Below are 110,978 nucleotides of genomic sequence, written 5' to 3'. Positions count from 1 at the left end.
CTGTCCCGCCAAGTCGACGTTTCCGCTGAACGCGGTGGCTATCGTGATGACCAGCATCACCGGCAAGGAGATGACAGTGAGAATAACGCTGGATCGGACTGAAAGGTCAATCCCCCGATATGCAATGGTCATAGCTACCAATGTTGCTACCACGTAGATCAACAGTTGAATTCCTGGTCCCGCCGCGTTTGCGACCCCTACCGACACTAGGAAACTTCCAAAAAAGACCCCCACTCCCACGATGAGCGACATGATCGCGACAATGTAGCCCGGGATCATCGCGGCGGCGATGACGAGCGTGCTCCATGAACCGAACGCGTGGCGAATGTAGGAGTAAAGCGACCCGGTTCCAATGAAGCGTCGGGCGAACACGGTAATGAACAGGCCAATGAGGGTGAATGCCACCACCGAGGCGGCCATCGCCAGCCACGAGGACCGCCCGGAGTAAGCGGCAAGGTATGCCGGCACTTGTGCCAGACCTACAGCTGGAACGAAAGAGGCTATAGAAAGGCCCATCACCTGACGTCCGGTTAAATGCCCTAACTGCAGGCCAGGGTTGGCAATATCACCCCCCGTCCTGCCTGTTTGGGGACCAACGGCCTCTCGCTGGCTCTCAGAAGAAGAAACTTGCAATGCAATACGCCTTTCAAATAGCTCGAGGAGCCGTTTGGCCACCTTACTTGAGGTTTCGACAGCAGATGGTGATCGACTGCGAGATTTGGGAAAGTGCCTTTTCGTCCACCTTCAACACATCCTCCCGGGGAGTCCTCCATGACTCATTAGCACCCCGAAGGAAGACCGGCCTAGGCGCCGCGGCCTTGAATGCCCAGCGAGCAGATCGCCCGCCCTTCGCAGCCCTGCCTGTTTCTGTTCAACTGGATGCCTGCCCTCTATAACCGCAGCATTCGCTACACGGCGAAAAAGCGCTGACGTAAAGTTGTCGTGCTCCCCCACCAAAGACCAGGGGAAGCCGCTGACTCATGATCTTCTTTTTTTTGGGCAAGGAATCGCCATAGACGGCAGGATAAAATTTTTCCATCATTTTGACTGGACATGGCCTTGACAAGGACAAGTGTCCATGTCAGGGACAAAGTGCGATGTGTTCCGCCCCCCTAGTCGCGCAAAAAATAAACCCCATTGACATGGACAGCTGTCCATGTATCAATAGGGTGATCACTCTCTCGAAGACGAGAATGCTGATTGTCAGCAGACAAAGGAGTTGGAATTGGTGTCATCAAAACTAGCCACCCCCCTTAGTATTCAAGGTGAAGTTATTTACCCTGATGACAGCGGATTTGATGCCATCGCGAGTATTTGGGACGGCCGTCATTTGCAGCGGCCGTCGCTAATTGCCCGGTGTCTGAGTGCGGGCGACGTTGCAAAGTCCGTCCGCTACGCATGTGACAACGGCCTGGAGATCTCGGTTCGATCCGGTGGCCACAATCCGAATGGCTATGCGACCAACGACGGTGGCATCGTCTTGGACCTCAGACTCATGAACAGCATCCACATCGACACCGCCGGGAGTCGCGCGCGGATCGGGGGTGGCGTAGTCGCTGGCGATCTCGTGAAGGAGGCGGCCAAATTCGGTCTAGCGGCAGTCACCGGCATGCATCCTAAGGTCGGGTTCTGTGGACTAGCGCTCAATGGGGGCGTCGGCTTCCTCACCCCCAAATTTGGTCTCGCCAGTGACAATATCTTGGGAGCGACTCTGGTGACCGCAACTGGTGACGTTATCTACTGCTCTGATGATGAACGCCCGGAATTGTTCTGGGCGGTCAGAGGTGCGGGCCCCAACTTCGGTGTCGTCACAGAGGTCGAGGTCCAGCTCTACGAGCTACCGAGGAAGATGCTCGCCGGATTCATTACCTGGGCCCCCTCGGTCAGCGAACTCGCAGGGCTCCTGACATCCCTCCTTGATGCGCTCAATGAAATGGTGGATCACATCTACCCCAGCGTTTTCGTGGGCGTGGACGAAAACAGGGCACCTTCCGTTACGGTATGCGTGGGGCACCTCGGAGGGCTCGATATCGCTGAACGGGACATAGCACGGCTTCGGAGTCTGGGTCGGACGGTGTCCGATTCGATCGCCGTCCGATCATATGACGAGGTAGTGGCTCTTAACGCTGAGGTGGGCAGTTTCGAGGACGGAATGTCCAATCTCTGGATCGACCGGGAGATCGCGATGCCGAACGCTCGTTTCGCCGAAGCGATTGCAGGCAATCTTGACAAGTTTGTTAGTGAACCCGCAAGCGGAGGCTCCGTCAAACTGGAGATCGAGGGAATGCCGTTCGGAAACCCCAAGGGGACGCCCGCTCGACATCGCGATGCGATGGGCGTGCTGGCCCTGGCGGAATGGAGCGGGGCGGCTCCTGGAAGTGAAAAGTACCCCGAGTTGGCACGTGAACTGGACGCCGCGCTCCTTCGCGCAGGCGTGACGACTTCTGGGTTTGGACTGCTAAACAACAACTCAGAGGTCACAGCAGAGATGGTCGCCGAAGTTTATAAGCCGGAAGTTTATTGTCGTCTTGCGGCAGTCAAACGTGAATACGACCCTGAGAACCGTTTTCGTCACAACTACAATATAGATCCCGAGGGATCTTGAAACAGCCCCACCGCCACTGCACTGACTGCGGGTGCTTTGACGGATTAAGAAGAAGTGGGAGCTACGGGAAAACTATGCCGTCTCCTGCGATGCTGAACGCAGTTATACCGCTGGCCATGCACACCATTGAAACGCCCTAGCTAGTGTGATCATTTAAGCGCGAGGAGCGACCTTCACTGAAGGTAAGCCACAGTGCCGGTTAACTTTGCCGTTCAGGCTTCATTACCCCTGGCACGGCCTGCACGGAACGGGCTACCAAAAGCTGTAGCGTTCTGGTATCTGAGCAGCGTCTGACCTTAGAAGCATGGAGAGCCCGGCTGCAGATGTCGCCGTTTCAGATCTGGTGGCTCGTCTTGTGAAAGGGACCGTGCATCAGATCCTGTCTTCTACGACTGACGGCAGGCCTCCATGCGGGTGAGCGGCGGGTAAGCCCTGCCGCCGAATGGCGCGTCGCACTTGAGCTGACTAAACAAAAGCTTTCCCCTCTACATACAGAAGGTGATACCTATGTCTGAGTCCTCGTTAACTCTTCCTGGGCGGAAGGGCCTGCGGGCCCGCGACACCGTTGCTATGTGTACACCCCTCTTGAACGTCGTCTTTGTGGTCGCTGGGTCAACGGCCGGGGCACTCGGCATTTGGGGTGCCGCAGTGGTGTGCATTGTGCTTGCCGTGGTATCACTGTTGCAGAACTATCTTTTTGCAGAAATGGCTGCAATGTTCCCCGGCAAACCAGGTGGGGTCGCTCTGTTCGCAGCGGAAGCCTGGAAACAATTCTCTCCATTGCTTGCATCGGTTGCCGCGTTTGGCTATTGGTGCGGCTGGGGGCTGTCTCTGTCTCTGGCTTCTTTGCAGATCGGCCAAATTGTCACAGCGCAATGGTTCCCCGCAGCCACGAACCTCGACGTTAATCTGGGCATTGCCTCCATAGGCCTACCCCAGATACTGGCGGCAGCAGTGATGATCACGGCCGTGGGTGCCAACCTCTTGGGACTGAACGCCACCGTAAACCTGAATAAAGTGGTCGCCGCGGCCATGGTCTTCGTCCTGGCCGGATTGCTCGTACTGCCGGTGTTCTTCACTGAATGGTCGACTGCGAGCTTCAGCTTTAATCTTCTCGGCGAAGGAAGCAGCGTAGTGTCCGTGCTGGTTTGGATGTACGTGGGTGCTTGGTCGATTTACGGCAGCGAGCTATGCGCCACTTTTGCCCCGACTACCGCCGGCCCGTGCGTGATGTCAAGCGTGCGCTCAAGACCATGGCGATGATTTATATTTTGGTCTACGCACTTGTACCGGTAATCACCGCCGGCGCGATTGGGGAGCAGGGAGTCGTCACCGATCCGGTGAACTTCGGTGTCAATTTCTACTCGCAGATGCTCGGTGAGCCCGCCGGCGGAGTAGTAGCGGTCATTCTGGTTGTTGCCACCTTTGCCGCACTCTTGTCTTCTTCGGCGGATGCCTCCCACGCTCTCAAGGGCCTTGCCCAAGAGAAGCTGACCATCAGTCAGCTCGCACACACGAACCGGCGGGGTGCTCCGTCTGGCGCATTGGTCTTCACGCTGGTCGTAAACCTCGTTGTGCTCTTCTTTGTGGGCAACATAGTGGCAATTATTATCGCCGCCAACCTTGGCTACATGATTTCCGTTACCCTTGCCACGGCCGGCTTCCTGATCATGCGCAAAACTCACGCTCACATTCCGCGCCCCATCAAACTGGGACGTTACTGGGTCCCTGTCGCAGTCGCGGTTACAGCTTTCAACGCAACCATCCTCATAGCCGGCGCATTCAATCCGGGTCTTGCCGCCGGTGGCCAGGGATCGGAAATCCTCATCGCCCTCCTCCTACTTCTTCTCGGCGGCCTGTTTTACTGGGTCCGGTGGCGCTTCCAGGCAACTAAAGTTGCTGATTACAAGAGGCACTCGGCCCAATAGTCTGAGCGAAGAAAGACGTCGGCAGAAAGCGGCGCATCCCCATAAGGAGCAAGGGTTATAGTCCTACCCGATCGAGGTATGCATCTACGAGGTTGTCGCAGAGGTCCTTGTGGCGAGGGTCGGATGGGTCGGCAAAGTACTGAAGACTGCATCCATCCATGATCACAATCAGCGCCCTAGCAACGTTTCGAGCAGCTATGGTCTGCTTCTGTCGCTTTGCGGCGGCGACCAGCAGTTTTGAGATTTCCTTTTCGTAGTCGCTGTAAACGGTGCGGGACAGATCACCGTGATGCGGGTTACGCTTCGCCCAGATCCCTATTTCAAATTGGGCCAGGATATTCAACTCGTCTGAAACCATCTGGGCCCAAAACAAGTCCATGACCCGATGCGCGATAGCTCGAACGTCCTCCGAGCCGTCGACCACGCGCGGAATGGACCGGACCAGTTGCTGAAGCAGCTCTGCGGCAGCTGCCTGCATGAGCTCATCTTTGTTCGTGAAGCAAACGTGCACGGCTGCTAGAGAAGCCTTCGCTTCGCTGGCTATCGTTCTTAGGCTGGCACTTTCGACTCCATCCCGCCTAATTACACGAATAGCTGCGTCGATGAGCTGTTGGCGACGATCCACCGTGGAAATACGCAACTTGTCTCCTTGCCCCTGGACTCAGGTCTACTCTAAATGCCGTAGCGGTCCCATGAGGGTAGTCGCCCGGTTGGACCGTTCTGGTTTGGCCTCACAGCAACGCGGATCAGTTGAGGGAAGTAAGCGTTCGGCGTGTAGCGGAGGCGGTGCGGCATCCCAGGTGGCAAGTCCACAAAGACCATTCGGGCTGAACTTCCGGGGTGACCTCACAAGTGAGTGCTAAAAGCCCTGGAAAGCCAGTATCGGGACTCCGCGATTCTGCCCCTGCCTATTGGTGCGCCTGCACCGAAGACGATGGTCAATCCGTATTTGCAAGATGAGGAGCTTTCCGGCCGAATCGTGCGCAGAAAACCGTACACCCCAACCTGACGTCAGGGCCGTCCGACGAGGGGAAATGCGGGACCTTGTCCATTGTCGGCGGAGTACCGGCACGTTCCCGTAGGGCCTTCGGGGCACAAGGAGTGAGCTTGGAACCCTCATGCGCCGTTCGAGCTTCATTTAGTTACATATCGAGTTGGCCATTCTGATGATTCTCGGGCTACCAACCCGCTTCCTCTTCCCTCCGACTGTCAGGGTGGAATCTGAGGAAGCGATGAGCCCGTGTCAACAAAACTGGAATCCCGCTCTATCTGTGCAGCAACGCCGCACCTGCCAAACGAAAATTAATCATGCCCGGAGCGCGCCTGTTGTCCGCGCACCAATCCTTCACGGATGACGATGCACACGCTAGAGTGGTATGTAATAGCCGTCATTGCTCAGGAGGCGAAATGGTTAGCTCGCGGCGGGACGTGATCCTGAAGAAGAAGGCGAAAGTAGCCTATCGGCGTGCTGCGGGCAGCGCGTTCTCAACCAAGTCTTTTCCGTCCTCGACGATAAAAGAACCGTCAAAGATTGCCGGTGTCGATGGATGGATACTGAAGCGGGCTCTTAGTGAAGCGAACAGCATCGCGGCTCTGGGGGCTGCGATCGCGTCCAATCCTGAAATGCCATCTCCTGAACTCGCCCGCAGCCTGCAGGCGGAGGAGAACTGGTGGCGACGAATCGAACACGAACTGCCGTCGATGAGCAGTACCGAAACGGCAGCTTTCCTTGGCGCCAAAGCCACCAACCGGAACTTCGCGTCCTCACAGCGGGCCGCCGGCAGACTGCTTGGCTATGCCCGCCGCCAGGCAGTCCGGTACCCGAAATTTCAGTTCGACGCGCAGCGCGGTTCCGTCCTGCCTGTCGTTCCGGAGCTACTGGCGCTAACCCGCGGCCTCGGCGTCCCGGACGAAGACGTAGTCCTGTGGATGGCAGCGCCGTCGGCGGCGTTCGCTGACCAGCGCAGGCCGGTAGACCACCTCAACGATCCGAAGAAGTTGCTCGCGGCTGCTGAAGCCCACTTCGGGGCCATATGGTGACGGTGTCCTGGCCGGCCACCCCGGAACCACCGATCCCCTTCGAGCCCCGCTCCGGGATCCTGGATGCTGGCACTGTCCTCCAGCGCGTCCATTCCAACCGGTTTCGGCCCAACCAGTTCAACCCCGGGCCGAAGGGCGCGGGCCGGTTCCACTTCTTCGGCGATCCGGCCGTCCCGGCCCTATACCTCGCCGAGACCCGGGAAGCCGCCTTGGCCGAGACCCTGCTTCACGATGTTCCGGTTGGTGCTCCGGCGCCGCTTCCCCGCAGCATCTATGCCAACAGTGTTCTGGCCGGGCTGGAGCTAAAGCGGCCCATCCGGGTCGCGGAATTCTTTGGCTTGGGCCTCCGCGTCCTCGGGGTCGAGGCCAGTCAGCTCACGGACACCCCGATGGACAACTATCCGCAGACGCGCAAGTGGGCTCACGCTGCCCATGATGCAGGGTTTGACGGCATCGGCTGGATGTCTAAACGCGACAACAGCGCAAGGGCCTACATGCTATTTGGTGACAGGGTTCAGGAGGATCACCTTGATGTCGTCCCCGGTAGCGGGCTTGCCTTCGCCGCAGCCGACGGCTTTAGCTGGCTGGTCAATATCTGCGCGCCACTCAAAATCGACGTCCTCGCCAGGTAGCCCGGTTTCTCCTTAACGATCTGCTTTGGCTTGACGGAATATCCACTATCGGCTCTTTAAAACGGCCGGGGGAGTGCCGGCAAAAGGGCGGGAATCACCGCCATTGCAACGGTCTTTTCCTTTGCTCGAGACTGGAAATTCTCGTCCAGTGCCCGGTTTACGGCAGAGTTGTCCAGGAAGGCCAGGATCTCCTCGTATCCGATAAATCCTCCGGAGTCCTCCAGTGGCCCGCGCCGGGCGTCGCACGCGACGCGAAGGCCTGAGTTGGCGGTGACATCCAACTGCGTATGGGTACTTTACAAGTCACCGGCAGGGCTGCTCAGGCGGAAAGCTGGCAGTCCGTTAGGATCTGCCGGTGCGGGGGTGGACCGTCCTGTATGCGAACTCCACTAGATAGTCATTCAGGGCGTGGCTTGCTTTCTCGGCGCCCTCCGAGTCCCGGTCCAGGATTGCGTGGAGGATGCGGGCGTGAAGGCCTGATCCCTGGCTTATTTCGGCTTGCTCGTCCCGGACGTGAGTGATCCAGAACCGGCGTGAGAGCCCTTGGAGGGGGGCCATAGCGTCGGCGAGATACTCGTTGTGGCTTGCGTCGACGATCATCTGGTGGGTTTCCTTGACCGTTTCGAGGTATTGCCGAAGTGTGAACTGGTCCGCTTCGAGCAGCTGGACCATCTCCTGCATGGCTTTGCGGTCGTCGTCAGTTGCTGTCTGGCAGGCGAGCCGCACGGACAGGGCTTCCAGCACCCGGCGGAGTTCGAGCATGCGCAACTGGGCTTCAACAGATGCCGGCGGCACGAGGACACCCTTGTTCGGATGGATCTCAACCAGCCGGTTCCGGGCGAGCTGTTGGAGAGCCTCCCGGACCGGGGTGCGCCCAAGGCCCGTCCTCTCCATCAAGACAGCCTCTGAAACAAGAGAGCCAGGAGCCAGCTCCTGGAAGACGATGAGGCGTTCAATCTCCTCGTAGGCCTGCGCGGCCTTTCCCTGCTGCATCATGACACAACTCTAACCGAACCACTTGCACAACCAATATATTGGTCGCATACTGGTGTGACCTAGGCAACGACCCACCTCCCCAACTTTCTACAGATTCGAGGTCTGCAATGGCGAAGACCGTTACCGTTGAGCGGCGTTCCATTGACTTCATTCCCCCCGAAGAACGGCACGGCAAGCCCCGCAGCCTGCTGTTCGTCTGGTTCGCCGCCAACACATCCATCACCGCAGTGGTGACCGGCGCCCTGTTCGTGATCCTGGGCAACAGTGCCCTGTGGTCCATCCCGGCCATCATCATCGGAAACGCTGTGGGCGGGTTTTTCACTGCCCTGCACTCGGCGCAGGGTCCCAAACTGGGGGTTCCGCAAATGATTCAGAGCCGGGCGCAGTTCGGCTACTTCGGCGCGATCCTGCCTCTCGTCCTGGCACTGATGATCTATGTCGGCTTCTACGCCACAGGCCTGGTCCTCGGCGGCCAAGCGATTGCTACCCTGTTCGGCGTCTCCCCGCAGGTGGGTGCAACGATCTTCGCGCTCATGTCGACCACCTTGGCGATCGTCGGTTACCGTTACATCCACAAGTTCTCCCACATCGCCGCTGTTCTTAGCGCCGTGGTGTTCGTGATCCTCCTGGTGCGCATTATCAACGACGGGAACATTGGCGCAGTAGTCGAGACGAATGCCTTTGATGGGGCGGCGTTCGTCCTGGGCGTGTCCCTTTCGGCTTCGTGGCAGCTGACGTTCGGCCCCTACATCGCGGACTACTCGCGCTACCTGCCCGAGGGCACCCCTAAGCGCGCCACGATCGGCTGGACCTTCCTGGGCAGTGTTCTGGGCGGTTCCCTCGCCATGATTCTCGGTGCCCTAGCAGCGGCACTGGGCGGCAAAGCCTTCGGCCATGACCAGGTCGGATATCTCGCTGGCCTTGGCGGGGCGATCTGGCCGCTGGTCCTGCTCGCCGTGAGCTTGGGCAAGCTGACCGGCAACACCCTGAGCTCCTACGGCGGGTACATGTCCCTCGCCACCATCATCACAAGCCTCACCGGTCAGAACCGGGTAGGCCCGCGGCAACGGTCGCTCTACGTCGTAGTGATCTCCGCAGTCTCATTGGCAATCGCGCTGGCGGCCACCGCCAACTTCCTGACCAACTTCACAAACTTCCTGCTGTTCCTGCTCTATTTCATGACACCCTGGTCGGCCATCAACCTCGTGGACTACTACTGGGTCCGCAAAGAGCGGTATAACATCGCCCAACTGTTCCTCCGCGACGGCGAATACGGCCGGTTCAACAAGGGCGCCTTCCTGGCATACGCGATCGGCGTACTCATCCAGATCCCGTTCATGAACAGCTCGCTCTATGTCGGCCCCATCGCCGACCTGCTCGGAGGCGCCGAGATTGCCTGGCTGATCGGCCTCGTCGTCGCCGGTGGCCTCTACTACGCCACATCCCACAACGTCCGGAACCAAACAGCGTCAGCCCCGGCTACTCCTGAGCCGGCAAACGCAGCCACCGTTCCGGCAACCGTCACCACCAGTACTGAGGAAACCCTGTGAAATACGATCCTGCGCTCGAGCGCAGCCCGCTGCCCTACTCGCCCTTCAAGAGCTGCACCGTCCCGCGGCCCATCGGATGGCTCTCCAGCATCAGCCCCGATGGTGTGGAGAACCTTGCCCCCTACAGCCAGTGGCAGAACCTGACCTTCGACCCTCCCATGGTGATGTTCTCTGCGAACCAGTACCCGGACGGGAGGAGGAAGGACACAGTCCTCAACGCGGAGCAGACTGGATGGTTTGTATGGAACATGGCCACCTACGACCTCCGCGAAGCCGTTAACATTAGCGCCATGGCATTGCCCTTCGAGGAAAACGAATTCGACCGGGCCGGCATTACCAAGCGCTACGCGGAACTCTCCCCCACACCAATGGTCGCCGAGAGCCCTGTCCACTTCGAGTGCAGATACCTCTCAACTCACCGAATGACGGGAAACTCGAACGTAGGCACCATCGACATCGTCTTCGCGCAGGTGGAACGGATCCACATCAATGACGAGGTCCTGACTGTCGATGGACGGCTCGACATCCAGAAAATTCGGCCCCTGGCCCGGATGGGGTACCACGACTACACCTCCATCACGGAGACCTTCGAGATGAAGATCCCCCAGGCGTCCGACGATGAAGCCTACGGCCTCGCCGGCCAACCCGCCTAAGCACCCTCTATACCCCGAAGCCCCTGCTCGATCCCCCTTGAGCAGGGGCTTCGGCCACGCACTACCGCCCAACAGTCAACCGGGCTGAATGATTTCCGGATAACTGTGGCTGCGCCCACAACCGCGGTTCTTGTCCGGTACACCGGACAAGAACCCGGCCCTGCGCCTGCATCCGGCCGGGAAAATCTGTCCTACTTTAATCACCACTTCAACTGGGGCGCAGAGCGAATTCCACACCGCCCTTGCGCATCTGCAAAACAAAGACCTCACCGGTCCGCACCACGAAAAGGAGTCCACCATGGCACCCGCCGATTTCACCACCGGTGCCCGCCCGGTCAAAGCAGCCCGCGGCACCGTGCTCACCGCAAAGTCCTGGCAGACCGAAGCCCCGCTGCGCATGCTGATGAACAACCTGGACCCCGAGGTCGCCGAACGCCCGGACGACCTTGTGGTCTACGGCGGAACCGGCCGCGCCGTCCGCTCCTGGGCCGCATTTGACGCGATCACCCGCACTCTGGAATCCATGGAAAAGGACGAGACCCTCCTGGTCCAGTCCGGCAAACCGGTCGGGGTGTTCCGCACCAACGAATGGGCGCCTCGTGTGCTGCTGGCCAACTCCAACCTGGTGGGCGACTGGGCCACCTGGCCCGAATTCCGCCGGCTCGAGGCCGAAGGCCTGATGATGTACGGCCAGATGACGGCCGGATCCTGGATCTACATCGGCACCCAGGGCATCCTGCAGGGCACCTTCGAAACCTTCGCCGCAATCGCCCGCAAGCTGACCGGAGACGAGAACGGCACCCTCGCGGGCACCCTGACCCTCACCGGCGGATGCGGCGGCATGGGCGGCGCCCAGCCGCTCGCCGTCACCCTCAACGACGGCGCCTGCCTGATCGTCGACGTCGACGAGACCCGCCTGCGCCGCCGCGCCGGCAAGCGCTACCTGGACGAAGTGGAAACAGACCTCGACGCCGCCATCGCCAAGGTGCTCAAGGCCAAGGAAGAGCGCCGCGGCTGGTCCGTCGGGCTGGTGGGCAACGCCGCCGAAGTCTTCCCGGAGATCCTGCGCCGCCACAAGGCAGGCGAACTCACCGTGGACATCGTCACCGACCAGACGTCCGCGCACGATCCGTTGAGCTACCTGCCTGAAGGCATCTCGGTGGCGGAGTGGCACCGCGAAGCCGAGGCTGACCCGGAAGGTTTCACCAAGAAGGCCCAGGCATCGATGGCCAGGCACGTCCAGGCCATGGTGGAATTCCAGGACGCCGGCGCCGAGGTCTTTGACTACGGCAACTCCATCCGCGACGAAGCCCGCAAGGGCGGTTACGCCCGTGCGTTCGAGTTCCCCGGCTTCGTTCCCGCCTACATCCGCCCGCTGTTCTGCGAGGGGCTCGGCCCGTTCCGCTGGGTTGCCCTGTCTGGCGACCCGGAGGACATCCGCGTCACGGACGAAGCCATCAAGGAGCTCTTCCCGGACAACACCCACCTGCACCGCTGGATCGACGCCGCCCAGGAGCGGGTGGATTTCGAGGGCCTGCCGGCCCGCATCTGCTGGCTCGGCTACGGCGAACGCCACCAGGCCGGCCTGCTGTTCAACCAGCTCGTGAAGGAAGGGAAGGTCAAGGCTCCCATCGTGATCGGCCGCGACCACCTGGACTCCGGCTCCGTCGCCTCCCCCTACCGCGAAACCGAGGCCATGGCCGACGGCTCGGACGCCATCGCCGACTGGCCGCTGCTGAACGCCCTGCTCAACACCGCCTCCGGCGCCACCTGGGTTTCGCTGCACCACGGCGGCGGCGTGGGCATCGGCCGCTCCATCCACGCCGGCCAGGTTTCCGTCGCCGACGGCACCGACCTCGCCGCGCAAAAACTCGAACGCCTCCTCACCAACGACCCCGGCATGGGCGTCATCCGCCACGCCGACGCCGGCTACGACCGCGCCCTCGACGTCGCCCAAGAGCGCGGCGTCCGCATCCCCATGAATGAAAGCAGGTAAGGGATGAAGGACCGGGATTTTCGGGAACAGATGAGCAAGCAACCCCGAGCAACCCGGGAAGGCAAACAGGATGGTACCGAGCGCCCGCCAAGGAGCACCAATTGAACGGTCGGAGTCAGACCACGATGCGGTATCGAGGCCAGGGTGAAGAAACGCACTCTTTACGAGCAGAACCCCAAATTGAACTTTACTGAAGCCCGCGGAGCGAGAACCGGGGAGCACTGCCCGATGGAGGGATGGCGGGAGCATGTAGGCCGGACAGCTGCCTGGCAAGGCATCGCGAAGGGCAGCGTCCTGCAGACGGACAACAGCCCATCTGTGGGGTGGATGCTGGTCGCAAGCGAATCCAGGCACCCTCGGCCCAAGGACGGCCATTCTTTCCCGGGAGATACCAGTGGCAGTTTCTAGCCCACCACTCATTCAGCGCGCTGGACGAAACCCGCAGCTTCCCTCGGGGAATAAACCCTGGCAAGCCCCCCCGCATCGACAATCCCGAGACCGGATTCCCGGTTGCCGTCCTTCCGGCCGCCCCGCCTTATTGTGACGACGGCTGCCATTACTGCGAGGGACCGGAGACCGACTAGCCCCCGTAGAAGCGCCCGAGAATGCTTAGCCTCTTTAACAGAAAGAACCACCATGAACTCCTACCGATGCGATGACTGGGGCCGCTTTGTGGGCGCTGAAGTCGAGATCCGCAGGCGCGGCCGGTTAGTGCGGGCCGGAGTCGTTGACGCCGTCGCCGCCGACGTCGCAATGCTGTGGCTGGCGGCGGACGGCGCAGAAAGCCGAAGGATCTTCGAAGCAGCAGAAGGATTCGAAGTGTGGGCTGATTCCCACGACCTGCCGGAGAAGCGCCGTCCCGCGGCGATCAGCCAACAGGCGACAATGCCGGCGCCTGAGGCTGCGAGGACCAAATGCCCGAGATGATGACGAGCAACAGCACAAGCCACTGCCGCCAGGTTGCCACGAGATGACTTACACCTACAGGAGCAAAGCAGGTTCCGAACAGCGGGCGGTGCGCGACAGGCAGAAACTCCACCAAGGACTCATCATCCAGGGCCAAGGCCTGGCCCGCATCTCCAGCAGACTTAGCAGTCTGCGAGGCGAGCTGGACTCAGGAATTGCACAAGCTATCTGGGACGATGTGCCCGTGCACGTAGTCGCTTGTGCAGCAGGTGTAACCCCCGCCAAAGCAAGATCCCTCGCGTTGGCCTGGGAAGAACTCCCCCACTCCGGCGTCACCGCCAAATCCCACGTTCAAAGCCTCAGCGCCGTTAGCCAGCAGGCCAACAAACTCGAGGCCGTACGAGGGGAATTACAAAAGCAACAGGAACAGCTCATCGTCAGAGCGCTTGAAACGGGACTACTCGACCCAGCACAGCTGGCGACGGCTTCCGGCCTCACCCTCGAACAGATCAGCATTCTGGCCCGCGCAACACGCCACAACAAGCCTCTGACACGACCCGCCCCGGGTCCTGAAAATTTGGCGCCTGCGGGCCTGACACCGAACCTCATGGAAAACCTAGGAGACGAGAAGAACCAGTGACAACGACCTCAGCTTCGCCCGAGGCACCGCAACAAGGCCCTTACGTGTTGGATTCGACCGCGTCGGCAGATCCCCGTGCCGGAGCGGTGAGGGCCGGTGCAGGTGAGCTTCCCGCTTGGCAGCTGACCAAATCCGCAGGACACGTCATCGTCGACTCGCTCGTTGCCCATGGCGTCACGCGCGCTTACGTCGTTCCCGGCGAGAGCTTCCTCGACGTCCTCGACGGGCTCCACGATTCGCCCATAGACACCGTCGTGTGCAGGCATGAGGGCGGTGCCACTTACATGGCTGAAGCTGACGGCAAAATGAAACAGCTGCCGGGCGTCGCCATGGTGACCCGCGGCCCGGGTGCAGCGAATGCACACGTTGGCCTGCACACCGCTTGGCAGGACTCCACTCCCCTGGTGCTCTTCGTGGGCCTCATCCCGTTCGTGCACAGGGACCGGGAAGCCTTTCAGGAGTTCGATATCAAGGCATGGTTTAACAGCGGCGCCAAGCGGGTGATGGTGCTTGATCACGCCGAACGAGCCTCCGAAATCGTTGCTGAAGCCATGTTCGCAGCCATGAGCGGGCGCCCCGGCCCTGTTGTGGTCGGTCTTCCCGAAGACGTCATCCGCGAGCACGTTGACCCGGCAGTGCATCCGGTCATACCCGTCGCCACGGGCGGAATGACGACGGCGGACGCAGCTGCAATAACCGCAGCACTGTTAGATTCCACGAAGCCCTTGTTCGTCACCGGTGGCAATGACTGGTCCCAGGCGGCCGCCGATAAGCTCACGGCCTGGCTGGAGAAGCACCATCTCCCCGCAGCCGCAGAATGGCGGACGCAAGGGACCGTCCCCTTCGACTCCCCATCATACGTCGGGCCAATCGGTTACGGCCGGCCACGCCCCACCTATGATCTCCTGGAAGAAACCGACCTGCTGATATTCGTCGGCACAGTGCCCGGCGATGTCATCACCGACGGTTTTGTCTGCCGGCAGGACTGGAACAAGAAGAATTTTCTCGTCACGATCGACTCCTCCCTGCGCGGACGATCCGGCCCGGTCTCCTGGCAGATCGTGGCGAAACCTGACGTCTTCATCCGCGACCTTGTCGAGATCGAGCTCCCGGTGAAAGAAGAATGGAAGGCCTGGACATCCCGCATGCGCAAGGAACAGGAAGCCTTCGCTGCTCTGCCACCTGCCGCTCCAGGCAACGGTCCGGCACGAATGGACACCCTCATGGCCAACCTCGTCCCCACGCTTCCCCATGACGCCATGGTCACTTTCGGCGCCGGGGAACATACCAACTGGGCCCACCGGTACTTTCCTACCCGCCGTTACGCCTCCATGCTCAGCGCACGCAACGGATCCATGGGGTACTCGGTGCCCTCAGCGATCGCCGCCTCCCTCGAAACACCCGGACGACGGGTCATTACCATCGCCGGCGACGGCGAATTCCTCATGAACGGGCAGGAACTGGCCACCGCAGCACAATACGGAGCCACTCCCCTGGTTGTCGTGATGGACAACCAGGAATACGGAACCATCCGCACCCACCAGGAACGCCACTACCCGGACCGCGTCTCCGGAACCCAGCTGAAGAACCCGGATTTCGCCCTGATGGCCCAAGCCTTCGGCGGCCTCGGCATAAGAGTCGAACAAGATCACGATATCCCGCAGGCCCTCACCGCAGCCCTCAAAGCCATAGACGATGACAACGTATTCGCACTCATCCATCTCATCGTCGAACAACGCGTCAAAGCGTACTAACACCCCCCTTGCCGATCCTGGACCGTTCCGGAATCGACCACATCACTGGAACATCCAGCACATTAGCCTCCGCCGACCCTGACGCCGGACAGCACTCCCCTTCCTCCTCACAGGGACCCATGAAAACCGCTAGGGTTTCCCAACCTCGCAACTGAGAGGCTCCTGATTCAATCTTCAAAGGGCCACTGCAGAGGGACCTTGAAGGCTCATACCGCGTGCCCAAAAAGAACGAAAGTCTCAATGGAAAGCACGCGCGCTCTGCCGGACCTGGAGAAGTCACCAATGTTCCCGACCATGCCCGCCGCCCTCTCGGTACGAGTCGAGAGGGCAGGCGGATGAGATTACTTGATCCTGCTTACCGGTAAAAAGCGAATACATCGCGATTCACTGTCAATAAAACGGAACTTCGCGCTATCTTGACGCACCGCCGTTCCCCGTCCGCCGGATAGGTTTCGCTCCGGACTCCCGCGGGATACGTGACTTTCAGCCCCCGAGCGCCGATGTGCTTGCTTGCTTGTCACCGTTCAACGTTCCGTCCGCCGTGAGGGTTGCCGCGGCGAGTTTCGGTGGATTCGTCAGGCGCCCCGTCACCTCTGCAAGACTGGCCGGCGTTTCGGTATTCGTCGCCCAAAGCGAGTCTGACCACTTGATCCCCCGGGAACTTCTTGCGCGCACCTGGTCCTACCTTCTCAACGATTCAGGGAAACAGACCTACGCCCGACGCGACCCCGGCGCCCACAACTTCACCCCTGACGCCGTCAACAAACTGAGCAGCTGGAGCACCGGACGGTTCCAGCCCATTTCCCGTGCCGCCCAGACGCGGCCGGGGAAATGAACGTCTTCCTCGGCGGGGCTTGCCGACCACCGCCAGAAGCTGGTCCCGGGGTATCGGCGGAGCAACACCCGAGGCGGGGTCGGACAACGTTCTGGCACGGCATGGCCTAGTTGTCGGTCGCTTCCTGTGCCTTCTTGTGGAACCATTCGATGTGCTCTTGCAGGAGTCGGGCCGCGAGTTCTCCGTCGCGTGCCTTGACGGCGTCGAAGATGCCGTGGTGTTGGGTGCGGAGTATGGAAATGACGTCCGGCCAGGCGTCCATGGCCTCCATGGCACCTTTCACGTACCCGACAATGGCACCGCTTAGGGATTCCATCATGGTCGCCACTACTGCATTGCCGGCAAGGGAGCTCAGCGTCACATGAAACCTGGCGTCCAGTTCATGGAAGGCTTCACGATTGATGTCTGGGTGGTCCATGGCGTGCAGTAGCTGAGCGGCCTGCTCCAGGTCTTCCTCACCGCCAACTCTTTTCGCGCCGGCCCGGGCTGTCCAGGTTTCGAGCAGGATGCGGGTCTCCACGATGTCTGCGACCGGAAGTGTGCTGCTGGCAACGTGCAGCCGGAGTGCGGACGATAGTCCGGCGGACGGGTCGGAGACGACGATTGCACCAGAGGTGGGTCCGGATCCGACGGAGCTTCGCAGTATTCCCATGGCGTCGAGGACGCGGATGGCTTCGCGCACTGAGGCCCGGGAGATGCCGTAGTTTTCGGCGAGTGTTCGTTCGCCGGGGAGGCGGTCGCCGACTTTGATTTTGCCCGAGCGCAGGTCCGCTTCGATGTCTTTAAGGAGCGCGTCATGGGTGCGACGGCGTGGGGTCGCTCCTGCGTCAACGGTTGCCACGGGCGGGTCGGTCCTTAATGCGCGGGGAGTGTGCGGGCATGCCTGCCCGCACACTCCGTACTGTTTGGGTTGGAACGCTAGGGCAGCATCCAGCCAAGGATGGGGGTGGACTGGAGGTAGGACAGCGTGCAGAGCACGAGCAGCAGCGCAACACTCCATCCCACTACTTTACGCAGGATCACGGATTCCTTGCCTTCAAGGTTGACCGAGGATGCGGCGATAGCGAGGTTTTGTGGGCTGATCAGCTTGCCGACGACGCCGCCGGAGGTATTGCCAGCCACGAGAAGGTTTGGATCGATTCCGGCCTTCAGGCCTGCGGTCTGCTGGAGCTTGCCGAACAGGGCGTTGGCTGAAGTGTCAGAGCCGGTGACTGCCGTGCCGATCCACCCCAGGACCGGTGAGAGGAATGCGAAGAAGGTGCCGGTGCCGGCCAGCCAAGTGCCGATGGAAATCGTCTGCCCGGAGAAGTTCATGACATAAGCCAAGGCGAGGACCGTGATGATCGTCAAACCTGCCCAGCGCATCCGGTAAATGGTGTTCCAAATCTCCTTTACCGCATCTCCAATCGTGATGCGGTAGCGGCCACCGTCGTTGTACTTGGAATACACGGCGGCGACGATTAGGCCTGTGAGCAACAGCAGGGTGCCCGGGGTGGAGAGCCACTGGAATGAGTAGACGGTGGATGAGATGGGCTTGCCCTCGGCATTGACGAGGGCGTCGTGCAGGATCGGCCACGGGATCTTGATATCGGTCGAGGCGAGGAATGCGGGGACGTTCACGCCAAGTTTCCACAGCTTTGCGATGCCGAAGACGACGATCACGAGGAAGTACGGGAACAGGGCCAGCCAGGTGCGCCTGGGGGTCAGGCGGTCTTCGGCGGTATCTGCGGTGGCGACAGCTGAGCCCCGGCGTGAGCCGCCGCCTGCCGTGGCGGAGGCTGCCTTCTCGGCTGCCTCAGCGAGCACGCCCAGGCGTTCGCGTGCGGCGTTGCTGCCCTTGGGCGTCCAGACGCGGAAGAACAGTACGGCCGCGCCGAGCCCGGCGAGGGAGGCGACGATGTCGGTGAGTTCGTAGGAGAAGTAGTTCGAGCAGAGGAACTGGGCAACGGCGAAGGAGAAGCCGACAACGAGCGCGGCGGGCCAGCAGTCCTTGAGGCCCTTGCGGCCGTCGAGGATGAAGAGCAGGATCAGCGGCACGATGGTGGCCAGCAGCGGTGCCTGGCGTCCGACGATGGAGGCAATGTCCGTGGCCTGAAGCCCGGTGAGCCCGGCGGCGGTGGTGATCGGGATGGCCATGGCGCCGAAGGCGACCGGGGCGGTGTTGGCGACCAGCACGGCGGCAGCGGCACGCAGCGGAGGCAGTCCGAGAGCGAGCAGCATGGTCGCGGTGATCGCGACCGGGGCGCCGAATCCTGCGAGGGCCTCGAGCAGGCCGCCGAAGCAGAAGGCGATCAGGACCGCCTGCAGGCGCACGTCGCCTTTACCGATCACGTCAAAGACGCGGCGGAGGTCCTCGAAGCGTCCGCTGAGGACGGTGACCTGGTAGAGCCAGACGGCCATGATGACGATCCACAGCACGGGGAAGGCGCCGAAGACCCCGCCCTGGGTGGCGGACAGCAGCGCCAGGCCGGCCGGCATCTGGAACGCCACGATGCCGACGAGCAGGGCCGCCAGCAGGGCGAAGGCCCCGGCGATATGGGCCCTGGTTTTGACGACGGCGAGCAGGATGAAGAAGGTCAGCAGCGGCAGCAGGGCGACGATGGCCGACCAGGCGATGCTGTTGAGCACCGGGTCGGTGCTGGGGGTGAACTGGTCCACGGAGTTCCTCCACATTGAGGGGGCGACAGGGGGAGTATGGTCTGACCTCTGTGGTCGAACCAGTAGAGTGTAGCGCACATCTCCCCCGATTGTGAGCCCCTTCACTTGAGCATCGGTTGTTGCCAGTGGCGCCGGTCACGTGGTCTACTATGGTCAGACCACAACCCCTTAGCCCGAAAGGCTGTCATGCGAATCGCTTTGTTCGCTACGTGCATCGTGGATGCGATGTACCCCGCCACGGCGCGGGCCACCGTAAAGATTCTGGAGAGGCTGGGACACGAGGTCGTGTTCCCGTCCGGCCAGGCCTGCTGCGGGCAGATGCACGTTAACAGCGGCTACATCAAGGAAGCCGTCCCCGTCATCGCCAACCACGTGAACTCCTTCGACACCGAGGACTACGACGTTGCCATCGCCCCTTCGGGGTCCTGCGTCGCGTCCGTAAAGCACCAGCACCCCATGGTCGCCCGCGCCTGCGGCGACAAGGACTTGGAAGCCCGGGCCACCGCAGTCGGCGCCAAAACCTACGAACTGTCCGAACTCCTCGTGGACGTCCTGGGCGTCACAGACGCCGGTGCGCAGCTGGGCTCCTACTTCCCGCATCGGGTCACCTACCACCCCAGCTGCCACGGCATGCGCCTGCTGCGGCTGGGTGATCGGCAGTCCCGGCTGCTGGCCACCGTGCAGGGAATCGACATGGCAGAGCTGCCCGAAGCGGACCAGTGCTGCGGGTTCGGTGGCACGTTCTCGATGAAGAACGCCGATGTCTCCTCGGCCATGCTGGAGGACAAGACGGCCAACATCGCCTCAACCGGCGCCAGCCTGTGCGCCGGCGGGGACGCCTCCTGCCTGATGCACATCGGCGGCGGCCTCTCCCGGCAGGGCAGTGACGTCGCCACCCTGCACCTGGCCGAAATCCTTGCAAGCACCGTTGAGGAGCCCGCGGCCGTTAGCGGCGATGTGCTCGTCTCCATCGGAAAGGCAACACGATGAGCACCTTCCTTGGCATGCCCTCCCTGCCCGTCTACGGCACAGGCAACCTGCACGCCTCCCAGTCCTTCCCAAAGGCGGCCCACCGGGAGCTTGGCAACGCCCAGCTCCGGGCCAACCTTGGCCACGCCACCCACACGATCCGGGACAAACGGCTCAACGTGGTCTCGGAACTGCCCGACTGGGAAAATCTACGCGACGCCGGCTCCGCCATCAAGGAATCTGTGATGGCCCGCCTGCCCGAGCTGCTGGAACAGTTCGAGGCGAACTTCACCGCCCGCGGCGGCGTGATCCACTGGGCCAGGGACGCCGATGAGGCCAACGAAATCGTGGCCGGGCTGATCCGGGCGACCGGGGAAACCGAAGCGGTCAAGATCAAGTCCATGGCCACCCAGGAAATCGGCCTCAACGAGTACCTCGAAGAACAGGGCATCGCCGCCTATGAGACCGACCTCGCCGAGCTGATCGTTCAGCTGGACCACGACAAGCCCAGCCATATCCTGGTCCCGGCAATCCACAAAAACCGCACCCAGGTACGGGACATTTTCCTCCGCGAAATGGAAGGCGTGGACCCTGAGCTGACCAACGACCCCGCACGCCTTGCCGGCGCCGCCAGGGCGCACCTGCGCCGGAAATTCCTCACCGCCAAGGTCGCCGTCTCCGGTGCCAACTTCGCCCTCGCAGATTCCGGTACCCTCGCCGTCGTTGAATCCGAAGGCAACGGCCGGATGTGCCTGACCCTGCCCGAGACTCTGATCACCGTGATGGGCGTGGAGAAACTCCTGCCCACCTGGCAGGACCTTGAAGTGTTCATGCAGCTTCTCCCGCGGTCATCAACTGGTGAGCGGATGAACCCCTATACCTCCCTCTGGACCGGCGTCACCGAAGGAGACGGGCCCCAGAACGTCCACCTGGTTCTGCTGGATAACGGCCGCAGCGCTGCCCTGGCCGATGAAATGGGCCGCTCGGCACTGCACTGCATCCGGTGCAGCGCTTGCATGAACGTCTGCCCCGTCTATGAACGCACCGGTGGCCACGCCTACGGGTCAACGTACCCTGGCCCGATCGGGGCGATCCTCTCACCCCTGATGACCGGCATCCAGGCCGAGGAGAACAACTCGCTGCCTTATGCGTCCTCGCTGTGCGGGGCCTGCTACGACGCCTGCCCCGTCAAGATCAACATCCCCGACATCCTGGTGCACCTGCGCAGCGTGGACGTGGACAGCAAACGCGGGAAAAAGAAGATCCCCACCCAGATGGACATCGGCATGAACGCCGCATCCTGGGCGCTGTCCTCCGGCAAACGGCTGGGCATGCTTGAAAAAGGCCTGCCACTGGGACGCCTGGCGGCCGGCCCGGACAAGAAAATCACCAAACTGCCCGGCATCGCCGCCGGCTGGACGCAAAGCCGTGACATCCCGGCCCCGCCCAAGCAATCCTTCCGCGACTGGTGGAAGAAGGAACACCACGCCCCGGACACCGCCCCCGCCGCAACCCACGACCAGGAAGACCAGCCATGAGCGCCCGCGAAGAGATCCTCGACCGGATCCGCACCGCCCTAAAAGACACCCCCGAGGTTCCCGTTATCCCTCGTGGGTACCGGGCCTCGAGCCAGTTGGACGAAGCCGAACTGATCGAGCTGCTGGTGGACCGCCTGATCGACTACAAAGCCCGGGTCTCCATCGTGGACACCGCGGACGTTCCTGCCAAGATTGCAGAACTCCTCGCCGGGGCCGGCAGCTACGTTGTGCCAGCCGGGCTGGACGCCGGCTGGCTCACCGGACCGGAACTCGAACAGGACAGCCGGCGGCGCACGGACTCGGTGACCGCGCCACTGAGCGTCGCCGAGCTCGATGGGATCGACGCCGTCGTGACGGGAAGCGCCGTGGCCGTCGCCGAGACCGGGACCATCATCCTGGACGGCAGCCCCAACCAGGGCCGCCGCGCTATCACCCTCGTCCCGGACCACCACATCTGTGTTGTGAAAGTCGCCGACATCGCCGGGATCCTGCCCGAGGCCCTGGGCCGAATCAACGGCACCAGGCCTTTGACCATGATCAGCGGGCCCAGCGCCACCAGTGACATCGAACTGGAACGGGTTGAGGGAGTTCACGGCCCCCGCACACTCGACGTCATCATCGCCCGCTAAAACCCACGGACTACGGGGGCGCGGCCGGCATCCAAGCCGTGCCCCCACAGTGCCGGCGCCCACCCGTTCACCACCGCCGCCGAACGAAAGGCACGCCCATGCCCGTCTACCGCCACGACACCTGGAACACTCTCCGCGGCACCGTCGTGGAAATCCGAAAAAACGGAACCACTATTCGCACAGGGCTCGTCGAAGATGTCATGCCCGATTCCTCCGCCCTGTGGATCGCCGCCCACGGGCTGACAGGCCGCGTACTCATCGAAGCCGCTGAAGGACATGAAGTGTGGGTGGAACCAAAGCAACTAAAAGGTACCCGCGCCTACCGCATGACCTGGTCCGCGCTACACCCCGACGCGGCCGGAACCGGCGTGAAGGCCCCACCCACGGACGGCTGCGCTACCACATCCGCACAGCAGTAACGGAAAGAGCATGACCAGCGGGTTCCTCTGCCCTGTCTACTTCCTCTCCGACAGCACCGGCATCACCGCGGAAACCCTCGGCAACACCTTGCTGAGCAGATAGGCATCACGCTCAAACCCAGCGGCCGGCCAGTACCGACTGAGGCTGGTGCTGGTCCGTGATGGTGCAATCAGCTTCTGAGATTGAGTGCAGGCGGCTTCTGGAAGGGACATTAGGTCCGGAATCTCGTGTGAATAGGCAACACCCCAATCTGACGTAAAGGCCGTCTGACGAGGGAAGACTTTGGCGCTCGTGCGACCTATCGGGACTGTCTTCGCGGCAGTCTGGTCGCAACTTGGGAGGTCGCAACCGCGGGTCCCCGATCACGCTGTTCAATCCCAGGTTTCATGGGCTATCCCGAGATTTTGTCGTATCCCACTCGCTCCATCTTCCTGAAACCTGTCAGAGTGGGGTCTAAGAACAGCATGAGGCACTGTCAGTAAAACGACATCGTGAACTTACTCTGACTTCGGGCGTGGGCGTCGCCGCGAACGAAGCGCTAACTTCGAGGGAGTTCAGGCTTCACTCGAATGGAGCCGAATTGGGAAATCCGATATAGTTGAAGCACTACGACCGGTTCCGCCTACTTCGGTAGGTCCAGGGCCGGTCTTCACTTTCCCTGAGCAGGAGCCTCAGTTGCCCGCACCCGTGAAGGCCTACAAGACCTACGAGGAGCAAGTCGACCTCCTTGCCTCCCGCGGGATGGCCATCGCGGACAGAGAAGCCGCCATCCAGCAGTTGCAGCACACGAACTACTACCGCTTGAGTGGGTACTGGTATTCCTTTAGGCACCAAGGACCTTCAGGTCGTGAGGACAGCTTTTACACAGGAACGACGTTCACCGACGTCGTCAGGCTCTTTAACTTCGATGCGAGTCTGCGAACAGCGACCTTTGCCTCCCTCGCACCGATCGAACTGGCGTTGCGCGCACTACTCGGCCACGCCCTCGGGACGATCGACGAATGCGCCCACCTCAAACCAGCATTCCTGGGTCCGAGAGCAGGCCAGGGAACCTCTTATGCCATGTGGATGCAGCGGTACAAGAAGAGCCTGGCTGATTCAAAGGAAGACTTCGTCAAGCACCACCAGGCCAAGTACGGCGGAACCCTTCCTGTGTGGGCAGCCGTTGAAGTCCTCGACTGGGGAGCACTCACCTACCTGTACGGCTTTTCGCCGCGGCAGACCCAAGACGATCTCGCGGCCACGTTTGGCCTGACCGCGCCGCAGCTCGAGTCCTGGATGAAATCACTTAACGTCCTGAGAAACATCTGCGCCCACCACGGACGACTTTTTAACAAGGTCCACGCAATAAAGCCCAAACTTCCAAGCGTCGGCCACATACCCGAACTCGATCACGCCCGCCACGAGATGAACCGCACCTTCGGCCAACTCACCCTCATCCAGTACATGCTCCGGACCCTCAACGTCGGGCGGACCAAACTCCTCCCAGCCGTCCTACGCTCATACCCAGATGTACAGCTACTTCCTATCTCACACATTGGCGCCCCGACCAACTGGGCCACTTCCCGCTCTGGAATTAGCTACCCGAACGCATCCGGCGCCTGCGATATGTGTCGCAGGACAGCTTGACGGAATCACGGTTATCGGCGTTGAAACAACGGGAGTAGAAGTAGCTGCGAGAACTCCCGTCATCCCGCTGGCAAGGGCCCTGAGCCGGGCCAACAGCGGCTGGAAGGACTGTCCTCGATCTCTGCGGACGTGCGCGAGGAAGTGCTCCCCCAACTATGCACTCCCGCGCCCGCTCGAGCTCGAAGACGCGGTCAACCGCATTCCCGTTTAGAACGACACAGCACGCCAGAACATCAGGCAGTACTGGTGTTCTGGCGTGCGGTCCAGATTTGGTGCTTGGATGGAAGGGGCCGAGGAGGTCAGTGAAGGTCTTCCGCTTCTGGCGTATGAAGTTGATCAGGGTTGTCGCAAATCCCCGCCGACGGTGAGTGGTCCTCGAATTCTTACTTGACCGCGCCCAGTGATAGTCCTTAGACGAGCTTGTCTTGGGCTGCGAATCCGGCGAAGAGTACGGGCAGGGAGATGACGACGGCTGCTGCGCACACTTTGGCCAGGAACAGTCCTTGGCTGGAGACGAAGCCGGTCAGGAACACGGGTGCGGTGCCGGCGACGACTCCGGTGAGAACGCGGGCCAGGAGCAGCTCGTTCCAGCTGAAGATGAAGCAGATCAGTGCGGTTGCTGCGATTCCGGGCATCGCCACGGGGGCAATGACTTTCCGCAGGGTCAGGATCAGGTTGGCTCCGTCGAGTTGGGCAGCTTCGAGCATTTCCACGGGGACTTCGGCGAGGAAGGACCTCATCATCCAGACGGCGATGGGCAGGTTCATGGACGTGTACATGAGGATGAGGAACCAGATGTTGTCCAGTGCCCCTGCGGTCTTGGCGAAGAGGAACAGGGGCAGCACGGCGGCCACTACCGGCATCATCTTGGTGGAGAGGAAGAAGAACAGGACGTCGGTCCACTTCTTCACTGGGCGGATGGAGAGCGCGTAGGCGGCCGGAATCGCCAGGGCAAGGACCAGGACAGTTGAGAGGATCGAGGCTGTCGCGGAGTTGATCAACGCCGGCCAGGGGCTGACGCCGGAGCTGGCGCCGAAGAACTCCTTGTAGGCGTCGATGGTCAGGTTAGCGGCGACTGAGGGCGGGTTGGTGGCTGCATCGTTCTCGGAGTGGAAGGACGTGAGGACCATCCACAGCACTGGTGAGGCGAACAGCAGGGCCAGAAGCCATGCCGCCAGGCCGGCGGCGGTCTTGTTGCGTGTCGGGTCCGTCTTGGACTTCCGTTTCCGGACGACGGGGAAAGACTGGGTGGAGCGGTTGGTCTGTGTGAGGGCGGTCATCGTGCTGCCTCCTTTTTGAAGAGCGAGAAAACGGTCCGGAGTGCGAAGGTGGCCACGATGATCGTGCCGAAAACGACAACGACACCGGCGGCGGAGGCCAGACCGTATTCGTTGGCGAAGTAGAAGGTCTGGTAAATGGCGTAGGGCAGGTTGGCGGTCCCGAGGCCGCCGGCGGTGAGGGTGAAGACAGCGTCGAAGTTTTGGACGATGTAGATCGCGCCGAGCAGTCCGCCGAGTTCGAGGTATTGGCGCAGGTGCGGCAAGGTGATGTACCGGAAGATCTGGAACGGGGTCGCGCCGTCCATTTGTGCAGCTTCGATCACGTCTGCCGGTTTGGACTGCAGGCCTGCCAGGAGGATGAGCATCATGAACGGGGTCCACTGCCACACCAGGGACACGATGACGGCCATGAGCGGTGTCTGGGAGAGCAGGTCCGGCTGCGGTGGTGTCGTGCTGCCGAAGAGGGACCATATCCATGTCAGCGTGCCGTTGATCAGGCCATAGGTGGGGTTGAGGATTGCGTGTTTCCAGACCAACGCCGCGGCGACTGGGACGACGAGGAAGGGCGCGATCAGCAAGGTCCGGGCGAGGCCGCGGCCGATGAATTTCTTGTCCAGCAGCAAGGCCAGGCCAAGTCCGATGGCCAGGCTGACCAGAACGACGGACGCGGTCAGGACGATGGTGGTGATGATTGCCTGACGGAGGTCGGAGTCGGTGAGGACCTGGATGTAGTTTTCCAGACCGGCGAAGCTCGTCGCGTTGGGCTGGAGACTGTTCCAGTTGAGGAATGAGATAACAAGCGTGGCCACGAAGGGCAGCTGTGTGACCACGATGAGGAAGATCAACGCCGGCAGCAGTGGGGCACGGCGTGCCCAGTCTGCGGCCCGTTCCCGGGCCGTTGTCGAGTTTGCCTTTTGGGGTGCCCGCTGTCCTGTCCTGGAAGCGAGCGTTGTTGAGGAAGTCATGTTTTGCCTTATGTCCTTGGGGTTCCCGGCGGCGAAGCCGATTACCGCCCGCTCGTTTACTTCTGGTTCTTGTACTTGTCGGCCACTCGCTGGGCAGCCTCCTGCCCCTTGGCCAGGGCATCCTCTACGGTTCCTTGCCCGGCGATGGCAGAGCTGATTCCTTGCGAAACCCGGGTGCCCAGATCAGCGAATTGAGGGATGCCGACGAACTGGATGCCGATGGCGGGTCGTTCCTGGACACCGGGGTTCTTCGGGTCAGCGCTTTGGATGGCCTCACGTTCGGCTTCGAAGAACGGTGCAGCTTTCTGGAAGTCGGCGTTCTCGTAGGTGGAGGTGCGCTTTCCGGAGGGGACCTTTGCCCACCCGAGCTTGTCTGCGACGAGGGTTTCGTACTTCTTTGAGCTGGCCCAGGAGATGAACTTCCAGGCAGCGTCCTGCTTTTTGGACGCGGCCTGGACACCCCAGGACCAGGTCCACAGCCAGCCCGAGGACTTGGTTTTGTTCACTGGCGCCTGAACATAGCCGATCTTGCCCTTGACCGGGGAGTTGTCTGCTTCGAGGGAGCCGCCGGCTGATGAGGCGTCGTACCACATGGCTGTGCGGCTCTGGGTCATGTTGTTCAGGCATTCGGTGAAGCCTGCCTGCGCGGCGCCCGCCTCGCCGTGGTTACGGACAAGGTCAACATAGAATTTCGTGGCCTCGGTGAATTCCGGCGAGTTGACCTGGGCGTTCCAGTTCTTGTCGAACCACGTGCCGCCGAAGGTATTAACGACGGTGGTCAGCGGGGCGGCGACCTGTCCCCAGCCGGGCTGGCCGCGCAGGCAGATGCCTTTCATGTTCGGCTCCGCGTCGTCAACCTTTGCGGCCAGATCGGCGACCTGGTCCCAGGTGGGGTTCGCCGGCATGCTCAGGCCATGGGCGTCGAAGATGTCTTTCCGGTACATCAGCAGCGAAGACTCACCGTAGAAGGGTTCACCGTAGAGTTTCCCGTCTTTACCGGTCAGGGACTCGGTGTAGGCCGGGAGGATGTCAGCCTGGTCGAATTCGGTGTCCTTGGCGGCGTAGTCACTCAGTGATGCCAGCCATTTGTTGTCCGAGTAGAACGGAATCTCGTAGTTCGACAGGGACGCGATGTCATATTGGCCTGCCTGGCTTGAGAATTCCTGGCTGATCTTGGCCCTGACATCGTTTTCCGGGAGCACGGTGAAGTTGACCTTGATGCCGGTGTCTTTGGTGAAGTTTTCAGCGGTGAGGCGCTGAAGGTCTTCCATTTGCGGGTTGTTGACCATCAGGACGTTGATGGTGTTGGCATCGCCGGCGACTGCTCCGCCGCCACCGGCGCCTGCACAAGCGGTCAGGGTCATTGCGGCCGCGGCCACGACGGCCGTGGGCAGGACGATTTTGCGGATGGCTCTGTGGACTTTCACAGGATTCTCCTCAGTGATTGTTGTCGAGAATGTAGGGCGCTGCGGGGCAGGCTGGGGTCTTCGTGGCGCTGCCGGCAAGGCAGCAGCAATGGCGGGTCCGCGACGCGGACCCGCCAAGACTGATGGATCGTCTCCACGTCTTTTCTCGACGCAGAGGGGTGACTATGCGGCTTCGTTCTGGTGGGCGAACTCCTCCAGCCAGGTCAAGGACGTCATGTCTCCTTCGATGTGTTCGCCGATTTCGGCGTTGAACCGGTGACCGTATTCTGCTGCCATGTGCTGCCGGAAGGCCTCGTCATCGCTGTACCTCTCCATGACAAAGTACTTCCTGGGCTGTTCGGCCAAGGTGAAGGCAAGGAACATGAGGTTGCCGGGTTCTGCTTGAACGAGCGGAATGAGTTCGCGCATCATCTCGGCCACGCGCTCCTCATGACCGGGCAGGACGGTGTACTCGGCGTAGAGGTCCCTAGGCACCGGCGTTCGCCCCCGCCAAGGCCTCGGTTCGGGTGAGGACGACTTTGACTTCTTCTCCGGCGGCGGAGGCGCGGAAGGCCTCGGCGACGTTGTCGAAGGAGAACTGTGAGGTGATGAAGTCCTCGGCGGTGACGCTGCCGGCCTGGATGATGTTGATGGCTTCTTCGTAGTCTTCGGGCATGTAGGTGGCGCTGCCTTGGAGTCGTACCTGGAGGTCCTGGAGTTCGGGCAGGGCCACGGTGACGGGTTTGGCCGGGACGCCGACGACCATGACGGTGCCGCCCTTGGAGGCCAGCTTCACGGACAGGTCGATCGTGGACTGGATGGAGACGCAGTCAAAGACGACGTCGGCGCTTTCGCCCAGTTCCGTGCGGACGGCCTGGACCAGGTCGGGGCGGTCTGCTTCCAGGACGGCGTCGGCGCCCAGGCGCAGCGCACGTTCGCGTTTGCTCGGGAGCATGTCGGTGACCACGATCTTCCGCGCCCCGGCGTGCCGGGCGGCGGCCAGGACGAGCAGCCCGATGGTGCCCGCGCCGATGATGACGACGGCTTTGCCTTCGACTCCGCCGGAGAGCCGGACGGCGTGGACGGGGGTGGAGAGCGGTTCGATCAGTGCTGCCTGCAGGTCCGTCATCCCTGCCGGGATGACGTGCACCCGGTTCGCGGGGATGGTGAAGAAATCGGCCATCCCGCCCTGGTCGTAGCCGCAGCCGAAGAACCGCAGGTTTTCGCAGATATTGGACCGGCCCGTGGTGCACATCTTGCAGGTCCAGCACGGCAGCGTGGGTTCGACGGTGACGTGGTCCCCGACGCTGATACCGGACACGGACCCGCCCACTTCCCGGACGATCCCGACCACTTCGTGGCCCGGGTTGTAGGGCAACGGAACGAACGGGTGATGCCCCGCAGCGGCGTGCGTGTCCGAGCCGCAGACCCCCGTGACCGTCGTCTCGACAAGAATCTCATGGGCCTCCGGCGCGGGCTTCGGCACGTCAGTAAGGACAATCCCCTCCGGACGGACAACAACTCGTTTCATCATGGCTGTGCTCATTGCTTTAGTGATCTCTCTGATTGCTACGGAACGATGACGACTTTGTGGGCCGTTTTGTCTTTGCGCAGCGTTTCCAAGGCCTTGCCGTACTCGTCGATGCTGAATCGGTGGGTGATCATCCCCGCTGTGCTGGCACGGCCGCTGCGAAGCGCTTCAATGGTCGCCGGGAAGGATGAGATTTCAGCGAAAGACCCCTTGATGGTGATTTCCCGGCGGAAGACGTCGTAGGGGCTGATGCTGACGCGATCGTCAGGGCCGGTGACGCCGTAGAACATGACAGTACCGCCATCACGTGTCAGACCCACAGTGGTCTCGGCCACTGCCGGGGAACCCGTGGCGTCGATGACAATATCGAAGCCGGCGCCTCCGGAGAGTTCGTGGAGTTTCGCCACATCCCCGGCAAGGTCACTGCGGTCCATCAGGTAGGTATCGTCGATGCCCAGTTCCTTGGCGCGTTCGAGCTTGAAGGCCGAGGATGCTGCCACGGTGACCTTCGCGGCACCACCCTTGGCCAGCAGCTGCGACAGCAGCAGGCCGGTGGGTCCAGCGCCGAAGACCAGCGCCGTGCTGCCGGGCTTGACCTGCAACGTTTCGAGTCCGTGCATGGCGCAGGCTGCGGGTTCAGTGGCCACGGCCGTGTCATCGGCGATTCCATCAACGGAATAGGTGTACTGGACGGGGACCGTCAGGTATTCCGCGAATCCGCCCGGCCAGTTGGTACCGATGCCTTTGAGGTTTTTGCAGAGCAGAGGCCGTCCGGAGCGGCAGGAATGGCAGTTTCCACAGCTGATGTTCGGGTTCACGGTCACCCGGTCCCCGACGGAGAACTCCGTGACGTCCTCGCCCAGACCGGCGATCGTACCGACGATTTCGTGGCCGGGAATGAGCGGGAAGGCGGCGTAGAAGTCTCCCTCGTGGATATGCAGATCCGTCCCGCACACGCCCGTTTGAATCACCTTGATCAGAACCTCACCGGTCGCCGGAACCGGCGTGGGAATGTCCTGGATGGTGAATGAGCTCGGGGCGTCGTAAACAACGGCTTTCATGGGATTCTGACCTTCGTGTTGGGCTTGTTGGCGCGCTGCAGGTGGCGCCGTGGTTGGTGTGCCGCGTCCCGGGAAGCTGCCCGGGACGCGGCAGGCCGTCTGCTAGCAGCCGGACTTGTAGACGTACTCGGCACCGTCGGTGTCGACGTTGTCCGCGGTGATGACCTTGAAGTTGGTTTGGATCTTCGCGGTGACTTCCGTGCCCTTGAGCGCTGCCAGGGCCTGCTTGACGCCGTCAACGCCGATCTGCTCGGGCTGCTGTGCGATAAGGGCTTGGACCGTGCCTTCCTTGAGCTGCTTGACCTGTGCCGGTCCTGCGTCGAAGCCAACGATCTTGACTTGGTTCTTCATGCCCGCCTGACGGACGCCAGTGGCACTGCCTTCGGCCGCTGCGGTGTTGCCGGCAAAGATGCCAACGATATCGGGGTCCTTGGCCAGTGCCGCGGAAACAAGCTTTGCTGCCTCAGCTGGATCGTTGTGGCTGTACTGGACTCCCACATACTCAAAGGAGGAGTCCTTCTTCACTGCCCCTTCAAACCCTGCGACACGCTCGTCCAACGTTGAGACGCCAGGATCGGTGGAGACAACGAGAACCTTGCCGCCGGAAGGATTGAGCTTCTTGATCGCTGCGAAGGCTTCAGCGCCGCCGCCCCGGTTATCCGAAGCAATCGCCGAAACCGCCACGGAAGGATCGCCCAGGGTTGTATCAACCAGGACGACCTTGATGCCGGCATCGGCCGCGGCCTTGATGGGCACCTGCAGAGCCGTTGCATCCGTCGGGGAGATCAGCAGCGCGTCGGGCTTGGAAGCGACGACGGAGTCGAGAATTGGCCGCTGCAGGCTCGGGTCAAACTTCTGCGGACCCTGGGTGTCCGTCGTGACGCCATCGGCCTTCGCCTGCTTCTCCACACCGCATTTCATGCTGATGTAGAACTCATCCCCCACCAGGCCGGGGACGAAGGCAATCTTGTAGGGCTTGTCCCCGGCCGCCGTAGCGCCGCCGGCCGAGGGCGATGAGCAGGCGGTCAGGGGAAGAGCAGCAAAGGCTCCTACGGCGAGAATGGCGACGAGGGGCTTCTTCAACATCATTGGTGGATCCTCATTCTTAGGTGGTTTTCTGCCTCGGGGCTCCTGGCAGCGTGCTGGGGACTGCGGTCTGGTGGCGCGTGGGTAGTAGCCGGACAGAGCCCTGTGCGAGATCGTTCAGCCGGGGCCTCGATGAAGGTTTCCTAGCTGGCAAGAAACGAAGCTACCCGCGTATGTCATCGATGTCAATTGATTTTTGTCATCGATGTCAGATTGAATGAAAAACGACTTCCGACGGTCGCGCCGGCGAGGGAGCCCCGATCCGGATCCGGAGATCGTGCAAGCGGCCGCACTCACAGCGCTTCAAACCGGAGGCACCACATGACCACCATGCAGGACGTCGCCAGGCGTGCAGGCGTCAGCGCCAAGACCGTCTCCCGCGTGTTCAACGACGAAGCCTACGTCTCCCCCGAGACCCGGGCCCGGGTGGAACTGGCCATGGAACAACTCGGCTATGTGCCGAACATGCTTGCCCGCACCTTCAGGGAAGGGCGAGCGTCCGTTGTCGGCATTGCCGTGCCTGATATCGCCGACCCGTTCTTCGCCACGATCATCAAAGCAATCGACCGGCAGGCCCAGACGCGCGGATACACCATCGCCGTCACGAGCCTGGGCTTTGACGAAACCAGGGAGCGCCCGGTCATTGAGGCGCTGCTGCGTCGCCAGGTCGACGGCCTCGTGGTCGCACCGATCAGCAGCGACCAAAGCTACCTGTCGCCCTGGCAAACCCAGACTCCCATCGTCTTCATCGACCGCGAGCCGGCCAACATCGAGGCGGACATTTTCCTCGAAGACGACCGCGGCGGCGCCACAACAGCCACCAATCATCTGATCAGCCGCGAACACCGGAACATCGCCTTCATCGGGGACTCTGAATCGGTCATCACCACCCGTCGACGGCTCGAAGGGTACAAGGATGCGCTGCGCGCGGCCGGGGTCCCGGTCCGGGATGACCTGGTCGTGCTCGTGGACAAGGATCATGCCAGCGACCGACTGCTGCACCTGCTCGAAGGCCCTGCCGCGCCGACGGCTGTCTTCTCCTCCAACTCCCGAACCTCACAGGCGCTGTTCCCTACCGTCCAGAAGCTTGAGCCTGGAACTGTGGCTTTCGTCAGCTTTGGAGACTTTCCCATGGCCGCCGTGCTCGAACCTGCCATCTCCGTGATCAACCAGGAGCCCGCGCGCCTCGGCCGGGCATCCGCACTGCGGCTGTTCGACCGGCTCGACGGAGCCGAACATCCATCCGCGGCGCGGACGATATTCGGTGTCGAACTGGTCGAACGTGCATCATCCATGTTCAACGCCCGGAAGCCAGTCACGCCGCGACGGCCCGTCCGCTGACCCTTGCAGATATATGACATCGATGACATGATGAATGGGACCAGTTCTCGTGGAGGATAATCCCGGTCAGTTCCCCTAGCCGAGGGCCCCGATCCGGTGCTTTCTGAAAGGATGATCTCAGCCGGCTCAAGAACCGGCTTGATGATCCGAGCAGTCATCGAAGCCAAGGATGATCCGACCGCGCCGAAGGGTCTTCCTCTCGATGGGAAATGAGACGCACCAGTGACAACAATGCAGGACGTAGCGGACCTGGCCGGGACCAGCGCGAAGACAGTTTCCAGGGTGTTCAACGACGACCCTCATGTCAGCGATGCGCTCCGCGACAAGGTCCGGTCAGCGATGAAGCAACTGAACTACGTACCGAACATGATGGCCCGGACTTTCCGCGAAGGCCGAGCCCCCGTCATTGGAATCGCCGTCCCGGACATCGCCGACCCGTTCTTCGCAGCACTGATCAAGGAGATCGAAACCGCCGCGAGGGAACAGGACATGTCCATCGTGGTGACGAGCCTGGGCGATGACCCGGCACTGGAGCAGGGCATCGTGGAGATGACCGTCCGGCGTCAGATCAGCGCACTGGTCATCGCACCGATCGCCCACGACCAGTCATATCTGGGACGATGGCAAGCCAATCTGCCCATCGTCTTCGTCGACCGCGCCCCCAACAAAGTCACAGCGGATTCCTTCGTTGAGGATGATCTGGGGGGCGCCAGGGAAGCCACCGAGCACCTCATAGGGCACGGGCACCGCAGGATCGCCTTCATTGGCGACTCCCCCACCATCCCGACCACACGGCTTCGTCTGGAGGGCTACAAGGCCGCCCTTGAGGCCGCCGGCATTGCCGTTGACGAGGACCTGATAGCGCTCGGTCCCAGGGAACCGGAGATAGCAGCGAACGCTTGCCTTGATCTTCTGAAACTGGCGGACCCTCCCACAGCGATCTTTTCCTCGAACGCACGCTTTTCAATTGGTGTTTTCCCCGCCCTGCAGGCGGCCAAGAGGACTGATGTCGGGTTGATCAGCTTCGGCGATTTCCCGATGGCCGACGTACTCCGGCCTGCGGTCACGGTCGTCGACCAAAACCCCCACAATCTGGGACGGGTCGCGGCTGAGAGGATCTTTGCCAGGATCAGCAGCCCGGCCCGCAAGCTGCGCCGCCGCAATGTCCTTCCCGTCGCGCTGGTGCGACGCGAATCGTGTGGCTGCACCACCTCAACACCAGCCCAGCAGGGCGTCCAACGCGTTTCTGCCTAGTGAAATAAAGGAATACCCCATGCCCTCGACACATGCCGCTGCCCCCCACGGCGTGGACGCGCTCCGCGAGCTCACCTTCGATGCTGTTCTCTTCGATCTTGACGGTACGCTCGTCGACTCTACACCCGCCGTCGTCCGGTCCTGGCTGACATGGGCCGCCGAAGAGAACCTCGACCCAGAGTTCAGAGAGCGTATGCACGGCATGCCGGCCCCCGAGATTGTGCTGGCGCTGGTTGGAGAGGAACGGTTTTCAGACTCTCTGCAGCGCGTTCTTGACTTGGAACACCGAGACACGCATGACATCGTGCCTCTGCCGGGGGCACAAACTCTGTTGTCCTCCATCCCGGCGGGCAAGGCAGCGATTGCCACTTCCTGCACGGCCTCGCTGGCTGATGTGCGTATCAAGGCGGCTGGCCTTCAGGCGCCCCGGCTGGTTGTCTCCTACGATGATGTCAGCGCCGGGAAGCCGGCACCTGAACCTTTCCTGAAGGCTGCGGAAGGGCTGGGTGTGGACCCTGCCCGCTGTCTGGTTGTCGAGGACGCGCCGGCCGGTATTGCTGCAGCGCGGGCGGCCGGGTGCCGTGTCCTGGCAGTTACCGGCACTCACGCGGCTGACGATCTGAGGGCTGATGCGGTCGTCGACAGCCTTGAAGGTCTGGAATTTCGGAGCGTCGACGGTGCACTGACGCTTGTCACCACACAGTCGCTCGAACCCAGGCCTGCGTCTGCGTGAACGGTGCCGACGCAGCGGCGGATCGCGTCTGCTGATGTGTCTCTGGTATCGGCCAGGTCCAGGGTCATCGAAGGGCCCCTATCGGGCGGGTAAGGCCGGTGAGATGGGTCTTGATCGCTTCAATGCCGGATGATCGGCTGGACCGGGGATCTTCATCGTCGTGCCAGTGGCCCCGTATCGAGGACTTGATGGGGCATCGACCTGCGGCTCCCCCGCCGCAGACGTAACCTGTTGCGCAGGGTTTTAGTGGTTGCTGCCTCACTGCAGCCGGCCCGGGAGGGCTCGGTGGCTGGCACGGTTTCTATTGGAGGAATTTGAAGGCGCTCCAGCCTGCAACGGCTTTGAGCGCACAGTCGGCGGTGTGCTGGGCGGCGAACGATGGTCTCCGTTGTGCACCCGCGCGGTAGACTGCCGGGGCGTTGCATGCCAGGCAGACGAACGATTTTCGTCGTGGTTTCTGCCACTGGAGGTCTTGTCGGCTGAATTCCTCGGCGGCCCATTCCTGTCCGTCGACGAGGCACTTCGCCCGGTTCATCTGCATTCTCCTTGTTCGTTGGGAGTATGGCACTGCCCGGTGCGCTGTACTCAGCGGACCGGGCAGTGAATTTGTGGGGGTGTCCATGCGTTCATGGCACCCACAGGCATTTAGCGGCTGCTGTAGCCACCGTCGATGGGCAGGGAAACGCCGGTGATCATGGCGGCGGCGTCGCTGAGCAGGAACACGATGGGTGCGGCGATGTCGTCAACGGTCGCCCAGCGGCCCAGGGGCATCTGTTCCAGGAAGGGGCCCTGGATGTCGGGGCGTCCCCAGTACCAGGCTGACATCGGGGTCATGACCACGGTCGGGTTGACACTGTTGACACGGATGTTGTGCTTGCCCAGCTCCAGCGCCGATACGCGGGTGATGTTGTCCAGGGCGGCCTTGGAGGATCCGTAGGAAATGTGTCCCGTCAGGGCCACGAGGCTGGCCTGGCTGGAAACGTTGACGATGGCACCGCCGTTGCCCTGCCTGATCATGGAGGGAACGGCGTACTTGATGACCAGGAGCGCGCCGCGGGCGTTGATGCTGATGACCTTGTCGAAGACATCGATGTCGGTCTCCTGCGGGGTTGCGATTTCGCCGCCGTAGCCGCCGCAGTTCACGACCCCCCACAGGTCCAGGCCTTCGATGGCGTCCTTGATGCTTTCCTCGGACGTCAGGTCGAAGGTCAGCGGCTGGGCGCCGGTTTCTTCGCAGAGCTCGGTCAACGTTTCGAGTTTGCGTGCGCTGGCGATGACCTTGGCCCCGGCCGCGGTGAGTTGCCTGACGGTGGCCGCACCAATGCCTCCGCTGGCTCCGGTGACGAGGATGGTGCGGCCGTTGAGATCAGTCATGGTATTACTTTCTGTTCGTTCTTTGTGGTGTGTTGGCTGGGCCGGCGGAGGCGTCAGGCGTTCGCCTGCGCCGTCCGGCTGTGGTCCAGTGCTGTGGTGACGGTTTCGACGAGCTCGTCCCAGGAGGCGTTGAATTTCTGGACGCCTTCTTGTTCGAGTTGTGCTGTCACTTCCTGGTAGCTGATGCCCAGCGCCTCGAGTGCTTCGAGGGTCTTGTGGGCGTCTGTGTAGGCGCCGGTGACGGTGTCTCCGCGGAACTGTCCATGGTCGTGGACTGCGTCCAGGGTTTTGTGGGGCATGGTGTTCACGACGCCGTTGGCGACCAGTTCAACGACATACGCGGTGTCGGGCAGGGCCGGGTCTTTGACTCCGGTGGATGCCCAGAGGGGGCGCTGCGCGTTGGCGCCGGCGTCAAGGAGCCGCTTCGCCCGTTCGGAGGTGAAGGCCTCTTCGTAGATTTCATAGGCCAGCCGGGCGTTGGCGATGCCGGCCTTGCCCTTGAGCACGGTTGCCTCCTCGCTTCCGATAAGGTCAAGCCGCTTATCGATCTCGGCGTCGACGCGGGAAACGAAGAAGGACGCGACCGAATGGATGGTGGACAGGCCGATTCCGGCCAGCTGTGCCCGTTCCAGACCGGCCAGGTACGCGTCGATGACCTTGCGGTAGCGTTCGAGGCTGAAGATCAGGGTGACATTGATGCTGATGCCGGCGGCGATCGCTTCGGTGATCGCGGCCAGCCCTTCGTCCGTGGCAGGGATCTTGACCATGGCGTTGGGGCGGTCAATGGCTGCCCACAGTTTTTCGGCTTCCGCGGTGGTTCCGGCGGTGTCATAGGCCAGGCGGGGTTCGACTTCCAAGGAAACCCTGCCATCAAACCCGCCGCTGGCCTCGTAAACGGGTGCCAGCAGGTCCGCTGCGCGGCGGACATCCTCTGTGGTCAGGTCAAAGATGGCATCCACGGGCGCTGCGCCGGCGTCCGCGAGTTGTCCGAGTTGCTCTTCGTAGGCGTGGGCTTTGGACAATGCCGCTGCGAAGATCGTTGGGTTGGTGGTCACGCCGACGACGTTCCGGTCCTGGATCAGTTTCTCCAGGTCTCCCGAACTGATGAGGAGGCGGGAAAGGTCATCGAGCCAGATGCTCACGCCTTCGCGTGAGAGTGCCGCTGTGGGTGAGTCGGTCATGAAGTTCTCCTGACAGGTGAGGTTTGGGCGATGAGGGACTGCACGGCGCCGCGTGCCCCGGACTGTTGCAGGGTTTCGCGGGCGTGCAGATATGCGCTGACGAATCTGGGGTTGGTGCCAAGGTCGCCAAAGATGCCGGTCTGTCCAAGGAAAGCCGCGGGGTCCTCTGTGGCGGCGGAGACAGCTGTGCGGAGTTCGCCGAGGCGTCGGTCGACAATCTCGATCTCCTGACCTTGTTCGTCGGTTCCGTCCAGGAACCGTGCCCAGGCTGCGACCACGAGTGCGGCCTGCTCAACCGGGCCGCCCAGATCGAGCTGTTCGCGCACTACCGGGAGGACGAACTTGGGGATGCGTTCGGAGGCGTCGACCATTTGACGGGCGAGGGTGTCTTTGATCGCGGGGTTGGAGAAGCGGCGGATGAGTTCGTGCCGGTAGGCGTCCAGGTCGATGCCTGGGACAGGGCGCAGTGTGGGTGTGGCTTCGCTTTCCATGAAGCCCAGAATGAAGTCGGTGAACAGCGGGTCGCTGCAGACCTCGTGGACATACCGGTAGCCCGAGAGGTAGCCGAGGTAGCTCATGACCTGGTGGCTGGCGTTGAGCAGGCGCAGCTTCATGAGTTCGTAGGGTTCGACATCGTCCACGATCTGCACACCGACGTCCTCGAACCGGGGGCGTCCGGTGGTGAAGGAATCTTCCAGAACCCACTGCTCGAAAGGTTCGGCGACGACGGGCCAGGCGTCCTGGACTCCGTAGTTGTCGGTGACGGAAGCGCGGTCGGCGTCGGTGGTGACAGGGGTGATGCGGTCAACCATGGAATTGGGGAAGGCCACGTTGTCATCAATCCACGCGGCAAGATCGGCATCCTTGAGCCGGGCGAATGAGACCAGTGCCTTCCGGGCGATGTTGCCGTTGCCTTGGATGTTGTCGCAGGACATGACGGTGAACGGTGCTGTTCCCTGCTCGCGCCGCTGCGCGAGGGCGGCAGTGATGAGTCCGAAGACGGAGTATGGAACGGTGTTGGGCTTCAGGTCGTGAAGGATGTCCAAGGCCCGCGGTTCGAATTCCCCGGTGGCGTCGTTGATGCTGTAGCCGCCCTCGGTGACCGAGAGCGACACGATCCGGGTCGCGGGGTCGGCGAGTTTTCCGATGACCGTGGAGGGGTTGTCGGGGGCGTAGAGGTATTCCGTGATGGATCCGATGATCCTGGCTTCTTCGCCGCCTTCGGGGCTCTTGAGCACCAGGGTATAGAGGCCGTCCTGGTCTTTGAGGACATCGCGCATGTGCATGTCCGAGGGAAGGACACCGACACCGCAGATTCCCCAGTCCTGGGAGTTGCCCAGGTTCAGGAGCCTGTCGATGAACATGGCCTCGTGTGAGCGGTGGAAGCCTCCGACGCCGAAATGAACGATGCCGGTCCTGACCGCGCTCCGGTCATAGGTGGGAATGGGGAGTTTGTCGGCCAGCGCAGGCAGGGCCGTGTCATTCAGGGACGTCATGATCATTTCTCTTCGGTCTGGGGTGGTAAGACCGGTGCTGTTGGCGTTTGGGGGATCGACAACAGCACCGGCCGGCTTGTTAGCAGGAGGACTTGTAGACGTACTGGGCGCCTTCACCATTGATGTTGTCCGCTGTGATCTGCTTGAAACCTGTTTGGATGTCCTTCTGGGTGGACTCTCCCTTGATGGCCTTGATGGCCTGCTCCACACCCTGGGTTCCGATCGATGCCGGTTCCTGGGCGATCAGGGCCTGCACCACACCTTCCTTGAGCTGCTTGACCTGGGCGGGTCCGGCGTCAAAGCCGACGATCTTGACCTGGTTCTGCTTGCCGGCCTGGCGGATACCGGTTGCGGTTCCTTCGGCCGAGAAGGTGTTGGGCGCGAACACGCCCACGATGTCGGGATCCTTGGCAAGGGCCGCCGAAACGAGTTTGGCCGCTTCAGCGGGGTCGTTGTGGCTGTACTGCACACCGAGGTACTTGAACGAGGAATCGGCCTTGGCGCCTTCTTCGAAGCCGGCGACGCGTGCATCGATGGTCGACACGCCGGGGTCGGTGGAGATCACCAGGACCTTGCCCCCATTGGGGTTCAGCGCCTTGATGGCCTTGAAGGCTTCCTGCCCGCCGCCCTTGTTATCGGAAGAAACCGCCGAGGAGGCAAACGAGGGGTCCTGGGTGGTGGTGTCGACCAGGACGATCTTGATGCCTGCCGCCGCGGCCGCTTTCAGAGGTGCCTGCATCGCTGCGACGTCCGTGGGTGCGACGAGTATCGCGTCCGGGCGGGATGCGACGACCGAGTCAACGATGGGCTTCTGAAGGGTGGGGTCGAACTTCGCCGGACCCTGGGTGTTCACGGTGGCCCCGGCAGCCTTGGCGGCGGACTCGATGCCGCACTGCATGCTGACGTAGAACTCGTCACCGGCTACCCCCTGGATGAAGGCCAGTTTGGGTTGGGAGGTCCCGGATCCGCCGGTGGACCCTCCTGCGCAGCCAGTGAGGGAAGCCACGGCGAGGATTCCGGCCGCCGCCAGGGTCAGCTGTGGGCTGAACAGTTTCATGATCTTGCTCCTAATACGTGATGTCTGATGCGGCGGAGCGGACTATTTGGTTCGCCAACCGAAGAGGGTCTTCTTTTTGCTTTCATCCTTGGCTGCGTGACCTCGTGCTGCGGCCGCCCGCCGCCTCTGGTCGACGTAGACCGCTGCGATCAGGACCGCGCCTACGGCAACCTGCTGCCAGAAGGGCTGGACGCCGACAATCACGAATCCGTTTTGCAGCACTGCAGGGATGAACAAGCCGATCACGGTTCCGAAGATCGTGCCGACGCCACCGAAGAGCGACGTTCCACCGATAACGACGGCGGCGATGACGTTCAAGTTGGTAGCGGACTGGCCAGCGATGGCGGTCGTGCCGTACTGGGACAGTGACAGAATGCCGGCAGTACCGGCCAAGGCGCCTGACAGGGCGTAGGTGGAAATCAGCTGGCGATCGACCTTGACGCCGACCCGTCGGGCAGATTCCTCATTGGACCCAACAGCGAACGTGTACAGGCCGAACCGTGTGCGGTGGAGCACTACGCCGAAGATCACGATGAGGATCATCGCTATGACGGAGATCGTGGGGAGGGTGGTGCCGGGAACGTTGCCGTATCCGATGGTGTCCTGCAGGACTGCGGGTACGTCGCGGATGTCGACGCCCCCTGTGATGACCTGTGCCAGGCCCAGGGCGCCGCCCAAAGTGCCGAGGGTAACGATCAGCGGCGGGACTTTTGCCTTGGCAATCAAGACGCCGTTGAGCAGGCCCCAAGCCAGGCCGCAGGCGATTGAGACCAGGATCCCGATCACTGCGGTACCCCATCCCCCGCCTCCCATGGCCTGCATGACCTTCGCGGCGACCACTCCGGAGAAGACCAGCACGGATCCGACGGAAAGGTCGATGCCTGAGGTGACGATAACGAAGGTCATGCCGATGCCCAGGACACCGAGGATGGAGACGTTCTGGATGATCTGGCGGACGTTGCCCCAGGTCGGAAAGATTTCTGGTGCCAGGGCTGCGAAGACCAGGAAGATGACCAGCAGGACGAGCAGGATCTGGAATGACTGGACCTGCAGGATTTGGCGCAGGGAGTGGGTGCGGGACAAAACGCTGCCTGTTCCGGCCGTGCGTGGTGTGGCTTCGGTGGTGGTCATGAGTGTGCTCCATCAAGTGCGCCGGTCATCGCGCCGACTAGTTCTTCCACGGATGTTTTCTTTGCCTCGTAGGTGGCGACGCGGCGGCCGAGCCGGAGCACCTGGACACGGTCGGCTACTTCGATGACGTGGGGCATCGAGTGGCTGATGAAGACAACGCCTACGCCCTTGTCCCGGACCCGGCGGATTGTTTCGAGGACGTTCTTGGTCTGCACGACGCCCAGGGCGGCGGTCGGTTCGTCCAGGAAGATCACGCCCTTCGCCCAGGCCACGGCGCGGGCGATGGCAATTGCCTGCTTCTGGCCGCCGGACATGCTGCCAACAGGATCCGAAAGGCTGCGAACGGTCGCACCCAGTTCGTCGAAGGCCTCCCGTGACTTGGTGCGCATCGTCTTGTTGTCCATGAATCCGAGCCGGCCTTGGAAGCCCGGTTTGGCGATCTCCCGGCCGAGGAACATGTTCTGGGCGGCGTTCAGGTGCGGCGCCAAAGCCAGGTCCTGATAGACGGTTTCGATGCCGAGGCTGCTGGCGTGGGTGGGTGAAGTGAGCTCAACTTCGCCGCCGGCAAAGAGAATCTTGCCGGAATCCAGGGCCAGGTTTCCGGACAAAGCCTTCACGAGCGTTGACTTGCCGGCGCCGTTGTCGCCGATGAGGGCAACGACTTCGCCGGCGTGGACGTCGAAGTCAGCGCCGTCGAGGGCGCGCACGTTGCCGAAACTGCGGGTCAGGCCGCGGGCTTCAAGAACGGGGATTGTTGTCATGGTGTAACACCTGTCAGCTGGTACGGGACGGTTGTCTCGGTCCCGGCCTGCTGGCCGGAGACACGTCGTTGTGTTGTCACTGGGTACTTCCTCTTTGTCAGGCCTGGGCGTAGGAGGCAGGCTTTGGGTGGCCGGTCAGCGCGACCACGAGGTCCGCTCGTTCGCGGGTGGCGTCGACGACGTCGGCATTTCGCTGATCGCTGCCCAGAGCCCATGCCTCGGCTTCGTCGTGCGGCTTGCCGAAGGCCTCGTGGCGTCGGACGAGTCTGACCTGGCGCTCTGATTCGGCCACTTCCAGATACCAGACCTCGTCGATCAGCTCCCGGCACGCGGACCACCCGTCGGTGTCCAGAAGCAGGTAGTTTCCTTCGGTGATGACCAAGGGAACAGCACGTTCAACCGGGATTGCGCTGCCAATGGATTCCTCCAGGCTGCGGTCGAACACCGGGGCGTAGACCACCGGCTCGTCGTTGTCCTTGAGCCTGCGCAGCAGGTTGGCATAGCCCCAGGAATCAAAGGTGTCAGGGGCTCCCTTGCGGTCCCGGGAGCCGTGCTCTGCCAGCACCGTGTTGGCCAGGTGGAACGCGTCCATGCCAACGCGTGCTGCCTGTGTGCCCAAAGCTTCAGCAACGGCTTCAGCCACCGTGGACTTGCCCGCTCCGGGAGCGCCGGTGATTCCCAGGATTCGCCGCGAACCCTCCGCGAGACTACGGGCACGCTCGATGAGTTCCTCGATCGTGCAGCTGATCGGCTCAGCACCCTCGGCGGGAACGGCATTCCCATCCTTGGCGGTGTTCATCACTTTTTCCTCCGTCGGTCATGCCACGGTGAAGAAGCTCTACTGCTACACCGTTGAAGCGTTGCCAAAATCAACTGCAGGTTTCCGGTCCAGGCCCCTGCTACGAGGTGTCCCTGTGACCTGACTAACAGCAATCTTGCGCCACTATGTCATCGGTGTCAACAAGGAGCGGAACTTTTCTTGTCATCGGTGACATGATTTTCTTGAAAATCCCTAGATCATGCGGGAGTATGGCTTGTAAAGAAGAATGTCACCGATGACAAAAGCGGTGTGGTGACGGCTTGAAAACCCGGGCAGTCAGAGCGTGACGCGTCCGCTGAAGGTAAGGGGTGACAGGTGACCACCATGCATGATGTGGCTAAACGGGCGGGGGTCAGCGCCAAGACGGTTTCGCGCGTCTTCAATGACGATCCACACGTCACGGAAGAGACGCGGCGGCGCGTAAAGTCGGCCATCCAGGATCTGAAGTACGTGCCCAACATGTTGGCCCGCACTTTCCGGCAGGGCCGTCCAACGGTCATCGGCATCGCTGTACCCGACGTCGCCGACCCGTTCTTCGCTGCGGTCGCCAAGGAAATCGAGATGGCTGCCCGTGAGCGGGACATGGCCATTGTGGTGACCAGCCTCGGAGATGATCCCTCGCTGGAGCGAAGCATTATCGAGACAACCCTGCGGCAGCAGGTGGGGGCACTGATCATCGCACCGATTGCCGCCGACCAGTCCTACCTGTCCCATTTGCAGGACAACTTGCCGATCGTTTTCATCGACCGGGCACCCATGAAGCTGAGTGCTGACTATTTCGTTGAGGACGATTTTGGCGGAGGCTTCGACGCGACCCGGCATCTGATTGGACACGGGCACCGTCGTATCGCCTTCGTGGCTGACTCCACGGACATTCCGACCACCAGGCTGCGTCTGGAGGGCTACCGGGCAGCCCATGCCCAGGAGGGCATCGAAACGGACGAGGCCATCATCGCTCTCGGTTCCAGGAATGCTGATGCGGCAGCGCAGGCCTCGTTGGACCTGTTGGGCCTGCAGAATCCACCGACGGCGATCTTCTCTTCGAATTCGCGGTTCTCCGTGGGGGTATTTCCGGCGCTTCGGTCGGTGAACCGGTCCGATATCGCGTTGGTCAGCTTCGGGGACTTCCCCATGGCCGCTGTCTTACAGCCGTCAGTGTCTGTGATTGATCAGAACCCGAAGCATGTCGGCCGCGTGGCTGCTGAACGCGCGTTCGCCAGGATCGCGAATCCCGCCCGACGGTATCGGCGGAAGAATGTTCTTCCGGTCCAATTGATCGAGCGGGAGTCGTGCCGGAGCGGGCAGCTGTTTCCGGTGCCGTTGGATGGCCCCGGTTCCTTGGCCGTCGTCCGGGGCGGTGCGGGCGTGGTGCCTTAAAGAGACGGCGCGAGAACGCATTGCTGCGGGCTTGGCGGAGCCGTGGGCGCCCGATCGGCGTCGGATGCCGAGGCCCGGTCGGCGCTCCTTTGCGCTCCCGTGTCAGCGGATCGTGTATCCGCCGTCGACGGGAAGGGAGACTCCGGTGATCATTGAGGCGCCTTCGCTGAGGAGGAAGACAACGGGGGCGGCGATTTCGGGTTCTGTGGCCCAGCGCCCCAGTGGCATGGCTGCCAGGAAGGGGTCTGCGATCTCCGGGCGGGCCCAGTAGGATGCCGACATTTTGGTCATGACGACGGTCGGATTGACGCTGTTGACCCGGATGTTGTGCCGCCCGAGTTCCAGTGCTGCGACGCGGGTGATGCTGTCGACTGCTGCTTTGGAGGCGCCGTAGGAGATGTGACCGTCCAGAGCAACCAGTGCTGCCTGGCTGGAAACGTTCACGATGGCCCCTCCCCTGCCGGCTTCAATCATTGATTGCGCTGCGTATTTGGTCGTGAGCAGCGTTCCGCGGGCGTTGGCGGCCATGACCCGGTCAAACATATCGGTGCTGGCAGAAGTCAGCGGCGCGACTTGGCCGCCATATCCTGCGCAATTGACCAGGCCCCAGAGGTCCAGCCCGCCGAGGGCCTCACGGACGCCGTCTTCGTCGGCGACGTCGAAGGCAATACCCCGGATGTTGTGGAGGCGGCAGACTTCCTCTATTTCTGCTGGCGATTGTCCGGCAGCGATGACCTCCGCCCCTGCCTGGACCAGCTGGGCCACAATCTGGCCGCCGATTCCTCCCCCTGCTCCTGTTACGAGGATCGAGCGTCCATTCAGTCCGTGGGTCACCAGCGGGGTCCTTTCAGTTCCGGGCTCTGAGCACCGGGAGTCTCAGGCCGCCGTAAAAATGTCGGTTGATGCGGGTCCGGATGCGTGGAGCTTCATAATCACGCCCTGGACGGTGGCGTGGACGAGCCACGCGGGATGAGATTGACGTCAAAGACTGTGAGGTTCTCGAAAGATCCTTCTGGGTCGGCGACGCGGTTTAGTGCCCGTTCGGCGGCAGCTTGCCCCAAACGGAATGGGTCCTGGTCAATAACGGATACGGACGGGTCAAGGGCATCGGCCATCGGGAAGTCGCCGAAGCTGACCATGGCCAGCCCGCGGGCTTTCAAAGCCTGCAGGGCACGGACAACGACGACGGATGTTCGTGCGTTGGACGAAAACAAGGCAGTGGGCGGATCCTGGGCGCTCAACATGCCGGCGATGCCTTCTTGGATGTGCGACGGGCCAGCGAAGAGTACCGGCTGGTCCTCCACAGACAGGCCCGCATCCTGAATCGCGTGCCGGTAGCCGTCGAACCGTCGGGCGGTGGTTGCCACGGCGTCGTCTGCACCCAGGAAAGCGATGCGTTGATGTCCGAGCCGGAGAAGATGGTTGACGGCCATGATGGCGCCACCACGGTCATCTTCAAGGAACACGTCGACATCCGCGCCGGTTGCTTCACGGTCGATGACCACCACGGGAGTGTGCGGCAACCAAGTCGAAAGGTAGGACTGGTCCGAAGCGATGGGCACGAGAACCAGGCTGCTGATCTGACGGCGGAGGAGCGCCTCAACGATTGGACGCTCACGTGAAGGGTCGTCCCCCAAACTGGTTACCGCAATCGCGTGCCCGTGGGTTTTAGCGATCGAGTCAGCACCTTCTATGACCGAAGCGAAGAACGAGTCGGCAATGCTGGGTACCGCAATGGCCAGAAGGGATGCCTTGCCCTCCCTGAACGTCCGGGCCATCATGTTGGGCACGTAGTTCAGTGCGGCCATCGCGTCATTGACCCGTTTTCGCGTGGCCTTGGAGACGCTCTCTTCGTTCCGGAATACACGTGAGACGGTGCTTGCACTAACGCCAGCGTGAGCGGCCACATCGTGCATCGTTACCATTGAATGCCTCCCCTGCCCCGAGCCACTGCCTGTTGCGAGGGGCTCCCGGGGCCGATTATCTGCAGCATCAACTCTATGTGCTTACCCGATGAGTGCTATGACCGTTGCCTTGAGGCCAGCGCCGGCACATGTCCGGCGTGCGGGCCCACGGTTGTCAGGCCGGGGCCCGCGAGCCTTCGCGTTCGGGCTACTTTTGTGCGTCCCCCGCCGTCTGAGCCAGGGACTGGACCTGTTGCAGGGCAGCATCCACGCTCGTTCGGCCGGCATATACATCGGCAAATACCTGGGATGACTGGTTGCCCAGGTCCTGCCACTCAGGGATGGTGATGTACTGGATGCCCACGTATGGCTGCGCCGTAATGCCCGGTTGCTTCGGGTTCACCGCCAGCATCGAATCCTTCGTGATGTCAGCAAAAGCCGCCGCGGCCTGCTTGTATTCGGGAATCTCGTAGGTGGACACCCGGGATCCGGGCGGAACCCTGCTCCATCCGAGCTGGGAACCTACCAGCTTCCCGTAGTCCTTGTTGGTCGCCCACTTCATGAATTCCCACGCAGCATCCTGCTTCTTGGACGTGGAAGGGATGGCAAGGTTCCAGGACCACAGCCAGCCCGACTGGGCCGTCTTTTCGACGGGGGCTTGAACGTAGCCGACCTTTCCGGCGACCGTGCTGGCCTTCGGATCCTCAACCGTTCCTGCAGCGGAGGTTGCGTCGTACCACATCGCAGCCTTGCCCTGGGTGAAAAGGTTCAGGCACTCGGTGAAGCCGTATGAGACGGGATCAGACTGACCGGACTCCTTCAGCGTTGTGGAGAAGAAAGTCAGCGCGTCCTTGAAGCCCTGCTGGTTGACCTGGGCCTTCCAGTCCTTATCGAACCAGGCTCCGCCGAAAGTGTTCACCACGGTGTTGAGCGAGGCAATACCCTCACCCCAGCCTGGCTTGCCACGAAGGCAGATGCCGGCGTGATCGGTGGTTTTCAATTTCTTGGCCAAGTCTGCGACCTGGGTCCACGTCGGTTTCTCCGGCATGGTCAGCCCGGCAGCTTCAAACATCGACTTGTTGTACATCAGCATCGAAGACTCACCGTAGAACGGGGCCGCGTAGAGGTTTCCATCCACCGACACTGACGTGCGAACTGGCTCAAAGAAATCGTTCACATCGTAGGACGAATCCTTGTTGGCAAAATCGGACAGGTTCGTCAGCCACCCGTTCTTCTGCCAAAGCGGCACTTCATACGCGCCCACGGTAACGATGTCGTACTGGCCGCCCTGGGTTGCCACGTCCTTCGTCACCGCATCACGCAGGTCGTTCTCCTGCATCTGGATGAAGTTGACCGAGATGTTCGGGTGGGACTCCTCAAACTTGCTCTTGAGCTGCTCCATGTCCTTCATCTGTGGGTTGCTGACCGTAGCCAGATTCAGGGTGACCTTTTCAGTCCCACCTGAGCCTCCGGCTCCCGAGCAACCACTGAGAGCAACAACCAAACCAAGCAAAGCGGCGCCGGCTGCGGCGGGTTTGGGCCGCAGCCATGTTTTTCCAAGCATGTGATGAAACCTCCCTGTTTCGAATGCGAACGGTCTTCAAGCTAGATGGAAAATGGCATCGATGTCAATGGCTCTATTGCGCGGATGGCATCGATGCCATAATTTGGTCATGTTGAACGCCGCTCTGGCCCAAAAAACTTCGCTGAGCGGACCAAACCAAGATTGAACGGATGACCTAAGTGACTGAATTTGACCCCGATGCCGTCGTGGTCTGTGGAGTTCCCGGCAGTGGCAAGACCACATTTGCCCGAGAGTTGGCCCGCGTCTTGAAGTGGCCCATTCTCGATCTGGACACTCTGACCAATCCCCTGTTCGAGTACGCCGGAGGGGAGTACCTCGTCGACGTGCCCAAGGCCGAGCCTGCTGGCAGGGCGAGCGTTAACGATGTGCGCTACGGGTGCCTCTACGACACGGCCCGCGAAAACCTGCTGCTGGGCAACAACGTCATTCTGGTAGCCCCTTTTACCTCCGAGCGGACCTACCCCGAAGCCTGGAACCGCCTCGTGGAGAAGCTCGGCGTTCCTTCCTCGAGCGTCCATCTCGCCTGGATGGACACGCCGCTGCTGGAGATCGTGGACCGGGTACGGAAACGAGGGGCGGCACGTGACCTGGAAAAGATCCAGGAGCCTGAGACTTTCCTCTCCCCCGACGTGATGCGCCGTCCAGGTGTCGAGCACATCCGTATCGAGGGACTTCTTGACCAGTCGGTGCAAATCGAGCGGTTCATCGCAGACCTCTCGCCCCGAATCAACTCACCGATGGCACGGAAGTACGTAGCGCAGACCAACACGCCCGCACATTAGCCACGTGAGCGCAGCGTCCCAAACCAGTAGCCCCACACAAATTTCCCACCCGAACGCTCTAAACATCAGGAGAAGCCCCATGAACGAACTCACCACCCTCGAACGCCGCGCAATGAGCGGGATTTCGACTCCCAGCGGCAAGATGCTCATCGTGGCCGCGGACCAGCGCAACGGCATGAAGGCCGTCATGAACGACGCACCGGCCGGCCCGGAATCGGTCACGGCCGAGCAACTGTACGACGCCAAGGCGGACCTCGTACGCTATCTGGGCAACGCGGCCCCTGCCATCCTGCTTGACCCGGAAGTTGCCCTGCCGGGAGTCGCTGAAGACGGCACCCTCGCCCGGGAGACCTCCCTGGTCATCGGGATGGACGCATCCGGTTTTGAAACCGTCGACGGCCTCAAATACACCCGCTTCGTTGAAGGGATGTCACCGCGCCGAGTCCGTGACCTCGGCGGGGACGTGGCCAAGATGCTCTGGTACATGCGCCCCGACAAGCAAGGCGCCGACTCGAGGGTCGCAGACGAAATCCGGGATCTGGTGAAGGCCTGCGCCGACGAAGGTCTTCTGCTCATCGTCGAAATCCTGACCTACCGTCTTGAGGGCGAGTCTGAAACCGACTACGCGGCCGCCTTCCCGGGCTTGGTAGCCGGTGCCGCGAAACTGTCCGTCGAGTGCGGGGCCAAGGTCCTCAAGCTGCAGTTCCCCGGTTCAGCCGAGGCCTGCGCAGCCGTGACCACCGCCGCCGCCGGCGTGCCGTGGGCAGTGCTTTCCGCCGGGGTCGACCACGCCACGTTCATCGGTCAGGTCAAGACCGCGGTCGCCAACGGTGCAGGCGGGGCCATGGCTGGCCGTTCCCTCTGGAAAGACAGCCTCGCCGTCTCTGCCACCCGGCGTCAGGAACTGCTGAACGCCAATTCACTGCCCCGCCTGCGCGAACTTGAAGCAGCGTTGGGCGGCACCCAGGCATAGTGATCGATCCGGTCACTATGAGCTAACGGTTGTGGTTCCCCGCCGGAGCCGGGGAACCACAACCGCACCCGTTGCAGTGCAGCAACCCACTATCCTCGCATCGAGAGAGAAACGATCATGTCCATCACCATGGTGAAGCCGGCTACGTCGACGAAGAAAAGCCGGAAAATTGTACTAACCGACCGGGACAGGAGGGGCCTCCGACTGGCGCGCGCCCTGGTCTGGCCAGCACTTATCGTGGCCATACTGATCACGCAGATCCCATTCCTGGTCACCGTCTACTACTCGTTCCGCAAGTGGAACCTCCTCCGCCCCGGAGACCAGCAATTCGTCGGTTTCGACAACTACGTTTCCGTGATCGCGAACGGTGCGTTCTTCTCGTCCCTGTGGGCCACCGTGCTGATCGTCGCTTCAAGCGTGTTCATCTCACTCGTGCTGGGGATGCTGCTCGCCCTCCTTCTGGACCGCAAGTTCATGGGCCAAGGACTGGCACGCACGCTGCTCATCACCCCGTTCCTCATGATGCCCGCGGCCGCTGCATTGATCTGGAAATGGTCCATGCTGGATTCGAACGTGGGCATGGTCAACTGGGGTCTGTCACTGGTCGGCATTCCACCCGTGTCGTGGAATACCGACTACCCCGTCCTAACGATCATCATGGTCCTCATCTGGCAGTACACACCCTTCATGATGCTCATCCTCCTGGCAGGCCTGCAGAGCCAACCCAACGACATCCTCGAAGCCGCCGCCGTGGACGGCGCAGGCCCCATCAGGACCTATTTCTCCCTCACGCTGCCCCACCTGAGGCAGTACGTGGAACTTTCCGTCCTCTTGGGAGCAATTCTTCTTCTGCAGGTCTTCGACCCGATCGCCATCATGACCCGCGGAACCGGCGGCACGAAGACCCTTTCCTACCTGCTCTACGAGCGGGCATTCGTCGGACTGGAGATAGGCGAAGCCGCAGCCTATGGCGTCCTCTCCGTATTGGTGACCATCGTGGTCGCCACCATCGCGCTACGGACACTCTTCAAAATCTTCAAGTCGGAAGGAATACGGTAATGAGCTCTTCCTCAACACGGGTTCGTCCGCCAGCGGCCACCCACGCACACTCCACAGGGCACACACCACGCCGAACGGCTCCGATCAAGCGTCAAATCGGTTCCGTAGTGCTGACTGTCCTGACCTGGGCGGTGACCGTGGGGTTCTTCTTCCCCGTCGCCTGGATGGTTTTCACGGCGTTCAAGACCGAACGGGACGCGGCCACCACTCCCCCGACGCTCTTTGCAGAGCTCACTCTTGAGAATTTCGCAAAGGTGCTTGACCGCGGTTTCGCGGCCTACTTCACGAATTCGCTCAGTGCCAGCCTGATCTCCACCCTCATCGTGATGGTCCTCGCGATCCCGGCCGCGTACGGACTGTCCGTGCGACCAATCCGCAAATGGACCGACGCCCTGTTCTTCCTCATTTCCACGAAGTTCATGCCCGTTGCGGCCGCCGTCATCCCGATTTACCTGCTCCTGAAGAACTTCGGCCTGCTGGACAACATTTCTGCACTGTCCATGCTGTACGTAGGAATGAATCTGCCCCTGGCGGTGTGGATGATGCGCTCGTTCCTCAGCGAGGTTCCTACGGAGATCATCGAAGCTGCACAAATTGATGGGGCGAATTTCCGAACAGAACTAATCCGGGTAGTGCTGCCAATGGTCGCCCCGGGAGTCGCTGCGGCCGGATTGATCTGCTTCATCTTCGCCTGGAACGAGTACTTCCTCGCCAGCCTCCTGACATCGACCGTGGCCAGAACAACGCCACCCTTCCTGGGCAGTTTCATTGACGGCCGCGGACAGTTCCTCGCCGTGCTTTCAGCAGCGGCGACCCTTGCGGTCCTGCCGGTCGTCATCGCAGGATGGGCCGCACAAAAGAAATTGGTCCGAGGCCTGGCCATGGGCGCCATCAAATAACAGCACGACTCCGGTAAGCGCGCACACACAAGAACCTAGAAACGAGCGAAATGAACGCCATAACCATGAAACGAGTTGTTGTCCGTCCGGAGGGGATTGTCCTTACTGACGTGCCGAAGCCCGCGCCGGAGGCCCATGAGATTCTTGTCGAGACGACGGTCACGGGGGTCTGCGGCTCGGACACGCACGCCGCTGCGGGGCATCACCCATTCGTTCCGTTGCCCTACAACCCGGGCCACGAAGTAGTCGGGATCGTCCGGGAAGTGGGCGCGTCCGTGACCGGTATCAGCGTCGGGGACCACGTCACCGTCGAACCCACGCTGCCGTGCTGGACCTGCAAGATGTGCACCACGGGCCGGTCCAATATCTGCGAAAACCTGCGGTTCTTCGGCTGCGGCTACGACCAGGGCGGGATGGCCGATTTCTTCACCATCCCCGCGAACCGGGTGCACGTCATCCCGGCAGGGATGACGGACCTGCAGGCAGCACTGATCGAACCGCTCTCCACCCCCGTCCACGCCGTCCGGCTCTCCGGCGGAGTCGAAGGCAAAGCCGTCGTCATCATCGGCGCGGGCACCATCGGGCTGCTCGTCCTGGCCGCCGCCCGGCACGCCGGGGCGCGGAAGATCGTGGTCACCGACATGCTCCCGAGCAAACGCGAACGTGCGCTGCGCCTGGGCGCCGACGCCGTCCTGGAAGCAGACCGCCCCGACCTGGTCCAGGCCGTCCGCACGGAACTGGGCGAAAGCGCCGACGTCGTCTTTGACTGCGTCTCCATCCAGTCCACGATCGACCTGTCCGTGAAGCTGGCCTCCAAGGGCGGCACCGTCATGGTCGTCGGCGTCCCGGCCAAACCCGTCACCGTGGCCCTGCCCGAACTCCAGGACCTCCAGGTACGACTCCAAGGCAGCGCCACCTACATGCCCGAAGACTACGAAGAAGCCATCAACATCATCCAGGCCGGCAGCGTCACCGCCGAGGACTTCATCACCTCACAGTTCTCCTTCGACAACGTCGCCGAGGCCTTCCGCGCCTCCGCCGCCGGAGAAGAAGTCAAAGTCGTCCTCACCCGAACCGCCTGAGATTAGGGCCAACATTAGAGCCCATCGTGCCTATTCATCAAAAGAGCAACGCGGTCTGACGTCAGGCTTGACCACACCCCAACCTGACGTCAGAATCCGTCGGACATAGCGTCGGATTAGGGCCGGAAAGTTGATTTCGTGACGACCTGCAGTGCAGGTCTGTGACTTCAATCTGACACTACTGCCACTCTCAGGACGGGGACGCGGATGGGCGGCGAGGGGGTGGTTCCGCACGCATTTTCCCTTGTTTTCCCTGGGAGGCGAGTGTAGAACGTCGCTATGGGCCATCGGCGGAAGTCGCCGGGCGGTGTCCTTGGCGTCTGTGTTGTTCTCCTGTTGATGGGTTGCACGGGAGGCGGCCCTGAGCCTGCGCCTGAGGTCTCCACCGCTGCGGAACCAACGGATTCGCTGGAGCAGACCGTGCAGGGATTCATTGCGGACGGTGTCAGCTCTGTTGTCGTGCAGGTCCGGTGGCCTGGCGGCGAGTGGTCCAAAGGGTTTGGGCTGCGGGACCCGTATGGGCGCGAACCGGCACAGCCGCAGGACCGTTTCTCGATTGGCAGCGTGACGAAATCGATGGTCGCCACTGCCACGTTGCAGCTCGTCGACGACGGCCTTATCGCTCTGGATGACCCGGTGAACGCCATGCTCGAAAGCTTCGGTGCGGGGTTGAAACCGCCGACGCCGATCACCGTCCGCCAGCTGTTGAACCTCACCTCGGGCATGCCTGACTATGTCAAGGCCCTTGAGCGGACCAATCCACCCCAGGATGTGGTCTCTACGAGCGTGAGCGTCCAGCATGGCATGGAACTGACAGCCGCCCTGCCGTGGGATTGGCGGAACGTGGGCTTCTTCTCCTACTCAAACAGCAACTACCTGGCCTTGGGACAACTGGTTGAAAAGCTTCGTGGCCGGCCACTGGACGATGTACTCCGGGAACGCGTTTTCGGGCCCCTTGGACTTGATCGGACATCACTGAGCAACAGGGATCGGGCCGCGCCGGACAACCTGAGGGCATACATGTCGGTGGGTGGCGGCCGGCTTGAGATCACCCAACCTGAGGTCGTGACTGGCTCACCGGCAGGTGGAGTGGTGTCCTCAACCGAGGACGTCAACGACTTTTACCGTGGTCTCCTCAGCGGAGCTTTGTTGTCGCCAGGGACGCTGCAAGAGATGAAATCGGTCAAGTCCATGAACTACGGACTCGGCATCACCAGGTTCCCCGACGCTTGCTCGTCATCAGCGTACCGGTACGGACATTTCGGCTCTGTCTACGGCTACCTCACCTCGTCCATCTCCAGCGAAGACGGCAGCCGGCAAATCACCCTGGCCATGGCCTTACCCACTCTGCCAAGTGAAACGCCCGACCCCGTCACTGGCCGCCGCATCGATCAATACATCTCACAGATGGAACTCGCCGCGCAGAAAACCCTCGACCAACTGTGCTGAGGCGCGGACTGTTATCCGGCGGGATGGCCGTGAGTGCAGGAACTCTCGCCGGGTGCCATCTCATGGCCATACAAGCAGGTACGTTCCGGCGCCCGTGGAGCGTCGTGATGGGACCAGAACAAGCTGCTGGTCCCGCCGGTGACACCGGCATCCTCACGTTTGAGCCAGTCACCCAAATGCCGGCTCAACCGGGGGTGAGGTTTGCCCGGATTGGGTTTCTGGCCGGTGTTCTTCTTCATAACCATGGTTTCCTCCTTGCGCTGGTTCAAGCTCTCGCGGGGCTTGACCGGGCAACCGGATCAGCTCCCCTTTCCGCAACGCTTGAGCCACTAACCTCACCCGGCCTGAGCATCACCTTCAGGTTTGAACTCTGGAAGGCGACGGAAGAGCCAGCACTAAATCAGGTCTACGCTCGCAATGCAACGGCGTCAATGAGCCGATAAGACACCGCCGACATGCTGGGGGAAATCGTGCCGGACGTCCCGCGCAGGGAGTGGGATGAGCCGGCCTGCGCCGGGTGGCCGCCGCCGAAGGTCTCTACCGGGACGTGGACGCAGCCGACGAAAAACACTGTTCGTTGCAAGCAGTCACGGAACTGCAAAAGGAAGTCAGCCGCACTGAAGCTTCCCTCGTCAGGAAAGCCCGGCAGGCGGGCCTCTCCTGGGAAGCGATCGCACTGTGCCTCGGCGTGAGCAAGCAGGCCGTTCATCGCAAGTACGGGAAGCAGTAGGGGCAAAGCGGGCGTCTAAATAGCTCGAAGGAAATTGACGGCCGCTCACAGAAGGTAACCTCCCGCCGTCGTCACAGGGATCGGAGCCTATTCTGGGGAAGTAACCGCCTGTAGAGAGCAGAAGGAAGCCCATGCCCAGCCCCGACCGCCCCCTCCGTAAGCTTGGATTCCTCACCATCGGCCTGTTCGACCCCGCGGACCCCGCAGCGGGCCACCTGTCCACGCTGGAGATCATCGAGCTCGGCGAACGGCTGGGGTTCGACTCCGCATGGCTGCGTCACAGGCATCTGCAGTTCGGCATCTCCTCACCGGTGGCGGTCATGGCGGCAGCGAGCCAGCGCACGTCGAGGATCGAGCTCGGCACCGCCGTGACTCCGCTGGGCTGGGAAAACCCCTTGCGCCTCGCGGAGGATCTGGCCACTGTTGATCTGCTCAGCGGGGGTCGCATCAACCCGGGCGTCAGCGTCGGGGAGCCCATGACGTACAGCACCGTGAAACATGAGCTCTACCCTGGCTCTGCGGACACGGAGGACTTCAGCTATTCGCGGGTGGAACGGTTCGCGCGCCTGGTAGCGGGGGACAAAGTGCGTGAGTTTTCCGGCAAGCAGGGCGTTGTGGAGGAGTTCTCCGACCGGGTTGAGCCCCACTCTCCCGGCCTGCGTGACCGGCTTTGGTACGGTGCCGGAAGCTTGAAGTCCGCCATCTGGGCCGGCGAACACGGCTTCAACCTGCTCTCCAGCAGCGTCATCTTCCCGGAAAAGGACCAGGTCCCGGACTTCGCAGCGGTACAGCAGGCGCAGATCCGGGCCTTCCGTGATGCGGCAGCGCGCGCCGGACACGCAAACGCCCGGGTCTCGCAGGGCCTGGTAGTCGTTCCCACCGACTCGGCCTCGACGACCCAGCGGGAAAAGTACCGGCGCTACGTCGATGAGCGCACACCCCGCACGCTCACGCCGCAGGGACCGAAGGGCATGATGTTCGCCGCGGACCTTATAGGCTCCAGCGACCAAATCGCGGAGCAACTGCACGCACACGGAGGCTTCCAGGAAGTGGACGAGGTGGCGTTCGCACTGCCCTTCAGCTTCGACCACGAGGACTACGTGCAGATCCTCACGGACATCGCGCAGAAGTTGGGGCCGGCTCTGGGCTGGGCTCCGGCTTACTGATAGCTAACGGCCCTTAACCACGACGGCGGACTGGTCACCCGCCGCTCAACCGGCCACGCGCCGCGTCACCCGGCTGCGTTAACCGCCCGATCGCATGTCGAACTGGGCCGCAGATTCCCTGAGCAGGCGGGCAACCGTATCCACGGGCAGGCTCGTTGGCTTCTTCCTGTCGAAGCGCCGGAGCGCAATGTGCCGGGTACCAAGGCCCGGAACATCGAGGATGTCCACCTGGTCATGGACGACGCCGGTCAACGCCAAGGTGGGCACGATCGCCACTCCCTCGCCGGCCGCGACCAGGGCAAGGGCGGTGAGCGTATCGACATACTGGTGCACGGTCTCGATCCGCACTCCGGTGGAATGACGGAGGCGCCCCAGCACGGCACTGTTGGCGGCGGACTGTTCGACTCCCAACCATGGCAACGGGAGCCGGCTGAGGTCGATGGCTTCGGTAGCGAGCAAGGAACCTGCGGGAACTACCAAATTCCACGGTTCGTCCAGCAGCGGCTCCTGCACCATGCCAGCAGGGAGCGGCCGCTGTTCAGCCGCCGTCGAATCCTGCTCGATGACCAAGGCGTCAAGCTGCCGTTGGCGCAGCAGCCGCATCAAGGGCGGGAAGGCGTCCTCAACGATCTCAATCCGCAATTGCGGGTATTGGCTGCGCCACTCGGGGATCCGCGGAATGACAACCGTCCGCATGAAACTGGTGAATCCGCCGATTCGAACGACGCCAGAAACCTTGGCTTCGCCCTCCATCCGGGCCCGCGCAACATTGAGCGCCCGTTCGATCTCTTCGCCCGCTTCCGCCATCGCCAAGCCAGCGGGCGTCAGCACCGAACCTTTGGGGGTCCGCTGAAGCAGGGCCTGGCCCACTTGGTGCTCGAGTTTGGTGAGTTGCTGGGACACCGCGGACGGTGTGAGCCGCAGTTCATCGGCGGCTGCAAGCACCCCGCCAGTGCGCGCCACAGCCAGCAAAACCAGGAGTCGACGGGGGTCCATGTCCATGTTAAGCAACTCTAAATACCGGCTTCAGAAGATTGCAATTGATCTAAACCAGGACGTGCCCCAATATTTATCTCATAGCCGCAAGTTCCACGTCTTCGCGGCCCTCCTCTTACGCGCAAGGCCGCTATTGTCGTGCGCCCGATTTACGAAAGGATTCCACATGGAACTGCTCTGGGAAGTGACCGGATGGGCTGGCGCGGCGGCGATGCTCGGCGCCTACTTGGCGGTGTCCATGGGGTGGCTGCAGCCTGGACGTAAATTCCAGACCGTCAACCTCTTTGGGTCCTGCGCATTCATCATCAATGGCACCCTCCACGGCGCCTGGCCGTCAGTGGCCACCAACGTTGCCTGGTTCGTCATCTCGGCCGTAGCGCTCTACCGCATGCGCGACAAGAAGCCGGTTGCCGCCGTCGTCGTCGAGGTTCCAAGCCGCGCACCGGAAACCGGTGCGCAGTTGATCATCCCGGGAGCCCCGGCCGCCTCCGTAACAGCCGCCGCGTAGCGGGGCATCTCCCTCAGTCCACGAACTCCGACTGGGTCTCGATGAAGTCCCAGTCGGCCGCCGTCAATCCACCGCTGAGATTGTCCGGATGCGGTCCGCCGGCTTCGGCAATGTGTTGCAGCACCTGCAGCGGAAGTTCTTCGGCCCGGAGGTTTTCCCGCAGCCATTCCTTGCTGTCCAGGTGAAGATCGAGCCACCACATGAAGATTTCCATCGCACGCCGCCTTCCGTCGACTCATCGCCAAGTGAGACCACGGATTAACGGTAGGCCCGGCCCGGTATGCCTACAAGGACCCGCTGATAAAACCCCTTGTAAGGAACCTCCGTCAGGGCCAATCTGTACGTAGGAACCACGAGGGATCCGCGATGGATTGTGACATCGAGCTGGAGATCGGCACCGGCTCAACACGCGGTGAGTACACGGTGCATGTGGTCCGTGCACCGGCGGGAGGCCACGCGTCCGGCCGCTTCACCTTGGACATCGACGGCATCCACGGCAGGCTCCCCCAACTGGAAGCCACCGTCCTTGCCTCGGCCGTCGCAGCCCGGCGGACGCTTCCGGTTGCCGAAGTTGCCGTTCGTGAAGTGGGCCAACAACTGTTCCAAGCCCTTTTCACCCGGGAGGTTTACGGCACCTACCGCGCCAGCCTCGGCGCAGCGCAACATGCCGGCCAGCAACTCCGCGTGGTCCTGCGGCTGGCCGCCCCCGAACTGGCCACCATGCCCTGGGAAACCCTGTTCGACCCCGAAACGGAAACCTACCTCTGCCAGACGGAGCCCCTGCTGCGGCACATCCCCGCCCCGGATTACCACCAGAACCCGCTGGACGTCGCCCCGCCGCTGCGGATCCTGGGTATCGTCGCCTCGCCCCGCGACCTCCCCGCCCTTGATGTCCAAGCTGAGAAGGACCACCTCACCCAGGCCTTGGCCGGTCCCGCGGAGGAGGGCCGGGTGGAACTCGTTTGGACCAGGAGCGGCACTTGGGACGACATCCAGTCCATGCTCCTCGCCGGCCCTTGGCATGTGGTCCATTTCGTTGGACACGGCGACTATGACTCCCGCACCGACGAGGGCCGCATCGCGCTGGTCGGCAACGATGGCCGCGCCGCCATGGTCCGCGCCGTCAGGTTGATGGCCCTCCTGAGCGTTGCCGCACCCCGGCCACGGCTGGTGGTGTTAAACTCGTGCTCCTCGGGCGAGATGGGCCAGACGGATCTCTTCTCCGGCACCGCATCCGCCTTGGTCAGGAGCGGTATCGGAGCGGTGGCTGCCATGCAGTTCGCCATCAGCGACTCCGCCGCCATCGCCTTTGCACACGGCTTCTACGCGGCCATCGCCAACGGCCGCACAGTGGATGAGGCCGCCCGCATCGGGCGCATCTCCGTCATGGCCAGCCCGGATGGCACCCTCGAATGGGTGACGCCTGCCCTGTACGTCCGCGGCGGTTCAACGCAGCTGTTTTCCCTGCAGGGCACCCCGCGCGGTCGCACCCAAGCGGAACGTACGACGCCGGCAACGGCCTCAGGCGGGCAGCCCGCCTCGGCGCCCGCTGCCTATGCGACCCCTGCCGGTTCTCCGGATCCCGCAACCACCAAACCACTGCCGGAAAGCACACCGGGGCGGGCATCAACCGGTGACAACGACACGGACCAGATCCGCCGGAGGGCGCAACTGCGTGCCCTGTATGTGGAGGCATCGGCCGAGTTGCGGGCCAAACACTACGAACAAGCGCTTGAATCCTTCAACGACCTCCTGACTTTGGAACCCGGTTACAGGGATGCTGTGGCGCTTAGGGACTCAGCAAGCAAGCGGCTCAGCGAAGAACGGGCTTACCGGGAAGCCGTGGCTGCGGAGGAATCCGGGGACTGGATCGCGGCGGCAGAAGGCTTCGCGAAGGTGCTAAACAGTCCTTACTACCCGGACGCTTCCCGCCGCAAGGAAGGCTGCGAGCGCAAGCAACGCATCTCCGACCTCCAAGGAGAACTCCGCTACCACCACTCCAAGGGTTCGTGGGAGGCGGTCATTGATGTTGCCAAGGAGCTCAGGACCCTTGATCCGGGTGCTGCAGATCCGGACGGGCACACAACCGCAGCGAAGGCTGAGCTCAATAAAACCGTCCCGGAGGCCGACTCGGAGGAAGAGCACGGCTCCTACACCGCCTACGATCTGCCAGCCCCGAAGAAGCAAGCCACCGCCCCGACCAAAGCGAAGGCACCCGGCCAAGTGCCGCCGTCGGGCTCTGACGAACCTCTCTGGAAAGCGGCCCCGCGGCCGCACCTGCCGCTCGCCGGCACCACGATCGCGTGGGCGGGGGCAGCGCTGGCAACCGCCGGCGGGTTGGGGGCCGGGTTCGTGGTGTTCTTCATGTGGTTCGACCAGAACTCCTGGCAGGACAACGGGGGCGACATTGTGCTCCGCACCCTTTACGGCGTCGTCACGGCGTTCGGCTATCTGCTCCTTGTCATCGCCGGGCTCCCGGACCACACAGCGCAGGGGCGGTTGGCGATGACCGGGTTGGTGGTTTCGCAAGGTGTGTTCGGACTGGCCGGGCTCAACTACACGGTGGAGGCAGCCGCCGTCGTGGGCAGTTTTGCGGTGGCAGGATTCGGGCTGTGGGCCGGAGTGCTGGCCATGCGGTACCCGGCGCAGCACACGTTGGCCTGGCTTCTGCTGTTGCCCACGGTGCTGCAACCCATCATCTGGATCCAAGGGAAAGGCGTGTTCATGGTGAGTTGGTACATGACGCAGGCATTGCCGTTGCTGCTGCATCTGGTGTTGCTGTGCGGGGTTGGCATCGCGTTCATTGTGACCGCCCAACGCTTGGTCAGCATGCGGGGCATGGGCGTTGCGATTAAGGACGCGCCATGAGCCGCCTGGTTGAATTCGCCACGGACGACGGCGGCACCGTGGTTGTGGAGGTGGCCAGCACGGCCGGGAGCCTCGTGACGAGGGGCGGGGATCACGCGGCCGAACATTCGGGGGTGTTTGCCCGGGCCCAACAGACGTTCCAGCGGGCGCTGGAGCACGTCAGGCCTGCGGTCCAAGGCGTCATCGACGAACTCCTGAGCCTGGAGAACCGTCCGGATGAGCTGAGTGTGGAGTTCGGGATCGATCTTCATGCCGAGGCCGGCGCGTTCATTGCCTCGGCCAGCACGGGTTCCAACTTCAAGGTGTGCCTGACGTGGAACAAATCCGCCGCCCCAAGCAATCCCGAGTAACCCCGCCCAACCCCGCCGCCCCAAGCGAACCCCCAAACCCAACTGGGTCGCATCAGAGCATGTTTTGAGCCCTGAAAACGCGCACTATTGCTACCCAGTTGGGGGCCGGGGAGCCTGTTCAAGGGCAGGCCGCAGCGCAACAATAAGGTATGGTCGGCGAAGAATTCAGCGGACGCATTCCATTGGTTGTAGGGGTGCTGCCGGATCAGCACGTGGAGGTCCTGCAGACGGCCCGCGCACTGGCCGAGCAACTCGGCGTGCCCCTGGTCTGCGCATATGTGGACGAGGCGAGTTACCTCGTGGAGTGGGATCCGTCGCGGGAGACCCACAGGATGTCGCTGCACCCGGAGAAGGACGACGAGGACGTGGCCGCCATCCGGAACGACCTCGGCAAGGAAATCGCAGAAGCCATGGAGGGCGGCTCGGCAGACTGGACCTTGCGGCTTCTGGCAGGTGACCCGGCCCGGGCCCTGGGCAGGCTGGCCGAGGACATCAAGGCTTCAATGATCATCGTCGGCACTCCCGAGCCCGGGCTTGGGCACCGGATTTCTGAGGCATTGAACGGTTCGGTGGCCGCGTGGTTGAGCCATCATCAGCGCCGTCCGGTGTTGATTGTGCCGCAGAAAAAGCGGCCGGATCACACGCCGGGAAAATAAAGCGAAAGTACTAATTCCAAGTGGTGGCAATGCCGTCACACCCAACGTAGAGTTGTTACTGCAGGTCAGCGGAAGCGCCTGCCACAAAGCTGCTCCGGAGTGCGTATCCCCCAATAACGCACTCCGGAGCTTTTGTTTAACCAGCTGAACCAGCGTGGCGTCGGCGGGATCGCGTGCCGTCACAACCGACATTGAAGCCAAAACGGCCCCGACACGCCGTTTTTGGGGCGGGTCGGGGCCGTTTCGCAGCCAAAGCAGGTGGTGGCGGCACGGGACCGCGGGAAGTACGACGCCGGCACCCACCGCAGGCGCGGCGGCTCACCAAGCGCGGCACCCACCGCAGGCGCGGCGGCTTACCTCACGAACGTGTACAGCAGGGCCGCCATGCCGAAGCCCACAATGGACAGGACGGTTTCCAGGACGGTCCAGGTTTTCAGGGTGTCCTTCACTGACATGTTGAAGTACTTGGAGATGATCCAGAACCCGCCATCGTTGACGTGGCTGGCGATGATGGAGCCTGAGGAGATGGCCACAACAATCAGGGCGAGCTGCGGCTGGCTGTATCCGGAGGCGAGGCTCGGCGCGAGGATGCCACCGGTGGTCACGATCGCCACCGTGGCCGATCCCTGTGCGATGCGCATGCCGGCGCTGATCACGAAGGCCGAAAGGATGATGGGAAGGCCCGCCTGGGACAATGTGTCCGCAACAGCCTTGCCGACGCCGGTGGCTGAGAGGACTGCCCCGAAGAACGCGCCGGCACCGACCACCAGCAGGATCATGCCCACGGGCCGCAGTGAGGACCCGGTGATCTCGCTTAGTTCGGCGGCGGTCATGCCGCGGCGGATGCCCAGGAGCCACATGGCCAGGAGCACGGCAACGGTCAGCGCAATGGCCGGGTTGCCGAAGAACTGGAGGGTGTCGCGGAAGGCGCCGGCCGGGGCGAAAATGTTGCCGAAGGTGCCGCCGAGGATGAGGATCATCGGCAGGCCGATGGCCAGGAGAACCAGGCCAATGGAGGGTTCGTGTCCGCGGGCGGTGTCCGCCTCTTCGATGATGCGGTCCTCGGGAACGTGGACCATCACACGCTTCCCGATCCACGTGCCCCACAAAATACCGGAGGCGAACCAGGCCGGGATGCCGCAGATGAGGCCCATGAGGATGATCCAGCCGAGGTCCACGTGGAACAAGCCGGCCGCAGCAACGGGTCCGGGGTGCGGGGGAAGGAAGGCGTGGGTCACGGAGAGGCCGGCCAACAGCGGCAGGGCATAGAGCGCGAGGGACTTGCCGCCGCGGATCGCCGCAACGTACACCAGCGGCGCGAGCACGAAGATGCCGATATCGAAGAACACGGGGATGCCCAGCACAAAGCCGGTGATACCCATCGCGAGCGGCGTTCCCTTCTCCCCGAAGATCTTCACCAGCCGGCCAAGGAGCACCTCGGCACCGCCGGACCGTTCGAGGATCGCGCCAAGGACGGTACCCAGGCCGATGATCACCGTGATGTGCCCGAGGATTCCGGCGAAGCCCTTTTCGATGAGGGCGTCGCTGCTCTTGGTGGCCGATCCCACCAGGGCCTCCACCGAGATGCCGCCCACCAGGGCCACCAGCACGCCGGTTCCCACCAAAGCGATGAACGGTTCGAGTTTGACCTTGATGATCAGGAACAGGAGGAGCGCAATGCCGGCGCCTGCCAGGAGGAGCAGGCCGGCGGTATCGTGCCGCAGCCAGTCGAGGAATTCATTCATGGACGTGTCTTTCCGGGTAGTCCTACTTGAGGGTGCCTGTGAAGGCGGCGGCACGGGCCGCGATGTCTGCCCAGTCGCCGGCAGCAACTGCCGCTGGCGGTACTACGCTGGTGCCGCAGCAGACTGCGGCAGCACCGGCGTCGAGGTAGCTCTTGGCGTTGGAGGCGTCGATGCCCCCGGAGGGCAGCAGTCGGATTCCCGGGAAGGGTCCTTGCAGGTCCTTCAGGTAGGCGGGTCCGAGCTGGCGGGCAGGGAAAATTTTGACGGCGGCCGACCCCAAATCGAGAGCCTGGGCGATCTCGGTGGGGGTCATGGCGCCGAGGCTGAACGGGACACCGGCGGCGGTTGCGACGGCGGCTACCTCGGGCCGAAGCCCGGGCGTCACCAGGAACTTCGCACCGGCGTCGATCGCAGCGCGCGCTTGGTCACCGGTCATGACCGTGCCGATCCCGACGGCGGCACCATGGTCCGCTGCCGTTTCCGCCGCGCGTTGGACGTGCTTGAGCACGTCAGGCGTGGTGAAGGTCAGTTCGACGCTGCGGATGCCGCCGTCGGCCAGCGCCCGGCACAGCTCGGCAGCGTCCGTGATGGACGGCGCGCGGACCACCGCCAGGGTGCGGTCGGCCTCGAGCTGATGGATGAATTCTTCGGGGGTCATTGCTTTCCTTCTCGGTTGATTCCGATTTCCCGGGTGAGGCCGTCACGGTGCCGGCGGAGGGCGCGACCGGCACGTGCGCCGGTGGGCCGGCCGCCGTCGATCGCAGCCGTTCCGTTGACGAACACGTAGTGGATGCCGCTGGCGGCTTGGCGGGGATTGTCGAAAGTGGCTTCGTCGCGGATGGTTTCCGGATCGAAAAGTACGACGTCGGCGGCGAACCCTTCGCGGATCAGTCCCCTGTTGCGGAGCTTGAGTCGTGCGGCAGGCCGGCCCGTCAGGTGGTGGACCATGTCCTCGAGACTCAGCAGTCCGAGGTCGCGTGAGTAGTGGCCGAGGTAGCGCGGGAATGTGCCCCACGCCCGCGGGTGGGGCTTGGCGCCGACCAACAGCCCGTCGCTGCCGCTGGTGTGCGTGCGGTGCTTCATGATGGTTTGGACATTTTCTTCGTGGCCCACGTGCTGCAGGATTCCGGTGCCCAGGCGGTCATCGGTGAGGATGCGGGCGAACACATCGAACTCTTCCTCTCCTGTTTCCGCGGCGATGTCCTTGATGGTCCGGCCCACGTAGCCTGCGAGCGCAGGGTTTTGGACGCCGCTGATTTCCAAGGTGTCCCATTCGGCCACAACCCCGTGGCAGCCGTCCGAACCGTAGATCTCCACGGTTTCGCGGATGCGTGCCCTCGTGGCGGGGTCGGATAGGCGTGCAAGGGTTGCTTCCGTTCCTCCCGCGGATGCCCAACCGGGAAGGATCGCGCTCAGCGTGGTGGCGCCGGGAAGGTAGGGGTAGGTGTCCAGGGTGATGTCCGCACCTTCATCGAGTGCGGAGTCGATCAGGTCCAGGAGTTCCCCGGCACGGCCTTTGTTCTCGGCAAAGTTCATGGTGGCGTGGGACAGATGCAGGGCACATCCGCTGTGCCGGCTTAGGTCGATCATCTCGGCATAGGCGCCCAGGGCATTCTTGCCGTAGGAGCGGTGGTGCGGGGCGTAGAACCCTCCCAGTTCACCGACAACCCGGCACAGTCCGGCCAGCTCTTCCGTTGTTGCGTACATGCCCGGGGTGTAGGTGAGCCCGGAGGACATCCCCACGGCGCCTTCCTCCATCGCGGCGCGGACAACACCCTGCATCCGCTGCTGTTGTTCCGGGGTGGGATCACCTTCGTCGAAGCCCATCACCATGGCCCGCACGGTTCCTTGCGGCACGAGGTAGGCGGCGTTGGTGGCGATCCTCCCGCCGGAATCTTCAGCGTCCAGGCGGTCCAGGTACTCGCCGACGCTGCGCCAGTTCCAGTCGAAATTCGCCGGGTTGCCGTTCCAGCCGGCGATCTTCTCCCGAACGCCTGCCAATGTTGCATCGTCCACGGGTGCGTAGGAGAGCCCGTCCTGGCCCAGCAGTTCAGTGGTGACGCCTTGGCTGAGTTTGGCGTAGTGGTCCCGGTTGACCAGCAGCTGGAGGTCGGAGTGGGCGTGCATGTCAATGAAACCGGGGCTCAGAACCAGGCCGTGCGCATCGATGACGCGATCCGCTCCGGCAGCGGTGAGGCTGCCGGCGTCGGCCACCTCTGCGATCACGGAACCGTCCAGCAAGACGTCCGCTGCACGGCGCTCCGCTCCGCTTCCGTCCACCACCGTGGCGTTGCTGATGAGGGTCTTCATGGGATTCCTAGAAGAAGGTATGGATAAGGTCGACGACGGTCAGGTCGGCCGGGCTGCCGGCGTCGGCACTGCTGCCGGTGCCGCTGCTGCCGCCGGTGCTGCCGTTATCCGCCAGGACCGGAATGACGGTCCACTTGTCGAAGGCGGTGCAAGGGTGCGAGAGGCCCAGGCGCACGACGTCCCCGGGTGTGACCGTGACGTTTGCGGGGTAGGCCATGAAGCAGTGCTGGTCGTTGATGGCCGTGATCCTGGCGCCTTCCAGCTGCTCCATCGCTCCCCCGAGGGCCGGTCCAATGAGTTGGGGCTCGGGGAATCCTTCGTCGAACGGCAGGTCACGCTTGCCGGCGTCGAGGATGGCCAGGCCGGGTTCGGGCTGGGAGACCACGCGTGCCCAGCCGTGCATGCCGGCGCGGAACGGCTGATCCCCTTCGCGGGAAAACGGGGAGATGCCCCGGTAGAAGCCGTCATCATGAACGATGTACGCGCCGCTGCGGATCATGAGGTCCACTGTGGGATGGCCCGTCCCGGATCCCGTACCCACGCAGGGCGAAAGCACGGAGACAACGTCATCGAAGTACGCGCTGCCGCCCGCCGTGATGATCACCGAGTCCGAGCCGTACAGTCCCGACGCCAGGAGTTCCTCGTGAAGCAGCCGCATAGTGGCGAGGTAGCCGCGGACAGCTGCCAGTCCGGCGTCGTCCGCTGTGTGCGCAAGGGCGCCCTCGTAGCCGCTGACACCAACCAACCGCAGGTGCTGTGAGTCGCGAACAGCCCGCGCAACGTCCATGGCGGCTTCCACGCTGCGCGCCCCGGTCCGGCCGCCGTGCCCGCCGAGTTCCACCATGACGTCCAGGACGGCGTCGGTGCCGGCGAGGGTTCCCTCGATCAACGCGACCGTCGCCACCGAATCCACCCAGGACAGGATGGTGGCATCCGCTGCCGCCACCCACCTGATGGCCTGCGGGTCGGTGAGGCTGTTCGCGAGCAGGAGGTTGCGGACGCCGAACTCCTCCGCGACCCGGAGCTGCGCATAGTTGGCCAAGGTTATCCCCCACGCACCGCGCTTGAGCTGCTCGGCCCAGAGCTGCGGGGACATGGTGGTTTTGCCGTGCGGGGCCAGGAGGACTTCGTGGTCGTCGCACCAGGCGGCGAGGCGGTTGGCGTTGGCTTTTAACGCCCGCGCATCCAGCGTCAGAAGGGGCGTTTGGAGCTCGGCGAGAGTGTGCTTCGCGGCCAGGAACTCTGCATGGGAGGTCCCGTTCGCCGATGCGGGGACGGCCTTGTGCCGCCAGTCGAGCCGAAGGTCGGCCAAGCCCGCGACGGCGGCCGCCGAGATGGCTTCTGAGGTGTTCACGCTTTCATTTCCCTTCGCGATGCTGCGTTGTGGGGTTTACGGGAGGGATATTTTGCACGCGTTGCGTATTTTGCAACGCTGGTTGCAAACCTGCAATGATATGTCTAACATGGTGGCGGATTGAGAGTCAAGGCCACGGCACGCCCTGCGGAGCCCCTCAAACCGCCGCGGATCGCCCTGGCTGCGGCCCCTGGCACCGCGAAAAAACGCACTGATTGGATACGGGAGTTACATGCTGTCTGCTGTATGTCTTGGCGAAACCATGGCCATGCTGACCCCTGCCCAAGGTGTTCCCCTGCACTTGGCCTCCGAACTCCACTGCGGGATCGGCGGCGCAGAATCGAACGTCGCTATGGGACTGGCCGCCATGGGACTGCAGACCCACTGGGTCAGCCGCGTAGGCAACGACGGCTTCGGCCTGCGCATCCTCAATGAGTTGAAGGACCACGGCGTGGACGTCTCCGGCGTTGAAGTGGACTCCGTGCGGCCCACCGGCGTGTACGTGAAGGTTCCCGCCCGGGATTCAAACCCCGACGCCGGAAGCTCGGTTCTGTACTATCGGCAAGGTTCCGCCGCCTCGGCCATGGGACGCGAAACACTCGCCAACCCGGCCGTCGCTTCCCTCCTGGACCAGGCCCGGCTGATTCACCTCAGCGGGATAACTGCTGCGCTCTCCCCCGGCTGCCTGGACATGCTCGAGGTACTACTGACGGGACCGCGGGACGGCCGGACCATCAGCTTCGACGTGAACTGGCGGGCATCCCTTTGGGATGGACAGGACCGCGGTGTCCTGCAGCGGCTGGCGAACCTCGCCGACGTCGTGCTGGTCGGGAAAGACGAGGCCGAACACGCCTTCGGAACCACCGACGAAGCCCAACTCCGACGGCTCCTGCCGGATCCCGACGTCCTGGTCATCAAGAACGAGGCCATCAGCGCCATATCGCTCAACCGGAACGGCACCCGGGTGGAGGTTCCCGCGCTGTCCGTCGCCGTCGTCGAGCCTGTGGGTGCCGGCGACTCCTTTGCTGCCGGTTACCTTAGCGGCCTGCTGTTCGGCCTGGACCAAAAAGCCAGCCTGCGCCGCGGCCATGTTGCAGCCGCTTGCACGCTGACCGTCCATGGCGACCGCGGCCCGTTGCCGCCCGCAGGCGAGTTGGCTGCCATCCTCGATTCCTCGGACAGCGATTGGGCTGCTATCCATGGTGAAGGCGGACATTTCAACACCAGGACCGGAGCGTGACACTTTGAGCCAGAGCCTTCTGCGGGCGATCGACCTGCTCGGCGAACTCGCCGCGAAACCAGCTACCTTGGACGAACTTTCGTCGAAGGCTTCCGTGCACAAAACCACGGTGATGCGGTTGCTGCACGCCCTCGAGGAAAAGCGCATGGTGGTCCGCGACGACGACCAGCGCTTCATGCTCGGTTCCAAGCTGTTCGAGCTGTCTTCGCTGGCCCTTGAACAGCGGGACATCCGCAAGGTTGCCCACCCGCACCTGGCGGAATTGAACGGCCGCACCGGCCACACCGTGCACCTCGCGGCATTCGAAGGGAACGAGGTGGTGTACATCGACAAATTTGAATCCCACCACCCGGTCCGCATGTACTCACGCATCGGCCTCACTGCATCGCTGCACTCGGCCGCCGTGTCCAAAGTCCTCCTCGCAGACATGCCCCGCAGCCGGCAAGAGAAGATCGCCGCGGGTTTGGACTACGTAAAAGTCACCGAAAACACCCTGACCTCCCCCGAGGCCCTGCTGGCCGAACTGGAGCAGGTCAGGGAACAAGGCTGGGCCCACGACAACGCCGAGCACGAAGCCTTCGTGCACTGCATCGCGGCCCCCATCCGCGACGCCAGCGGATCCGTTGTTGCCGCAGCCTCTTGTTCGGTACCGGTAGTGATGCTCAGCTATGAAGGCTTGCTTGAGCTGCTGCCCGACCTCAAAGCCAGCACCGAGGCCATCTCCAAGGACCTCGGCTGGATCAGCCACGAAAGGAACCCAGCATGAGTGACAAGAATGTAGTACTGACCGAGAACGCACCCGCACCCGCCCACGTTTTCTCCCAGGGCGTCAAGAAGGGCGGCATGTTCCAGGTTTCCGGCCAGGGCCCCATGGACCCGGCAACCAACCAGTACATCGGTGAAGGCGACGTCCGCGTCCAGACCCGACGCACCCTGGAAAACGTCAAGGCCATCCTCGAAGCCGGCGGATCCTCCGTTGAAGAAGTCCTGATGTTCCGCGTATACCTCACCACCCGGGACGATTTCGCCGCCATGAACGAGGTCTACGGCGAATTCATCCGCGAGAACGTCCCCAGCGGCCTGCTGCCCAGCCGCACCACGGTGTTCGTCGACCTGCCGCACGAGGTCATGCTGGTGGAAATCGACGCCCTGGCAGTCACTGCCTAACCCCTCTTGACCGATCGCTCTCCCACATCCCCACCCGTTTGACCGACCCCTCTCCCACATCCCCACCCGTTTGACCGATCCCTCTCCCACATCCCCACGGGAAACGCCGACGGCGGCACGTGGGTACCGCCGTCGGGGTCCGGGCAGTGGGCCCCACGGCGGCGTACCGTCGCGACCTACTTTGCCCGGGGCATACGGCCAACACGCCGTCCGTTCGCTCGATTCCGCCGCGCCTGGACGTCAAAGTGGGTCGTGGCCGCACGGGCCCGCACGTGCAGGAACGGGGATGTGAGAGAGCAACTCCGAAAAATGATCGGGATGTGAGAGAGCAACGCCGGGCGGTTCAGGGGGTCAGGCGTTTCGGGGCCACGCCCGGCGGGACCGCGGGGACTCTCTGCCGCTTCGCATAGACCCGGGCGCGCTGGCTGGACAGGGCCAGGAGCACCAGGATGTCGGTGGCAAGGCCCGGAAGCCCGGCTTCGAGCGTGATGCTGGTGCTGCCCGTGGAAGCATCGATGGCCTGCACCAGGATCGATAGTGAACTCAGGCCCATCGCGATCACCCGGGCCGCATTGCTGCCAAGGAAAATCCGCCAGGCCAGGAAAACCTCCCCCAGCCCGAAGACCAACACAACGATCCCCAGGAACGTGAGCACCGCCGTCGTGGTTTCCGGATCGGCCGCACCGTCATCAAGGGTGACGTCCGAGAAATCGCCTGAAGACGTCAACAACGTGACGGCGAGCGCGAGCGCCGCAACCGCCCTGACCACCACAAGGTCAGCGCCCACAATGGTTGGTGCCGGACGGCGGTCGCGGCTGTCCGTGTTCTTCGGTCCGTCGGCTTCCGCGACGGGAACGCCGCGGGCGTCGACGACGGGAAGGTCGCCGTCCGTGGAAATGGAATCGCCGCCACCATTGCGCGAGTGGTACCCCGTTGAGAAGTCCTTGATCACGTGGACGCGGACGGCGGGTTCGGCTTCGGAGACTGTCCGGACGATGTGGTCACGCTCGACGTCGGTATTCTGCTCAATCTTGTGGGTGATCTGAAGCGTGAACAGGGAGAAACCGACGCTGCGGTCGTACGTTCCGGCGGCAAGCCAATCCACTGTGTGGCCGCCGGGGAGCATCCACCCGTCGGGGCAGCGCCAGAAGCGGACGTGATGCCGTTTGCCGGGATTATTGTCCACCTCCTGCTGGTAGGCGAAGTCCTGTTGCCGATCGAAGAGGTAGAGGGGACTAACCGGTGCCTGGGTGTAGCTCTGGCGAAGGATGGTTGAACTGATGATGCGGCGGCTGCTGGCAAAGGTCACATCGTCCGCGATGGTCCAGCCCGCGCGGTGCATGATGGCATGGATCTGGCGTTCGGCACCGAGGAGGGCAACGTTCACGGGGTCCCCGAGGAGTCCGTCACTGGTCCGGGCCCGGCCGATGAAGTAGCCCGGAACGTAGATCGTGGTCAGGATCCGGTGGAGTCGGGGAAGTAACAGGTATGCCAAAAAGGCCCAGAAGAGGAACCAGGACCACAATTGTCCCCAGCCAAGCTGGAAGCTCTCCCCGGCCAGCAGGAAGGCCAGCCACACCGCCGATGCCCCGGCCAGGACAAAGAAGGCGTGATCTATCCAGCTGTCACCAGGCTGTTGCTCCATTGCCTTGTACATCGGCCCCCTCCGAAATAGCACACATCCGGTCCGCGCTCATGTCACACCCCTTAAGCTTGGTCCGCGATGCCTTATCTGTACACAAACAACCAGTATTCGGCTTGGGGTCGACAAACGTTGAGGTGCTCCGACTAGCATGAATACTCCCGGGCTGCCCGGGTACGTGTCCTCTTGAGCAAGCCCTCGAAAGGCCGGCGCCAAGCGCGCGGGCCGCGTAAAGGAGAAGACTGTGCAGGAGCCGAAAGTCAGCGACGATGTATCCGACATGAAGCATGTTGCCGGAGATTCCACGAAGTTGAATGAGTCATCGAACGGCACAAGCCGGGAAGAGACGGTTGAAGAAACCGAAGTCCCGGAAGTCTCCTTTGACGAGCAGTTCTACCCCGCGCGGCCCAAGGCGCTGAGGCCCGTAGCCCGCCGTCGCCAGTTCTTCGCCGCGCGCCCCTCCCTTGAGTTCGACGGGCTGAATAAGACATACGTTGATTGGCTTCGCAACCAGTCGATGCTGGGAGATGCCAACACCATGGCGCGTCAGTTGTCCGGCCAGGCGAGCATGTGGCAAAACGCCTATGCCCGGCCGAACCCGAGGGCTGCCGTGGAGAAGGCCCCGGTCTGGTTCACGGCCTACCCTCTTTCCTTCATCACCAAGGAAAAGCAGTCCTTCCTTGCCGCCCTGGGGGACCCCGAGCTGTGGGAGGCATTCCGCGAGATCGGCATTCGGGGCCTGCACACCGGACCCGTGAAACTGGCTGGCGGCATCAGCGGTTGGTCGCAAACACCCAGCGTTGACGGGCACTTCGACCGCATCAGCATGGCAATCGATCCGGCCTTCGGAACGGAAGAGGAATTCCGCCGGATGTGCGAGGTGGCGGCGGATCACGATGGCACTGTCATTGACGACATCGTTCCGGGCCACACCGGAAAGGGCGCCGATTTCCGGCTCGCCGAGATGAACTTCAGGGACTACCCCGGCATCTACCACATGGTGGATATTCCCGAAGAGGACTGGCACCTGTTGCCCGATGTTCCTGAAGGAAAAGACTCCGTGAACATCAGCCCCGAGGCAGAACAGGCCCTGCAGAAAGCCGGTTACATCATCGGCCGCCTGCAGCGTGTGATCTTCTACGAACCTGGCGTCAAGGAGACCAACTGGAGCGCCACGCGTCCGGTGGCAGATACCACGGGCAAGGTCCGGCGCTGGGTGTACCTGCACTACTTCAAGGCCGGGCAGCCCTCCATCAACTGGCTGGACCCGACGTTCGCGGGAATGCGTTTGGTTGTGGGCGACGCCCTTCACTCGCTGCTTGACCTCGGCACCGGTGCCCTTCGCCTTGATGCCAACGGGTTCCTGGGCGTGGAAAAGAGTGCCGAAGAGCAACCGGGGTGGTCTGAGGGCCACCCGTTGTCCGAGGCCGCCAACCAACTCATCGGTTCCATGATCCGCAAGGTAGGCGGGTTCTCGTTCCAGGAACTCAACCTCACCATCGACGACATCAAGGCCCAATCGGAGGCCGGCGCCGATCTGTCCTACGACTTCATCACGCGCCCGGCCTACCATTACTCCCTGGTCACGGCCGACACCGAGTTCCTCCGCCTCACCCTGCGTTTGGCCATGGAGATCGGGGTTGACCAGGCTTCGTTGGTCCATGCCCTCCAGAACCACGATGAACTGACGTACGAGCTCCTGCACTTCGCTGCCGGCCACCGTGAGGACATATTCGAACTCGGCGGCGAGGAACTCACCGGCGCGGAGGTGGCGGAGAAGGTTCAGCAGACCCTCCGCGATCGCCTCACCGGTGAGAGTGGTCCGTACAACGCGCTCTTCACCACCAACGGCATCGCGTGCACCACGGCAAGCTTCATCATGGCAACCCTCGGCATTCCGGACCCTGAGGCCATGACTCCGGAGCAGGAGGCACAGGTCCGCGATGTCCACGTGCTCATGTCCATGTACAACGCGCTGCAGCCGGGCGTCTTTGCCCTGTCCGGATGGGACCTGACAGGCATCATCGCCCTGCCGCGCGACGTCGTAGGCGAACTGACCGCGCAGGGCGACACCCGTTGGATCAACCGCGGCGCCCACGACCTCATGGGCACCCGCCCGGATGCGGCCAAGTCCGCGGCAGGGATGCCCCGTGCCCGGAGCCTCTATGGTTCGCTGCCGGAGCAGCTCAAGGATCCCAACTCCTACGCGCGCCGCCTGCAGGAGATCCTGCGGGTGCGCGAGAGCTCCGGAATTGCCACGAGCGTGCTCCTGGATGTGCCGGAGGTCTCCAACCGCGCCCTCCTGGTGCTGGTCAACCAACTCGGCGACGGCAGTCTCGAGGTCACGGTCCTGAACTTCTCCGACCAGGAGATCGCCGGCAGCATCCAGTCCCCGCATCTGGTCCCTGGTTCAGTGGTCCATGACCTCTTCAGCAGTGAGGACGTCGGCCATGTGGACGACCTCCACAGCTTCTTCCTGGAGCTCGGCCCGTACCAAGGCACCGCGCTGGTACTGCGGGAACCGGAACCTGCCGAGGAGGAACAGGCAGAGTAAGGGCACGACGGCGGTGGGGCGGCGGCGGTTTCCAGGCGCCGCCGTCGCGGTCTCGCTCAGCCGTGGTTGCGACGGAACTCCCAGGAACTGAAGAGCAACCAGATCAGCCACACGCCCAGGAGGATCAGAGCGCCAGGTATCAGGGCCGTTGGTGCAAGCTCCCTCCCTTCGGGGAGGAGCCCGAACCCGAGCCAGACAGCTGCCGCTACTACGCCCAGGTTAATGGCGTCGGCAAGCAGGTCGGTTGTTTTGTGACGGACCAGCTTGCTGACCAGCCCCACGACCATGATCGCCACAATTGCGGCGCCCATGCCCAGCGGATAGGGGCTGAAGCCGGGCACCAAATCCTGGGCAGCAGTCCACGCCATAAAACCGATCAACCCTGCGAAGAGTGCGACGGACTTCAAGAGGGCCGCGGCAATGGTCAGTCCGGGCGTCCGCCGGTCCACGTCGTGCCGTCTCCGGGGTATGTAGTCCCACGCACCCCGGGTGACCTTGGAGCCAACCCACCCGGCGGTCACCACCAACACCAGAGGAACCAGCACCGGGGTGACGTAATTGTTGCTGACCGCCCACAGGCCCGCCAAAAGGGCGGTGTACACCTGAGGCGTGGCGACAATTCCCAACGCCCAGCCCACCAGGAACTCCTTCCGGGCCTCCGGCAGGTCAAGGGGATGCACCCGGAACTTGATGCTGGGATCAGGCAACTGGACCTGTTCTTCAAGGGGATTCATGTTGTTCTCCATGGGACCTGCTCGATGTAGGGCGGGCGAAGGCCAGGCCTCGCGATTTCGTATACCTTTTGCCGCGCTACGCCGAGTTCGCCGGCCACCGTCACGGCACTATATTCGTCCAGGAGTTCGGCTACGGCCATCGACCTGACCCCGGACGCGCGCGAGTTCAAATGGGCCGCGAGGATTCCCACTTCCGCCGAGAGCAGCGCGACCGCCAGGGGACCCCCGAACGCGTCCGCCCAACCGTGGCGGCCGCTGGCTGCAGCAGCATAGAGGGCATCACCCCCGTCCGCCAGGACTGCCCTGACCTGCTCCGGGCCTATCCCTTGTTCGGCAAATCGCCTGGCCGCTGTTTGCCGGGATCCGTCACCGTCCGTGCGGTGCAGAAGGACCGCCCGCCACTGCTCGTCCAGGAGCGCTCCCTGGTTGCTGTCACCCCCGGGTTGACTCTTCATGGACCCAAGCTTGATCCCTGCTTGATAAATTGTCAACCCCCGGGTGACAAGATGTCAGCCCGACGGCAGTCGCCCTCGCACAGGGCACGACGGCGGAACGCGTCTAGGTGCCGACGCCAAGTTTGGCTACACTTTCGGGCAGGATGTGTCAGTACCCGGTCGCCTATCCGACTGACGAAACAACAAGGACGTTCCATGCCTGAGCCCGAACTTCCGTGGCCGTTGCTGCGCGCTGTAGCTGCACTGGCCGATGCGCCCTTGGCGGAGATTGCCGAGCGGCTGCGGGATGCCCTTCTTCCAACGTTCGGCTGCAGCGCTTTGGTGATCTTTACCGAGGACTGCACTGGCCGGCCGCAGAAGAAGGCGGGCGCCGAGGAGATCACTTCCCGCGTGTCCATTGCAGAGCTTGACGTTCTCCGTGGTGCGCTGCCCGGCGAGGCACCCTGGCTGGGGGCAGCCGATATCGCAGGGCAAACCCGGCAGCTGCTCGCCCTACGGCATGGACCCAGCAATGCCCTTCTTGTGTTGACGGATCCCAAGCTTGCAGAACCGGAACCCGGGTTCGGACTGTTGGAGTACCTGTGGGATCTCACGGCCAAGCGCATACGCGAAAAAGTCGCGGATGCACCGCCGTCGTACTTGCTTGAATCACGGGCGGCCTCGGCCGAGCGGGTGCGGGTCACGGCGGAACTGACGGACCTCCACTCGACCACTTTGGAGACCTTGCTCGCGGCCTTGCGGTCGAACGCGTTGGACGACGCCACCGCCCGAACGACTGCCACGAACCTCGCAGCGAAGGCCTTGGTGGCGCTCCGTTCATACAGCGACCGCACCACGGATCTGGTGGAAGAGCCGGTTGTCAGGGCTTTTGAACGCTTGCGCGAGGACCTGCGCCCGTTGACGAGTTTCAGCGGAATCGAAGTCCAGTTCATCGAACCGCCGCTCAATGGAAGGGCGCTGCCGGGCGAGGTCGCGCATGCGGCCCGGGCCATTGTCCGCGGGCTGGTGCTGGCAATGATGGAACAGCCGGAGGTGCGCCGCGTCCGCACGCAATGGGATTGTGACGGCGAGAACCTGCTGATCAACGTACGCGACGACGGCGGCGGCGCGCTGACCACCGACGACCCCGGCATTGCGAGGCTGGACCGCCGGGTCCAGGCCCTCACGGGTCAGATGCGGATGGATGTAATGTCGGGCTGGGGCGCGGACGTCTTCGTTTCGCTCCCGCTTGACCTGCCGACGCGGCCGCCCGGAGACGTTGCCGCGTGGAACCTTGCCGCGCGCGAACTGGAGGTGCTCCAACTGCTGGCAGCAGGGCACCGCAACCGCACCATCGCGTCGTCCATGGGGATCAGCGAGAATACGGTGAAGTTCCATGTACGGAACCTTTTCAAAAAGCTCGACGTCGGTTCGCGCACCGAGGCGATCGCACTGGCCCACAGCCGGGGCATGCGGTAAGGCTAACCGACCCTCACCAAAGCGTCATCCCACCTGTCCGCCCCGCTGAGGAGGGCATCCTCGGCGCTGGCCTGGACGTTGGTGAACGCCTCGAAGCTGCGCACCGTGTCCCCGAAGACTTCGTCGGGGTCGAGCCGGCGGAGTTCTTCTGCGAGGCAGTCCTTGAGGCTGCGGCGTGGGAGGGCGATGCGTTGTGCGGGCTGGCCTGGCTGGATGAGTTCAACGATCGAACCCCGTTCCCTGGTCAGGCTGATGGTCCCGGACGGCGTGGCAAGGTGGACCCCGACGAGGCCCGTTCCTGCCTGGCCGGCAACGATCGCCACGGGAACCTGGAGGGCGCGTCCCAACCAGCTTCCGAGCAGCAGGGTGCTTGGGGAATCGCCGTCGCCTTCCACCGTCACTGCGGTGACCTCAACGTCGTCGGACTGCTCCAAAGCCGCAGCGAGTTGGATGCGCCAGTTGGTCAGTCGGGTCCAGGCGAGGTCGGTGTCGCCGGCTTTGTAGGTTCGACGGATGTTCTCCAGGGCCCGGGCGGGGTCCGGTTCGTTCGCGGAGTCGGTGATCCGGCGGTGCGCGATCGCTCCGATGGACGTCTCACACGCGCTTTCCGGTGCCCCGTGCGGCCACCAGGCCACGATCGGGGCGTCCGGGAGCAGCAGCGCAGCCACCAGGGACTCGCTTTCGTGGGCCATCTGCCCGTACCCGCGCAACACGATCACCTCCGACGCGCCCGCGTCGCCACCGACCCGGATCTGCGCGTCCAACCGGTCCGGGGCCTGCGCTCCGGCGTCGGCCAGCACGATGATCCGGCAGGGGTGTTCCCGGGAGGCTTCGTTCGCGGCCTCGATGGCTTCTTCTTCCTGCCCGGACTTGGTCACCACAACCAGCGTCAGCACCCGGCCCAGCGCGATCACCCCGCCCTGCTCGCGCAACGAGCTGATCTTCTTGGAAATCTTCGAGGTGGTTGTATCGGGAAGATCTACGATCATGGCCTTCTCCAGGTTCGTCCGATATGCGAAAGGTGGCGCCCCGCAGTCCAGCTGCGGGGCGCCACCTTGGTGCGGAAGGAATCAGGCGATGGCTGCGCGCAGCTGCTTTGCGGCCAGCGCAGGATCCTCGGCGGAGTAGATGGCGCCACCGGCGACGGCGACGTCGGCTCCCGCCTTCTGCACATCGGCGATGGTCTCCAGCTTCACGCCGCCGGCGACGGAGAACGGAACGCGGGCTTCAGAGCCGGCGCGCAGCAGGCCGTTGAGGTCGAAGCCGGGCTTGGCCTGCTCGTCCAGGCCGGCGTGCATCTCAACGAACTTCGCGCCGAGGGCACGGACTTCCTGTGCACGGGTGACCTTGTCCTCGATGCCAATGAGGTCAACCACAACGCCCTTGTTGTGGGCCTTGGCGGCCTTCACGGCACCGGCGATGGTGGAGTCGTCCGCTGCGCCAAGGACGGTGACCAGGTCGGCTCCTGCCTTGAAAGCGATGTCGGCTTCGAGTTCGCCGGCATCCATGGTCTTGAGGTCGGCGAACACGATCTTGTCCGGGTGGGCGTTCTTGACGGCGGTGATGGCCGGCAGGCCTTCGGCCTTGATCAGCGGCGTGCCGAGTTCAATGATGTCTACGTACTCGGCTACCTGGCCGGCCAGTTCGAGGGCGGCTTCGGTGGTCAGGAGGTCGATGGCAACTTGGAGCTTCATGGGAAGGGACTACTTTCTGTTGTGGTTCTGCTGGAGGGAAATCGGGGTGGCTTTACTCAAGGTTCGCGTGACGCAACCACAGCTTTTCAGCGGGTTGCGCGTCGTTATCCCAGAGGGATTGGAAGATGGTTTCAGTGGCCAGGAAGAGTGCCTGCTCGAACAATGAGCCGGAGTACTGGCGGGTGACGGCGGATCCGTGGTCGGTCTTCTGGGCCGCCGGGATGACCACCACGGAATCAGCCAGACCCGCCAACGGGGAGTCCGGGTTGGTGGTGAACGCTGCGATCCGGGCACCGGCCCGTGCAGCAGTCTCCGCGGCCTTCACGACGCCGGAGGTCGTTCCGGAGCCGGACGCCACCAGGAGGAGATCGCCGGAAGCGATGGCAGGAGTAGTGGTGTCTCCGGCAACGTGGACGGTGAGGCCAAGATGCATCAGCCGCATGGCGGCCATTCTGAGGACCAGCCCGCTGCGACCGGCTCCTGCCACGAAGATCCGCCCGGGGTGTGCCAGGTGGCTGGCTACCCTGGCCAGTTGAAGTTCGTCGATCTTGGCCGCGGTCCCCGTCATCTCGTCTGTGATGAGGGAGAGGTTCCGCACGATATCGGACGAAGTCGTTGATGCAGCGGTCGTGGTGGCGCTTGCTGGCGGGTTCACGGGTTTTCCCTTCGATTCGGTCCCGGCTCGGGGATTCTGCGGAATGCTTGCCTGCTGACAACCATGTTTCCGAATCAAAAGGGGTAGGGTAACGCTATTTTTTGACGGTTCCGCCCATCCTTAAGGATGGGTTCACCGTTTGTGCAAGATACCCCCTGGGGGTACTTGTTTTATACCCCGGAGGGGTATACATTTGATCCCATGAACACGGCAGACCTGAACTACCCGGGATCAGACCTCCCTGCACTGGAGGTTGATCTTGGCCCCACCACGCATGGGTACACGGGCAACAAGGATGCGTATTTGAGGCGCCTGAAACGTATTGAAGGCCAAGTCCGCGGCATCGCGAGGATGGTCGAAGAGGACAAATACTGTATCGACATCCTCACCCAGGTGGCCGCCGCAACCAAGGCCCTCCACGCAGTGAGCCTGGGGCTCGTTGAAGAGCACATCGGCCATTGTGTTGTGGGGGCCGCTTCCGAGCCCGATCCCCAAGCCAGGGCGGAGCAGATCGACGCCAAAGTCAAGGAAGCCACCGATGCCATCGGCCGCCTGCTGCGGTAGCCGGTCAAACCCGCACTACCCCATTCAACTCACCACCAAGGAGCACTTCATGAGCCAGACAATCCAAACCAACGTCAACGTTTCCGGCATGACCTGCGGGCACTGCGTTTCGAGCGTGAGCGAAGAACTTGAAGCACTCAACGGGGTCGAGGAAGTCTCCGTAGACCTGAACCCCGGTGGACTGTCCACCGTGACCATCACCTCCACAAGCGAGCTCTCACCGGCTGAAATCGGTGAAGCGGTCGCAGAAGCCGGCTACGTGGTGGTAGCCAACCAAGCATAGGAGTTCCCTTGACCAACCAGGAGACGTTCCACAAGCCCGATACCCGGGTAGTTGAACTGGACATTGAGGGCATGACGTGCGCGTCGTGCGTCAATCGCGTAGAACGGAAGCTCGGCAAGATCGAAGGCGTCGAGGCCACCGTCAACCTTCCCCTGGAGTCAGCCCACGTCACCGTCCCGTCGACCGTCACGGACCAGCAACTCGTAGACACGGTCAACGCCACGGGCTACAAGGCCACAATCCGCCAACTACCAACCCAACAACCTCGCCACTCCGTCGAAGTGGGGGACATGCAGCAGCATGCGTCCAAGCGAGGTACGGGCGAGCATGCAGAGCATGTCGCCCACAGCGGCGACTTCGGCGCACATGGGGACCACGCCGCACATGGCGAGGCCCCTCACGGGAACCACATGGAGCATGGCCCGGCTGCATCAACCCTGTTTCCCCGTTTGATCATGGCGGCCATCCTCACGGTCCCCGTTTTTGCAATTTCCATGATTCCGGCCTTCCAGTTCCCCAACTGGGGCTGGGTTGTGGCCGCGCTGGCACTCCCGGTGGTGAGCTGGGCTGCGTGGCCGTTCCACCGTGCCGCAGCCATCAATGCCCGGCACTTCGCGTCCACCATGGACACCCTGGTCTCCATCGGTGTGATTGCGGCCTACTTCTACTCCGTCTGGCAGTTGTTCGCAGACCCGCGGATCACCGAGCATCCAGGCATGGAGGGCATGTCCGGCGGGCTGTACTTCGAGGTCGCCGCAGTCGTCACCACGTTCCTGCTCCTCGGCCGCTACCTGGAGGCCAACGCCAAGGCGAAGGCAGGAAATGCCCTCAAGGCCCTGCTGAACCTCGGCGCCAAGGACGCAACCATCCTCGTGGACGGCAGGGAACAGAAAGTTCCGGCGGACCAGCTCCAAGTGGGGGACATCTTTGTGGTTCGCCCTGGTGAGAAAGTCGCCACTGACGGCGTCGTAGCGGAGGGTTCTTCCGCCGTCGATGCGTCCTTGGTGACCGGCGAATCGGTTCCTGTCGAAGTCGGACCGGGAAGTCCCGTCACCGGCGCCACCATCAACGCATCCGGGCGGTTGCTTGTCCGGGCCACCCGGGTGGGGTCGGATACCACCCTCGCGCAGATGGGCCGCTTGGTCAGCCAGGCGCAAACGGGCAAGGCGCCCATCGCCAGGCTCGCAGACCGCATCAGTTCCGTGTTCGTGCCGATCGTCCTGATCATCGCCGTTCTGACGTTTGTACTGTGGGTGGTTTTCAGCGGAGACCTCAACGCGTCGTTTACTGCCGCTGTGGCAGTCCTCGTGATTGCCTGCCCCTGCGCCCTCGGCTTGGCCACTCCGGTTGGCCTGCTCACGGGAACCGGCCGCGGCGCCCAGCTGGGCATCCTCATCAAGGGCCCCCAAGTCCTTGAAGACACCCGCCATGTGGACACCATCCTCCTGGACAAGACGGGCACCGTGACCAGCGGCAAGCTTGCCGTGGACCACACTATTGCGCTCAACGGCCAGGCCGAAGAGGACGTACTGCTGCTTGCCGGTGCCGTTGAGGCCGCGTCGGAGCATCCCATCGCCCACGCCATAGCTGCCGCCGCCAAGGAAGCAATGCCCGACGCCGGCCTCATGCCACGCGTGGAAGGCTTCACTTCCGCTCCCGGAGGTGGAGTCAAGGGCACCGTTGCGTTGAACGGAGCCCGTAAGTCGGTTCTTGTTGGCCGCACCGGCTGGCTGGAGGAGAACGGCGTGAAGCCCACGCCAGCCCAGCAGGAAACCTTCGCGGAGCAGGAACGTGCCGGAGCCACGGCCATCTGGGTCGCGTTGGATGGTCAAGCTGCGGGAATCATCAGCCTGACTGACACCATCAAGCCCGGTTCAGCGGACGCCATCCGCAAGCTCAAGGAGCTGGGAATCCGTCCCATGCTCCTGACCGGAGACAATGCGGCCGTGGCCGCTCAGGTTGCCGACGCCGTCGGGATCGCACCGGATGATGTCTTTGCCGGTGTCTTGCCGGAAGGCAAGGTCGAAGCCGTCAGGAAGCTCCAAGATGCCGGTGCCACCGTTGCGATGGCAGGAGACGGCGTGAACGACGCTGCCGCACTGGCCCAGTCTGATTTGGGCATAGCCATGGGGTCCGGCACCGACGTCGCCATTGAAGCATCAGACCTGACCGTCATGGGGAGCGACTTGAACCAGTTGGTGCAGGCCATAGAGCTTTCACGGAGGACCTTGTCCACCATCAAAACCAACCTGTTCTGGGCGTTCTTCTACAACGCGATCGGCATCCCGGTGGCTGCCCTTGGCCTGCTGAACCCGATGATCGCCGGCGCGGCCATGGCAGCCAGCTCCGTCCTGGTTGTCGCGAACTCGCTCAGGCTGCGTTCCTTCGGGAAGTAACCCCCAACTGACTGTCAGTTGTTGTTGTTCTGAGCCCCCAGAACAACAACAACTGCCAGCTACTTGGGGATACCGGGGCCCGGGCTAGGCCGTTCCAAAGCGGACGGCGGCCCGGGCCTTAGCCTTGGCCGCTTCCACTTCACGGTTCTTCGCGGGGCCGTGGCTCACCATCGAATCAAGCAGGTGCTGCGTAATGTGTGCGATCTGGTGAACAGCCTCTGCGAAGGCCTCCTCGTTGGCCTTGGACGGCTTGGTGGAGCCACTGATCTTGCGCACATATTGAAGGGCAGCAGCCTCAACTTCGGCCGACGTGGCACGCGGTTCAAAGTTATGCAGGGTCCGGATATTTCGGCACATAAACCCATGCTAGCCATGGGCAGGGCTCTATGGGGAGGGGTGCCCATCGACCGTCCCGCGATTCCCGGGATAGGTTTTATTCATTGGATCTTCCGGATGAGCCGGAGGCCGCTGGGGATGCCGAAGAGCTCGGGTCCGAAAAGAATGAAGGAGATATCTCATGGCTATTTGGGGTGCAGACGTTGATCAGCTTCGCCAGCTCGGTAACAAGCTGAAGGCCGGCGCAGAGACCATCGAGCAGCAGCGCTCACAGCTGAAGGGCGCACTGGACGGCACCGACTGGAAGGGCCCGGACGCTGACAAGTTCCGCGGCGAGTGGGACAGCCAGCACGCTTCCAGCCTCAAGAAGGTTGCCGACGCACTTCGCGACGCCGGCGCACGCGCTCAGAAGAACGCCGAGCAGCAGCAGCAGGCTTCCAACTAAGACAGTTGGGAAAGGCCCGGACGCCACGGCGTCCGGGCCTTCGCCTGTTAAGGACCAGGGACCGGCTCGACGTCGTTCGCGTGGTCAAGGACGCGCTCCGCCATCGGGTCTATTCGGACAGCCCGCTTGTCGCCCCGCAGTTCATCCACCCGGACCAACACCACACCGCCCACAATCAGCAGGCCGCCCAGCAACTGGATGGATCCGGGCAGCTCGCCCAGCAGCAGCCAAGCCCACAGCACGGCGAAAAGTACTTCCGTCAGGGACACGAACGACGCCACCTTGGATCCGAGGCTACGGGCAGCCATGATGCCGGAGACGTATGCGAGCACGGTTGCCAGGATCACCAAGCCGCCCACCGAAACCCACCATGGGGTCTTCCAGGGTCCGAGCGAGGTGTTGGCCGTGCTGAAGGTCATGGGCAGCAGGCCTACAGCTCCCACCAGCCACATGACCACCGCGCCCACAACCAGGCCACCCGAAGCCAGCACCAGCGGCGGCAAGGTGTCATTCTCCTTGGCAGTGATGAAGAAATAGATGACCAGGCACACGGCTGCGGCCATGCCCCACAAGACACCGATGAAGTCCACCTTCACGGAACCGGTCAGGTCCAGCACCAGCACCAGCCCCGCCAGGGAGAGCAGGGCTCCGGCAGCAGTGAGGGCGCGTGGCCGGCGTCGGCTGGAAATCCAGAGCCACAGGACGATCATCACCGGCGCCAGGTACTCCAGCAGGAGCGCAACGCCCACAGACAGGCGTGCCACTGCGTTGAAGTAGAAGAGCTGGCAGCCGGCAACGCCGATCAGGCCGAAAAGCAGGATGGTGAGCCAGTTGTCCTTGAGTTGGTGCCAACGGCCGCGAAGAACCACGACGGCGGGAATCAGCAGGATGAGGGCAGCGCCACTGAGCCGCACGGCAACGGCGGCCCCGGGAGACCAGCCGGTCTCCAGCATCGACTTGGCGAAGGATCCGGAAGTGCCGAACACTGCCGAGGAAATGATGGCGATGCCAAGTCCGGATGCCAGGAATCCTTTTGCATCAGCCATGGTCCTTGTTGCTGACACAGCAGCCTCCTGTCAGGAGTAAAGTGGGCTTATGGTCATGACAGTACTCCCCCAGCATGTAAGGAGTCAAAGTGCTTTTTGCGCCTGACACCGAGGTTGCCCTCCGCAGTGTCGTCAACCTGATCAACACCGCCGCCAACGGAGAGGACTCGCTGGCCACCGTAGAGGACCTTGACGCTTTCCTGGATGCCGAAGGCTTCTCCGGTTCGCGCACCAGAACGGCCGCTGAGTTGCGCAGCGTAAAGCGCCTCCGGGGTGAGCTCGCAGCACTCTGGAGTGCCGATGAGGACACCGCTGCCAAAGCCATCAACAAACTCCTCGCCGACGCCAAGGCCCTCCCCCAGCTCGTCAAGCACGATCAATGGGACTGGCACCTCCACGCCACCACCCCGGAAGCTCCGCTGGCGGATCGCATGGGCACGGAAGCCGCCATGGCAATCGTCGATGTGATCCGGAGCAAGGAGATGGAGCGGATGCGCCTCTGCGCAGCGGAAGACTGCGACGCCGTGGTCCTGGACCTCAGCCGCAACCGTTCAAAGCTCTACTGCGACACCGGAAATTGCGCCAACCGGACCCACGTCGCAGCGTACCGGGCCCGGAAAGCCGCCGAGGGCGACTAGCCTTCACCCCACCCCAACAAAAAAGCGCTCCCCCACCAAACGGGAGGAGCGCTGGAACCTAGTGTCCGCCGTCGTGCGTTTCCGGCGTATCAGGCGAGTCCGGCGAACCCGGACGGCCCTGCGGCCGCTTGGAACTGAGGTTGACGCCCGAACCCTTGCCGAGGTGTTCGGCGTTCTCCTTGTAGCTCATGGACAGCATCGCAGCCACCACGAGGCTCACAATGAAGGCGATGCCGGCGCCGGTGAAGGCGAGGTCGAACCTCGGAGCCTTTGCGCTGCCGCCCGAGGCGAAGATCAGTACGGCGACGAACGCCAAAACGGCAAAGAATGCGGAGAAGACAAGCGGTCCCTTGACCGAAGTCCGCATCTTGCGCGGTTCTCCTGGTGTCTGGTCAGCCACGGTCATTCCTCCAATAATGGCGGCCTCTAAGAGCTGCCGCCGGTTTGCAAAGTTCTACGATCAGTAGAACGTCCAGCTACTAGTTTACGGCCTCGGCTGACGAGCCGGGTGCAGAGGGTCCGGAGGACGTCTTGGCTTCGTGACGCAGGGTAAGCCCCGAGAGAATCCACAAGACCCCGCAGATGATGGCGCCGCCACCGGCCACACCTAGGAGCGCATGGGCGCCCATGGAAATGAAGAACGGCAGCGCCACGGCTGTACCCACGGAAACAACGCCGGAAATCAGCCAATCCCGGGCGACGTCGTCGCGCTTCCGGACGCCGCGAGTCAGTTCGGAAGCCCCCAGAACCAGCAATGCAACGACGGCGGAGAGTGCAACGCCCGCGTCGGACCGCGTCACCAGGGCACCGATCCCGCCCAAGGCGATGACCACCGGTACGAACACCGGCAAAGTCCGGAACATCCAGACCGCTCCCGCCGTGGCCAGCAGATACAGTCCCATTGCCCAGGCAAGCCCCTCGCCGGAAGGGTTGCTCCAGAACGCCGTGACCAACCCGAACATCAGTCCAACAGCAGCACGGAGCAGCACGGGCTTCCAAGGCGTGGGCCTGGAAGCAGAACGGGGCTGGGCGGCATTCGCTGGGAGAGTCACGCGTCCAGTTTAGTGCGAACCCAGGACCATCCACCGATCCGTCCGCGCCCGAAGGCCAAGGGTCACCCCGCGCGCCAGCATGTAGCCCAGCGCGAAGGCGAGCCACAACCAGACCAGCCCCGCCGCGCCGTCGGGCCTTGTCAGGTACACCGCCGCTAGGAGCGGCAGATAGACAGCAAGATTTACGACGCCGGCAATCGCCAGATAGCGGGCGTCGCCGGCACCGATCAGCACGCCGTCAAGGACGAAGACGTAACCGGCGAGGGGTTGGCCGACGGCCAGTACCCACAAGGCAAGAGTGAGCGCAGACTGAACTCCCGCGTCCGAGGTGAACAGATAGCCGGCAAACGGCGCCAACAAGGCCAGCAACACCCCGGTGATCACGCCGAAGCCCAAGCCCCAGCGAACCATGGTCCGTGTCAGTTCACGGGCCCGCCGGGCGTTCCGGGCTCCCAGCTCCTTTCCGATCAGGGCCTGGGCTGCAATCGCCAGGGCATCCAGCGCAAACGCCAGGAAAGAGAATATGGTCATGGCCAACTGGTGGGCTGCAAGGTTGACCGCGCCCTGTGCCGTGACAACCACAACGGTGGCGAGGATGGCCACGCGGAGGCTGAGGGTGCGGAGCATGAGCCACGAGCCCACTTTGGTCATGGCGCGGATGCCATGCCAATCGGGCTTGAGGGAGACGTTGCAACGCTGGGCATTGCGGCCGACGAACACCAGGTACACCGCGGCCATAGCCCACTGCGCGATGCTGGTTCCGATCGCGGAACCAGCCACGGAAAGGTTCAGCCCATACACCAGGAACCAGTTCAGGGCGATGTTTAGGGCGAACCCGGCAGTGGCCACCACCAGCGGAGTACGGGTGTCCTGCAATCCCCTCAGCACACCTGTTCCGGCAAATACCAGGAGCATCGCTGCCAGGCCCGGCATGGACCAGCGGAGATAGTCGACGGCGAATCCCTGCACGTCTCCGCTCGCGCCCATGAGACCAACCAGCGGCTCGGCGAAGATGAAGCCGAGCACCGCGAGCCCCACGCCAAGCAGCAGAGCCAGCCATACGCCGTCGCGCCCTGCCGCCAAAGCCTTGCCGAGCTTTCCGTCGCCGATCGCGCGGGCGACTGCCGGCGTCGTCGAATACGCCAGGAAAACCATGAGCCCAACCGCGGTGTGCAGAACCGTGGAGGCGAGTCCCACACCGGCCAACTGGTCGACGCCCAAATGCCCTACGATCGCCGAGTCGGCCAGGAGGAACAGGGGCTCGGCGATCAGGGCGCCGAAAGCGGGCACGGCTAGCCGAAGAATTTCCCGGGCATTGGAACGGCTGGGGGCGGTTGTGGTTTCAGGCACTCATCAAGGGTAGATGCTCCCCCACCCCCGGCGCTCTATCACATCCCACCCCCAAACCCCCGACGCTCTATCACTCTCTTCAGGGGAGTGATAGAGCGTCGGGCCGAAAGGGGCAGGATGTGGAAGAGCATCCGGGTGAGGATCGAAAAGATGAGGGGTCAGCCCGTGACGCCCGTGAGCTCATTCGGCACGTGCTCAAGCTGGGCCGATCCCGAAACCTTTCCGCTGGAAAGGTTCACTGCGCGGATGGTTCGCGTCGCGGGCTCGGTGACGAACGCCGTCGAGCCCTGAACGAACAGGGTGGGCCGCGGGTCCTGCCAGGTTTCCGACTCTTCCCATGCAGCCACCACAGGGATGTTCTTTTCCACGGCGCCCGTCAGCGGGTTGATGACGCGCAAACCGCCGTCGGTTCCCAAAACCAGCGCTTCGCCCGCGGGTCCCCGGCCCAGCGAACGGAACGAATAGCTGGTCCCGATGTCCACGAGTCGCAGCGATGCGGAATCGGTATTGACCAACGAGATCCTGGTAGGACGCTCCAGCTTCGCACCTTTATCCACCTTGTAGTCACCGAGGATCACGGGAGATTTCTCCGAGCCCGCTTGGTTTCCCACCCGGCCGTATGCATCCGGGCTGGACACCTTGGTGATGACGCCGTCCTTGTAGATCAGCATGCCGTCGGTGCACCCCACCGTCACGGCTTCACCGCCAGCCACCGCTTCGCCATGCACGCCCGGGCAATCCTCATTGCGCGCAATTTCCCGGCGATCCTGGCCCTTCCCCGCCGACAGAATGGCGATGCCCTTCCGACTTTCCTCATTGCCGAGCGTCACCAGCATCTTGCCGTCCTCAAGCTCGACGGCGACACCATGGTGAGGCTCGGGCGTCGTGTACTGGTCGGTGGCAGGCAGTTCGCTCCCTTTTGTGAGGTCGGCAGAAGCGAAGCTCTCCACTTTCCCGGAACCGTCGCTGAAAAGGACGGTCCTGCCGGCGTGGGTAACCACGTGCCCTGCTTCGTCGGCGTCGAAGGAGAGCCCGGTCAAGGCGGGGTCGGAGACGTAGTGGTGGCTATGGTCGCCGTGCGCCTCGGACCAGGCACCGGAGTCAAAGACACGGAAAGCGTCCCCCGTTGAGATGAGCACATGCCTGCCGTCACCCGCCGCGTTCAGCCTATTGAAGCCTTCCAGCTCCACGCCGCCCACCGGCTCAAGGGTCGTTGCGTCCAGAACGGCCACGCCGCCGTCGTGCGTGTAAACGAGGCGAGGGGCGGGAGCGGGCGCCTCCTTGGTGGAGGCTGTGGACGGGCTTGGTTCCGGCGCCGCACCTGCTTGGTTGCCGGGCGCCGCGCAGGCGCTAAGCAAAACGGCGGAAAGCCCGACGGCGGCAACCGCTCGTAGACGGCGGCGCGTGGTACTCGAGGGCAGGTCGAAGGAGGGTGTGAATGATGACATGCGTTAATAATAATGATTCTCAATTGCATCGCAACTGCAGTGCCACCTACTGCCCGACACCCCAGCCACCCCCCAACCCCCCCGTTGCTCTATCACTAAACACGCCGATATCCCCGTTGCTCTATCACTGCCTTCAAGAGAGAGATAGAGGAACCGCGAAAATGGAGCGGGAAGTGATAGAGGAACGGCTCAGTCACGTAACAGAAACACGCCAACAGTAAACTTCGAACCATGAGCGAGTCCCCCGCGAATTCCGTGACCCTCCGCTTCCTCGCAGCCCCCATGGACGTGGGCCACAGCGGCTCAGTCGATGCCGGCACCGTCCTTGAGTGGGTGGATAAGGCGGCGTACGCAGCAGCTGTCGGCTGGGCAAAGTCCTATTGCGTGACGGCATATGTGGGCAACATCCACTTCGCGGATCCCGTCAACAGCGGCGACATGGTTGAGGTCACCTCCACGATCGTCTACACCGGCCGCTCGTCCATGCACATCCACACGACCGTGAGCTCCCGGGATCCCAAGGGCGGCCCGGAGACAATGCACAGCCAATGCATGGTGATCTTTGTTGCCGTGGGGCCCGACGGAAAGCCGATCCCCGTTCCACAGTTCGAGCCATCGACGCCCGCCGAAATCGAAGCACGTGAACATGCCCTTGCCCGCATAGATGTTCGCGAACAGATCGTGAACGCGATGAACGCCCAGGAATATACCGACGCCGGAACGGCCGAGCGTGTGACGCTGCGGTTCATGGCGTCCCCCACGGACGTGAACTGGGGCGGGAAAGTCCACGGTGGCATCGTGATGAAGTGGATTGATGAAGCCGCTTATGTCTGTGCGTCGCGGTACTGCGGAAAGGACACGGTTGCCGTGTTCTCCGGAGGCGTCCGCTTCTACAGGCCTCTCCTCATTGGCCATGTGGTGGAAGTGGAAGCCCGCTTGGTCTACACCGGCGCCAAAGGTATGCACATTGCGGTACATGTCCGTTCGGGCGATCCAAAGACCCGGGAGATGAATCTGACCACGTATTGCCTCACCGTCATGGTGGCCCGGGACGAGACCGGCACCGCAGTTCCCATCCCTGCTTGGGTTCCGGTCTCCGAGGAGGACAAGAAGCTGCACGCCCACGCGCGCGAACTGCTGGAAATCCGCGGCCGGGCACCTGGAAATCGGCTGCCGGACCATCTGTTGAACGCGGGCGGCCAGTGACCAGCGAACTGATCGACTGCGGACGAGGCTAGCCCCCGAGTTCGCTGATCGTGAAGGCCGTCAGGAAGCCCAGCGAAGCAATCAAGCCGCTCAGCAGGTGATGTTCCTCGAAGGCTTCCGGGATCATGGTGTCCGCGAGCATTGCCAGGATGGCACCGGCTGCGGTGGCCGTGATGAAGGCAATGACTCCTGCCGGTGCGTTCTCCAGTGCCGAGTAGCCGATCAGTGAGGCAATACCGCACAGCACTGCGATGCCGCCCCAGACTCCGAAGACGTAGGCGGCGCTGCGTCCGGATTTCTTCATGCCCGCGGTACTGGAAAGCCCTTCCGGGACATTGGAGATAAAGACAGCAGCGAGCATCGCCGGGCTGACGCCTCCCCCGGTGATCAGCCCGAGGCCCAGAACCACCGATTCCGGGATGCCGTCCAGGAGGGCACCGACGGCGATCGCGGTCCCGCTGCCCGGCGACTCTGCTTCGCTGGGCTGGTGGCCACCCGAGCGTTTCCGGTGCTTGGCTCCCCGGCGGGCCAGCAGGAAGTTTGCTCCCACATAGACAACCGCGCCGGCCAGGAACCCGAAGACAGTCGGCCATAGACCCCCGCCACGGGCGGCTTCGTCCACAAGGTCAAAGGCCAATGCGGAGATGAGGACGCCTGCGCCAAAGGACATGACGGATGAGACGATTTTGGGTGGAATGGACCATTTCCATGACAACGCCGAGCCGAGCACCAACGCGCCGCCGGCGATCGTGCCCCACATCAGGGCCTGCATCCACATCGGCAAATCCGCGCCCTCCTCAGTAATCCATCAACTCACGGATTCACCGAGCCTACCTAGCCCACCAGGTTTTCGGCGGCACCGTCCATGTGTCCGATGATGGTCTCGCGCGCCTTGGCAGCGTCTCCGGTTTCGATGGCGGCCACGATATCGTGATGCCGTCCGACGCTCATGTTCCTGGTGGCACGCTCCAAACCGGCGAACATAATGGACATCCGGATGGAGCCTTCCAGCGATTCCCACTGATGGAGCAGCGTTTCGTTCCCGGAGAGCCGGCACAGCGTCCGGTGGAACTCGAGGTCGGCTTCGATCTGTTCCTCGAGTGAGAGCTTTGCGGCGTTGCCCATGTTCTCGACGGCGGCACGCAGTTCAGCGAGGGCGGCCTCTTTGTCCGGCATGTCGCTCAGGGTCCGCGCAGCGAGCGATTCGAGGACGCCCCGGACCGCGAAGATGTCCCGGATTTCCTTGACGTCCAGGTGGCGAACGGAGAGCCGGCCCCGCGCCCCGGCAGACACCAGCCCTTCCTGCTCCAACTGCCGCAGCGCTTCACGGAGGGTTCCGCGACTGATCTGGAGCATCTCGGAGAGTTCGGTCTCTACGAGGTGGCGGCCGGGCTCCAGTTCCCCGCTGGTGATGGCACTCCGCAGAGCGATGAGCGCCTGTTCGCGCAAGCTCTTCTTTTCCAGTCCCAACAGGGATGCGGTCAGGGCCATGATGTGTCCTCAATGTGTAAGGGCGACTGCCAACAGTCCGGTGTTAACAGTTGATACTACGGGCAGGGGCGCAGGACCGGCAGTCCTGCGCCCCCCTCTTGCGGGTTTGTTCTTAGCCGAGTTCGGTCAGGACCTTGGCAACGATCCTGTCGACGGAGAGTCCGTAACGCTCGTGAAGGGTCGGCAGCGCGCCGGCGTCGAGGAACTGGTCCGGAAGCGCGATGGGCACCACGCGCTTGCCCAGACCGGCAGTTACGACGGCGGAGGCGACGGTTTCGAACAGACCGCCAACAACGGTGTGGTTTTCCAAGGTGACGGCGAGTCGGTCCGTGTTCAGTTCGGCGAGGACGGTCGCGGAGTCGAACGGCTTGATGGTGGGGGTGTGGACCACGGCAACGTCAACGTTGTGCTTGGCCAGGGCGTCTGCCGCTTGCAGGGCCCGCATGGTCATTAGCCCTGAGGAAACGAACACAACGTCGTTGCCGCCGCGCAGCACCTTGGCTTTGCCGAGTTCGAACGTGTAGTCGTACTCATCCAGCACCGTGGGAACGTTGCCCCGCAGCAGGCGGAGGTAGGTGGGCCCTTCCGAGGCTGCCAGCTGGGGAACGGCCTGCTCAATGTCGACCGAGTCGCAAGGGTCCACGATGGTCAGGTTGGGCATGCCGCGGAAGATCGCCATGTCCTCGGTTGCCTGGTGGCTGGGCCCGTAGCCGGTGGTCAACCCCGGCAACCCACCGACGATGTTGACGTTCAGGTTCGGCTCGGCGATGTCCAGGCAGAGGAAGTCGTAGGCACGGCGGGCTGCGAACACGGAGTAGGTGGAGGCGAAGGGGATCATGCCGGTCTCGGCCATGCCTGCGGCCGCTCCAAGGAGGAGCTGCTCGGCCATGCCCATCTGGAAGAACCGCTCCGGGAAAGCCTTCGCGAAGATATGCATGTCCGTGTACTTGCCGAGGTCTGCCGTCAGACCGACAATCCGCTGATCAGCCTCGGCGGCGGCAACCAACGCGTGACCGAACGGGGCGGAGGTGGTCTTCTGGCCCGGGTCGGCGAAGGAAGCGATCATCGCCGACGTCTTCAACTTGGGCATTGCGGCCGAAGCCGCTGCGGTGACTGTGCTCATGCTGATGCCGTCCCTTCGTATCCTGCGGTCAGCTGCTCGCGGCAGATCTGCCATTCGTGTTCTTCGATGCGCATGAAGTGCGCCTTCTCGCGCGTCTCCAGCAGCGGCACCCCGCGCCCAACCTTGGTGTCGCAGAGGATCACGGACGGCTGCCCGACCGGTGCCGAAACTGCGGCGATGTTGTCGAACGCTGCCAGCAGCGCACCGACGTCGTTCCCGTCCACGCGCTGGGTGTACCAGCCGAACGATTCCCACTTTTCGGTGACCGGTTCGGTGCGCAGCACCGTATTGGTGGCGCCGTCGGCCTGGAGGGCGTTGATGTCCACCATGGCCGTCAGGTTGCCCAGCTGGTGGTGGTGTGCGCCCATGGCAGCTTCCCAGGTTGAGCCCTCGTCCAGTTCACCGTCGGAAAGGAAGTTGATGACGCGGTTGGAGGAACCCTGCGCCCGGAGGCCAAGAGCCATCCCGACGGCGATGGTCAGGCCGTGTCCCAGCGAACCACCGGAGATTTCCATGCCCGGGGTGTAGGTGGACATCCCGGACATTGGGAGGCGGGAATCGTCAGAGCCGTAGGTTTCGAGTTCAGCCTCGGGAACGATCCCGGCTTCGGCCAGGGCCGCGTAGTGCCCAATCGCGTAGTGCCCGGTGGAGAGCAGGAACCTGTCGCGGCCCTCCCAGTGCGGATCTTCGGCACGGTACGTGAGCTGGTCGGCGTATACGGCGGCGAACATGTCCGCTGCGCCCAGGGCCTGGCCGACGTAGCCCTGGCCTTGGACCTCACCCATGTTCAGGGCGTGGTGGCGGATGCGGTAGGCGGCAGCGCGGATGCGCTCCACGCGGTCGGCGGCCGGCAAAGCGGGCGCTGCTTCGACTGATGGAATAGTCACGGGAATCCTTCCGGGGTCGGGCGTGTATCGATGGGGAGAACACGCCCGACGTCGAGTGGTTGCTTAGGCGGTTACCGTCTGGGGAGTTTTGCTGGCGGCTTCTTCCGCGAGCCGGCGCTCACGCTTGCCCCAGGTTTCCTTGGTGATCAAGGCGGCCCAGAGACCGACGGCTCCGTAGATGCTGAAGAGGGCTGCGGGGCCCATCCAGCCGAAGCTGACGAACAGCAGGGTGGTGATGAACGGGGTGAACCCGGAGACCATGGCGGAGATCTGGTAGGCGAGGGATGCGCCGGAGGAGCGGGTCTTGGCCTGGAACAGCTCGGGGAACCAGGCACCCTGGGCGCCGGCGAGCGAGTTCTGGCATACGGCGTAAGCGATCACGATCGTAGCGATGATGAAGATGAACATTCCGGTGTTGACCAGGAGGAACATCGGGATGCCGAAGGCCACGGCGAAGGCCGTTGACCAGATGTACACGGGACGGCGGCCCACCTTGTCGGTCAGCTTGCCCCAAGCGTAGGTGGCGAAGATGCCGATGGCGGCTGCGATGCAGAGGGCCACCAGGGTCTGGGTCTTGTCGGCCAGCTTGGTGCTGTGGAGGTAGGAGATCATGTACGTCACGGAGACGGCGTAGCCGGCGGTTTCGGCGATGCGGAGGCCGATGCCGCGGACGATGTTGCGCCAGTCGGTCTTGATGACCTCGACGATCGGGGACTTAACAATGTCGCCCTTGGTCTTGACGTCTTCGAAGACCGGGGACTCGGGCACCTTGGAACGGATGATGAGTCCTACGGCGACCAGCAGGATGCTGGCGAGGAACGGTACGCGCCAGGCCCATTCACTGCCGAGGCCGACGCTGAAGAGGAAGACGAGGTTTGCCAGCAGCAGTCCTACGGGGAAGCCTGCCTGCACGATGCCGGTGAACTGACCCTTCTTCTTCCACGGTGCGTGCTCGTAGCTCATCAGGATGGCACCGCCCCATTCAGCGCCGAATGCCAGGCCCTGGATGATGCGCACGATCACCAGCAGTGCGGGGGCCAGCAGGCCGACCTGCTGATAGGTCGGGAGGAGGCCAATAGCGAAGGTCGCCAGGCCCATCAGGATGAGGGAGGCAACGAGGACGGGCTTACGGCCAAGCTTGTCGCCAAGGTGGCCGCCAATGATGCCGCCCAAAGGACGGGCAGCGAAGCCAACACCGAGTGTCGCGAAGGACGCCAACGTACCGGTCACCGGATCGGCGCCGGGGAAGAATGCCGTACCAAAGTACAGTGCGGCAGCGGTGCCGAACCCGATGAAGTCGTAGGTTTCGATGACTGCGCCGACGCCCGAACCGACGGCGACTCGCTTGGCTTCCTTGGTTCCATGAACCGGACCACGCATGGTCAGAGCATCATTGCTCATTGCTTATTCCCTTTCGAAGAGTGGGCTGCATTCCGCAACACCACTGTCGACAGTCAACATAACACGTCAACTGTGACCGAGACCACCAGCAATGTCAACAGTCAACTTTGAGGGTTGACTGTTAACAGTTAACTCCGATAACGTGGTCCGCATCACTAAAGGCTCTCTCCGTCGAGAGCCGCAACCTGAGGATCAACGACGATGTTCCATCAAAGACTGGGCTGTTCTTCCATCAGCTTCCGGCACCAGGACCTGGCAACAGCCCTGCACACCATCAGCGGTCTCGGCTTCGAAGAGATCGACCTCGGAGCACTCCCCGGCGTCTGCGACCACGTGCCCTACGTCCTGGACGCCGAGGCAGTGGAGGCGGTTGCCGCCGTCGTGCGTGAGTCCGGACTGCGTGTCCGCAGCGTCAACGGCGACGTCGGGGACCTGAATACAACGCTCGACGCCGACGCCCGGCTGGAGCGCGAACGCCACCTTGAGATGCTGCTCAGCCTCGCTGCCAAAACCGGGGCGAAAGCACTGGTCCTGCCGTGCGGTGCGATCGACCACGAACCCGTGGGCAGCCTCGAAGGAGACATCGAAACGGTTGGCGCCCAACTCATCCACGCGTCCGAACGGGCCAAAGAGTTCGGCGTAGAACTGTGGACCGAATCCCTGCACTACTTCCGGCTGTGCTGGAACACAGAGCGGGCCCAGCTCCTTGCCGACCAGCTCACCGGTTCAAACGTCGGAATCGTCATGGACTTCAGCCACATCGTGGCCTCCGGGGGCAATCCGGTGGACTTCGTCGAACGGTTCGGCGACGGCATCACCCACGTGCACCTGCGCGATGCGGTGCCCGCCACCGAAACCGGGCCCGGGAACATCAACCTCAGCATCGGCAACGGCCAGGCAGACTTCGCAGCCGGTCTCTCCGCCCTGCGGGACATCGGCTACACGGGCCACTTCTCCCTCGAACTCGAAACCCGCGACGTCACCCATGACGAGCGGCCCGCCGCCACAGCCAAGGCCGGCATCTTCATCACAGACCTCATCCAGTACCCCCTGCACACCATTCAAGGAGCATCATGACCACCATCCAGCGCACCGCAGTCCTCACCGGAGCCACATCCGAGCGTGGAATCGGCCTCACCACAGCCCGCCGCTACGCCGCCCAGGGTTGGGGAGTCGTCATCCTCGACCTCGACGGCGAGAAGTCGGCGAAGGTCGCTGCCGAGATCGGCAACGAATTCAACGTCCCCGCGTTCGGTTACGAAATCAACGTGGCTGACGAAGCCTCCGTTGCCAGGGCCCAGGCTGCCGTCGCGGCTGAAGTGTCGGCCGGAAACCTCCCGGTGGTGGGCGCACTGGCGAACATCGCCGGCATCACCTCCCCCGTTCCGTTCCTCGAGACCACCCTTGAGCTGTGGCACAAGGTCATGGACGTCAACGCCACCGGCACCTACCTGGTGACCAAGGCATTCCTCCCGGACATGATCGCCAACGGCTGGGGCCGCATCGTGAACATGTCGTCCGTTTCCGCCCAGCGCGGTGGGGGCGTGTTCGGCAAGGTCCCCTACTCCGCAGCCAAGGCAGCCATCCTCGGCTTCACCAAAGCCCTGGCCCGTGAAATCGGCGAAACCGGCGTGACCGTCAACGCCATCACCCCCGGTGCGGTGGACACGAACATCCGCGTAGGCAGCACCCAGGAGCAGGAAGACGCCATCAACGCCGGCATCCCCCTGGGCCGCAACGCCACCACCGAGGAAGTTGCCGCCGTCATCACGTTCCTGTCCTCCGAGGATTCCGCGTACCTCACCGGCACCACCATCGACATCAACGGCGGCAGCCACATTCACTAGTCCCCCGCATTCCGAGGAACACCAGGACCCACCATGACCAGAATCTTCAACGATCCCGCCGACTTCGCCGATGAAGCCCTCTCCGGCTTCTGCGACGCCCACTCGGACCTCGTACGCCAGGTAGAGGGTGGCGCCGTTCGCCGCAACCGGCCGTCCGCTCCCAAGGTGGCAGTCATTACGGGCGGCGGTTCGGGGCATTACCCCGCGTTCGCCGGCATCATCGGCCCGGGCTTTGCTGACGGGGCCGTGGTGGGAAACATCTTCACCTCACCGTCCACCCAACAGGCCTACTCGGTGGCAAAGGCCGCGAACTCGGGTGCCGGCGTCGTCTTCACCTATGGCAACTATGCCGGCGATGTCCTCAACTTCGGCATGGCCAGCGAACGGTTGAATGCCGAGGGAATCCGGGCGGAGAACGTACTGGTCACGGACGACATCGCCAGTGCTCCTTTGTCCGAGGTTGAAAAGCGCCGTGGCATTGCCGGGGACTTCGTAGTCTTCAAGGTCATGGGCGCAGCCGCCGAAGCCGGGCTGGACCTGGATTCGGTGGTGCGCTTGGGACGCAAGGCCAATGACCGCACCCGCACCATCGGAACGGCGTTCAGCGGCTGCACCTTCCCGGGAGCGGAGCAACCCCTCTTCCGCCTTCCCGAGGGTCACATGGGCCTGGGCCTGGGTATCCACGGCGAACCGGGACTATTCGATACTGAACTGCCTGCCGCCGTCGAACTTGGCCACGAACTGGTGCGACGCGTCCTGGCGGAAGCACCCGCAGCCGCGTCCGGTCGTGTTGCCGTCATCCTCAACGGGCTTGGCTCCACCAAGAACGAGGAACTGTTTGTCCTGTGGCGCACGGTCGCCCCGCTCCTCCGCGAAGCGGGCTACACCCTGGTCATGCCCGAAGTCGGAGAACTGGTGACCAGCCTGGACATGGCGGGTGTTTCCTTGACGCTGACGTGGCTGGACGAGGAACTGGAGGAGTACTGGACGGCTCCTGCCCTGACTCCCGCCTACCGTCGGGGTTCGGTTGGGTTTGATGTCGCCGCGGCCGGCGACGCTGTGGAAGAAGTCGTTGCCTCGGACGCCGCCAACTACTCCTCCACAGAGGAATCGCGGGCCTACGCCGGCAAGTGCCTTGCCGCGCTGGAGACCACTGCGGAGCTGCTCCGCGAATCGGAGGCGATGCTCGGAAACATGGACGCGATCGCCGGTGATGGTGACCACGGCCGCGGCATGGTCCGTGGGTCCGCTGCCGCCCTTCAGGCCGCTGCCGCCGCTTACTCGGCCGGTGCCGGGGCGGGCTCCGTGCTGATCGCCGGCGGCGACGCGTGGGCCGACAAAGCCGGCGGAACGTCGGGTGTCCTCTGGGGTGCCGGGCTGCGCGCCTTTGGCGAGCGGCTGGGCGACGCGGAAAGCCCAACGGCGGACCTCCTCGCAGCCGCTGTGCGCGCTTTCGCCGACCGCATCACGGGCCTGGGCAAAGCCGGGATCGGCGACAAGACCATGGTGGACTCCCTGCTGCCGTTTGCTTCATCCTTCACTCACGCCGTGGCTGCCGGGTCCCCCGCAGAGGAGGCGTGGGCTGCCGCGGCTACAACAGCAACGTCGGCAGCAGCCGCCACCGCTGATCTTCGCCCGCTCAAAGGCCGCGCCCGTCCCCTCGCCGAGAAGAGCATTGGAACCCCCGACCCCGGGGCGACGTCGCTCGCCATGGTGTTCACCGCCGTCGGGCCCCACTTCACGGCAGTTCCCGTAGCTGCAGCCGCCAACTAGGAGAGTAACCATGCGCATCATCGTGGGCGCCGACGAAGCCGGCGTTGACTACAAGGACCGGATCCTCGCGGATCTGGAGGCAGACCACCGGATCACCGAAGTGATTGACATCGGAGTGAACCGTGCCGATGCGGACTTCACCAGGCCGTACCCGTACGTGGGCATCGCGGCAGGCGAAATGATCCGCGAGGGCAAGGCTGACCGCGCCATCCTCTTCTGCGGTACCGGCATCGGCGTGGCAATCGCCGCCAACAAGGTGCCCGGTATCCGTGCCACCGCGGCCCACGATTCGTTTTCCGTGGAGCGCTCCATCCTCTCCAACGACTGCCAGGTCCTCACCATGGGACAGCGCGTGGTGGGCGTGGAACTCGCCCGGCGGCTGGCCAAGGAGTGGGTTGGCTACGCCTTCGATCCCACGTCCGCTTCCGCGGAGAAGGTGAAGGTCCTCAGCGACTTCGAAGGCTGCTAGCCCTACAGGAGAGGCCGGGATCGGGGGATCCCGGCCTCTCCTGTTTCTCAAGATGCCTCTTGGTTACACTGGCGTCCATGTCTTGCCGAATCAGCGAACTGGTCCTGAACTGCAAAGATCCCGAACTGCTTGCCAAGTTCTGGAGTGACGTGCTCGGATACGTCGAACTCGACAGGGATGAGGGCTCGATTGAGATCGGGCCATCCGATGCCGGCTTCGGCGGCCTGCAGCCCACCATCATCCTGAGCCCCAGCAACAACCCGCGGACGGGCCGCCTGCCGCTCCATATCGATGTCAATCCCGTGGACCGGGACCAAGCTGCTGAGCTGGAGCGCCTGCTTGCCCTCGGAGCCCGGCCAGCCGACGTCGGGCAAACGGGCGAGGAACAATGGCATGTGCTGCAAGACCCCGAAGGCAACGAGTTCTGCCTGCTGCGGAAGCAGCTTGAGGACGCTGCCTAGCGGGTGCTAGAAACCGCCGCCTCCGCCGGAATCGCCGGCCATGTTGGCGAACCGGGAGTAGTGGCCCTGGAATGCCACGACGATGTCCTTGGTAGGGCCGTTACGGTGTTTGGCGATCAGGATGTCCGCTTCACCTGCGCGAGGGGACTCCTTGTCGTAGACATCCTCACGGTGGAGGAGGATGACCATGTCCGCGTCCTGCTCGATAGAACCGGATTCACGGAGGTCGGACACCATGGGCCGCTTGTCCTGACGCTGTTCTGAACCACGGTTCAGCTGCGAGAGGGCGATCACGGGGACCTGGAGTTCCTTGGCGAGCAGCTTCAGCGCACGCGAGAACTCGGACACTTCCTGCTGGCGGGATTCGACCTTCTTGCCCGAGCTCATCAGCTGCAGGTAGTCGAGCACCACGAGCTTCAGGTCATGTTGCTGCTTGAGGCGGCGGCACTTGGCCCGGATTTCCATGAGGGACATATTGGGGCTGTCGTCGATGAACAACGGCGCATCATTCATCCGGCCCATGGTGGTGGCGATCTTGGACCATTGCTCGTCCTTGATGGTTCCCTTGCGGAGATCCTGGAGGCTGATGGTGGCCTCCGCGGAGAGCAAGCGCATGGCGATCTCGTTCCGGCCCATTTCCAAGGAGAACATCACAGTGGCCATGTTGTTCTTGATGGCTGCCGAACGGGCGAAGTCCAGCGCAAACGTGGACTTACCAACGGCGGGGCGTGCTGCAATCACGATCATCTGACCCGGGTGGAGGCCGTGGGTGAGTTCGTCCAGTTCATAGAAGCCGGTGGGAACACCCACCATGCCCTCTCCACGGTGCCCGGACGCCTCGATCTCGTCCACCGTGGACTCCAAGACGTCTTTCAACGCCACGTAGTCTTCAGCCGTACGCTTTTCAGCAACAGCGTAGACCTCGGCCTGGGCCTGGTTGACGAGGTCTTCGACCTCTCCGTCCTGCCCGTAGCCCATTTGCACGATCTTGGTTCCGGCATTGACCAAGCGGCGCAGGACAGCACGTTCTGCGACGATTTCCGCGTAGTAGCCGGCGTTTGCGGCGGTGGGGACGGTCTGGATCAGTTCATGGAGATAGGCCGGCCCGCCGATCCTGTTGATCTCGCCGCGTTTGGTCAGTTCGTCCGAGACGGTCACTGCGTCAGCGGGTTCTCCGCGTCCGTACAGGTCAATGATGGATTCGTAGATGGTCTCGTGCGCCGGGCGGTAAAAGTCGTGCCCGCGAACGATCTCCACGACGTCGGCAATGGCGTCCTTGGAGAGCATCATGCCACCGAGGACTGATTGTTCAGCCGCGATGTCCTGCGGAGGTTTGCGGCTCGAATCCGAAGCCCGGGTGCCCTCGAGTGAGTCCAAGTGCATTACTGACAAAGCCGTCCTCCATATGTGTACCGCTGCAGAGATTCCGTCCCTCGGCGGTGCGTAAAGCGCGGGTGGACCTGGAATGGATAACCCTGGCATCCGGACCAGCCGAGTGCTCCTGTTATATCGTCCGGGACCGACATTCTTAGGGCCGTCCCCGTTACCCACAACTTATCCACAGAAGTATCCCCAAGCTGATTTGCGCGCCGTCGGCTGAGGGTATTCGGGAGGGTTATTTCCATCCTGAAACAGGTACCTCAGCCACGGTATCCGCGCTCTTGGGAAGCACAAAGCCGGTCGTCTTGCACATCTGTGGATAACCTGTGGAATAAGCCTCATTGGTTGTGCACAGACTGTGCGTGAACCTGTGGATACAAAAATTCTTTTCGCTCAAAACCGCTTTTGACATGGGAAAACGTCCCTCACAGCTTGTGGAGCAAAAGATTTTTTAGTGGATAACCATCCACAGATACATTCACAAGGAGGGAAGCCCATCACGCCTCGACGAGGCACAAACATGCCCGGAATGTGATGCATTCAACAAGTTCATGCCGCATTTGACACTTCCCTCTCGGAAGCTTATGCCGCTCATGGAATGTGCTGTGGATAACCTCAATCTGGCATAAGCTCTAAGCATGGGGAACAACCTTGGCGACCTGCTCCTGACAGCCCTCCCTTTGGTGATCCTTATTGGCCTGTTATGGGCCGTGTCCACGGCGCTTCGGCCCCGTGATACCGGAGTGTCCGAGGCGGAGCGCTACCAACGTGAACTGGCTTCACGCTCCGCCGCGCACCAAGCCTCGCAAATCCAGGCGGCACTGGCCCAGCGGGCACGCATAGAAGCTTCCGCGCAGCCCAGCCAGAACCGTTCCCACACTTCGCGCCCGGCCCCTGGCCAGCAGTCCCCGAATTCCCCTGCCCGGGGTCAGCAACCCGCAATACTTCCCAACGGCCAGCTCAACCCACAGTTGGCATTTGAGCTCCAAAACCTTGTCCGCAGCGGCCAAAAGATCCAAGCCATCAAGGTACTGCGGCAGGCAACACACTCAGATCTCATGACCGCCAAGAACTACATAGATCGGCTCTGATAAACGCCATGGATTCGCTTCTCATCCCGCTCGTGATCCTCATTGCGGTCATTGCGGGCGTGCTGCTGCTCATTCGCTCCTACACCAAGCGATCTGCCGAGACCCGTGCCGACGCCGCAGCCTTGAACGTACCCAAGGATGCAGTCACCCTCGCTAAGGAGTCGGCAGCCAAACTAAATGAGGAACAGCACCGTCGCCTGTACTCCCTCATAGCGCAGGGCCAGGGGATGGCGGCCATCAAGCTCTACTTGCAGGCCACCGGAGAAGGCCTGCGGGCCTCCCGTGACGCCGTCGGAGCCCTCGCCGCCCATCCCCAGCCCTACCGGCCGGAAGCTCCCGCCAAGGACCTGCTGGCGGACGATGACGACGAGCCCGAGCGGTTCCCCTACCGGTACCGTGCAATCGTCAGCAAGGGCGATGTAACCCGCGAGGTGAGCAGCAATATGCTCAATGACGAGATCTACGGGCGGATCAGGACCCTCGCCAAAAGCGGGGACGTGGAGGGCGCAGCGCTGGCCCTGACCCGCCACTCGGACATCACCATCAAGCAGGCCCGCGAATTCATCGAGCTGTTGGACGACTAGAAGTCGAACAGGTCTCCGAGCCAGCCTTCCTTCTTCTTCCGCTTGCGGCCATAGTCATCGCGACGGTCGTAGTCCCGCCGATCAGCGTCCCTCCGCTCATAGTCCCGGCGGCCACCCCGGTCGTCGTACCGCGGCTGCCCGGGCCTCGATTCGAACGGGTTGTAGAGCGGTGGAGGGGCTATGGGAGGTTGGCTTGGAACGTGCGGCGCCGGAGCGGGTGCGGGGTCGGCGGCCACCCGATCGATGATTTTGTCCAACTCACCGCGGTCCAGCCACACACCCCTGCATTGCGGGCAGTAATCAATCTCAACCCCGCTGCGTTCGCTCATCACCAGGTCTACAGAATCCACAGGACATTTCATGCCTTCCCCAACGACCCGGCACGGCGATTAGTTCGGCTATCGCGCAGCAGAGATTCCTGCCAGCAATTGCTCGAACGGCAACGACTCCAAGGCGGGCGACTTCCGCCCGGGCTGGGGGCCGCTCAGCAGTTGCACGAGCTCACCGGCCGCCCGGTCTACGCGCGCGGAAAGCGGTGAGCCGCCGGCGTCATTACCCCAGTCCTGGGGCCCGGCGAAGATGGCAGTCGCCGTCATCCTGGTCCGCAGGTAGCTGAAGAGCGGCCGCATGGCGTGGTCCAGGACCATCTGGTGGCGGTCGGTGCCGCCCGTGGCGCCAATGAGGACCGCCTTGCCGTCCAGCGACTTGGGATCCAGAACGTCGATGAAGGACTTGAAGAGGCCGCTGTAGGAGGCGCTGAAAACGGGGCTGACGGCGATGATGCCGTCGGAGTCTTCGACGCCGGCAATCACCTCCGCGAGGCGGGGAGCTGCGTATCCGGTGACGAAGTTGTTGGCGATGTCCACCGCCAAGTCCCTTAGTTCCACGATGTCGATCTTCGCCTGGTATCCGGCGGCCTGCAGCTGCCGTTCCGTGGAGGCAGCCAATTGGTCGGCCAGCAGACGGCTCGACGACGGCACGCCAAGCCCTGCTGAAAGGACGGTTATGCGGCGGGTTTCCATGGCGTTCTCCTGTTGCTCGATTCAACTCAGCTTACATGCATATGCATCTATGTGGTTGAACCGGGCGGGCTTCGGAAGTATTCCCGGACGCTTCTACCGGCCCGGGCGCACGTGAGCGGCCAGAAAGTCCAAGGTCCTGTCCTTGGCATCCTTGGCTTCAGAGAAATTCAACTGGAACTGGTACTCATGAGGAAGTGCCGGAGTGTGGTCGGCCGGCCAGAAAAGCTCTGTCACGGGAACTCCGGCCGCTTTCAAGCGATTGCTGTAGGGAACGGACTGCAACCAGGTCAACCCGTCTCCGTTGCCGCCGCTGATGAACGTAGGAGGCAAGTCTCCCGTGACGAACCCGATAGTGGACATGGTTGCCCCGGCATAGGTGGCGGACCAGTCCTTGGTGCCCGTGTAGGACCACAAAGACGTCTTGAGGCCCCACTCCACCAGACCGTTGAGCTTGCTCATGGCATCCAGATCGTAAACACCGCAGTGAAGAATGGTGGCAGCCAGATCCTCCTTGCGCAACGCCGGCTCCACACCGAGCAGGTTGGCGTAGGCAGGATTGACTGTCAGGGTGGCCATTTGGCTGGCCAGCTGTGCACCCGCAGAGTCCCCTGCCAGGACGATGCGGCCCGGATCCACGTTCAGTTCAGCGGCGTGAGCCTTGATGTAAGCCAGGGCGTCGTTGATTTCACGAACCGCTGTGGGATACGTGGCCTCGGGCGCAATCGTGTAGCCCACGCCGATGGTTGTGTAGCCTTCGGCGGCGAGAATCCGAAGATAGGGCTCAACGTTGGCTTGGGTTCCGGAAATCCAGGCACCACCATGGATCCAGACGATCGTCGGCAGTCCACCCGCAGCTCCTTCGGGGCTAAAGGCGTCGAAGGAGAGCCCCGGCCTGTAGACAACATTGGCGCGCGTCTGCAGCCCGGCCTGCGGAACGTAAGGAGTCATTTCTGCAACGGTGTCCTGGGCCCCGCGCTCGAAAACCCCACGGATCACCATCGCCGATGGCCACGGGGTGGCAGAAAGGGCCAGGAGCACAACCAACACAAGCACGACGGCGAGCTCCAGCCTTCGGATTCTCCGTGGACGCCTGCGCCTGCCCGGCGCACTCTCCGGCTCGGGACGCCCTGCACTGGCCGCTGCCGCTACGCTGGCTCCTGCCGCTTCCGATGACCCCATGAACCCATCCCCCGCCTGTGCACCGTCCGTGGGCGCACCTGCGGACCATGCTAGGACGGAAGAGGCCCTGGGCGAAGGATCTTGCCGAAAAGGCTACCTCTGCCGCCCAGCCCCGCCGACTGCCATCAGTTCCAGTCGCCGCAGGGTCTCGTTGTTCCTAACGTCGATCACAGGATCCCGCAGGACTTTGGGAACCAACTTGCCGGGACCTCGCACTGCGTCCTCGGAGATGGAGACGCGGCATTCGTCCGGACCGGCCTCTTCCACCGTGATCAGCACCTTGGCCTCACCCATCGGCCATCCACGGGCAAGGAGCTCAAGGGAGCGTCCGGTCTGGACCGCAGCCACGCTGGTGCTGTCATCGATCAGGAGGGGCCAGACGCCGACGGAGTGATGAAGCTTCGCACCGACCTGGGGCCACTGGTCATCCACAGCGCGGATCCGCGAAGCACCCACCACCCAGCCAGAGTAAAGCCAGCCGTCGGCAATCACTTTCCAGACATCGGCTGCTGCAGACTTGAAGGGCCGGGTAACAGTGGACATGACTTCCTTTCCGATGCCGCAATAGCAATGTGAAATTAAGCTAAGCATGCTTATGAAGCTATCGCCAGAGGAACCCGTACAGGTTCGCGAGGGCAGGCCTACACTGATCGCATGGCCCGGCAGCGGCATTCCTGGAAGGCACCCATTCTTTTGCTGTGCACCGCGGGTGCGGTCTCTTCCTGCCAGCCCGTGACTGCTCCGGAAGCGGACACCAGTGAGCCTGCCGCGGAGATCGTGGTGGACATCAACCAGTCCCGCGACCAGTACGGAAAGCAAGCCATCCTCATCCAACTGACCAACACCTCCGGCTCGCCCGTCACGGTCAGCGGCGTGGACCTCCGCTCAGGCTTGTTTCAGCAGGGCATCACATGGAGGCCGGAGAACGGTCCACTGGAACTACCGCCGAACCAGCCCAAGAGCCTCCCCGCCAGCCTTCCGGAGCCACGCTGCGGGAGCCACGCAGGCGAACCCCCGGCAGTCACCATCCAGTACGCCCGCACCAATAATGAGCCACGCCAACTCAGTACCGGAGCCACGGACTCCTTCGGCGTCCTGCAGCGCAACTCGGACGAACTCTGCCTCGCCAAGGAGGCCGCGGCGGTGGCATCCGTCGCCTTGGCCCCGGAACTGGACGTAGCGCCGGACGGAAGAACCGCCGTCGTGCGCCTGGTTATCACCCCAACCAGAACCGCTACCCCCAACCAGACCCTGGTCATCGAGTCGATCGGTGGCACCACGTTACTGGCGGAGCAGCCGTCGGACCCGTGGCCCCGCGATGTCACCATTACGGCCGCAGCGGACGCCCGGGTGCTGTCCCTGCGCGTACGTCCTGCCCGCTGCGACCCCCATGCCGTCGCTGAAGACAAGGTGGGAACACTCGTTCCATTGAATGTGGCCATCGGCAACCGTCAGGGTGCCCTGAAGGTGCCGGCTCCTGCCGATCTGCGCGGACGCATCCATGACTTTGTCACCGCTGCCTGCAGCGCGGGCTGAACTCAGCCGATGGTGGGCAGCGCCGCCGGTGCGCTCTCCACGCGGACCTTGATCCCGGCTTCCACGTTCTTTACTTCCCCGTCCATTTGGTACGGCAAGGGCTTCAGCGTGGTGAATTCGTAGCTGCTGACGCTCGGCTGATCGCCCAGGCCTTGGGTGGTGGCCCGCAAGGCGTTCAAGACCACCCGCCATTTGGGCATGTGGGGGAAGAAGATGACCTCAAACTTGCCGTCACGGGGCGTCTCCTCCGCCTCGCTGAGGGTGGCGTACTTTGCCATTTCGGGAATGTTCGCAAAAACGAGGCTGTCCACCTTCTGGCGCTTGCCGTTGTCCAGCCGGATTTCGAACGGCTTGAACTCCGAGAACGTCTTGATTACGGACACCATCTCCGTCAGGGCGCCCTTGCTTCCCTTTTCCAACTCCGTCGCAACAACCGGGGTCAGGCCGAACCCGATGTACGAGTGGGCGTACTCCAGCGGCTCATTCTCTTTCTGGCCCGTGTGGATCCGGAGCAGGTCGATGTTGTGGACGTTGCCCTCCGCGATGGCCTCCTCCAAAGGCTTGGTTCCAACCGTCCGCCGGTGGTCGTTCGCGTTGCCGGCAGCCATGACTGCGGCCACTGCCTTGGGGTTCTCCGCCTGCATCACGCCGTTGACAACCTCGTTGTAGCCACCGTCGCCGCTGACCGAGACCACCAGGACGTCGCCGCCCTTACCGGCGGCTTCGCGGGCCAGATCGACCGCGTGCCCCGCGTGTTGGGTTGGTTCAAGGATGATCTCCGGCGAGTACGGCAGCATCTTGATGAGCTTCCCGTGCAGCTCTTCCGCAAGCTCCGGGGCATTCCCCGTGCTGTTGGGGTTGAAGATGATGACGATCGACTCAAATGTCCGTGCGGAACCCATGCGTTCTCCTTTAGTTACCCAGGCCTATAACAGTACTGTCCCCTGGATGCAGGTAGTCGAATCACCGCCGACCCAGACCTGGTCCCCTTCAGCCTTGACGTGGATGCGCCCTGCCCTCCCCAGCACGGTGCCCTGGGCGGCCACGTATGCCTCCGGCGCACGCCCGCTCCCTATCAGCCATTGAGCTGCCCCCGCATTGAAGCTACCCGTCACCGGGTCCTCAATCATGGCGTCGCCCGGGAAAAACGTACGAACCTCAAAATCCACCTCGGAGCCTGCCGGATACGGCCCGATGACACCCACCTTTAGATCCCCCAAGGCAAGCATGTCCGGTTCCAGGCCGAGGACCCGGTCAGCGGACTCGAGCAGGACGCCAATCCACGCCGGCCCATTCACCAGCCACGAGGCATCCAGGATGTCATCTTCCGAAAGTCGAAGACCCGCGGCCAACTGCTTCCGCACAGCGTCCTCCACCGGACCAAACCGGGTCAGTGGCGGTGCCGCGAAGGCCAGCCGTCCGCCGTCGTGCTTGACGCGTACCAAACCTGCTCCGCACTCCTGGACCACGACGCCGGCAGACTTGGGCACTCCCCCTGCCTGCAGCCACGTGTGGGCAGAGCCAAGCGTGGGGTGGCCCGCGAACGGAAACTCCTCGCTGCCAGTGAATATACGCACCCTGTAGTCCGCGTCCGGATGTGTGGGCGGCAGCAGGAAAGTGGTTTCGGACAGATTGGTCCAGTTGGCGAATCGCTGCATCGTCCCGCTGTCGAGCCCTTCGGCATCAACGACGACGGCGAGCGGGTTGCCGAAATAGGGACGGTCGGAGAAGACGTCTACTTGGTGGAACGGGCGGTTTCGGGGGGAAAGTGGACTCACCGGTGCAGGCTATCACTGGTGCTGGTGAGCCTGTGGGCCGTCTGCCACACTACCTTCATGGCAGAGAACAAGACGCAGCCCACCCAAGTGCCCGTTGAGGAATTCCTTAATGCCGTGGAGCACCCGGCCCGGCGTGCGGACGGCTTTGAATTACTGAACATGATGCGCGGGATCACCGGCCAGGAAGCCGTGATGTGGGGTCCGTCGATCGTAGGTTTCGGGCAGTACCACTACAAGTACCAGAGCGGCCGAGAAGGCGATGCTGCAGCCGTGGGGTTCTCACCGCGCAAAGCCAACCTGGCCCTCTATGGACTGACGATGAGTCCGGAGGCGGACCGCTTGCTTCCCGAACTTGGTAAGCACAAAACCGGCGCATCGTGCTTGTACGTCAACAGGTTGGACGATGTGGACAGGGATGTGCTGGCGGAGCTGATCCGCACCGGCTACAACCACACCATGACGGAGATCCATAGGCCCTGACCCCCTTCGCCCCCCGCGCCCCCGCGAGTTGGCAGTTAATGGCAGTCCAGGGCACCAACATTGTCATCAATTGCCAACTCGGGGCATGCAAAAGGACCCCCCTCCCGGAATCCGGGAGGGGGGTCCTTCAGGCGTAGTCAGGGACTACTTGCCGGCAACGACCTCAAGGTCGATGACAGCGGAAACATCCTCGTGCAGGCGAACGTTGGCCTGGTACGAACCGACAGACTTGATGTGGTTCGGCAGTTCAACGTTGCGCTTGTCGATGGCGCCGAGGCCGGCAGCCTCAACAGCAGCAGCGACGTCAGCAGGCTTGACGGTGCCGAAGAGACGACCGGACTGACCGGCCTTCACCTCGAGCTTGACCTTCTTGGAGGACAGTGCCTGAGCCTGTGCCTGTGCAGCTTCAACAGTTGCGTGGGCACGGGCAGCACGGGCTGCCTTGATGGTCTCAACCTGCTTCTCGCCACCACGGGTCCAGGTCAGAGCGAAGCCGCGGGGCAGAAGGTAGTTACGTGCGTAACCGTTCTTTACCTCGACAACGTCGCCAGCAGCACCGAGACCGGTTACTTCGTGGGTCAGAATGAGCTTTGCCATGTTAGTTAATCCCTTCCCTTAGCCGCGGCCAGCGCCGGAGTAGGGCAGCAGAGCAACTTCGCGGGCGTTCTTGATTGCCTGGGCGATCTTGCGCTGTTCCTGAACGGTAACGCCAGTGACGCGACGAGCGCGGATCTTTCCGCGGTCGGAGATGAACTTGCGCAGCAATGCTACGTCCTTGTAGTCGATGACAGTGATGTCAGCGGCCTTCAAGGGGTTGGACTTTGGTTTGGGCTTACGGAGTTCAGCCTTAGCCATCGTGGAGCTCCTTTTCTATGGAGCCCGTGGATATTGATCCACGGGATGGTGGTGTTTTTTTGTTTAGAAGGGAGGTTCGGAGTCCGGGCCGTTGCCCCAGCCACCAGCGTTGCTGACACCGGGCGTAGCCCAAGGGTCATCCTGCTGTGCGGGCTGGTTGCCGCCCCAGTTTCCACCGGAGTTGCCGCCCTGGTTTCCACCAGCGGGGCCACCTCCGAAGCCACCTGCGTTGCCGCCACCGAAGCCACCCTGGCCACCGTTGCCGGCGCCGAACCCGCCGCCGGAGCGCTGGGTGCGGTTGACTTTGGCATTCGCGTAACGCAAGCTCGGGCCGATCTCGTCGACCTCAAGCTCAATAACGGTGCGCTTCTCGCCTTCTTTGGTTTCGTAAGAACGGCTCTTCAAACGGCCGGAAACAATGACGCGGGTTCCCTTTGTGAGGGACTCGGCAACGTTCTCGGCTGCTTCCCGCCATACGGACGCGCGGAGGAACAGGGTTTCCCCGTCCTTCCATTCGTTCGACTGGCGGTCAAAGGTCCGGGGAGTAGAAGCGATGGTGAAGTTCGCTACTGCTGAGCCAGACGGGGTGAACCGCAGCTCCGGATCATTGGTGAGATTACCGATGACCGTAATAGTGGTTTCGCCTGCCATCTACTGCCTCCTTGTTCGTTCCTGCGGGGTAAAGATCTGGAAGGGGCTGATTACTCAGCAACAACCTTCTGGTCTTCGGGGCGGATGATCTTGGTGCGCATGATCGTCTCGTTCAGAGACAGCTGGCGATCAAGTTCCTTGGCGGTAGCAGGCTCAGCGGTGAAGTTCACCACTGCGTAGATACCTTCGGACTTCTTCTTGATGTCGTATGCCAGGCGACGACGGCCCCAGATGTCAACCTTTTCGATGGTTCCACCATCGGTGGTGATGACATTCAGGAACTTCTGAAGCGACGGCTCTACGGTACGCTCTTCGACCTCGGGGTCGATGATTACCATCAATTCGTAAGGACGCATATGTGAACCCACCTCCTTTGGGCTAAGCGGTTACGGTATTTCCGTAACAGGAGGTTCATTTGCGATTGCTGTGCCTCGCTCCCCCGCCAAAGATTCGGAAGGAGGGCGCAGCACAGACTTCAATATCTTAGTGCATCTCCTGCATCCAAAGCTATTCGGCGGTGTGTCGTGGCCGAAAGCACCGGCAAGGCCTATGTGGATAACGGGCCAATGAATACTTGAGTCATGACCATCCTCAAGTCCACAGTCCTCTTCGTTCTGGCCGCGGCAGCCGAAATCGGGGGCGCCTGGCTCATTTGGCAGGCAGTCCGGGAGGGCAAGGCATGGTGGTGGGCGGGGCTGGGCGTTGCGGCCTTGGGCATTTACGGATTCTTCGCGGCCTTCCAGCCTGACGCCCATTTCGGCAGGGTCCTCGCGGCCTATGGGGGCGTCTTCATAGCCGGTTCACTTGCCTGGGGCATGCTGGTGGACGGCTTCCGCCCGGACCGCTGGGACATCATTGGAGCCGTCATCTGCATAGTGGGCGTCGGCGTCATTATGTTCGCGCCGCGCACGGGCGCGTGACGACCGGCGGCCTACCGGCTGGAACATGGCAGCTTAAACATGTGAGCCCTGGAAGATCATTGACCTTCCAGGGCTCATTGTGTGCGCGGAGGGGGACTTGAACCCCCACCCCCTTTCGAGGACTAGCACCTCAAGCTAGCGCGTCTGCCATTCCGCCACCCGCGCAGGGTGATTCGGAGAACCAGTTTCCTTTTTCTCCTCAACAGCGTCAAAAACACTAACACGTCATTGGGCATTCTGTTGATTCGGGACTTACGGCAACACCCCTCGGCAGAACAGGGAAACGTGGGTACGGTGACCTCATGCAGAAAATATCGATCGAGGCCCTTGCCCGCCAGCAAATCGAAGCCGCAGTTGCCGCACCAAGTGGACGCGCTGCAGACACAGCATTCGGCGGGCATGAGAAGACCCTCCGTCAAACGGTCATGGCCTTCCGCGCAGGCACGCGGCTCAGCGAACATCAGAACCCCGGCGAGGCTACTGTCTTTGTCCTGAAGGGAAATGTCTGGCTCAAAGCGGGCGAAGACTCGTGGCAGGGGAAAACGGGAGACCTGTTGATCGTGCCGGACGGCCTCCACAGCCTCGAAGCGGAGGAGGACTCAGCGGTGCTCTTCACCGTGGTCAAGACCGACCGTCGGGCGCAACCGCCGGCGTAAAGCGGAGAACGACGGCGGCGCGTTGCCCACCAACGACGGCGACACCTCGCCCGCGCACGACGGCGGCGCGTTGCCTGGGCCCGCCTGGCTACGGGCGTGGACCGGCGAGTCCGGGCGGAACGACGCGCGGTTTTGTCCGGCCCTGTACAGCCACGATTGTGAACACCAGCGCCACCAGGGCCGTCGCTACCAACAAGAGCAGACCAATGGAGTAACTGCGCGTCGCGGCGTCGTACGTGGCTCCCATGACCAGCGGCGGGAAGTATCCACCCAAGCCTCCGGCCGCGCTGACCACTCCGCTAATGCTGCCGACTTTGCCCTGCGGTGCCAGCACGCCCACCCAGGCGAAGACGCCACCCGCTCCCAGTCCCAGTGCCGCGGCC

General features: G+C 62.8%; 115 protein-coding genes and 1 tRNA gene (2 of these 116 cut by a window edge). 55 read left to right on the top strand and 61 right to left on the bottom strand.

Going from position 1 to position 110,978, the window contains the following annotated elements; all coding sequences use genetic code 11:
• Positions 1 to 675, bottom strand: partial view of an APC family permease gene (locus HMI59_RS00805; RefSeq protein WP_227471491.1) — the 5' portion only. The gene continues 819 nt to the left of window position 1, outside the view; 675 of the gene's 1,494 nt are visible here — the first part of the coding sequence; the start codon lies at positions 673 to 675; its stop codon lies off the left edge, out of view.
• Between the two features lie 553 nt (positions 676 to 1,228).
• Between HMI59_RS00805 and HMI59_RS00800 the strand changes: the two genes are divergently transcribed.
• The 3 genes from HMI59_RS00800 (at position 1,229) to HMI59_RS25895 (ending at position 4,533) form a co-directional block, all read left to right on the top strand.
• Positions 1,229 to 2,605: an FAD-binding oxidoreductase gene (locus HMI59_RS00800; RefSeq protein ID WP_193592516.1), complete on the top strand. Its 1,377-nt coding sequence runs from the start codon at positions 1,229 to 1,231 to the stop codon at positions 2,603 to 2,605.
• Positions 2,606 to 3,190: 585 nt separating this feature from the next.
• Positions 3,191 to 3,868, top strand: coding sequence for an amino acid permease (locus tag HMI59_RS25900; RefSeq protein ID WP_193592515.1), 678 nt, complete (start codon positions 3,191 to 3,193; stop codon positions 3,866 to 3,868).
• A complete protein-coding gene (locus HMI59_RS25895) occupies positions 3,829 to 4,533 on the top strand; it encodes an amino acid permease (protein WP_193592514.1) in 705 nt (234 codons plus the stop codon). The genes HMI59_RS25900 and HMI59_RS25895 overlap by 40 nt, the downstream gene beginning before the upstream one ends.
• A gap of 55 nt (positions 4,534 to 4,588) precedes the next feature.
• Here HMI59_RS25895 and HMI59_RS00785 read toward each other — a convergent pair whose 3' ends face one another.
• The gene (locus HMI59_RS00785; protein WP_016359483.1) at positions 4,589 to 5,173 is read right to left on the bottom strand and encodes a TetR/AcrR family transcriptional regulator; all 585 of its coding nucleotides are present in this window, start codon (positions 5,171 to 5,173) and stop codon (positions 4,589 to 4,591) included.
• A 767-nt stretch (positions 5,174 to 5,940) separates the two neighbouring features.
• On the opposite strand from HMI59_RS00785, the gene HMI59_RS00780 reads away from it, so the two are divergent.
• Positions 5,941 to 6,573: a hypothetical protein gene (locus tag HMI59_RS00780; RefSeq protein ID WP_193592513.1), complete on the top strand. Its 633-nt coding sequence runs from the start codon at positions 5,941 to 5,943 to the stop codon at positions 6,571 to 6,573.
• Positions 6,567 to 7,205: an RES family NAD+ phosphorylase gene (locus HMI59_RS00775; RefSeq protein ID WP_193592512.1), complete on the top strand. Its 639-nt coding sequence runs from the start codon at positions 6,567 to 6,569 to the stop codon at positions 7,203 to 7,205. The genes HMI59_RS00780 and HMI59_RS00775 overlap by 7 nt, the downstream gene beginning before the upstream one ends.
• Before the next feature lie 56 nt (positions 7,206 to 7,261).
• Here HMI59_RS00775 and HMI59_RS25580 read toward each other — a convergent pair whose 3' ends face one another.
• On the bottom strand, positions 7,262 to 7,486 hold the full coding sequence (locus HMI59_RS25580) for a plasmid pRiA4b ORF-3 family protein (RefSeq protein WP_227471490.1): 225 nt from the start codon (positions 7,484 to 7,486) through the stop codon (positions 7,262 to 7,264).
• Between the two features lie 61 nt (positions 7,487 to 7,547).
• The gene (locus HMI59_RS00765) at positions 7,548 to 8,201 is read right to left on the bottom strand and encodes a GntR family transcriptional regulator (RefSeq protein ID WP_193592511.1); all 654 of its coding nucleotides are present in this window, start codon (positions 8,199 to 8,201) and stop codon (positions 7,548 to 7,550) included.
• A 107-nt stretch (positions 8,202 to 8,308) separates the two neighbouring features.
• On the opposite strand from HMI59_RS00765, the gene HMI59_RS00760 reads away from it, so the two are divergent.
• The 7 genes from HMI59_RS00760 to HMI59_RS00730 all read left to right on the top strand — a co-directional run bounded on the left by HMI59_RS00760 (position 8,309) and on the right by HMI59_RS00730 (position 16,535).
• Positions 8,309 to 9,751, top strand: a complete 1,443-nt coding sequence (locus HMI59_RS00760; protein WP_193592510.1) for a cytosine permease — start codon at positions 8,309 to 8,311, stop codon at positions 9,749 to 9,751.
• Positions 9,748 to 10,404, top strand: coding sequence for a flavin reductase family protein (locus tag HMI59_RS00755; RefSeq protein WP_193592509.1), 657 nt, complete (start codon positions 9,748 to 9,750; stop codon positions 10,402 to 10,404). The genes HMI59_RS00760 and HMI59_RS00755 overlap by 4 nt, the downstream gene beginning before the upstream one ends.
• A 298-nt stretch (positions 10,405 to 10,702) precedes the next feature.
• Positions 10,703 to 12,400: a urocanate hydratase gene (locus HMI59_RS00750; protein ID WP_193592508.1), complete on the top strand. Its 1,698-nt coding sequence runs from the start codon at positions 10,703 to 10,705 to the stop codon at positions 12,398 to 12,400.
• A 636-nt stretch (positions 12,401 to 13,036) separates the two neighbouring features.
• Entirely contained in the window at positions 13,037 to 13,327 is a 291-nt protein-coding gene (locus tag HMI59_RS00745) for a hypothetical protein (RefSeq protein WP_009357488.1), read from the top strand.
• Positions 13,328 to 13,370: 43 nt separating this feature from the next.
• Positions 13,371 to 13,946 (top strand): hypothetical protein, encoded by a 576-nt coding sequence (locus HMI59_RS00740; RefSeq protein ID WP_009357489.1) that lies wholly within the window; start codon positions 13,371 to 13,373, stop codon positions 13,944 to 13,946.
• A gap of 86 nt (positions 13,947 to 14,032) precedes the next feature.
• Entirely contained in the window at positions 14,033 to 15,700 is a 1,668-nt protein-coding gene (locus HMI59_RS00735) for a thiamine pyrophosphate-dependent enzyme (RefSeq protein WP_193593625.1), read from the top strand.
• A gap of 514 nt (positions 15,701 to 16,214) precedes the next feature.
• A complete protein-coding gene (locus tag HMI59_RS00730) occupies positions 16,215 to 16,535 on the top strand; it encodes a hypothetical protein (RefSeq protein ID WP_193592507.1) in 321 nt (106 codons plus the stop codon).
• 106 nt (positions 16,536 to 16,641) lie between these two features.
• Here HMI59_RS00730 and HMI59_RS00725 read toward each other — a convergent pair whose 3' ends face one another.
• Together HMI59_RS00725 and HMI59_RS00720 are read right to left on the bottom strand one after the other, a co-directional pair.
• Complete coding sequence (locus tag HMI59_RS00725) at positions 16,642 to 17,376, bottom strand: FadR/GntR family transcriptional regulator (RefSeq protein ID WP_009357492.1); 735 nt, start codon at positions 17,374 to 17,376, stop codon at positions 16,642 to 16,644.
• Positions 17,377 to 17,453: 77 nt separating this feature from the next.
• Positions 17,454 to 19,193: an L-lactate permease gene (locus HMI59_RS00720; RefSeq protein WP_193592506.1), complete on the bottom strand. Its 1,740-nt coding sequence runs from the start codon at positions 19,191 to 19,193 to the stop codon at positions 17,454 to 17,456.
• A gap of 186 nt (positions 19,194 to 19,379) precedes the next feature.
• Between HMI59_RS00720 and HMI59_RS00715 the strand changes: the two genes are divergently transcribed.
• From HMI59_RS00715 to HMI59_RS00690, 5 genes are all read left to right on the top strand, one after another.
• The gene (locus tag HMI59_RS00715; RefSeq protein WP_193592505.1) at positions 19,380 to 20,183 is read left to right on the top strand and encodes a (Fe-S)-binding protein; all 804 of its coding nucleotides are present in this window, start codon (positions 19,380 to 19,382) and stop codon (positions 20,181 to 20,183) included.
• Entirely contained in the window at positions 20,180 to 21,700 is a 1,521-nt protein-coding gene (locus HMI59_RS00710; protein ID WP_193592504.1) for a LutB/LldF family L-lactate oxidation iron-sulfur protein, read from the top strand. Before HMI59_RS00715 ends, HMI59_RS00710 begins: the two co-directional genes overlap by 4 nt.
• On the top strand, positions 21,697 to 22,329 hold the full coding sequence (locus HMI59_RS00705) for a lactate utilization protein C (protein WP_009357496.1): 633 nt from the start codon (positions 21,697 to 21,699) through the stop codon (positions 22,327 to 22,329). Before HMI59_RS00710 ends, HMI59_RS00705 begins: the two co-directional genes overlap by 4 nt.
• 98 nt (positions 22,330 to 22,427) lie before the next feature.
• Positions 22,428 to 22,748, top strand: a complete 321-nt coding sequence (locus HMI59_RS00700; RefSeq protein ID WP_193592503.1) for a hypothetical protein — start codon at positions 22,428 to 22,430, stop codon at positions 22,746 to 22,748.
• Positions 22,749 to 23,424: 676 nt separating this feature from the next.
• Complete coding sequence (locus HMI59_RS00690) at positions 23,425 to 24,378, top strand: Abi family protein (RefSeq protein ID WP_227471489.1); 954 nt, start codon at positions 23,425 to 23,427, stop codon at positions 24,376 to 24,378.
• Between the two features lie 410 nt (positions 24,379 to 24,788).
• On the opposite strand, the gene HMI59_RS00685 is transcribed toward HMI59_RS00690, so the two are convergent.
• The 7 genes from HMI59_RS00685 to HMI59_RS00655 all read right to left on the bottom strand — a co-directional run bounded on the left by HMI59_RS00685 (position 24,789) and on the right by HMI59_RS00655 (position 31,710).
• A complete protein-coding gene (locus tag HMI59_RS00685) occupies positions 24,789 to 25,658 on the bottom strand; it encodes a carbohydrate ABC transporter permease (protein WP_227471488.1) in 870 nt (289 codons plus the stop codon).
• A complete protein-coding gene (locus HMI59_RS00680; protein WP_193592502.1) occupies positions 25,655 to 26,623 on the bottom strand; it encodes a carbohydrate ABC transporter permease in 969 nt (322 codons plus the stop codon). Before HMI59_RS00680 ends, HMI59_RS00685 begins: the two co-directional genes overlap by 4 nt.
• 56 nt (positions 26,624 to 26,679) lie before the next feature.
• Positions 26,680 to 27,987: a sugar ABC transporter substrate-binding protein gene (locus HMI59_RS00675; RefSeq protein ID WP_193593622.1), complete on the bottom strand. Its 1,308-nt coding sequence runs from the start codon at positions 27,985 to 27,987 to the stop codon at positions 26,680 to 26,682.
• Between the two features lie 225 nt (positions 27,988 to 28,212).
• Positions 28,213 to 28,524 (bottom strand): putative quinol monooxygenase, encoded by a 312-nt coding sequence (locus HMI59_RS00670; RefSeq protein ID WP_193592501.1) that lies wholly within the window; start codon positions 28,522 to 28,524, stop codon positions 28,213 to 28,215.
• Positions 28,517 to 29,563 carry a zinc-binding dehydrogenase gene (locus HMI59_RS00665; protein WP_193592500.1) on the bottom strand — a complete coding sequence of 349 codons (1,047 nt, stop codon included), beginning with the start codon at positions 29,561 to 29,563 and terminating at the stop codon, positions 28,517 to 28,519. The genes HMI59_RS00670 and HMI59_RS00665 overlap by 8 nt, the downstream gene beginning before the upstream one ends.
• A gap of 35 nt (positions 29,564 to 29,598) precedes the next feature.
• Complete coding sequence (locus HMI59_RS00660; RefSeq protein ID WP_193592499.1) at positions 29,599 to 30,621, bottom strand: zinc-dependent alcohol dehydrogenase family protein; 1,023 nt, start codon at positions 30,619 to 30,621, stop codon at positions 29,599 to 29,601.
• 102 nt (positions 30,622 to 30,723) lie between these two features.
• Positions 30,724 to 31,710 (bottom strand): ABC transporter substrate-binding protein, encoded by a 987-nt coding sequence (locus HMI59_RS00655; protein ID WP_227471487.1) that lies wholly within the window; start codon positions 31,708 to 31,710, stop codon positions 30,724 to 30,726.
• A gap of 318 nt (positions 31,711 to 32,028) precedes the next feature.
• On the opposite strand from HMI59_RS00655, the gene HMI59_RS00650 reads away from it, so the two are divergent.
• From HMI59_RS00650 to HMI59_RS00640, 3 genes are all read left to right on the top strand, one after another.
• Positions 32,029 to 33,048 (top strand): LacI family DNA-binding transcriptional regulator, encoded by a 1,020-nt coding sequence (locus HMI59_RS00650; protein WP_193592498.1) that lies wholly within the window; start codon positions 32,029 to 32,031, stop codon positions 33,046 to 33,048.
• A gap of 231 nt (positions 33,049 to 33,279) precedes the next feature.
• Positions 33,280 to 34,302: a LacI family DNA-binding transcriptional regulator gene (locus HMI59_RS00645; RefSeq protein ID WP_227471656.1), complete on the top strand. Its 1,023-nt coding sequence runs from the start codon at positions 33,280 to 33,282 to the stop codon at positions 34,300 to 34,302.
• Between the two features lie 19 nt (positions 34,303 to 34,321).
• Positions 34,322 to 35,035 (top strand): HAD-IA family hydrolase, encoded by a 714-nt coding sequence (locus HMI59_RS00640; RefSeq protein WP_193592496.1) that lies wholly within the window; start codon positions 34,322 to 34,324, stop codon positions 35,033 to 35,035.
• Positions 35,036 to 35,336: 301 nt separating this feature from the next.
• Here the strand turns inward: HMI59_RS00640 and HMI59_RS00635 are convergent, their stop codons facing one another.
• From HMI59_RS00635 to HMI59_RS00600, 8 genes are all read right to left on the bottom strand, one after another.
• Positions 35,337 to 35,570 (bottom strand): competence protein CoiA family protein, encoded by a 234-nt coding sequence (locus tag HMI59_RS00635; RefSeq protein ID WP_193592495.1) that lies wholly within the window; start codon positions 35,568 to 35,570, stop codon positions 35,337 to 35,339.
• Positions 35,571 to 35,680: 110 nt separating this feature from the next.
• A complete protein-coding gene (locus HMI59_RS00630) occupies positions 35,681 to 36,409 on the bottom strand; it encodes an SDR family oxidoreductase (RefSeq protein ID WP_193592494.1) in 729 nt (242 codons plus the stop codon).
• A gap of 53 nt (positions 36,410 to 36,462) precedes the next feature.
• On the bottom strand, positions 36,463 to 37,590 hold the full coding sequence (tal, locus tag HMI59_RS00625; protein ID WP_193592493.1) for a transaldolase: 1,128 nt from the start codon (positions 37,588 to 37,590) through the stop codon (positions 36,463 to 36,465).
• Positions 37,587 to 39,086: a mannitol dehydrogenase family protein gene (locus tag HMI59_RS00620; RefSeq protein ID WP_193592492.1), complete on the bottom strand. Its 1,500-nt coding sequence runs from the start codon at positions 39,084 to 39,086 to the stop codon at positions 37,587 to 37,589. The genes tal and HMI59_RS00620 overlap by 4 nt, the downstream gene beginning before the upstream one ends.
• Before the next feature lie 79 nt (positions 39,087 to 39,165).
• Positions 39,166 to 40,143, bottom strand: coding sequence for an ABC transporter substrate-binding protein (locus tag HMI59_RS00615; protein WP_193592491.1), 978 nt, complete (start codon positions 40,141 to 40,143; stop codon positions 39,166 to 39,168).
• A gap of 42 nt (positions 40,144 to 40,185) precedes the next feature.
• On the bottom strand, positions 40,186 to 41,274 hold the full coding sequence (locus HMI59_RS00610) for an ABC transporter permease (RefSeq protein WP_193592490.1): 1,089 nt from the start codon (positions 41,272 to 41,274) through the stop codon (positions 40,186 to 40,188).
• On the bottom strand, positions 41,271 to 42,035 hold the full coding sequence (locus HMI59_RS00605; protein ID WP_193592489.1) for an ATP-binding cassette domain-containing protein: 765 nt from the start codon (positions 42,033 to 42,035) through the stop codon (positions 41,271 to 41,273). Before HMI59_RS00605 ends, HMI59_RS00610 begins: the two co-directional genes overlap by 4 nt.
• Positions 42,036 to 42,132: 97 nt before the next feature.
• The gene (locus tag HMI59_RS00600; protein ID WP_193592488.1) at positions 42,133 to 42,834 is read right to left on the bottom strand and encodes a nucleoside/nucleotide kinase family protein; all 702 of its coding nucleotides are present in this window, start codon (positions 42,832 to 42,834) and stop codon (positions 42,133 to 42,135) included.
• A 345-nt stretch (positions 42,835 to 43,179) separates the two neighbouring features.
• Here HMI59_RS00600 and HMI59_RS00595 point away from each other — a divergent pair, with 345 nt between their 5' ends.
• Positions 43,180 to 44,232 (top strand): LacI family DNA-binding transcriptional regulator, encoded by a 1,053-nt coding sequence (locus HMI59_RS00595; protein WP_227471655.1) that lies wholly within the window; start codon positions 43,180 to 43,182, stop codon positions 44,230 to 44,232.
• A 102-nt stretch (positions 44,233 to 44,334) separates the two neighbouring features.
• Here the strand turns inward: HMI59_RS00595 and HMI59_RS00590 are convergent, their stop codons facing one another.
• The 3 genes from HMI59_RS00590 to HMI59_RS00580 all read right to left on the bottom strand — a co-directional run bounded on the left by HMI59_RS00590 (position 44,335) and on the right by HMI59_RS00580 (position 47,700).
• Positions 44,335 to 45,066, bottom strand: a complete 732-nt coding sequence (locus HMI59_RS00590; protein ID WP_227471486.1) for an SDR family oxidoreductase — start codon at positions 45,064 to 45,066, stop codon at positions 44,335 to 44,337.
• A 98-nt stretch (positions 45,067 to 45,164) separates the two neighbouring features.
• Positions 45,165 to 46,148, bottom strand: a complete 984-nt coding sequence (locus HMI59_RS00585; protein WP_227471654.1) for a LacI family DNA-binding transcriptional regulator — start codon at positions 46,146 to 46,148, stop codon at positions 45,165 to 45,167.
• A gap of 196 nt (positions 46,149 to 46,344) precedes the next feature.
• Positions 46,345 to 47,700 carry a sugar ABC transporter substrate-binding protein gene (locus HMI59_RS00580; RefSeq protein ID WP_193592485.1) on the bottom strand — a complete coding sequence of 452 codons (1,356 nt, stop codon included), beginning with the start codon at positions 47,698 to 47,700 and terminating at the stop codon, positions 46,345 to 46,347.
• A gap of 179 nt (positions 47,701 to 47,879) precedes the next feature.
• Between HMI59_RS00580 and HMI59_RS00575 the strand changes: the two genes are divergently transcribed.
• The 6 genes from HMI59_RS00575 (at position 47,880) to HMI59_RS00550 (ending at position 53,965) form a co-directional block, all read left to right on the top strand.
• Positions 47,880 to 48,503 (top strand): ATP-binding protein, encoded by a 624-nt coding sequence (locus tag HMI59_RS00575; RefSeq protein ID WP_193592484.1) that lies wholly within the window; start codon positions 47,880 to 47,882, stop codon positions 48,501 to 48,503.
• Positions 48,504 to 48,582: 79 nt separating this feature from the next.
• Positions 48,583 to 49,476 (top strand): tagatose-bisphosphate aldolase, encoded by an 894-nt coding sequence (locus HMI59_RS00570; protein WP_193592483.1) that lies wholly within the window; start codon positions 48,583 to 48,585, stop codon positions 49,474 to 49,476.
• A gap of 237 nt (positions 49,477 to 49,713) precedes the next feature.
• The gene (locus HMI59_RS00565; RefSeq protein WP_227471485.1) at positions 49,714 to 50,535 is read left to right on the top strand and encodes a carbohydrate ABC transporter permease; all 822 of its coding nucleotides are present in this window, start codon (positions 49,714 to 49,716) and stop codon (positions 50,533 to 50,535) included.
• A complete protein-coding gene (locus tag HMI59_RS00560; protein ID WP_193592481.1) occupies positions 50,535 to 51,434 on the top strand; it encodes a carbohydrate ABC transporter permease in 900 nt (299 codons plus the stop codon). Before HMI59_RS00565 ends, HMI59_RS00560 begins: the two co-directional genes overlap by 1 nt.
• 50 nt (positions 51,435 to 51,484) lie before the next feature.
• Positions 51,485 to 52,516: a zinc-binding dehydrogenase gene (locus tag HMI59_RS00555; RefSeq protein WP_227471484.1), complete on the top strand. Its 1,032-nt coding sequence runs from the start codon at positions 51,485 to 51,487 to the stop codon at positions 52,514 to 52,516.
• Between the two features lie 279 nt (positions 52,517 to 52,795).
• The gene (locus HMI59_RS00550) at positions 52,796 to 53,965 is read left to right on the top strand and encodes a serine hydrolase (RefSeq protein WP_193592480.1); all 1,170 of its coding nucleotides are present in this window, start codon (positions 52,796 to 52,798) and stop codon (positions 53,963 to 53,965) included.
• Positions 53,966 to 53,976: 11 nt separating this feature from the next.
• On the opposite strand, the gene HMI59_RS00545 is transcribed toward HMI59_RS00550, so the two are convergent.
• Positions 53,977 to 54,210 (bottom strand): hypothetical protein, encoded by a 234-nt coding sequence (locus tag HMI59_RS00545; protein WP_193592479.1) that lies wholly within the window; start codon positions 54,208 to 54,210, stop codon positions 53,977 to 53,979.
• Positions 54,211 to 54,482: 272 nt separating this feature from the next.
• Here HMI59_RS00545 and HMI59_RS00540 point away from each other — a divergent pair, with 272 nt between their 5' ends.
• Together HMI59_RS00540 and HMI59_RS00535 are read left to right on the top strand one after the other, a co-directional pair.
• Positions 54,483 to 54,695, top strand: a complete 213-nt coding sequence (locus HMI59_RS00540) for an AsnC family protein (RefSeq protein ID WP_193592478.1) — start codon at positions 54,483 to 54,485, stop codon at positions 54,693 to 54,695.
• A 131-nt stretch (positions 54,696 to 54,826) separates the two neighbouring features.
• On the top strand, positions 54,827 to 55,861 hold the full coding sequence (locus tag HMI59_RS00535) for an LLM class flavin-dependent oxidoreductase (protein ID WP_193592477.1): 1,035 nt from the start codon (positions 54,827 to 54,829) through the stop codon (positions 55,859 to 55,861).
• Positions 55,862 to 55,939: 78 nt separating this feature from the next.
• On the opposite strand, the gene HMI59_RS00530 is transcribed toward HMI59_RS00535, so the two are convergent.
• Entirely contained in the window at positions 55,940 to 56,863 is a 924-nt protein-coding gene (locus tag HMI59_RS00530; RefSeq protein WP_193592476.1) for a LysR family transcriptional regulator, read from the bottom strand.
• A 160-nt stretch (positions 56,864 to 57,023) separates the two neighbouring features.
• On the opposite strand from HMI59_RS00530, the gene HMI59_RS00525 reads away from it, so the two are divergent.
• Positions 57,024 to 57,365 (top strand): YgjV family protein, encoded by a 342-nt coding sequence (locus HMI59_RS00525; protein ID WP_193592475.1) that lies wholly within the window; start codon positions 57,024 to 57,026, stop codon positions 57,363 to 57,365.
• Positions 57,366 to 57,378: 13 nt separating this feature from the next.
• Here HMI59_RS00525 and HMI59_RS00520 read toward each other — a convergent pair whose 3' ends face one another.
• Positions 57,379 to 57,579, bottom strand: a complete 201-nt coding sequence (locus tag HMI59_RS00520; protein ID WP_069696559.1) for a hypothetical protein — start codon at positions 57,577 to 57,579, stop codon at positions 57,379 to 57,381.
• Positions 57,580 to 57,731: 152 nt separating this feature from the next.
• Here HMI59_RS00520 and HMI59_RS00515 point away from each other — a divergent pair, with 152 nt between their 5' ends.
• The 3 genes from HMI59_RS00515 (at position 57,732) to HMI59_RS00505 (ending at position 61,239) form a co-directional block, all read left to right on the top strand.
• A complete protein-coding gene (locus HMI59_RS00515) occupies positions 57,732 to 60,233 on the top strand; it encodes a CHAT domain-containing protein (RefSeq protein ID WP_193592474.1) in 2,502 nt (833 codons plus the stop codon).
• Complete coding sequence (locus HMI59_RS00510) at positions 60,230 to 60,583, top strand: CU044_2847 family protein (RefSeq protein ID WP_193592473.1); 354 nt, start codon at positions 60,230 to 60,232, stop codon at positions 60,581 to 60,583. The genes HMI59_RS00515 and HMI59_RS00510 overlap by 4 nt, the downstream gene beginning before the upstream one ends.
• A 149-nt stretch (positions 60,584 to 60,732) precedes the next feature.
• Positions 60,733 to 61,239 carry a universal stress protein gene (locus HMI59_RS00505; protein ID WP_193592472.1) on the top strand — a complete coding sequence of 169 codons (507 nt, stop codon included), beginning with the start codon at positions 60,733 to 60,735 and terminating at the stop codon, positions 61,237 to 61,239.
• A 353-nt stretch (positions 61,240 to 61,592) separates the two neighbouring features.
• On the opposite strand, the gene HMI59_RS00500 is transcribed toward HMI59_RS00505, so the two are convergent.
• From HMI59_RS00500 to HMI59_RS00485, 4 genes are read right to left on the bottom strand one after another with little or no spacing between them, the layout of a single operon-like run.
• Positions 61,593 to 62,984, bottom strand: coding sequence for a GntP family permease (locus HMI59_RS00500; protein ID WP_166186192.1), 1,392 nt, complete (start codon positions 62,982 to 62,984; stop codon positions 61,593 to 61,595).
• A 22-nt stretch (positions 62,985 to 63,006) separates the two neighbouring features.
• A complete protein-coding gene (locus tag HMI59_RS00495) occupies positions 63,007 to 63,642 on the bottom strand; it encodes a bifunctional 4-hydroxy-2-oxoglutarate aldolase/2-dehydro-3-deoxy-phosphogluconate aldolase (protein WP_193592471.1) in 636 nt (211 codons plus the stop codon).
• Positions 63,639 to 65,294 (bottom strand): amidohydrolase family protein, encoded by a 1,656-nt coding sequence (locus tag HMI59_RS00490; RefSeq protein ID WP_193592470.1) that lies wholly within the window; start codon positions 65,292 to 65,294, stop codon positions 63,639 to 63,641. The genes HMI59_RS00495 and HMI59_RS00490 overlap by 4 nt, the downstream gene beginning before the upstream one ends.
• A gap of 7 nt (positions 65,295 to 65,301) precedes the next feature.
• Positions 65,302 to 66,648: an alanine racemase gene (locus HMI59_RS00485; protein ID WP_193592469.1), complete on the bottom strand. Its 1,347-nt coding sequence runs from the start codon at positions 66,646 to 66,648 to the stop codon at positions 65,302 to 65,304.
• Between the two features lie 232 nt (positions 66,649 to 66,880).
• Between HMI59_RS00485 and HMI59_RS00480 the strand changes: the two genes are divergently transcribed.
• The 3 genes from HMI59_RS00480 to HMI59_RS00470 are packed head-to-tail and all read left to right on the top strand — an operon-like array spanning position 66,881 to position 69,055.
• Positions 66,881 to 67,888 (top strand): sugar kinase, encoded by a 1,008-nt coding sequence (locus HMI59_RS00480; RefSeq protein WP_193592468.1) that lies wholly within the window; start codon positions 66,881 to 66,883, stop codon positions 67,886 to 67,888.
• Complete coding sequence (locus HMI59_RS00475) at positions 67,848 to 68,654, top strand: IclR family transcriptional regulator (RefSeq protein WP_193592467.1); 807 nt, start codon at positions 67,848 to 67,850, stop codon at positions 68,652 to 68,654. Before HMI59_RS00480 ends, HMI59_RS00475 begins: the two co-directional genes overlap by 41 nt.
• Positions 68,651 to 69,055, top strand: a complete 405-nt coding sequence (locus HMI59_RS00470) for a RidA family protein (RefSeq protein ID WP_166186198.1) — start codon at positions 68,651 to 68,653, stop codon at positions 69,053 to 69,055. Before HMI59_RS00475 ends, HMI59_RS00470 begins: the two co-directional genes overlap by 4 nt.
• Positions 69,056 to 69,398: 343 nt before the next feature.
• Here HMI59_RS00470 and HMI59_RS00465 read toward each other — a convergent pair whose 3' ends face one another.
• Entirely contained in the window at positions 69,399 to 70,712 is a 1,314-nt protein-coding gene (locus tag HMI59_RS00465) for an LssY C-terminal domain-containing protein (RefSeq protein WP_193592466.1), read from the bottom strand.
• A gap of 229 nt (positions 70,713 to 70,941) precedes the next feature.
• On the opposite strand from HMI59_RS00465, the gene treS reads away from it, so the two are divergent.
• On the top strand, positions 70,942 to 73,251 hold the full coding sequence (gene treS / locus HMI59_RS00460; protein WP_227471482.1) for a maltose alpha-D-glucosyltransferase: 2,310 nt from the start codon (positions 70,942 to 70,944) through the stop codon (positions 73,249 to 73,251).
• A gap of 56 nt (positions 73,252 to 73,307) precedes the next feature.
• On the opposite strand, the gene HMI59_RS00455 is transcribed toward treS, so the two are convergent.
• Together HMI59_RS00455 and HMI59_RS00450 are read right to left on the bottom strand one after the other, a co-directional pair.
• Positions 73,308 to 73,985, bottom strand: coding sequence for a hypothetical protein (locus HMI59_RS00455; RefSeq protein WP_193592465.1), 678 nt, complete (start codon positions 73,983 to 73,985; stop codon positions 73,308 to 73,310).
• On the bottom strand, positions 73,982 to 74,440 hold the full coding sequence (locus HMI59_RS00450; protein WP_193592464.1) for a hypothetical protein: 459 nt from the start codon (positions 74,438 to 74,440) through the stop codon (positions 73,982 to 73,984). The genes HMI59_RS00455 and HMI59_RS00450 overlap by 4 nt, the downstream gene beginning before the upstream one ends.
• Positions 74,441 to 74,635: 195 nt before the next feature.
• Here HMI59_RS00450 and HMI59_RS00445 point away from each other — a divergent pair, with 195 nt between their 5' ends.
• A complete protein-coding gene (locus HMI59_RS00445; protein WP_193592463.1) occupies positions 74,636 to 75,898 on the top strand; it encodes a helix-turn-helix transcriptional regulator in 1,263 nt (420 codons plus the stop codon).
• A 2-nt stretch (positions 75,899 to 75,900) separates the two neighbouring features.
• Here HMI59_RS00445 and HMI59_RS00440 read toward each other — a convergent pair whose 3' ends face one another.
• The 3 genes from HMI59_RS00440 to hxlB all read right to left on the bottom strand — a co-directional run bounded on the left by HMI59_RS00440 (position 75,901) and on the right by hxlB (position 78,247).
• The gene (locus HMI59_RS00440; RefSeq protein ID WP_193592462.1) at positions 75,901 to 76,887 is read right to left on the bottom strand and encodes a glucose-6-phosphate dehydrogenase assembly protein OpcA; all 987 of its coding nucleotides are present in this window, start codon (positions 76,885 to 76,887) and stop codon (positions 75,901 to 75,903) included.
• A gap of 81 nt (positions 76,888 to 76,968) precedes the next feature.
• The gene (hxlA, locus tag HMI59_RS00435; RefSeq protein WP_193592461.1) at positions 76,969 to 77,592 is read right to left on the bottom strand and encodes a 3-hexulose-6-phosphate synthase; all 624 of its coding nucleotides are present in this window, start codon (positions 77,590 to 77,592) and stop codon (positions 76,969 to 76,971) included.
• A 52-nt stretch (positions 77,593 to 77,644) separates the two neighbouring features.
• Positions 77,645 to 78,247 (bottom strand): 6-phospho-3-hexuloisomerase, encoded by a 603-nt coding sequence (hxlB, locus tag HMI59_RS00430; RefSeq protein WP_193592460.1) that lies wholly within the window; start codon positions 78,245 to 78,247, stop codon positions 77,645 to 77,647.
• A 201-nt stretch (positions 78,248 to 78,448) separates the two neighbouring features.
• Here hxlB and HMI59_RS00425 point away from each other — a divergent pair, with 201 nt between their 5' ends.
• The 3 genes from HMI59_RS00425 to HMI59_RS00415 are packed head-to-tail and all read left to right on the top strand — an operon-like array spanning position 78,449 to position 81,490.
• Complete coding sequence (locus HMI59_RS00425) at positions 78,449 to 78,811, top strand: metal-sensitive transcriptional regulator (RefSeq protein WP_021473288.1); 363 nt, start codon at positions 78,449 to 78,451, stop codon at positions 78,809 to 78,811.
• A 49-nt stretch (positions 78,812 to 78,860) separates the two neighbouring features.
• Positions 78,861 to 79,094: a heavy-metal-associated domain-containing protein gene (locus HMI59_RS00420; RefSeq protein WP_021473289.1), complete on the top strand. Its 234-nt coding sequence runs from the start codon at positions 78,861 to 78,863 to the stop codon at positions 79,092 to 79,094.
• Positions 79,095 to 79,102: 8 nt separating this feature from the next.
• The gene (locus tag HMI59_RS00415) at positions 79,103 to 81,490 is read left to right on the top strand and encodes a cation-translocating P-type ATPase (RefSeq protein ID WP_193592458.1); all 2,388 of its coding nucleotides are present in this window, start codon (positions 79,103 to 79,105) and stop codon (positions 81,488 to 81,490) included.
• Positions 81,491 to 81,574: 84 nt separating this feature from the next.
• Here the strand turns inward: HMI59_RS00415 and HMI59_RS00410 are convergent, their stop codons facing one another.
• Positions 81,575 to 81,847 carry a DUF2277 domain-containing protein gene (locus HMI59_RS00410; protein ID WP_193592457.1) on the bottom strand — a complete coding sequence of 91 codons (273 nt, stop codon included), beginning with the start codon at positions 81,845 to 81,847 and terminating at the stop codon, positions 81,575 to 81,577.
• Between the two features lie 160 nt (positions 81,848 to 82,007).
• Here HMI59_RS00410 and HMI59_RS00405 point away from each other — a divergent pair, with 160 nt between their 5' ends.
• Positions 82,008 to 82,271 (top strand): WXG100 family type VII secretion target, encoded by a 264-nt coding sequence (locus HMI59_RS00405; RefSeq protein ID WP_021473292.1) that lies wholly within the window; start codon positions 82,008 to 82,010, stop codon positions 82,269 to 82,271.
• A gap of 47 nt (positions 82,272 to 82,318) precedes the next feature.
• Here HMI59_RS00405 and HMI59_RS00400 read toward each other — a convergent pair whose 3' ends face one another.
• On the bottom strand, positions 82,319 to 83,317 hold the full coding sequence (locus HMI59_RS00400) for a DMT family transporter (RefSeq protein ID WP_193592456.1): 999 nt from the start codon (positions 83,315 to 83,317) through the stop codon (positions 82,319 to 82,321).
• Positions 83,318 to 83,406: 89 nt separating this feature from the next.
• Here HMI59_RS00400 and HMI59_RS00395 point away from each other — a divergent pair, with 89 nt between their 5' ends.
• Positions 83,407 to 83,955, top strand: coding sequence for an ABATE domain-containing protein (locus HMI59_RS00395; RefSeq protein ID WP_021473294.1), 549 nt, complete (start codon positions 83,407 to 83,409; stop codon positions 83,953 to 83,955).
• 58 nt (positions 83,956 to 84,013) lie between these two features.
• Here the strand turns inward: HMI59_RS00395 and HMI59_RS00390 are convergent, their stop codons facing one another.
• From HMI59_RS00390 to aztD, 4 genes are all read right to left on the bottom strand, one after another.
• Entirely contained in the window at positions 84,014 to 84,361 is a 348-nt protein-coding gene (locus tag HMI59_RS00390) for a hypothetical protein (protein ID WP_021473295.1), read from the bottom strand.
• A gap of 73 nt (positions 84,362 to 84,434) precedes the next feature.
• Positions 84,435 to 85,007, bottom strand: a complete 573-nt coding sequence (locus HMI59_RS00385) for a hypothetical protein (RefSeq protein WP_227471481.1) — start codon at positions 85,005 to 85,007, stop codon at positions 84,435 to 84,437.
• Between the two features lie 9 nt (positions 85,008 to 85,016).
• Positions 85,017 to 86,357 carry an MATE family efflux transporter gene (locus HMI59_RS00380; protein ID WP_193592455.1) on the bottom strand — a complete coding sequence of 447 codons (1,341 nt, stop codon included), beginning with the start codon at positions 86,355 to 86,357 and terminating at the stop codon, positions 85,017 to 85,019.
• A gap of 158 nt (positions 86,358 to 86,515) precedes the next feature.
• Positions 86,516 to 87,805, bottom strand: a complete 1,290-nt coding sequence (gene aztD / locus HMI59_RS00375; RefSeq protein WP_227471480.1) for a zinc metallochaperone AztD — start codon at positions 87,803 to 87,805, stop codon at positions 86,516 to 86,518.
• A 231-nt stretch (positions 87,806 to 88,036) separates the two neighbouring features.
• On the opposite strand from aztD, the gene HMI59_RS00370 reads away from it, so the two are divergent.
• Positions 88,037 to 89,011 carry an acyl-CoA thioesterase gene (locus HMI59_RS00370; RefSeq protein WP_166186208.1) on the top strand — a complete coding sequence of 325 codons (975 nt, stop codon included), beginning with the start codon at positions 88,037 to 88,039 and terminating at the stop codon, positions 89,009 to 89,011.
• A gap of 28 nt (positions 89,012 to 89,039) precedes the next feature.
• Here HMI59_RS00370 and HMI59_RS00365 read toward each other — a convergent pair whose 3' ends face one another.
• From HMI59_RS00365 to HMI59_RS00345, 5 genes are all read right to left on the bottom strand, one after another.
• Positions 89,040 to 89,795 carry a ZIP family metal transporter gene (locus HMI59_RS00365; RefSeq protein WP_179011303.1) on the bottom strand — a complete coding sequence of 252 codons (756 nt, stop codon included), beginning with the start codon at positions 89,793 to 89,795 and terminating at the stop codon, positions 89,040 to 89,042.
• Between the two features lie 50 nt (positions 89,796 to 89,845).
• Positions 89,846 to 90,502 (bottom strand): GntR family transcriptional regulator, encoded by a 657-nt coding sequence (locus HMI59_RS00360; protein WP_021473301.1) that lies wholly within the window; start codon positions 90,500 to 90,502, stop codon positions 89,846 to 89,848.
• Between the two features lie 112 nt (positions 90,503 to 90,614).
• Positions 90,615 to 91,625: a transketolase family protein gene (locus tag HMI59_RS00355; protein ID WP_193592454.1), complete on the bottom strand. Its 1,011-nt coding sequence runs from the start codon at positions 91,623 to 91,625 to the stop codon at positions 90,615 to 90,617.
• Positions 91,622 to 92,512, bottom strand: coding sequence for a transketolase (locus HMI59_RS00350; protein WP_193592453.1), 891 nt, complete (start codon positions 92,510 to 92,512; stop codon positions 91,622 to 91,624). Before HMI59_RS00350 ends, HMI59_RS00355 begins: the two co-directional genes overlap by 4 nt.
• A gap of 63 nt (positions 92,513 to 92,575) precedes the next feature.
• Positions 92,576 to 93,913: an MFS transporter gene (locus HMI59_RS00345; RefSeq protein WP_193592452.1), complete on the bottom strand. Its 1,338-nt coding sequence runs from the start codon at positions 93,911 to 93,913 to the stop codon at positions 92,576 to 92,578.
• Between the two features lie 201 nt (positions 93,914 to 94,114).
• Between HMI59_RS00345 and HMI59_RS00340 the strand changes: the two genes are divergently transcribed.
• The 5 genes from HMI59_RS00340 (at position 94,115) to HMI59_RS00320 (ending at position 98,463) form a co-directional block, all read left to right on the top strand.
• On the top strand, positions 94,115 to 94,990 hold the full coding sequence (locus tag HMI59_RS00340) for a sugar phosphate isomerase/epimerase (RefSeq protein WP_193592451.1): 876 nt from the start codon (positions 94,115 to 94,117) through the stop codon (positions 94,988 to 94,990).
• Entirely contained in the window at positions 94,987 to 95,760 is a 774-nt protein-coding gene (locus HMI59_RS00335) for an SDR family NAD(P)-dependent oxidoreductase (protein WP_062098854.1), read from the top strand. Before HMI59_RS00340 ends, HMI59_RS00335 begins: the two co-directional genes overlap by 4 nt.
• Positions 95,761 to 95,793: 33 nt before the next feature.
• Complete coding sequence (locus HMI59_RS00330) at positions 95,794 to 97,533, top strand: dihydroxyacetone kinase family protein (protein ID WP_193592450.1); 1,740 nt, start codon at positions 95,794 to 95,796, stop codon at positions 97,531 to 97,533.
• A 10-nt stretch (positions 97,534 to 97,543) separates the two neighbouring features.
• A complete protein-coding gene (locus tag HMI59_RS00325; RefSeq protein ID WP_193592449.1) occupies positions 97,544 to 98,002 on the top strand; it encodes a ribose-5-phosphate isomerase in 459 nt (152 codons plus the stop codon).
• 77 nt (positions 98,003 to 98,079) lie between these two features.
• Positions 98,080 to 98,463 carry a VOC family protein gene (locus tag HMI59_RS00320; protein WP_193592448.1) on the top strand — a complete coding sequence of 128 codons (384 nt, stop codon included), beginning with the start codon at positions 98,080 to 98,082 and terminating at the stop codon, positions 98,461 to 98,463.
• Positions 98,464 to 98,469: 6 nt separating this feature from the next.
• Here the strand turns inward: HMI59_RS00320 and dnaB are convergent, their stop codons facing one another.
• A complete protein-coding gene (gene dnaB / locus HMI59_RS00315; protein WP_193592447.1) occupies positions 98,470 to 99,855 on the bottom strand; it encodes a replicative DNA helicase in 1,386 nt (461 codons plus the stop codon).
• A 626-nt stretch (positions 99,856 to 100,481) separates the two neighbouring features.
• Here dnaB and HMI59_RS00310 point away from each other — a divergent pair.
• Positions 100,482 to 100,934, top strand: a complete 453-nt coding sequence (locus HMI59_RS00310) for a hypothetical protein (protein ID WP_062098863.1) — start codon at positions 100,482 to 100,484, stop codon at positions 100,932 to 100,934.
• A gap of 8 nt (positions 100,935 to 100,942) precedes the next feature.
• On the top strand, positions 100,943 to 101,518 hold the full coding sequence (locus HMI59_RS00305; protein ID WP_021473313.1) for a hypothetical protein: 576 nt from the start codon (positions 100,943 to 100,945) through the stop codon (positions 101,516 to 101,518).
• Here the strand turns inward: HMI59_RS00305 and HMI59_RS00300 are convergent.
• From HMI59_RS00300 to HMI59_RS00285, 4 genes are all read right to left on the bottom strand, one after another.
• Positions 101,515 to 101,868 carry a zf-TFIIB domain-containing protein gene (locus tag HMI59_RS00300; protein ID WP_236593392.1) on the bottom strand — a complete coding sequence of 118 codons (354 nt, stop codon included), beginning with the start codon at positions 101,866 to 101,868 and terminating at the stop codon, positions 101,515 to 101,517. The genes HMI59_RS00305 and HMI59_RS00300 overlap by 4 nt on opposite strands.
• 48 nt (positions 101,869 to 101,916) lie before the next feature.
• The gene (locus tag HMI59_RS00295; protein WP_193592446.1) at positions 101,917 to 102,540 is read right to left on the bottom strand and encodes an FMN reductase; all 624 of its coding nucleotides are present in this window, start codon (positions 102,538 to 102,540) and stop codon (positions 101,917 to 101,919) included.
• Positions 102,541 to 102,633: 93 nt separating this feature from the next.
• Positions 102,634 to 103,719, bottom strand: a complete 1,086-nt coding sequence (locus tag HMI59_RS00290; RefSeq protein ID WP_193592445.1) for an alpha/beta hydrolase — start codon at positions 103,717 to 103,719, stop codon at positions 102,634 to 102,636.
• A 93-nt stretch (positions 103,720 to 103,812) separates the two neighbouring features.
• Positions 103,813 to 104,262, bottom strand: coding sequence for an SRPBCC family protein (locus HMI59_RS00285; protein WP_193592444.1), 450 nt, complete (start codon positions 104,260 to 104,262; stop codon positions 103,813 to 103,815).
• A gap of 111 nt (positions 104,263 to 104,373) precedes the next feature.
• Here HMI59_RS00285 and HMI59_RS00280 point away from each other — a divergent pair, with 111 nt between their 5' ends.
• Positions 104,374 to 105,255, top strand: coding sequence for a hypothetical protein (locus HMI59_RS00280; protein WP_227471479.1), 882 nt, complete (start codon positions 104,374 to 104,376; stop codon positions 105,253 to 105,255).
• Between the two features lie 2 nt (positions 105,256 to 105,257).
• Here the strand turns inward: HMI59_RS00280 and HMI59_RS00275 are convergent, their stop codons facing one another.
• Both HMI59_RS00275 and HMI59_RS00270 read right to left on the bottom strand, forming a co-directional pair.
• On the bottom strand, positions 105,258 to 106,157 hold the full coding sequence (locus HMI59_RS00275) for a diacylglycerol kinase family protein (RefSeq protein WP_193592443.1): 900 nt from the start codon (positions 106,155 to 106,157) through the stop codon (positions 105,258 to 105,260).
• Between the two features lie 24 nt (positions 106,158 to 106,181).
• A complete protein-coding gene (locus HMI59_RS00270) occupies positions 106,182 to 107,033 on the bottom strand; it encodes a PhzF family phenazine biosynthesis protein (RefSeq protein WP_193592442.1) in 852 nt (283 codons plus the stop codon).
• Between the two features lie 57 nt (positions 107,034 to 107,090).
• Between HMI59_RS00270 and HMI59_RS00265 the strand changes: the two genes are divergently transcribed.
• Positions 107,091 to 107,513: a DUF1801 domain-containing protein gene (locus HMI59_RS00265; protein ID WP_193592441.1), complete on the top strand. Its 423-nt coding sequence runs from the start codon at positions 107,091 to 107,093 to the stop codon at positions 107,511 to 107,513.
• Between the two features lie 144 nt (positions 107,514 to 107,657).
• Here the strand turns inward: HMI59_RS00265 and rplI are convergent, their stop codons facing one another.
• The 4 genes from rplI to rpsF all read right to left on the bottom strand — a co-directional run bounded on the left by rplI (position 107,658) and on the right by rpsF (position 109,375).
• Complete coding sequence (gene rplI, locus HMI59_RS00260; protein ID WP_166186219.1) at positions 107,658 to 108,110, bottom strand: 50S ribosomal protein L9; 453 nt, start codon at positions 108,108 to 108,110, stop codon at positions 107,658 to 107,660.
• A gap of 18 nt (positions 108,111 to 108,128) precedes the next feature.
• On the bottom strand, positions 108,129 to 108,368 hold the full coding sequence (rpsR, locus tag HMI59_RS00255; RefSeq protein WP_003800144.1) for a 30S ribosomal protein S18: 240 nt from the start codon (positions 108,366 to 108,368) through the stop codon (positions 108,129 to 108,131).
• Positions 108,369 to 108,431: 63 nt separating this feature from the next.
• Positions 108,432 to 109,019, bottom strand: a complete 588-nt coding sequence (locus HMI59_RS00250) for a single-stranded DNA-binding protein (protein WP_021473323.1) — start codon at positions 109,017 to 109,019, stop codon at positions 108,432 to 108,434.
• Between the two features lie 50 nt (positions 109,020 to 109,069).
• The gene (gene rpsF, locus HMI59_RS00245) at positions 109,070 to 109,375 is read right to left on the bottom strand and encodes a 30S ribosomal protein S6 (protein WP_021473324.1); all 306 of its coding nucleotides are present in this window, start codon (positions 109,373 to 109,375) and stop codon (positions 109,070 to 109,072) included.
• Between the two features lie 225 nt (positions 109,376 to 109,600).
• Between rpsF and HMI59_RS00240 the strand changes: the two genes are divergently transcribed.
• Positions 109,601 to 109,939 carry a YnfA family protein gene (locus HMI59_RS00240; protein WP_193592440.1) on the top strand — a complete coding sequence of 113 codons (339 nt, stop codon included), beginning with the start codon at positions 109,601 to 109,603 and terminating at the stop codon, positions 109,937 to 109,939.
• 82 nt (positions 109,940 to 110,021) lie between these two features.
• Here HMI59_RS00240 and HMI59_RS00235 read toward each other — a convergent pair.
• Positions 110,022 to 110,104: transfer RNA gene (locus tag HMI59_RS00235), tRNA-Leu, on the bottom strand.
• A gap of 137 nt (positions 110,105 to 110,241) precedes the next feature.
• Between HMI59_RS00235 and HMI59_RS00230 the strand changes: the two genes are divergently transcribed.
• On the top strand, positions 110,242 to 110,595 hold the full coding sequence (locus HMI59_RS00230; protein ID WP_193592439.1) for a cupin domain-containing protein: 354 nt from the start codon (positions 110,242 to 110,244) through the stop codon (positions 110,593 to 110,595).
• Between the two features lie 88 nt (positions 110,596 to 110,683).
• On the opposite strand, the gene HMI59_RS00225 is transcribed toward HMI59_RS00230, so the two are convergent.
• Positions 110,684 to 110,978: the end of an MFS transporter gene (locus HMI59_RS00225; protein ID WP_193592438.1), read on the bottom strand. It continues 944 nt past the right edge of the window; only the last 295 of its 1,239 coding nucleotides appear in the window; its start codon lies beyond the right edge, outside the window — the gene reads right to left on this strand; it ends in the stop codon at positions 110,684 to 110,686.

The organism is Paenarthrobacter sp. YJN-5, assembly GCF_015040095.1.
Classification (GTDB): domain Bacteria; phylum Actinomycetota; class Actinomycetes; order Actinomycetales; family Micrococcaceae; genus Arthrobacter; species Arthrobacter ureafaciens.
This window is presented reverse-complemented; position numbering and strand designations above follow the sequence as displayed.

Excerpts from the sequence above, each read along its gene's own strand:
- HMI59_RS00655 (WP_227471487.1), bottom strand. The coding sequence starts at position 31,710 with ATGATGTTGAAGAAGCCCCTCGTCGCCATTCTCGCCGTAGGAGCCTTT.
- HMI59_RS00760 (WP_193592510.1), top strand. The coding sequence starts at position 8,309 with ATGGCGAAGACCGTTACCGTTGAGCGGCGTTCCATTGACTTCATTCCC.
- HMI59_RS00555 (WP_227471484.1), top strand. The coding sequence starts at position 51,485 with ATGAACGCCATAACCATGAAACGAGTTGTTGTCCGTCCGGAGGGGATT.
- HMI59_RS00310 (WP_062098863.1), top strand. The coding sequence starts at position 100,482 with ATGGGGAACAACCTTGGCGACCTGCTCCTGACAGCCCTCCCTTTGGTG.
- HMI59_RS00600 (WP_193592488.1), bottom strand. The coding sequence starts at position 42,834 with ATGAACACCGCCAAGGATGGGAATGCCGTTCCCGCCGAGGGTGCTGAG.
- HMI59_RS00620 (WP_193592492.1), bottom strand. The coding sequence starts at position 39,086 with ATGACGTCCCTGAATGACACGGCCCTGCCTGCGCTGGCCGACAAACTC.
- HMI59_RS00360 (WP_021473301.1), bottom strand. The coding sequence starts at position 90,502 with ATGGCCCTGACCGCATCCCTGTTGGGACTGGAAAAGAAGAGCTTGCGC.
- HMI59_RS00580 (WP_193592485.1), bottom strand. The coding sequence starts at position 47,700 with ATGCTTGGAAAAACATGGCTGCGGCCCAAACCCGCCGCAGCCGGCGCC.
- hxlA (WP_193592461.1), bottom strand. The coding sequence starts at position 77,592 with ATGAAGCTCCAAGTTGCCATCGACCTCCTGACCACCGAAGCCGCCCTC.
- HMI59_RS00545 (WP_193592479.1), bottom strand. The coding sequence starts at position 54,210 with ATGGTTATGAAGAAGAACACCGGCCAGAAACCCAATCCGGGCAAACCT.
- HMI59_RS00605 (WP_193592489.1), bottom strand. The coding sequence starts at position 42,035 with ATGACAACAATCCCCGTTCTTGAAGCCCGCGGCCTGACCCGCAGTTTC.
- HMI59_RS00425 (WP_021473288.1), top strand. The coding sequence starts at position 78,449 with ATGAACACGGCAGACCTGAACTACCCGGGATCAGACCTCCCTGCACTG.
- rplI (WP_166186219.1), bottom strand. The coding sequence starts at position 108,110 with ATGGCAAAGCTCATTCTGACCCACGAAGTAACCGGTCTCGGTGCTGCT.
- HMI59_RS00705 (WP_009357496.1), top strand. The coding sequence starts at position 21,697 with ATGAGCGCCCGCGAAGAGATCCTCGACCGGATCCGCACCGCCCTAAAA.
- HMI59_RS00335 (WP_062098854.1), top strand. The coding sequence starts at position 94,987 with ATGACCACCATCCAGCGCACCGCAGTCCTCACCGGAGCCACATCCGAG.
- HMI59_RS00285 (WP_193592444.1), bottom strand. The coding sequence starts at position 104,262 with ATGTCCACTGTTACCCGGCCCTTCAAGTCTGCAGCAGCCGATGTCTGG.
- HMI59_RS00320 (WP_193592448.1), top strand. The coding sequence starts at position 98,080 with ATGTCTTGCCGAATCAGCGAACTGGTCCTGAACTGCAAAGATCCCGAA.
- HMI59_RS00560 (WP_193592481.1), top strand. The coding sequence starts at position 50,535 with ATGAGCTCTTCCTCAACACGGGTTCGTCCGCCAGCGGCCACCCACGCA.
- HMI59_RS00420 (WP_021473289.1), top strand. The coding sequence starts at position 78,861 with ATGAGCCAGACAATCCAAACCAACGTCAACGTTTCCGGCATGACCTGC.
- HMI59_RS00250 (WP_021473323.1), bottom strand. The coding sequence starts at position 109,019 with ATGGCAGGCGAAACCACTATTACGGTCATCGGTAATCTCACCAATGAT.
- HMI59_RS00510 (WP_193592473.1), top strand. The coding sequence starts at position 60,230 with ATGAGCCGCCTGGTTGAATTCGCCACGGACGACGGCGGCACCGTGGTT.
- HMI59_RS00340 (WP_193592451.1), top strand. The coding sequence starts at position 94,115 with ATGTTCCATCAAAGACTGGGCTGTTCTTCCATCAGCTTCCGGCACCAG.
- HMI59_RS00280 (WP_227471479.1), top strand. The coding sequence starts at position 104,374 with ATGGCCCGGCAGCGGCATTCCTGGAAGGCACCCATTCTTTTGCTGTGC.
- rpsF (WP_021473324.1), bottom strand. The coding sequence starts at position 109,375 with ATGCGTCCTTACGAATTGATGGTAATCATCGACCCCGAGGTCGAAGAG.
- HMI59_RS00715 (WP_193592505.1), top strand. The coding sequence starts at position 19,380 with ATGCGAATCGCTTTGTTCGCTACGTGCATCGTGGATGCGATGTACCCC.
- HMI59_RS00650 (WP_193592498.1), top strand. The coding sequence starts at position 32,029 with ATGACCACCATGCAGGACGTCGCCAGGCGTGCAGGCGTCAGCGCCAAG.
- HMI59_RS00240 (WP_193592440.1), top strand. The coding sequence starts at position 109,601 with ATGACCATCCTCAAGTCCACAGTCCTCTTCGTTCTGGCCGCGGCAGCC.
- aztD (WP_227471480.1), bottom strand. The coding sequence starts at position 87,805 with ATGTCATCATTCACACCCTCCTTCGACCTGCCCTCGAGTACCACGCGC.
- HMI59_RS00675 (WP_193593622.1), bottom strand. The coding sequence starts at position 27,987 with ATGACCCTGACCGCTTGTGCAGGCGCCGGTGGCGGCGGAGCAGTCGCC.
- HMI59_RS00355 (WP_193592454.1), bottom strand. The coding sequence starts at position 91,625 with ATGAGCACAGTCACCGCAGCGGCTTCGGCCGCAATGCCCAAGTTGAAG.
- HMI59_RS00265 (WP_193592441.1), top strand. The coding sequence starts at position 107,091 with ATGGCAGAGAACAAGACGCAGCCCACCCAAGTGCCCGTTGAGGAATTC.
- HMI59_RS00400 (WP_193592456.1), bottom strand. The coding sequence starts at position 83,317 with ATGGCTGATGCAAAAGGATTCCTGGCATCCGGACTTGGCATCGCCATC.
- HMI59_RS00610 (WP_193592490.1), bottom strand. The coding sequence starts at position 41,274 with ATGACCACCACCGAAGCCACACCACGCACGGCCGGAACAGGCAGCGTT.
- HMI59_RS00405 (WP_021473292.1), top strand. The coding sequence starts at position 82,008 with ATGGCTATTTGGGGTGCAGACGTTGATCAGCTTCGCCAGCTCGGTAAC.
- HMI59_RS00410 (WP_193592457.1), bottom strand. The coding sequence starts at position 81,847 with ATGTGCCGAAATATCCGGACCCTGCATAACTTTGAACCGCGTGCCACG.
- HMI59_RS00330 (WP_193592450.1), top strand. The coding sequence starts at position 95,794 with ATGACCAGAATCTTCAACGATCCCGCCGACTTCGCCGATGAAGCCCTC.
- HMI59_RS00740 (WP_009357489.1), top strand. The coding sequence starts at position 13,371 with ATGACTTACACCTACAGGAGCAAAGCAGGTTCCGAACAGCGGGCGGTG.
- HMI59_RS00305 (WP_021473313.1), top strand. The coding sequence starts at position 100,943 with ATGGATTCGCTTCTCATCCCGCTCGTGATCCTCATTGCGGTCATTGCG.
- HMI59_RS00455 (WP_193592465.1), bottom strand. The coding sequence starts at position 73,985 with ATGAATCCCCTTGAAGAACAGGTCCAGTTGCCTGATCCCAGCATCAAG.
- HMI59_RS00710 (WP_193592504.1), top strand. The coding sequence starts at position 20,180 with ATGAGCACCTTCCTTGGCATGCCCTCCCTGCCCGTCTACGGCACAGGC.
- HMI59_RS00520 (WP_069696559.1), bottom strand. The coding sequence starts at position 57,579 with ATGGAAATCTTCATGTGGTGGCTCGATCTTCACCTGGACAGCAAGGAA.
- HMI59_RS00470 (WP_166186198.1), top strand. The coding sequence starts at position 68,651 with ATGAGTGACAAGAATGTAGTACTGACCGAGAACGCACCCGCACCCGCC.
- HMI59_RS00645 (WP_227471656.1), top strand. The coding sequence starts at position 33,280 with ATGCAGGACGTAGCGGACCTGGCCGGGACCAGCGCGAAGACAGTTTCC.
- HMI59_RS00595 (WP_227471655.1), top strand. The coding sequence starts at position 43,180 with ATGCATGATGTGGCTAAACGGGCGGGGGTCAGCGCCAAGACGGTTTCG.
- HMI59_RS00505 (WP_193592472.1), top strand. The coding sequence starts at position 60,733 with ATGGTCGGCGAAGAATTCAGCGGACGCATTCCATTGGTTGTAGGGGTG.
- HMI59_RS00445 (WP_193592463.1), top strand. The coding sequence starts at position 74,636 with ATGCCTGAGCCCGAACTTCCGTGGCCGTTGCTGCGCGCTGTAGCTGCA.
- HMI59_RS00665 (WP_193592500.1), bottom strand. The coding sequence starts at position 29,563 with ATGATGAAACGAGTTGTTGTCCGTCCGGAGGGGATTGTCCTTACTGAC.
- HMI59_RS00765 (WP_193592511.1), bottom strand. The coding sequence starts at position 8,201 with ATGATGCAGCAGGGAAAGGCCGCGCAGGCCTACGAGGAGATTGAACGC.
- HMI59_RS00500 (WP_166186192.1), bottom strand. The coding sequence starts at position 62,984 with ATGAATGAATTCCTCGACTGGCTGCGGCACGATACCGCCGGCCTGCTC.
- HMI59_RS00570 (WP_193592483.1), top strand. The coding sequence starts at position 48,583 with ATGAACGAACTCACCACCCTCGAACGCCGCGCAATGAGCGGGATTTCG.
- HMI59_RS00635 (WP_193592495.1), bottom strand. The coding sequence starts at position 35,570 with ATGAACCGGGCGAAGTGCCTCGTCGACGGACAGGAATGGGCCGCCGAG.
- HMI59_RS00465 (WP_193592466.1), bottom strand. The coding sequence starts at position 70,712 with ATGTACAAGGCAATGGAGCAACAGCCTGGTGACAGCTGGATAGATCAC.
- HMI59_RS00450 (WP_193592464.1), bottom strand. The coding sequence starts at position 74,440 with ATGAAGAGTCAACCCGGGGGTGACAGCAACCAGGGAGCGCTCCTGGAC.
- HMI59_RS00295 (WP_193592446.1), bottom strand. The coding sequence starts at position 102,540 with ATGGAAACCCGCCGCATAACCGTCCTTTCAGCAGGGCTTGGCGTGCCG.
- HMI59_RS00745 (WP_009357488.1), top strand. The coding sequence starts at position 13,037 with ATGAACTCCTACCGATGCGATGACTGGGGCCGCTTTGTGGGCGCTGAA.
- HMI59_RS00700 (WP_193592503.1), top strand. The coding sequence starts at position 22,428 with ATGCCCGTCTACCGCCACGACACCTGGAACACTCTCCGCGGCACCGTC.
- HMI59_RS00525 (WP_193592475.1), top strand. The coding sequence starts at position 57,024 with ATGGAACTGCTCTGGGAAGTGACCGGATGGGCTGGCGCGGCGGCGATG.
- HMI59_RS00775 (WP_193592512.1), top strand. The coding sequence starts at position 6,567 with ATGGTGACGGTGTCCTGGCCGGCCACCCCGGAACCACCGATCCCCTTC.
- HMI59_RS00615 (WP_193592491.1), bottom strand. The coding sequence starts at position 40,143 with ATGAAACTGTTCAGCCCACAGCTGACCCTGGCGGCGGCCGGAATCCTC.
- HMI59_RS00750 (WP_193592508.1), top strand. The coding sequence starts at position 10,703 with ATGGCACCCGCCGATTTCACCACCGGTGCCCGCCCGGTCAAAGCAGCC.
- HMI59_RS00535 (WP_193592477.1), top strand. The coding sequence starts at position 54,827 with ATGCCCAGCCCCGACCGCCCCCTCCGTAAGCTTGGATTCCTCACCATC.
- HMI59_RS00275 (WP_193592443.1), bottom strand. The coding sequence starts at position 106,157 with ATGGGTTCCGCACGGACATTTGAGTCGATCGTCATCATCTTCAACCCC.
- HMI59_RS00440 (WP_193592462.1), bottom strand. The coding sequence starts at position 76,887 with ATGATCGTAGATCTTCCCGATACAACCACCTCGAAGATTTCCAAGAAG.
- HMI59_RS00370 (WP_166186208.1), top strand. The coding sequence starts at position 88,037 with ATGAGCGAGTCCCCCGCGAATTCCGTGACCCTCCGCTTCCTCGCAGCC.
- HMI59_RS00480 (WP_193592468.1), top strand. The coding sequence starts at position 66,881 with ATGCTGTCTGCTGTATGTCTTGGCGAAACCATGGCCATGCTGACCCCT.
- HMI59_RS00475 (WP_193592467.1), top strand. The coding sequence starts at position 67,848 with ATGGTGAAGGCGGACATTTCAACACCAGGACCGGAGCGTGACACTTTG.
- HMI59_RS00345 (WP_193592452.1), bottom strand. The coding sequence starts at position 93,913 with ATGAGCAATGATGCTCTGACCATGCGTGGTCCGGTTCATGGAACCAAG.
- HMI59_RS00515 (WP_193592474.1), top strand. The coding sequence starts at position 57,732 with ATGGATTGTGACATCGAGCTGGAGATCGGCACCGGCTCAACACGCGGT.
- HMI59_RS00390 (WP_021473295.1), bottom strand. The coding sequence starts at position 84,361 with ATGACCGTGGCTGACCAGACACCAGGAGAACCGCGCAAGATGCGGACT.
- HMI59_RS00585 (WP_227471654.1), bottom strand. The coding sequence starts at position 46,148 with ATGCACGATGTGGCCGCTCACGCTGGCGTTAGTGCAAGCACCGTCTCA.
- HMI59_RS00630 (WP_193592494.1), bottom strand. The coding sequence starts at position 36,409 with ATGACTGATCTCAACGGCCGCACCATCCTCGTCACCGGAGCCAGCGGA.
- HMI59_RS00290 (WP_193592445.1), bottom strand. The coding sequence starts at position 103,719 with ATGGGGTCATCGGAAGCGGCAGGAGCCAGCGTAGCGGCAGCGGCCAGT.
- HMI59_RS00530 (WP_193592476.1), bottom strand. The coding sequence starts at position 56,863 with ATGGACATGGACCCCCGTCGACTCCTGGTTTTGCTGGCTGTGGCGCGC.
- HMI59_RS00685 (WP_227471488.1), bottom strand. The coding sequence starts at position 25,658 with ATGACCGCCCTCACACAGACCAACCGCTCCACCCAGTCTTTCCCCGTC.
- tal (WP_193592493.1), bottom strand. The coding sequence starts at position 37,590 with ATGACCGACTCACCCACAGCGGCACTCTCACGCGAAGGCGTGAGCATC.
- rpsR (WP_003800144.1), bottom strand. The coding sequence starts at position 108,368 with ATGGCTAAGGCTGAACTCCGTAAGCCCAAACCAAAGTCCAACCCCTTG.
- HMI59_RS00780 (WP_193592513.1), top strand. The coding sequence starts at position 5,941 with ATGGTTAGCTCGCGGCGGGACGTGATCCTGAAGAAGAAGGCGAAAGTA.
- HMI59_RS00495 (WP_193592471.1), bottom strand. The coding sequence starts at position 63,642 with ATGACCCCCGAAGAATTCATCCATCAGCTCGAGGCCGACCGCACCCTG.
- HMI59_RS00230 (WP_193592439.1), top strand. The coding sequence starts at position 110,242 with ATGCAGAAAATATCGATCGAGGCCCTTGCCCGCCAGCAAATCGAAGCC.
- HMI59_RS00640 (WP_193592496.1), top strand. The coding sequence starts at position 34,322 with ATGCCCTCGACACATGCCGCTGCCCCCCACGGCGTGGACGCGCTCCGC.
- HMI59_RS00490 (WP_193592470.1), bottom strand. The coding sequence starts at position 65,294 with ATGAAGACCCTCATCAGCAACGCCACGGTGGTGGACGGAAGCGGAGCG.
- HMI59_RS00550 (WP_193592480.1), top strand. The coding sequence starts at position 52,796 with ATGGGCCATCGGCGGAAGTCGCCGGGCGGTGTCCTTGGCGTCTGTGTT.
- HMI59_RS00325 (WP_193592449.1), top strand. The coding sequence starts at position 97,544 with ATGCGCATCATCGTGGGCGCCGACGAAGCCGGCGTTGACTACAAGGAC.
- HMI59_RS00680 (WP_193592502.1), bottom strand. The coding sequence starts at position 26,623 with ATGACTTCCTCAACAACGCTCGCTTCCAGGACAGGACAGCGGGCACCC.
- HMI59_RS00660 (WP_193592499.1), bottom strand. The coding sequence starts at position 30,621 with ATGAAAGCCGTTGTTTACGACGCCCCGAGCTCATTCACCATCCAGGAC.